Annotated in this window: 94 protein-coding genes, 10 tRNA genes, 3 rRNA genes, 1 other RNA gene, 3 pseudogenes and 1 riboswitch (2 of these 112 running past the window's edge); of the genes and pseudogenes, 55 read left to right on the forward strand and 56 right to left on the reverse strand. The window is 69.3% G+C overall.

The window, feature by feature from the left end; translation table 11 throughout:
* Positions 1 to 375: the 5' portion of an EamA family transporter gene (locus tag OIE74_RS20020; protein WP_329385498.1), read on the reverse strand. 261 nt of this gene lie to the left of the window's left edge; the window shows 375 of its 636 coding nt (coding positions 1-375); the start codon lies at positions 373 to 375; the stop codon falls past the left edge of the window.
* A gap of 322 nt (positions 376 to 697) precedes the next feature.
* Here OIE74_RS20020 and OIE74_RS20025 point away from each other — a divergent pair, with 322 nt between their 5' ends.
* Positions 698 to 1,306, forward strand: coding sequence for a TetR/AcrR family transcriptional regulator (locus tag OIE74_RS20025; RefSeq protein WP_329385500.1), 609 nt, complete (start codon positions 698 to 700; stop codon positions 1,304 to 1,306).
* Here the strand turns inward: OIE74_RS20025 and OIE74_RS20030 are convergent.
* Positions 1,291 to 1,533: pseudogene (locus OIE74_RS20030) on the reverse strand (IS5/IS1182 family transposase); the annotation flags it as partial. The gene OIE74_RS20025 and the pseudogene OIE74_RS20030 overlap by 16 nt on opposite strands.
* A gap of 535 nt (positions 1,534 to 2,068) precedes the next feature.
* On the opposite strand from OIE74_RS20030, the gene OIE74_RS38650 reads away from it, so the two are divergent.
* On the forward strand, positions 2,069 to 2,371 hold the full coding sequence (locus OIE74_RS38650; RefSeq protein WP_443076366.1) for an NACHT N-terminal Helical domain 1-containing protein: 303 nt from the start codon (positions 2,069 to 2,071) through the stop codon (positions 2,369 to 2,371).
* A gap of 30 nt (positions 2,372 to 2,401) precedes the next feature.
* On the opposite strand, the gene OIE74_RS20035 is transcribed toward OIE74_RS38650, so the two are convergent.
* The 5 genes from OIE74_RS20035 to OIE74_RS20055 all read right to left on the reverse strand — a co-directional run bounded on the left by OIE74_RS20035 (position 2,402) and on the right by OIE74_RS20055 (position 9,345).
* Complete coding sequence (locus tag OIE74_RS20035; RefSeq protein ID WP_329385503.1) at positions 2,402 to 3,721, reverse strand: metallophosphoesterase; 1,320 nt, start codon at positions 3,719 to 3,721, stop codon at positions 2,402 to 2,404.
* Positions 3,722 to 3,890: 169 nt separating this feature from the next.
* A complete protein-coding gene (locus tag OIE74_RS20040) occupies positions 3,891 to 4,568 on the reverse strand; it encodes a response regulator transcription factor (protein WP_329385506.1) in 678 nt (225 codons plus the stop codon).
* The gene (locus tag OIE74_RS20045) at positions 4,565 to 5,860 is read right to left on the reverse strand and encodes a sensor histidine kinase (RefSeq protein WP_329385509.1); all 1,296 of its coding nucleotides are present in this window, start codon (positions 5,858 to 5,860) and stop codon (positions 4,565 to 4,567) included. Before OIE74_RS20045 ends, OIE74_RS20040 begins: the two co-directional genes overlap by 4 nt.
* 205 nt (positions 5,861 to 6,065) lie before the next feature.
* Positions 6,066 to 8,300, reverse strand: coding sequence for an MMPL family transporter (locus OIE74_RS20050; RefSeq protein ID WP_329385512.1), 2,235 nt, complete (start codon positions 8,298 to 8,300; stop codon positions 6,066 to 6,068).
* Between the two features lie 172 nt (positions 8,301 to 8,472).
* Entirely contained in the window at positions 8,473 to 9,345 is an 873-nt protein-coding gene (locus tag OIE74_RS20055) for an SDR family NAD(P)-dependent oxidoreductase (protein ID WP_329385515.1), read from the reverse strand.
* A 58-nt stretch (positions 9,346 to 9,403) separates the two neighbouring features.
* Between OIE74_RS20055 and OIE74_RS20060 the strand changes: the two genes are divergently transcribed.
* Positions 9,404 to 9,856: a MarR family winged helix-turn-helix transcriptional regulator gene (locus OIE74_RS20060; RefSeq protein ID WP_329385517.1), complete on the forward strand. Its 453-nt coding sequence runs from the start codon at positions 9,404 to 9,406 to the stop codon at positions 9,854 to 9,856.
* Positions 9,857 to 10,309: 453 nt separating this feature from the next.
* On the opposite strand, the gene OIE74_RS20065 is transcribed toward OIE74_RS20060, so the two are convergent.
* Positions 10,310 to 10,876, reverse strand: a complete 567-nt coding sequence (locus OIE74_RS20065) for an AbiTii domain-containing protein (protein WP_443076367.1) — start codon at positions 10,874 to 10,876, stop codon at positions 10,310 to 10,312.
* Positions 10,877 to 11,790: 914 nt separating this feature from the next.
* Here OIE74_RS20065 and OIE74_RS20070 point away from each other — a divergent pair.
* From OIE74_RS20070 to OIE74_RS20110, 9 genes and pseudogenes are all read left to right on the forward strand, one after another.
* Positions 11,791 to 12,132, forward strand: coding sequence for a hypothetical protein (locus OIE74_RS20070; protein WP_329385520.1), 342 nt, complete (start codon positions 11,791 to 11,793; stop codon positions 12,130 to 12,132).
* Positions 12,119 to 12,547 carry an ATP-binding protein gene (locus tag OIE74_RS20075; protein ID WP_329385523.1) on the forward strand — a complete coding sequence of 143 codons (429 nt, stop codon included), beginning with the start codon at positions 12,119 to 12,121 and terminating at the stop codon, positions 12,545 to 12,547. The genes OIE74_RS20070 and OIE74_RS20075 overlap by 14 nt, the downstream gene beginning before the upstream one ends.
* The gene (locus OIE74_RS20080; protein WP_329385527.1) at positions 12,544 to 13,020 is read left to right on the forward strand and encodes a DUF6415 family natural product biosynthesis protein; all 477 of its coding nucleotides are present in this window, start codon (positions 12,544 to 12,546) and stop codon (positions 13,018 to 13,020) included. Before OIE74_RS20075 ends, OIE74_RS20080 begins: the two co-directional genes overlap by 4 nt.
* On the forward strand, positions 13,017 to 13,376 hold the full coding sequence (locus tag OIE74_RS20085) for a hypothetical protein (protein WP_329385529.1): 360 nt from the start codon (positions 13,017 to 13,019) through the stop codon (positions 13,374 to 13,376). The genes OIE74_RS20080 and OIE74_RS20085 overlap by 4 nt, the downstream gene beginning before the upstream one ends.
* Before the next feature lie 16 nt (positions 13,377 to 13,392).
* Positions 13,393 to 13,614, forward strand: a complete 222-nt coding sequence (locus OIE74_RS20090; RefSeq protein WP_329385531.1) for a DUF5999 family protein — start codon at positions 13,393 to 13,395, stop codon at positions 13,612 to 13,614.
* Positions 13,611 to 14,564 (forward strand): hypothetical protein, encoded by a 954-nt coding sequence (locus tag OIE74_RS20095; protein ID WP_329385534.1) that lies wholly within the window; start codon positions 13,611 to 13,613, stop codon positions 14,562 to 14,564. The genes OIE74_RS20090 and OIE74_RS20095 overlap by 4 nt, the downstream gene beginning before the upstream one ends.
* Positions 14,561 to 15,448, forward strand: a complete 888-nt coding sequence (locus tag OIE74_RS20100; RefSeq protein WP_329385537.1) for a protein kinase domain-containing protein — start codon at positions 14,561 to 14,563, stop codon at positions 15,446 to 15,448. The genes OIE74_RS20095 and OIE74_RS20100 overlap by 4 nt, the downstream gene beginning before the upstream one ends.
* A gap of 214 nt (positions 15,449 to 15,662) precedes the next feature.
* A complete protein-coding gene (locus OIE74_RS20105) occupies positions 15,663 to 16,112 on the forward strand; it encodes a hypothetical protein (protein ID WP_329385539.1) in 450 nt (149 codons plus the stop codon).
* A gap of 862 nt (positions 16,113 to 16,974) precedes the next feature.
* Positions 16,975 to 17,629 (forward strand): annotated as a pseudogene (locus tag OIE74_RS20110) (DUF317 domain-containing protein).
* A 129-nt stretch (positions 17,630 to 17,758) separates the two neighbouring features.
* Here OIE74_RS20110 and OIE74_RS20115 read toward each other — a convergent pair.
* Together OIE74_RS20115 and OIE74_RS20120 are read right to left on the reverse strand one after the other, a co-directional pair.
* Positions 17,759 to 18,190: a DUF4259 domain-containing protein gene (locus OIE74_RS20115; protein WP_329385541.1), complete on the reverse strand. Its 432-nt coding sequence runs from the start codon at positions 18,188 to 18,190 to the stop codon at positions 17,759 to 17,761.
* Between the two features lie 509 nt (positions 18,191 to 18,699).
* Positions 18,700 to 18,787: transfer RNA gene (locus OIE74_RS20120), tRNA-Ser, on the reverse strand.
* Between the two features lie 72 nt (positions 18,788 to 18,859).
* Here OIE74_RS20120 and ffs point away from each other — a divergent pair.
* The 6 genes from ffs to OIE74_RS20150 all read left to right on the forward strand — a co-directional run bounded on the left by ffs (position 18,860) and on the right by OIE74_RS20150 (position 27,362).
* Positions 18,860 to 18,958: signal recognition particle sRNA small type (ffs, locus tag OIE74_RS20125), an RNA gene on the forward strand.
* A 43-nt stretch (positions 18,959 to 19,001) separates the two neighbouring features.
* Entirely contained in the window at positions 19,002 to 21,233 is a 2,232-nt protein-coding gene (locus OIE74_RS20130; RefSeq protein ID WP_329385544.1) for a DNA polymerase III subunit gamma and tau, read from the forward strand.
* 44 nt (positions 21,234 to 21,277) lie between these two features.
* Positions 21,278 to 22,534: a phosphoribosylamine--glycine ligase gene (purD, locus tag OIE74_RS20135; RefSeq protein ID WP_329385546.1), complete on the forward strand. Its 1,257-nt coding sequence runs from the start codon at positions 21,278 to 21,280 to the stop codon at positions 22,532 to 22,534.
* A gap of 335 nt (positions 22,535 to 22,869) precedes the next feature.
* Positions 22,870 to 24,636 carry a hypothetical protein gene (locus tag OIE74_RS20140; protein WP_329385549.1) on the forward strand — a complete coding sequence of 589 codons (1,767 nt, stop codon included), beginning with the start codon at positions 22,870 to 22,872 and terminating at the stop codon, positions 24,634 to 24,636.
* Positions 24,637 to 24,918: 282 nt separating this feature from the next.
* Positions 24,919 to 26,376, forward strand: coding sequence for a N,N-dimethylformamidase beta subunit family domain-containing protein (locus OIE74_RS20145; protein WP_329385552.1), 1,458 nt, complete (start codon positions 24,919 to 24,921; stop codon positions 26,374 to 26,376).
* Between the two features lie 86 nt (positions 26,377 to 26,462).
* Entirely contained in the window at positions 26,463 to 27,362 is a 900-nt protein-coding gene (locus tag OIE74_RS20150) for a phosphoribosylaminoimidazolesuccinocarboxamide synthase (protein WP_329385555.1), read from the forward strand.
* A gap of 84 nt (positions 27,363 to 27,446) precedes the next feature.
* On the opposite strand, the gene OIE74_RS20155 is transcribed toward OIE74_RS20150, so the two are convergent.
* From OIE74_RS20155 to OIE74_RS20190, 8 genes are all read right to left on the reverse strand, one after another.
* A tRNA-Gly gene (locus OIE74_RS20155) sits at positions 27,447 to 27,519 on the reverse strand.
* 22 nt (positions 27,520 to 27,541) lie between these two features.
* A complete protein-coding gene (locus OIE74_RS20160) occupies positions 27,542 to 28,156 on the reverse strand; it encodes a response regulator transcription factor (protein WP_329392359.1) in 615 nt (204 codons plus the stop codon).
* A 47-nt stretch (positions 28,157 to 28,203) separates the two neighbouring features.
* Positions 28,204 to 29,577, reverse strand: a complete 1,374-nt coding sequence (locus tag OIE74_RS20165; RefSeq protein ID WP_329385558.1) for a sensor histidine kinase — start codon at positions 29,575 to 29,577, stop codon at positions 28,204 to 28,206.
* Positions 29,578 to 29,646: 69 nt separating this feature from the next.
* Positions 29,647 to 30,459 (reverse strand): ABC transporter permease, encoded by an 813-nt coding sequence (locus tag OIE74_RS20170; RefSeq protein WP_329385560.1) that lies wholly within the window; start codon positions 30,457 to 30,459, stop codon positions 29,647 to 29,649.
* Positions 30,456 to 31,469 (reverse strand): ABC transporter ATP-binding protein, encoded by a 1,014-nt coding sequence (locus OIE74_RS20175; protein ID WP_329385562.1) that lies wholly within the window; start codon positions 31,467 to 31,469, stop codon positions 30,456 to 30,458. The genes OIE74_RS20170 and OIE74_RS20175 overlap by 4 nt, the downstream gene beginning before the upstream one ends.
* 162 nt (positions 31,470 to 31,631) lie before the next feature.
* Positions 31,632 to 31,704: transfer RNA gene (locus OIE74_RS20180), tRNA-Gly, on the reverse strand.
* 40 nt (positions 31,705 to 31,744) lie between these two features.
* Positions 31,745 to 31,816 (reverse strand) — tRNA-Gly (locus OIE74_RS20185).
* A 126-nt stretch (positions 31,817 to 31,942) separates the two neighbouring features.
* Positions 31,943 to 32,269: a histone-like nucleoid-structuring protein Lsr2 gene (locus OIE74_RS20190; RefSeq protein ID WP_329385565.1), complete on the reverse strand. Its 327-nt coding sequence runs from the start codon at positions 32,267 to 32,269 to the stop codon at positions 31,943 to 31,945.
* A 398-nt stretch (positions 32,270 to 32,667) separates the two neighbouring features.
* On the opposite strand from OIE74_RS20190, the gene purS reads away from it, so the two are divergent.
* From purS to purM, 9 genes are all read left to right on the forward strand, one after another.
* A complete protein-coding gene (gene purS / locus OIE74_RS20195; protein ID WP_078076409.1) occupies positions 32,668 to 32,913 on the forward strand; it encodes a phosphoribosylformylglycinamidine synthase subunit PurS in 246 nt (81 codons plus the stop codon).
* A complete protein-coding gene (purQ, locus tag OIE74_RS20200) occupies positions 32,910 to 33,590 on the forward strand; it encodes a phosphoribosylformylglycinamidine synthase subunit PurQ (RefSeq protein WP_329385568.1) in 681 nt (226 codons plus the stop codon). Before purS ends, purQ begins: the two co-directional genes overlap by 4 nt.
* Positions 33,590 to 35,872, forward strand: coding sequence for a phosphoribosylformylglycinamidine synthase subunit PurL (purL, locus tag OIE74_RS20205; protein WP_329385571.1), 2,283 nt, complete (start codon positions 33,590 to 33,592; stop codon positions 35,870 to 35,872). The genes purQ and purL overlap by 1 nt, the downstream gene beginning before the upstream one ends.
* Positions 35,873 to 35,982: 110 nt before the next feature.
* Positions 35,983 to 36,513 carry an ArsR/SmtB family transcription factor gene (locus OIE74_RS20210; protein WP_329385574.1) on the forward strand — a complete coding sequence of 177 codons (531 nt, stop codon included), beginning with the start codon at positions 35,983 to 35,985 and terminating at the stop codon, positions 36,511 to 36,513.
* A 42-nt stretch (positions 36,514 to 36,555) separates the two neighbouring features.
* Positions 36,556 to 37,428, forward strand: a complete 873-nt coding sequence (locus tag OIE74_RS20215; RefSeq protein WP_329385576.1) for a M23 family metallopeptidase — start codon at positions 36,556 to 36,558, stop codon at positions 37,426 to 37,428.
* Between the two features lie 10 nt (positions 37,429 to 37,438).
* The gene (locus OIE74_RS20220) at positions 37,439 to 38,233 is read left to right on the forward strand and encodes a maleylpyruvate isomerase family mycothiol-dependent enzyme (protein WP_329385578.1); all 795 of its coding nucleotides are present in this window, start codon (positions 37,439 to 37,441) and stop codon (positions 38,231 to 38,233) included.
* 87 nt (positions 38,234 to 38,320) lie between these two features.
* On the forward strand, positions 38,321 to 39,145 hold the full coding sequence (locus OIE74_RS20225) for an META domain-containing protein (RefSeq protein WP_329385581.1): 825 nt from the start codon (positions 38,321 to 38,323) through the stop codon (positions 39,143 to 39,145).
* Between the two features lie 144 nt (positions 39,146 to 39,289).
* Positions 39,290 to 40,807, forward strand: coding sequence for an amidophosphoribosyltransferase (gene purF, locus OIE74_RS20230; RefSeq protein ID WP_329385584.1), 1,518 nt, complete (start codon positions 39,290 to 39,292; stop codon positions 40,805 to 40,807).
* 144 nt (positions 40,808 to 40,951) lie between these two features.
* Positions 40,952 to 42,025 carry a phosphoribosylformylglycinamidine cyclo-ligase gene (gene purM / locus OIE74_RS20235; RefSeq protein ID WP_329385587.1) on the forward strand — a complete coding sequence of 358 codons (1,074 nt, stop codon included), beginning with the start codon at positions 40,952 to 40,954 and terminating at the stop codon, positions 42,023 to 42,025.
* A 101-nt stretch (positions 42,026 to 42,126) separates the two neighbouring features.
* Here purM and OIE74_RS20240 read toward each other — a convergent pair whose 3' ends face one another.
* Together OIE74_RS20240 and OIE74_RS20245 are read right to left on the reverse strand one after the other, a co-directional pair.
* Positions 42,127 to 42,375, reverse strand: coding sequence for a DUF3073 domain-containing protein (locus OIE74_RS20240; RefSeq protein WP_189111161.1), 249 nt, complete (start codon positions 42,373 to 42,375; stop codon positions 42,127 to 42,129).
* A gap of 300 nt (positions 42,376 to 42,675) precedes the next feature.
* Positions 42,676 to 43,785, reverse strand: a complete 1,110-nt coding sequence (locus OIE74_RS20245; RefSeq protein ID WP_329385591.1) for a Leu/Phe/Val dehydrogenase — start codon at positions 43,783 to 43,785, stop codon at positions 42,676 to 42,678.
* 151 nt (positions 43,786 to 43,936) lie between these two features.
* On the opposite strand from OIE74_RS20245, the gene OIE74_RS20250 reads away from it, so the two are divergent.
* Both OIE74_RS20250 and bldC read left to right on the forward strand, forming a co-directional pair.
* The gene (locus OIE74_RS20250; protein ID WP_329385593.1) at positions 43,937 to 44,785 is read left to right on the forward strand and encodes a hypothetical protein; all 849 of its coding nucleotides are present in this window, start codon (positions 43,937 to 43,939) and stop codon (positions 44,783 to 44,785) included.
* Between the two features lie 513 nt (positions 44,786 to 45,298).
* Positions 45,299 to 45,505: a developmental transcriptional regulator BldC gene (bldC, locus tag OIE74_RS20255; RefSeq protein WP_003949541.1), complete on the forward strand. Its 207-nt coding sequence runs from the start codon at positions 45,299 to 45,301 to the stop codon at positions 45,503 to 45,505.
* A 392-nt stretch (positions 45,506 to 45,897) separates the two neighbouring features.
* Here the strand turns inward: bldC and OIE74_RS20260 are convergent, their stop codons facing one another.
* From OIE74_RS20260 to OIE74_RS20290, 7 genes are all read right to left on the reverse strand, one after another.
* On the reverse strand, positions 45,898 to 46,134 hold the full coding sequence (locus OIE74_RS20260) for a DUF6274 family protein (RefSeq protein WP_329385597.1): 237 nt from the start codon (positions 46,132 to 46,134) through the stop codon (positions 45,898 to 45,900).
* A 233-nt stretch (positions 46,135 to 46,367) separates the two neighbouring features.
* Positions 46,368 to 46,442 (reverse strand) — tRNA-Asp (locus OIE74_RS20265).
* A gap of 102 nt (positions 46,443 to 46,544) precedes the next feature.
* Positions 46,545 to 50,495 carry an ATP-dependent RNA helicase HrpA gene (hrpA, locus tag OIE74_RS20270; protein WP_329385600.1) on the reverse strand — a complete coding sequence of 1,317 codons (3,951 nt, stop codon included), beginning with the start codon at positions 50,493 to 50,495 and terminating at the stop codon, positions 46,545 to 46,547.
* A gap of 121 nt (positions 50,496 to 50,616) precedes the next feature.
* Positions 50,617 to 50,690 (reverse strand) — tRNA-Phe (locus OIE74_RS20275).
* 22 nt (positions 50,691 to 50,712) lie between these two features.
* Positions 50,713 to 50,787 (reverse strand) — tRNA-Asp (locus OIE74_RS20280).
* A 38-nt stretch (positions 50,788 to 50,825) separates the two neighbouring features.
* A tRNA-Glu gene (locus OIE74_RS20285) sits at positions 50,826 to 50,898 on the reverse strand.
* An 80-nt stretch (positions 50,899 to 50,978) separates the two neighbouring features.
* Positions 50,979 to 52,541, reverse strand: a complete 1,563-nt coding sequence (locus tag OIE74_RS20290; protein WP_329385603.1) for a metallophosphoesterase family protein — start codon at positions 52,539 to 52,541, stop codon at positions 50,979 to 50,981.
* Between the two features lie 84 nt (positions 52,542 to 52,625).
* Between OIE74_RS20290 and OIE74_RS20295 the strand changes: the two genes are divergently transcribed.
* The 6 genes from OIE74_RS20295 (at position 52,626) to OIE74_RS20320 (ending at position 57,269) form a co-directional block, all read left to right on the forward strand.
* Positions 52,626 to 53,003, forward strand: coding sequence for a metallopeptidase family protein (locus OIE74_RS20295; protein WP_329385606.1), 378 nt, complete (start codon positions 52,626 to 52,628; stop codon positions 53,001 to 53,003).
* Positions 53,000 to 53,506, forward strand: a complete 507-nt coding sequence (locus tag OIE74_RS20300; RefSeq protein ID WP_329385609.1) for a fluoride efflux transporter FluC — start codon at positions 53,000 to 53,002, stop codon at positions 53,504 to 53,506. The genes OIE74_RS20295 and OIE74_RS20300 overlap by 4 nt, the downstream gene beginning before the upstream one ends.
* Positions 53,503 to 53,856 (forward strand): fluoride efflux transporter CrcB, encoded by a 354-nt coding sequence (crcB, locus tag OIE74_RS20305; RefSeq protein WP_329385612.1) that lies wholly within the window; start codon positions 53,503 to 53,505, stop codon positions 53,854 to 53,856. Before OIE74_RS20300 ends, crcB begins: the two co-directional genes overlap by 4 nt.
* 157 nt (positions 53,857 to 54,013) lie before the next feature.
* On the forward strand, positions 54,014 to 54,595 hold the full coding sequence (locus OIE74_RS20310) for a hypothetical protein (protein WP_329385615.1): 582 nt from the start codon (positions 54,014 to 54,016) through the stop codon (positions 54,593 to 54,595).
* Positions 54,596 to 54,896: 301 nt separating this feature from the next.
* Positions 54,897 to 57,059 carry a DEAD/DEAH box helicase gene (locus OIE74_RS20315; protein WP_329385618.1) on the forward strand — a complete coding sequence of 721 codons (2,163 nt, stop codon included), beginning with the start codon at positions 54,897 to 54,899 and terminating at the stop codon, positions 57,057 to 57,059.
* 137 nt (positions 57,060 to 57,196) lie between these two features.
* Positions 57,197 to 57,269: transfer RNA gene (locus OIE74_RS20320), tRNA-Lys, on the forward strand.
* A gap of 595 nt (positions 57,270 to 57,864) precedes the next feature.
* Here OIE74_RS20320 and OIE74_RS20325 read toward each other — a convergent pair.
* From OIE74_RS20325 to OIE74_RS20380, 12 genes and pseudogenes are all read right to left on the reverse strand, one after another.
* A complete protein-coding gene (locus OIE74_RS20325) occupies positions 57,865 to 58,542 on the reverse strand; it encodes a LysE family translocator (protein WP_329385622.1) in 678 nt (225 codons plus the stop codon).
* Positions 58,543 to 58,633: 91 nt separating this feature from the next.
* The gene (locus OIE74_RS20330; RefSeq protein ID WP_329385625.1) at positions 58,634 to 59,320 is read right to left on the reverse strand and encodes a thioesterase II family protein; all 687 of its coding nucleotides are present in this window, start codon (positions 59,318 to 59,320) and stop codon (positions 58,634 to 58,636) included.
* Complete coding sequence (gene asnB, locus OIE74_RS20335; protein ID WP_329385628.1) at positions 59,320 to 61,095, reverse strand: asparagine synthase (glutamine-hydrolyzing); 1,776 nt, start codon at positions 61,093 to 61,095, stop codon at positions 59,320 to 59,322. The genes OIE74_RS20330 and asnB overlap by 1 nt, the downstream gene beginning before the upstream one ends.
* A gap of 5 nt (positions 61,096 to 61,100) precedes the next feature.
* A complete protein-coding gene (locus OIE74_RS20340) occupies positions 61,101 to 62,810 on the reverse strand; it encodes a non-ribosomal peptide synthetase (RefSeq protein ID WP_329385631.1) in 1,710 nt (569 codons plus the stop codon).
* 15 nt (positions 62,811 to 62,825) lie between these two features.
* Positions 62,826 to 63,665 carry a fumarylacetoacetate hydrolase family protein gene (locus OIE74_RS20345; protein WP_443076168.1) on the reverse strand — a complete coding sequence of 280 codons (840 nt, stop codon included), beginning with the start codon at positions 63,663 to 63,665 and terminating at the stop codon, positions 62,826 to 62,828.
* 33 nt (positions 63,666 to 63,698) lie between these two features.
* A complete protein-coding gene (locus OIE74_RS20350; protein WP_329385637.1) occupies positions 63,699 to 64,727 on the reverse strand; it encodes a hypothetical protein in 1,029 nt (342 codons plus the stop codon).
* 413 nt (positions 64,728 to 65,140) lie between these two features.
* Positions 65,141 to 65,764, reverse strand: a pseudogene (locus tag OIE74_RS20355) (ion transporter); the annotation flags it as partial.
* Complete coding sequence (locus OIE74_RS20360) at positions 65,764 to 66,789, reverse strand: hemolysin family protein (RefSeq protein WP_329385639.1); 1,026 nt, start codon at positions 66,787 to 66,789, stop codon at positions 65,764 to 65,766. The pseudogene OIE74_RS20355 and the gene OIE74_RS20360, both read right to left, overlap by 1 nt.
* The gene (locus OIE74_RS20365) at positions 66,786 to 68,126 is read right to left on the reverse strand and encodes a hemolysin family protein (protein ID WP_329385642.1); all 1,341 of its coding nucleotides are present in this window, start codon (positions 68,124 to 68,126) and stop codon (positions 66,786 to 66,788) included. Before OIE74_RS20365 ends, OIE74_RS20360 begins: the two co-directional genes overlap by 4 nt.
* A gap of 222 nt (positions 68,127 to 68,348) precedes the next feature.
* The gene (locus OIE74_RS20370; protein WP_443076169.1) at positions 68,349 to 69,743 is read right to left on the reverse strand and encodes an LCP family protein; all 1,395 of its coding nucleotides are present in this window, start codon (positions 69,741 to 69,743) and stop codon (positions 68,349 to 68,351) included.
* Between the two features lie 124 nt (positions 69,744 to 69,867).
* A complete protein-coding gene (locus OIE74_RS20375; protein WP_329385645.1) occupies positions 69,868 to 70,803 on the reverse strand; it encodes a M56 family metallopeptidase in 936 nt (311 codons plus the stop codon).
* Positions 70,804 to 70,806: 3 nt separating this feature from the next.
* Positions 70,807 to 71,241, reverse strand: coding sequence for a BlaI/MecI/CopY family transcriptional regulator (locus tag OIE74_RS20380; RefSeq protein WP_329385648.1), 435 nt, complete (start codon positions 71,239 to 71,241; stop codon positions 70,807 to 70,809).
* Positions 71,242 to 71,397: 156 nt separating this feature from the next.
* Between OIE74_RS20380 and OIE74_RS20385 the strand changes: the two genes are divergently transcribed.
* From OIE74_RS20385 to OIE74_RS20405, 5 genes are all read left to right on the forward strand, one after another.
* Positions 71,398 to 71,973: a TerD family protein gene (locus tag OIE74_RS20385; protein ID WP_329385651.1), complete on the forward strand. Its 576-nt coding sequence runs from the start codon at positions 71,398 to 71,400 to the stop codon at positions 71,971 to 71,973.
* Positions 71,974 to 72,097: 124 nt separating this feature from the next.
* Positions 72,098 to 72,679, forward strand: coding sequence for a TerD family protein (locus tag OIE74_RS20390; RefSeq protein ID WP_329385655.1), 582 nt, complete (start codon positions 72,098 to 72,100; stop codon positions 72,677 to 72,679).
* Between the two features lie 154 nt (positions 72,680 to 72,833).
* Positions 72,834 to 73,553 carry a DUF4232 domain-containing protein gene (locus OIE74_RS20395; protein ID WP_329385658.1) on the forward strand — a complete coding sequence of 240 codons (720 nt, stop codon included), beginning with the start codon at positions 72,834 to 72,836 and terminating at the stop codon, positions 73,551 to 73,553.
* A gap of 49 nt (positions 73,554 to 73,602) precedes the next feature.
* Positions 73,603 to 74,757 carry a sensor histidine kinase gene (locus OIE74_RS20400; protein WP_329385660.1) on the forward strand — a complete coding sequence of 385 codons (1,155 nt, stop codon included), beginning with the start codon at positions 73,603 to 73,605 and terminating at the stop codon, positions 74,755 to 74,757.
* A complete protein-coding gene (locus OIE74_RS20405) occupies positions 74,754 to 75,413 on the forward strand; it encodes a response regulator transcription factor (RefSeq protein ID WP_329385663.1) in 660 nt (219 codons plus the stop codon). Before OIE74_RS20400 ends, OIE74_RS20405 begins: the two co-directional genes overlap by 4 nt.
* A gap of 27 nt (positions 75,414 to 75,440) precedes the next feature.
* Here OIE74_RS20405 and OIE74_RS20410 read toward each other — a convergent pair whose 3' ends face one another.
* Both OIE74_RS20410 and OIE74_RS20415 read right to left on the reverse strand, forming a co-directional pair.
* Positions 75,441 to 76,370: an alpha/beta fold hydrolase gene (locus tag OIE74_RS20410; RefSeq protein ID WP_443076368.1), complete on the reverse strand. Its 930-nt coding sequence runs from the start codon at positions 76,368 to 76,370 to the stop codon at positions 75,441 to 75,443.
* Between the two features lie 169 nt (positions 76,371 to 76,539).
* Positions 76,540 to 78,651, reverse strand: a complete 2,112-nt coding sequence (locus OIE74_RS20415) for a BTAD domain-containing putative transcriptional regulator (RefSeq protein WP_329385669.1) — start codon at positions 78,649 to 78,651, stop codon at positions 76,540 to 76,542.
* A gap of 150 nt (positions 78,652 to 78,801) precedes the next feature.
* On the opposite strand from OIE74_RS20415, the gene OIE74_RS20420 reads away from it, so the two are divergent.
* Positions 78,802 to 79,680, forward strand: a complete 879-nt coding sequence (locus OIE74_RS20420; protein WP_329385672.1) for an alpha/beta fold hydrolase — start codon at positions 78,802 to 78,804, stop codon at positions 79,678 to 79,680.
* Positions 79,681 to 79,723: 43 nt separating this feature from the next.
* On the opposite strand, the gene OIE74_RS20425 is transcribed toward OIE74_RS20420, so the two are convergent.
* Positions 79,724 to 80,323, reverse strand: a complete 600-nt coding sequence (locus OIE74_RS20425) for a TetR/AcrR family transcriptional regulator (protein ID WP_329385675.1) — start codon at positions 80,321 to 80,323, stop codon at positions 79,724 to 79,726.
* Between the two features lie 98 nt (positions 80,324 to 80,421).
* Between OIE74_RS20425 and OIE74_RS20430 the strand changes: the two genes are divergently transcribed.
* Entirely contained in the window at positions 80,422 to 80,856 is a 435-nt protein-coding gene (locus tag OIE74_RS20430) for a VOC family protein (protein WP_329385678.1), read from the forward strand.
* 142 nt (positions 80,857 to 80,998) lie between these two features.
* On the opposite strand, the gene OIE74_RS20435 is transcribed toward OIE74_RS20430, so the two are convergent.
* On the reverse strand, positions 80,999 to 81,205 hold the full coding sequence (locus OIE74_RS20435; RefSeq protein ID WP_329385681.1) for an antitoxin: 207 nt from the start codon (positions 81,203 to 81,205) through the stop codon (positions 80,999 to 81,001).
* 179 nt (positions 81,206 to 81,384) lie between these two features.
* On the opposite strand from OIE74_RS20435, the gene OIE74_RS20440 reads away from it, so the two are divergent.
* Positions 81,385 to 81,597 (forward strand): hypothetical protein, encoded by a 213-nt coding sequence (locus OIE74_RS20440; protein WP_329385684.1) that lies wholly within the window; start codon positions 81,385 to 81,387, stop codon positions 81,595 to 81,597.
* A 33-nt stretch (positions 81,598 to 81,630) separates the two neighbouring features.
* Here OIE74_RS20440 and OIE74_RS20445 read toward each other — a convergent pair whose 3' ends face one another.
* Positions 81,631 to 82,287 (reverse strand): HAD family hydrolase, encoded by a 657-nt coding sequence (locus OIE74_RS20445; RefSeq protein WP_443076170.1) that lies wholly within the window; start codon positions 82,285 to 82,287, stop codon positions 81,631 to 81,633.
* Positions 82,288 to 82,380: 93 nt separating this feature from the next.
* On the opposite strand from OIE74_RS20445, the gene OIE74_RS20450 reads away from it, so the two are divergent.
* The 4 genes from OIE74_RS20450 to OIE74_RS20465 all read left to right on the forward strand — a co-directional run bounded on the left by OIE74_RS20450 (position 82,381) and on the right by OIE74_RS20465 (position 85,872).
* A complete protein-coding gene (locus OIE74_RS20450) occupies positions 82,381 to 82,560 on the forward strand; it encodes a hypothetical protein (protein ID WP_329385687.1) in 180 nt (59 codons plus the stop codon).
* A 70-nt stretch (positions 82,561 to 82,630) separates the two neighbouring features.
* Positions 82,631 to 82,704: transfer RNA gene (locus tag OIE74_RS20455), tRNA-Met, on the forward strand.
* 596 nt (positions 82,705 to 83,300) lie between these two features.
* Positions 83,301 to 84,389: a PP2C family protein-serine/threonine phosphatase gene (locus OIE74_RS20460; protein ID WP_329392362.1), complete on the forward strand. Its 1,089-nt coding sequence runs from the start codon at positions 83,301 to 83,303 to the stop codon at positions 84,387 to 84,389.
* Between the two features lie 252 nt (positions 84,390 to 84,641).
* Positions 84,642 to 84,796: riboswitch (cyclic di-AMP (ydaO/yuaA leader) on the forward strand.
* A gap of 11 nt (positions 84,797 to 84,807) precedes the next feature.
* Entirely contained in the window at positions 84,808 to 85,872 is a 1,065-nt protein-coding gene (locus OIE74_RS20465) for a M23 family metallopeptidase (RefSeq protein WP_329385690.1), read from the forward strand.
* Positions 85,873 to 85,897: 25 nt separating this feature from the next.
* On the opposite strand, the gene OIE74_RS20470 is transcribed toward OIE74_RS20465, so the two are convergent.
* The 4 genes from OIE74_RS20470 to OIE74_RS20485 all read right to left on the reverse strand — a co-directional run bounded on the left by OIE74_RS20470 (position 85,898) and on the right by OIE74_RS20485 (position 91,213).
* A complete protein-coding gene (locus tag OIE74_RS20470; protein ID WP_329392363.1) occupies positions 85,898 to 87,160 on the reverse strand; it encodes a PrsW family intramembrane metalloprotease in 1,263 nt (420 codons plus the stop codon).
* 149 nt (positions 87,161 to 87,309) lie between these two features.
* The gene (trmB, locus tag OIE74_RS20475; RefSeq protein WP_329392364.1) at positions 87,310 to 88,095 is read right to left on the reverse strand and encodes a tRNA (guanosine(46)-N7)-methyltransferase TrmB; all 786 of its coding nucleotides are present in this window, start codon (positions 88,093 to 88,095) and stop codon (positions 87,310 to 87,312) included.
* A gap of 115 nt (positions 88,096 to 88,210) precedes the next feature.
* Positions 88,211 to 89,473 (reverse strand): L-2-hydroxyglutarate oxidase, encoded by a 1,263-nt coding sequence (lhgO, locus tag OIE74_RS20480; protein ID WP_329385693.1) that lies wholly within the window; start codon positions 89,471 to 89,473, stop codon positions 88,211 to 88,213.
* Positions 89,474 to 89,662: 189 nt separating this feature from the next.
* Positions 89,663 to 91,213: a sporulation protein gene (locus tag OIE74_RS20485; RefSeq protein ID WP_329385696.1), complete on the reverse strand. Its 1,551-nt coding sequence runs from the start codon at positions 91,211 to 91,213 to the stop codon at positions 89,663 to 89,665.
* 582 nt (positions 91,214 to 91,795) lie between these two features.
* On the opposite strand from OIE74_RS20485, the gene OIE74_RS20490 reads away from it, so the two are divergent.
* Positions 91,796 to 93,904, forward strand: a complete 2,109-nt coding sequence (locus tag OIE74_RS20490; RefSeq protein WP_329392365.1) for an asparagine synthase-related protein — start codon at positions 91,796 to 91,798, stop codon at positions 93,902 to 93,904.
* An 82-nt stretch (positions 93,905 to 93,986) separates the two neighbouring features.
* Here OIE74_RS20490 and OIE74_RS20495 read toward each other — a convergent pair whose 3' ends face one another.
* Positions 93,987 to 95,957: a sigma-70 family RNA polymerase sigma factor gene (locus OIE74_RS20495; RefSeq protein ID WP_329385699.1), complete on the reverse strand. Its 1,971-nt coding sequence runs from the start codon at positions 95,955 to 95,957 to the stop codon at positions 93,987 to 93,989.
* A gap of 358 nt (positions 95,958 to 96,315) precedes the next feature.
* Complete coding sequence (locus tag OIE74_RS20500) at positions 96,316 to 97,140, reverse strand: helix-turn-helix domain-containing protein (protein ID WP_329385701.1); 825 nt, start codon at positions 97,138 to 97,140, stop codon at positions 96,316 to 96,318.
* A gap of 336 nt (positions 97,141 to 97,476) precedes the next feature.
* Between OIE74_RS20500 and OIE74_RS20505 the strand changes: the two genes are divergently transcribed.
* Positions 97,477 to 98,985, forward strand: coding sequence for an NAD(P)/FAD-dependent oxidoreductase (locus OIE74_RS20505; RefSeq protein WP_329385704.1), 1,509 nt, complete (start codon positions 97,477 to 97,479; stop codon positions 98,983 to 98,985).
* A 138-nt stretch (positions 98,986 to 99,123) separates the two neighbouring features.
* Positions 99,124 to 100,896, forward strand: coding sequence for an ATP-binding SpoIIE family protein phosphatase (locus tag OIE74_RS20510; RefSeq protein WP_329385707.1), 1,773 nt, complete (start codon positions 99,124 to 99,126; stop codon positions 100,894 to 100,896).
* Between the two features lie 13 nt (positions 100,897 to 100,909).
* On the opposite strand, the gene OIE74_RS20515 is transcribed toward OIE74_RS20510, so the two are convergent.
* Positions 100,910 to 102,193, reverse strand: coding sequence for an MFS transporter (locus tag OIE74_RS20515; RefSeq protein WP_329392366.1), 1,284 nt, complete (start codon positions 102,191 to 102,193; stop codon positions 100,910 to 100,912).
* 155 nt (positions 102,194 to 102,348) lie between these two features.
* Between OIE74_RS20515 and OIE74_RS20520 the strand changes: the two genes are divergently transcribed.
* The 5 genes from OIE74_RS20520 (at position 102,349) to OIE74_RS20540 (ending at position 109,060) form a co-directional block, all read left to right on the forward strand.
* Positions 102,349 to 102,891, forward strand: coding sequence for a MarR family winged helix-turn-helix transcriptional regulator (locus OIE74_RS20520; RefSeq protein ID WP_329385710.1), 543 nt, complete (start codon positions 102,349 to 102,351; stop codon positions 102,889 to 102,891).
* 563 nt (positions 102,892 to 103,454) lie between these two features.
* Positions 103,455 to 104,978 (forward strand): 16S ribosomal RNA (locus OIE74_RS20525).
* Positions 104,979 to 105,293: 315 nt separating this feature from the next.
* Positions 105,294 to 108,416 (forward strand): 23S ribosomal RNA (locus OIE74_RS20530).
* Between the two features lie 82 nt (positions 108,417 to 108,498).
* Positions 108,499 to 108,615, forward strand: a 5S ribosomal RNA gene (gene rrf / locus OIE74_RS20535).
* Together the 16S, 23S and 5S rRNA genes form the textbook arrangement of a ribosomal RNA operon.
* 109 nt (positions 108,616 to 108,724) lie before the next feature.
* On the forward strand, positions 108,725 to 109,060 hold the full coding sequence (locus OIE74_RS20540; RefSeq protein ID WP_329385713.1) for a GNAT family N-acetyltransferase: 336 nt from the start codon (positions 108,725 to 108,727) through the stop codon (positions 109,058 to 109,060).
* 10 nt (positions 109,061 to 109,070) lie between these two features.
* Here the strand turns inward: OIE74_RS20540 and OIE74_RS20545 are convergent, their stop codons facing one another.
* The 5 genes from OIE74_RS20545 to OIE74_RS20565 all read right to left on the reverse strand — a co-directional run.
* The gene (locus OIE74_RS20545) at positions 109,071 to 110,582 is read right to left on the reverse strand and encodes a type VI secretion protein (protein WP_329385716.1); all 1,512 of its coding nucleotides are present in this window, start codon (positions 110,580 to 110,582) and stop codon (positions 109,071 to 109,073) included.
* A 5-nt stretch (positions 110,583 to 110,587) separates the two neighbouring features.
* Entirely contained in the window at positions 110,588 to 112,036 is a 1,449-nt protein-coding gene (locus tag OIE74_RS20550) for an ATP-binding protein (protein ID WP_329385718.1), read from the reverse strand.
* Between the two features lie 79 nt (positions 112,037 to 112,115).
* Entirely contained in the window at positions 112,116 to 113,687 is a 1,572-nt protein-coding gene (locus tag OIE74_RS20555; RefSeq protein ID WP_329385720.1) for an SCO6880 family protein, read from the reverse strand.
* Entirely contained in the window at positions 113,684 to 115,048 is a 1,365-nt protein-coding gene (locus OIE74_RS20560; protein WP_329385722.1) for a hypothetical protein, read from the reverse strand. The genes OIE74_RS20555 and OIE74_RS20560 overlap by 4 nt, the downstream gene beginning before the upstream one ends.
* Positions 115,038 to 115,343: the final stretch of a hypothetical protein gene (locus OIE74_RS20565; RefSeq protein WP_329385724.1), read on the reverse strand. It continues 567 nt past the right edge of the window; the window shows 306 of its 873 coding nt (coding positions 568-873); its start codon lies beyond the right edge, outside the window; it ends in the stop codon at positions 115,038 to 115,040. The genes OIE74_RS20560 and OIE74_RS20565 overlap by 11 nt, the downstream gene beginning before the upstream one ends.

Below are 115,343 nucleotides of genomic sequence, written 5' to 3' on the forward strand. Positions count from 1 at the left end.
GCCTGGAGCGGCGGGTACGGAGAAGGGGAGCAGCAGGGTCGCCGATATGCAGACCGACAGGGTCAGTCCCTCCAACCCGTTGGAGGCTCGGCCCACGCGCTGCGCGAAGACGGTGTAGCAGGCGAGGGCCAGCGCCGAAAGCAGTCCGAAGGCGATGCCGGCCCATTCGACCGTCCCGCCCGGCCCCGTGACCAGGACGACGCCCGCCAGGCCGACTGCCGGGAGGAGTGCTTCCCGCCAGGCGCGCGCCGAGGCGACCGCAACGACGAAGGGCCCGAGGAACAGCAGCGTCGCCGCCACGCCGAGCGGGAGGCGGCCCAGCGCGCAGTAGTAGGCCACATTCATCACGGCCATCGACGCGCCGTAGACGGCCATGCCAGCCCATTCTCGCCGCGTGTGGCCACGGACCCTGGGACGCACCAACACCATCAGGACGAATGCCGCGCAGAGCTGCCGCAGCCCGGCGACGGCGGGAGCGCCTAGTCGTTCGAAGAGTGTCGAGGCGAGTGCTGCTGACGCTTGCACGCTAAGACAACTGACGAGGACCAGGCCCGCGCCGAGGAGCGCTCGGGCAGGGGCAGGTCTCGTGCAGGTCAGTACATTCACGTGCGCACCTCTGGTCGGGAGCAAGAGGCAGCCGACCCTCTCACCTGACTGAAACGACCGTTACACTGTAACGCTCGTTATTGTGGACCGCATGGAACAGGACATCGCCGAAGCCACGGTCCGAACGTCCGCCAGAGACCGGCTGCTGGACGCCGCCGACGAGCTCTTCTCCCGGGACGGCATTGCCCTCACCAGCGTCGATCAGGTGCTGCACCACGCCCACGTCGCCCCCGGCACGCTGTACGCGCACTTCAGCGGAAAGGACGGTCTGATCGCAGCCGCGCTGCGCCGACGCCTGGACCGCTGGGAACGGATATGGCAGGAGGCCGTTGACGCCGCGGCCACGCCCGCCGAGAAGCTCCTAGCCCTCTTCGACGCGGTCTCCACCTATCGGTGCCTGTACACCCCGGGCCGTGGGTGCGCCTTCCTCGCGACCAGCACTGAGCTGCCCGACCTCGACCATCCCGCCCGCGCCGTGATCACGGCAGAGTCCACGCTCCTCCTCACGCGGCTGAACCAGTTGGCGGAGACCGTCACCACCGACGATCCCGCCGCCCTGGCGGGCGACGTACTGCTCGTGTACGACGGAGCCATGGCCGGCCTGCTGCGAGGGCGGACACCAGATCCCCTTGGCCATGGCCGTACGCTGGCAAGTCGCCTGATCCAGAACGCGATCGAGGCACATCAAGACCGCGTCTGACCGGTCAGTTTGCGGAGCCGTTCGTAGCAACACAGCGCGGCACCGAGGCCGACGAAGGCAAGGTAGTTCCTGGGTCGCGTTCAAAGCGGTGGTTGAGTGCGGTAGCCGGTCAGCCAGGACACGATGCGCTCGGTGACCCACCGTCGACGCACCAACCGTTCGCTGGACTCGATGCCCTTGTGGGAGGTGCGGACGCCGATGCGTTTGCCCCATAGCCATTTCCGCAGATGGGTAAGGCCCGCCGGCGCACCCGCTGGCGGGCCTTCGACTATTGCCCGGTGAGAGCAATGGCTGCGGGTACGAGATTCGAACTCGTGAGGGGTTGCCCCCAACACGCTTTCCAAATGCTCGCCTGAGGGTTCGGGGGTGTGCGGGAACGGTCTGACCTGCGGTGTGACCGGAGTGGGCATCGCTTGTGAACGGGGCCGTACGTCGGCGAATGCAACCAGAACTGCAGCCATGACTCAGCGAGTTCTGGCGCTTCAATAAAGCTCGGGCGATCTCCGACGGCGGCGTCCACAAGGCCGACGCGCCACCCGCACAGATTTGGGCTTCGATTTCGTCCACTCCGCCGTCGACGACCACCTCGGCCTCGCTTACAAGCAGATCCGCCCGCGCAGGAGGCCGCCACCCGTGCCACCTTCCTCCACCGGGCCGTCGCCTTTTCCCGCAATTCTGACAGAGGGTGACGGGGGATACCGGGTCGTCATATCCCTGCGCCGGAGCGGCAGATGGTGCCGCGAGTCACCACTCGCGGAGCGGATGGAACCCGCTGTCATCGGGGCGCGCCTCGCGTCCAGCGTTGTGAGTCCGCTGTTCAGGAAGCTCTTCCTGAACGGGGTCCCAGAGGCGGGAGTCGTTGACAAGTCTGTTCGTGGCTCTCGGTTTGTGGCAGTCCGGGACGAGCAGCGGACCTTGTCCGACAAGGCACGGCACCGGACAGCTGAGGAGCTGGTCGCACGCGCCGTGGGGCGAAATGTGGCGGTCGTGCCCTCACCGCCGAAACTCATCACCTTGTTACCGAGTTCCAGCCCCACCCCTTCTGTCCGCCACCTGCATGACTGACCGGCGCCCCCTTGCTGCCACAACGTGTATTCACCGGGCGCTGCGCAGTTCGAGCACCGTGATGTCTGGTGGGGCTCCGACTCGGATCGGTGGGAGGGAGGCCCCGACCCCGCGTGAGACGTAAAGCTGGGTGGTGTCGAAGGTGGCCAGTCCTGCTGTGACCGGCTGCGTCAGGGGGGCTAGCAGGTTCCCGGGGAAGAAGCCTCCGCCGTGGGTGTGTCCGGAGAGCTGGAGATCTACGTCGTGTCGGGCTGCTTCGTGCACCTGGACGGGCTGGTGGGCGAGGAGAACGACGGGGTGGGAGGCGTCGCGGTCGGCGAGGGCCTTGTCGTAGTCAGGAGTGTCGTGGTGACGTTCGCCTTCGACGTCGGTGACGCCGGCCAGGTCGATGGCTCCGCCCCGGTGTGTGATCAGGGTGCGGGTGTTGCGCAGGGTGGTGATGCCGAATTCGGTGAGGGTGTCGATCCAGGCATCGACGTCGTAGCGGTAGTCGTGGTTGCCGGTGACGAAGTAGGTGCCGTGGGTGGACGCGAGTCGTGCCAGCGGGTCCGCGTGTCCGGCGAGGTCTTCGGCGCTGCCGTCGGAGAGGTCGCCCACGATCGCGACGATGTCGGGCGAAGTGCCGTTGATCAGGCGGACGTTGCGGGCGGTGTGGGCGCGGCCGAAGAAGGGGCCGAGGTGCAGGTCGCTGGCCATGGTGACGCGCATGCCGTCGAGTGACGGGTGGAGCCGGCGCAGGTTGATGGGCACCGTCTTGATGTCGGGTGGTCCCAGGCCGCGGTGGAAGCCGTAGCCGGTGGTGGCGGTGGCGGTCGCTGTGGCCAGCAGGGCGACCGAGCGGGCGAGTACGAGGCGGCGGCCGGCCATCGTCGGCGGGTCGGGGCATGGAGCGGGTACGGCCGGGCCGCCCGCCTTGTGTCCGGCCTCCGCCTTGTGTCCGGCCGGGTCCGCCTCGCCTATCGCCGGGACCGGTTGCGGCTCGCGCGTGTTCTTCGTGTGCGGTGCGGGCGTGTGACGGGTTACGTGGGGGCGCCGTCGTAGCGAGCGCGTTGTGAGGTACGCCGGAACTTCGAGGACGGCGAGGACGAGCAGGAGGTAGGCGGCGCACGCGACCCAGGCGAACACCGGCCGGACGAGCCACGCGATGCGTGTGGGGTCGGCGTACTGGGCTGTCAGTACACCGGCGGGGACCAGGGCGGTCAGCGCCACCGCGGTGATCTGCCCAGCGCGGCGCAGCCGGGGGGAGGCGGTGATGTTCTTGACGAGCCGCAGGTAGAGGTATCGGTGGGTGGCGGCCGCGACGACAACGCTCGTACCGGCGACGGTTATCTCTTGCGCGAGGGTGCTCATGCCGCTCCCGCCGGGGCGGGGGTCGCAGTGTGGGCGCATGGGCGGCGGGCGGGTTGAGGGTGCCTGGGCATGGGGCGGTCGCTCCTGGTGAGGTGTGGGTGATGAAGGGGCGGTGGAGTTGGCCGTCCGGCCCGGCTGCTGACGGGGGCTGCGACTGCTGTGCGCGGGATCAGTTGGGGCGGGCCAGACCGACGTCGTACGCGAAGATGACCGCCTGGACGCGGTCGCGGACGTTGATCTTGGCGAGGATGCGGCTGACATGGGACTTCACCGTGGACTCGGCCAGATGGAGTTGGGCGGCGATCTCGGCATTGGACGATCCGCAGGCGACGGCGGCGAGTACCTCGCGTTCCCGCTCGGTGAGGAGGGCCAGTTGTCGTTGCTGCTCGCGGCTGAGATGGACCGGGTCGAGGTGCTGCTGGGGCCGTGAGGTGGTGAACGCGTTGATCAGCCTGCGGGTCAGGCTCGGTGAGGTGACACAGTCTCCGGCGGCCACCGCGCGGATCCCGACCACCAGTTCCTCGGGGCGTGCGTCTTTGAGGAAGAAGCCCGCGGCCCCCGCGCGCAGGGCTTCGTAGGCGTACTCGTCGAGGTCGAAGGTGGTCAGAACCAGGACGCGGGAGCGGGCGCCCGATGCGGAGATGCGGCGGGTGGCCTCGATGCCGTTGAGGCCGGGCATGCGGATGTCCATGAGCACGACGTCGGGGCGCAGTTCGGCGGTCATGCGGACGGCGTCGTGTCCGTGGGCGGCTTCGCCGACGACGGTCATGTCGGGCTGGGCTTCGAGCAGCATGCGAAAGCCGAGCCGCTGCAGGGTCTGGTCGTCGACGACGAGGACGGTGGTCATGTGAGGTGCTTCTCCATGGCGACGGTGGGGGTGCTGAGAGCTGTGTGTACGCGCCAGCCGCCCGAGGGGGTGGGTCCGGCACTGATCCGGCCCTGGTAGAGGGCGGCGCGCTGGCGCATGCCGACCAGGCCCTGGCCGCTGGGGTGTTCGGTGTCCGCGCGGCGTGGCGGTCCGCAATCTTCGACGCTCACGTGCACCGTGCTGCCGTCGGTGGTCACGTTCACTTGTACGCGGGTGTTGGATGCTGCGTGCTTGAGGGTGTTGGTGAGCGCTTCCTGGACGATGCGGTAGGCCGTGAGCTGCACTCCTTTGCTGAGCGCGGTCAGGTCGCCCTCGGTGCGCAGCGTGGCGGCGGGGCCGGCGGCTCGTACACGGGTCAGTAGCGCGGTGAGATCTTCCAGAGTCGGCTGTGGCGCCAGCGGCACGTCCGTTTCCAGAGCACGGTCGTCGATGACGATGAGGAGGCGGCGCAGCTCTGCGAGGGCTTCGCGCCCGCTGTCGGCGATGATGTGCAAGGTGTCGGCCGAGCGTTCGGACCGGATCTTGGCCAGGGCCGCGGCACCGTCGGCCAGACCGACGATCACGGCGAGGGTATGGCCGAGGATGTCGTGCATCTCGCGCGACACCCGGGTGCGTTCCCGCGCCGCCGCCAGCCGCGCCTGCTGGTCTCGCTCAATCTCCAGGGCCACGATGTATGCCTTCGCCAGCCGCCCGGTCAGGGCAAGGCCCGCGCAGGCGGTGACGGCCAGCATGGTGAGCAGGGTGATCATCTCGGGTCTTTTGGCGTGCTGGAGATGGCCACTGCCCCAGAACGCCGAGGCCCACATGATGAGTTGTGCCGCCGTGATGGTGCAGGCGGCAGCCAGCTGGCGCGGCGTGCCGTAGCGGCTGACGTTGTACAGCGCGACGATGCGGGCGGCGTCGGCACCGTTGAGTACGTGGAGGGGCAAGGCCAGCACCGAGGCGATGGTCGTCAGGGCGAACACAAGGCCGGGGTGCCGTTCGCGCCACAGCAGAGGCACGGTGTAGGCGAGGGTGAGGGCGATCTCGCTGGGCAGGTGGGCGCGGTTGGCCGGGTTGAGCAGCGAGGGCAGTGCCAACAGGGAGCAGAAGGCGGGCAGGGCCCACCGGCGCAGCTGGGGGTGCTGTTGGTCGAGCATCCGCCATGCGGCAAGCCCGCTGATGATGGACACCGCCACGCGCTGGTCCGGATCGCTGGTCAGTGAGCGCGGCAGCCGGGCGGCGTGCATGGCCGTCCGGGAGGCGGGCACCGGGTTGATCGGCTCGGGCATGGCAGGGCGCCTTCGTAGTCGGGCCTTCGCGGTCCAGGTCGGGGAAGAGCCGCCCGCCGGCTCTCGGGGGGAGAGAAACCGGCGGGCGGGGTAGGAGGGGGGCCGGGGCAGCTGCCTGGTGGGAGGTCCGGCCTCCTGCTGCCCGAGTCCGGGCCGCCCGCCGCCCTCGGAGGGACAGGGTCGACGGGTGTGGCCCACCGGGCGTTCAGCCGACGGGGGCAGCCGGCTCCGGTTTCTGGCCTGCGGGGGCGGGCACGCCCGCCCCCCGATCTCGGTCGTCGAGGATGTGGCGCAGCTTTTCCCCCTCCACATCCACGTTGGGCAGGATCCGGTCCAGCCAGGCGGGAAGCGACCAGGCCCGGTCGCCGAGCAGGGTCATCACGGCCGGGACGATGGTCATACGGACGACAAACGCGTCGAAGAGGACCGCAACGGCGAGTCCCATGCCGATCGACTTCACCAGGGCGACGTCGTCGAGGAGGAACCCGGCGAACACTGAGATCATGATGATGGCCGCTGCGGTGACCACGCGGGCTCCGTGCCGGAAGCCGGTGACGATGGCTTCGGTGGGCGAGGCGCCGTGGACGTACGCCTCGCGCATGCCCGAGACGAGAAAGACCTCGTAGTCCATGGCCAAGCCGAAGACGACGCCGATCAGCAGGATCGGCAGCAGACTGACGATCGGCGCGGTCTCGTCGACGCCGAACACGTCCTTGAGCCAGCCCCACTGGAAAACGGCAACCAGTACACCGAGGGTGGCGACCACGCTGAGCAGGAAGCCGAGGGCGGCTTTGAGCGGAACCAGCAGCGAGCGGAACACCAGCAGCAGCAGGATCAATGCGAGCCCGACGACGATGGCCAGGTAGGGGACCATCGCCTCGCCCAGCTTGGCCGAGACGTCGATGTTGAGGGCGGTCGTGCCGGTCACCATCACCTGCGCGCCGCCGTCCCCCTCCGCGGCCGTGCCGCGCTCACGGATGTCGGCGACCAGATCCACGGTGGCCTGGCTGGTGGGGGAACTGCCCGGAACGGCGGTGATCAGGGCGACGTCACCGGCCTGGTTGAAGACGGGCGGTCGCACGGTGGCGACATCAGCGAGTCCGTCCAGCAAAGCGGTGGTGTCCTTCGCCGCCGCCTCGGGATCGTCGCTGCTGCGCGCGTCGACGACCACGGTCAGCGGGCCGCTGAAGCCCGGCCCGAAGCCCTTGCTGAGGGTGTCGTAGGCCATGCGCTGGGTGCTGCCCGGGGCGGCCATGCTGTCGTCCGGCAGGGTCAGCCGCAGCGACAGGGCCGGGAGGGCCAGCACGCCGAGGCCGACGACGGAGGCCAGGAGCGTCTTCCAGGGGTGGCGGGTGACGAAGCGGCCCCAGCGCACGCCCATCGTGGTGCGGCGACCGCGCTCCGCGGCGCGCATCCGGCGTGTGGTCAGGCGGCCGTTGGCCACGCGCGTGCCGGTGAAGCCCAGCAGCGCGGGCAGCAGGGTCAGGGCGACCAGGACCGCGATGGTGATGGCGAATGCCGCGGCCAGCCCCATGGTGGTCAGCATCGCGATGCCGATGACGGAGAGACCCACCAGAGCGATGATTACCGTCAGGCCGGCGAACACCACCGCGGATCCCGCTGTCCCCAGGGCCCGGCCCACCGCCTCCTCCGGCCGGTGGCCCCGCAGCAACTCGCTTCGGTAGCGGGAGACGATGAACAGGGCATAGTCGATTGCCACCGCCAGGCCCAGCATGAGAGCCAGCGTCTGCGCGTTGGAGGCCATGTCGACGAACGACGAGGCGACGGTGATCCCGCACAGTGCGATTCCGACGCCGACGATCGCGGACAGCAGCGGCAGCCCGGCCGCGACCAGCGAACCGAAGGTGATCACCAGTACGAACGCGGCGACCAGCAAGCCGATCAGCTCCGCGGCGTTGCTCCCACCCTCGTCCAGAACCGCGTTGCCGCCCAGGCTGACGGACAGGCCCGCCTCCGCACCCTGCCGCACCACCTCGCGCAGAGCGTCGGAGGCAGCGGTGGTTATCTCCGCCTGCGGCACCGCATAGGTGACCTGGGCGTAGGCGACGCCGCCCGAGGCGGACACCAGCCCGCTGGAGAACGGATCGGCGACAGTGGCCACCTGCGGCGCCGTGCGCAATTCATCGACCAGCGCCTCCACTTGCGGCTTGTAGGCGGCCGACGTCAGCTTCTCGCCGTCCGGCGCTTCGACGACCACGCGGGCGGTGGCACCCGAGGCGGACGCCTGCGGAAACTCCGCCTCCAGCAGGTCGATGGCCCGCTGCGACTGGGTGCCGGGAAGGGTGAAGTCGTCCGTCGTACTGCCGGAGACGCTGCTGATGCCGATGCCCGCGGCGACCAGCACCGCGACCCAGGCCAACAGCACACGCCAGCGCCGCCGGAAGGCGAGCCGGCCGAGCCGGTAGAGAAAGGTGGCCACGAAAAGTTACTCCCACCAGGAGAAAGAGGATGTGTGAAAGCGGGCCTGACAGGCACCGGATGAAAACGTAGAAGGCAGGCGTGGCCGATATGACCTACTCAAGGCTGAATCCGCGCCGGGGCCAGTACCCCGGTACCTGCCGGCGTCCTCCCTGAGACGGAGCCGCCAGGTCTCAGCCGAACGCGCCGCGGTCCGCCAGCAGCGCCATGGTCTGATCCCACAGCTCCTTCTGTACGCGGGGATCCCGCCCGGGCTCGGGGCACTCCAGCGGCTTGGCATCGCGCACGGAGAAATAGCCGCCACTGGTGTGCGCGAACGCGGGATCGGTGGCGAGCCGGACGATGATGCCCGCACCCTTGCGCGGATCCCCGACGCGCAGCGTGTTCAGCACCCGCCGCAGCACCCCGGATCCGGGCAGATCGCGTCCCAGGCCGGTGGCGTTGAAGCCGGGATCACAGCAGTTGACCGTGACCTTCGCGGGATCCAGACGCCGGGCCAGTTCCCGCGTCCACATGATCGTCATCAGCTTGGTCCGCCCGTACAGCGCCATCGACGCCCGGCGGGTGTAAGGGGCGACATTGCGCAGGTCCTCCGCCGGTGCGATCGACTTCGCCTGCCGGGACGCCTCGGAGGCGACGTTGACGATCCGGGACGGCCCCGAGCCCAGAAGCCGGTCGGTCAGGGCCTGGGTCAGCACGAACGGACCCAGATAGTTGACCGCCGTCATGTCCGCGAAGCCTTCGGTGGTGGTGCGCTGCGAGAAGGCGTGCAGCCCGGCATTGTTGACCAGCACGTCCAGACGCGGGTAGAACGCGGCGATCTCCTGTCCGACCCGTCGAGCGTGTGAGATCAGGCCCAGATCCGCGTAGAAAACGTCGACCGGCGCGCCACCGGCCACCGCCTTGAGTTCACTCCTGATGGCATCGGCCTTGGTACGGGAGCGGGCCACCACACCGATGCGGTAGCCGCGGCCGGCCAGGTCGAGGGCGGCGATACGGCCCAGGCCGGAGGTGGCTCCAGTGATCACGGCAACGGGACGGGTCATCACTTCACTCCATTCATGAGGTACCTCATGACCTCTGTGTGGGAGGATACCCGACACCATGAGCGAGCACGAAGCGATCACCGCCGACACGGGCCCTGAGCAGGTAGGACTGACCTTCCTCACCATCGCCCACGGCCTGCGCGGAGCAGTGGACCGGCACATGCAGTCGACCGTGGGACTCTCCCTGTCCCGCACCAAGGTCCTCCAGGCCCTGGCCACGCACGGCACCCTGCACCAGGCCCAACTCGCCGACACCCTCGGCCAGGCCCCCAGGTCCGTCACCCAAATCGTGGAAGGACTCGAACGCCTCGGCCTGGTCTCCCGCACCGACGACACCGACGACCGCCGCCGCAAGACCGTCTCCCTGACCGCCGCAGGCAGCACCACGCTGACGGCAGCGGAAGAAGCGGGCTCCCATGTCCTGCGCCAGCTCTTCGGCTCGCTGGACCCGCAACAGCTAAGAAGCCTGCAGTCATCACTGGCCCGCCTCGACACGGCACTCACAGACTGACGAGGCCAGGCGTCCGACCGCCCACGCACGTCGGGCCATGGCTCGTAACACCACCCTCGCGACTCCACCACCCGCCAGGTCCGCGCATCGACGAACAGCGGCCGCACGAGCGCCAGTCGCGACTCATGGATCACAAGAACTCGCGCTGTACCAGCGGTACTCCCGGCCACGGAGCAGCCGAGCACGGCAGCCAGAGCAGGACCAACGCTGCGGACGAATGGCGGGTTACAGGCGGGACAGTGCGAGACAGATACAAAACCGAAGGGGCGCCTCCGAATGGGAGGCACCCCTCCTGGTCCACTGGCCCGCATAATCTCTGACCTGCTGCGGTGGGTGCGGGATTTGAACCCACGGTGACATCGCTGCCACGACGGTTTTCAAGACGGTGCGCATTGCGCGACGGTAATGCCATCTGACCTGCATAAACGGCGCTTGTCAGCTGCCGTGAGAATACTATGCAATCTCGGCTCGTGCTGATCCGCGATGGTGGGCGAGGGCGACAGGCGCAGTGACGGTCACAGAGGAGTTGTCGCCCGTCACGATATTGATGTTCTGGAGGGCCTGGGCAACCTGGCCAGGGGTCGGGTCCTTTTGACCGTGCGACATGGAGGCCCGCAGCTCCCCGACAAGCTGGACCAGCCGGGTACGAACCTGGTCGAGAATGCCTTCCAACGCCGACGGATGGACAGCCCAATACAACCTGAGCACCTGCCGGGGGGAGTTCTGGCTCATGAACACGGCGATCTCGGCAGCCATGGTCGGCCCGAGCTGCACGGTCCGGCCGGCGCTTCTGGTGACGAGCGACTCGATCTGGCCGACGCCTTTCCCAAGCCGGAGTTCGTCGCCCAGGCTGTCACGGGCAAAATCCGGGAGGTCGAACATGCTGACCGGCTGCTCCGTGAACTTGTACATCCCGATAAGCCCGTCCATGACCAGAGGTGCTGTGATTCGCCTGTAGTTGGGGATCGGCACATCGGTGCCCTCGTAGCCCTGGAGTTCCCGTAGCGCCCAGGCCCTCAGTGACTCGGAGTGGGCGTGCCCACCCCGGGGCGATCACTTGGTTGAGGAGCCGTCGGCGCGGGCTCGTTGACGTTGGCGCTCGCGCTGCCACCGCTGCCCAGTGGGGCGTCCAGCCCCGTGCGGCAAGCAGATCCCGGCGGGCGTGCAGAGCGTAGGCAGTCCACGACGTGGCTTCCGGTGCTCTGTCGTAGGAGCTGAGGTAGAGCGCCTGACGCTGCGGCAGAAGCCCGTTATCGCCGGCGTGCTCGGCGGCTTCGGCGGAGTCCCGGAGCCGGGAGAAGAACAGACTGCGATCGGGTGCCGGGAGTAGCGGTGCGGAAGCCACCGGGCCGCGGCGAGCGGATGGCGCTGAGCGTCTTCCGAGGCGAGGAGTGTTGCGCCGATGATGCGATCGGCGTCCATGGCGGCGTCCAGCAGCCCGAGGAGTGTCGGGTCCGGGCCCAAAGCGAGCAGCCGACGGCGTAGATCGAGGAGCGCGCCTGCCTTCATGTGGGCCAGCGGGCGACGTCCGGACTCGCGGCCCTGGACCGTAGCGAGGTCGACCCCAAGCCCTTCCGCCAACTCGATCTGGGTTCGGGGGACGCTCTCCCTGATCAGGCGCAGCACGAACCCGGCGACGATGCCGGTGGCCGCCCTTCGCTGTGCAGGCGCCTTGTCGGCCATGAGGCTCCCCGATGCGCTCACGCGGAATCAGCCAGGGTCCTTCCCACCTAACGGAGTTGACGCCGCAGCCGTCGAAGTCAGCCATTCCTCGCCGATGACGGAAGTCTCCCGTGAAGCCTGAGCACGATGCCCTGACCTGTGCCCGTGCGGGAGAGGGGACCGCCCTGGCGCTGGGGTCGACGGCGCATGGTGGGACTCGGGCTGCGGGTTTACCGCAGTCCGGTGAACCCGTAAGCCGGCCTCGTACCCGGGTGGTGCTCTACGCGTGTCATGAGCTGGGTGATCCGGTGACGACGCTGCGGCTGTTGCGTACCCGTGCGCTGGATCGGGGGTGGGTGGTTCACGCCGAGTTGTACGACCTGTGCCCGTTGGCGACGCGGGGAGCGCAGCGGCCTCAGTGGCAGTTGGTGATGAAGCTGCTCACCCATGGCGATGCGCAGGCGGTGCTGGTGCTCAAGGAGGCCCAGATAGAGCTGGAGCGCAGGCATCTGCGGGAGGTGCGCCGGCGGTTCGAGGTGCTTGGTGCTGCGGCGCATTGTCTGCTGGAGCCGAGGAGGTCCCGCAGGGAGGTGCTCGGCCGTGGCGGTGGCTGAGGTGGGGGAGCGGTTCTTTCAGGTGGCGTTCGCCGCCGAGGCCGCCCATGTACGTCTCGTTCAGCGCGCGGTCCGCGAACGGCTCGACGCCTGGGGCCTGGAGAGCTTCGCCGATGTGGCGCTGCTGGCGGCAGGCGAGTTGATGGCGAACGCGATCCAGCACGGCTGCCGGGGCGTCGACGAAACGGTCACCCTGTCCGCCTGGTGTACGGCCGACGAGCTGTTGATCGGAGTCGGTGATCCGTCGTTGGTCCAGCCTCGTCGCAGGTTGGCCGGTGAAGGGGACGAGTCCGGTCGCGGGCTGGAGCTTGTCACGGCCGTGGTCGACCGCTGGGGCAGTGAACTCGCCCCCGGCCGGCGCGGGAAGCGCGTGTGGATCGCATTCCGTACGACTTCGAAGGAGGCAGAGGCATGAATGCACTGGACACCCCCGCTCCTCTTGTCCCCCAGTCGCTGCACCACGGCGGCGAGTTGGACACCCCGGCCGGCTTCTCCGTCGACACCTGGTCCGTCGGACGCCTCCTCGCACGACTGCACACCTCGTTCATCGAGGACGACGAGCTCGACGATGTGCTGAACGCGGTTCTCGACCCCGGTACGGCGCTGTCGATGGACGACATCGACAGGCTCACGCCTCGACTGCACAAGATCGTCGGCCAGTTGGTGAACATCGCCGTACAGCGCAACACCGCCCATTCTGCTCATGAGTTGGCCGTCGTGGTGCGGCGCGTGCGGCAGCTCGGCGATCCGGTGCCCGGTGTGCTGGGTTCGGCGCGGGGGCAGTTGCGGCTCCTGGCTCTGGCCGTCCTGGACGTGCTGGAGCTGCTGAGCGACGACGACCGGCACACCGGTGCGGCGCCGGCTGCTCTGGGCGGGGTGCGGCCATGACGGAGTTGCTGCCCCGTACGTACTGGTGCCACCGCGGCTACCTGGGTCCGGTGCGTGTGCGTATCGCGACCGGTACGACCGCTCCGTATCCGGGCCTGGCCGTCGACTGGATGCGGGAATCGGTGCGAGCGGCCCTGCCTGGGCTGGGGCGGGAGAGCTTCGGTACGGCCTGGGCCTGGCTCGGTGATCACCGGGCCGTGGCGGTGGCGGTCCAGGAGCTGCGCTGCGGCCGGCCGTACGAGTTCACGCTGCCCACCGAGACGGGCTGCTGGACCTGGACCGCCGGAGTCGTCTCCGTCCTGCCGCTCAGGGACTCCTGCCTCGCGTCCATCACTCCCTCACTGCCGGCCACGTAGCCGCGGAAGGACCCTTATGTGTATGCATCAGCCGCCGTGCCCGGCGGCCGTCGACTCCGACCGTGAAGCGGCGCACACGCTGTCCGTCCGTGCGGAGCAGGGGTGGAGCCTGCTGTGCAACGGCGTCCTGCTGTTCGAGGACACCGGTGAACTGCTTCCCGACGGGCAGGTCATCGCCCCGCACCGGCCTCTCCCTTCGTCCCCTTCGATGCAGCTGAAGGGAGTGGTCGCGGCATGACCGCGCATCCCCTCACGGCCCCGGCGCCGGACACCGACGGGCTGGCGTCCGCGTTCCGTGAGCGGGGGCTGCGGCAGGCCCTTGTCCAGCTCCGTTCGGTAGGGAGCGCGCCCGATGCCGCGTCCATGGGCGCGGTCGTCCTCGGCTACCGGCTCGTATGGCAGGTCACCGGCCGCTGGATCGACCTGCCCCGTCAACGTCTTCAGGAATGCTCGGACTCGCCCAGCGACACCGCTCGTTGGCAGCATCTGATCGGCACGGTCCAGAGCCCTGCCGACGGAAGCATCGCCGGTGCGACATACGAGGGGCTGCTGGTCCTGGTCGGGCAGGCGAGGGATCTGCTGCGTGTTCGGGCTGGACGCCTCACCGGAGATGATCCGCCGCCTCGAAGAACACCAGGCCCGGCACCCGCCGGCCGCCCCGCCGTGCGGGCCCGCGTGGGCGACATGGCCCTGTTCGACCTCGGGATCCGCTACCCGCTCATCTACATCTCGGCCAGTACGTTCTTCCTCCTCACCAGCCAGCAAGCGCAGGTCAGCTGCTTCCGAAGCGCCGCCAGGCACCTCACCCCCGACGGGCGCCTCGTGATCGAGGCCGCGGTCCCGCACACCTCCGGCATGGCGGCCGAACGCCAGCAGATGATCGTCCGCGAGATGAGCGAACACCACCTGAAATGGTCGGCCTTCGTCCACGACCCCGTGGCACAGACCGTCCACGCCCAGGAAGTACGCATCGGCCCCAACGGCTACCGTCTGCTCCCCAACGTCATGCGCTACGCCTTCCCCAGCGAACTCGACCTGATGGCGCAGCTCGCCGGCCTGCGCCTGGAGCGCCGGACCGCAAACTGGGACGACTCCCCGTTCACCACCACCAGCACGCACCACGTGTCCCTCTACAGTCACCAACCAGCAGACCGTGACGCCCCATCGCCCGCCGGAGACACCGCATGACCATCCACCCGCAGATCCTCGCCGACGCCTTCGGCCCCGACGCCCCGGACGCACGCGTCAGCTTGGTGGCCGACCGGCGAGGCACGGCCCTGTGGCACGTCCGCCGCGGAAACGGCGACCAGCACGCGCTGAAGATCACCACAGCGTGCAGCGACCCCCAGGGCCACGTCGACTCCGAACGCCTCGCGCTCGTCGAGGCCCAGCTCCTCAAGGCCCTGGAGCGAGACGGCGTCATCGCCGGCTTCTACCACCAGCACGGTGAACTGCCTGACCACAAAGGCAGTTGGCTTGCCCTGCGGTGGCTGCCCGGCGAAGAAGCCGACACCGCCTTCGCGAAACTGCGGCACACACCCAGCGACCGGACCGCCGCCAGCTACGCGGCGGCGATGGCCGCCGCTGTCGCCGACCTCCACGACAACGGATGGCGCCACGGCGACATGCAGGAAGTCCACTTCCTCCTGCACGACGACGGGGCACACCTGCTCGACTTCGCCATGGCCCAGCCGCCGGCCCCCGCCGGCCCCGCCCCCGTCACCTACCGGGGCGCGTACGACTTCTTCAACTCCCCCGAACTGGCAGCCCGCCGACTGGCCACACGGCCGACCGAACACCTCGAACTGACCACCTCATCAGAGGTCTGGTCCCTGTGCGCCACCATCTACGCCTGCTGGACCGGCATCTACCCCATCAGCGAAAAGAACACCCAGCTCAGCACCCCCGCCCTCCGCGCCGAACTCGCCCAAGGCCACTACCGCGACCTCACCACCACCAGACCCTGGCAATTCCCGGCCTTCGAGAACACCATCATGGCGGGCCTGACCAAGGACCGGGCCCAGCGTCCAACAGCCCGACAACTCCACCACCAGTTCCAGGAACTGAGCTAGGGCGTGTCTGGCAAAGGTTGAGGCGTTCTGGCTGGAACTCTGGTCCCGTGTCGTGTTTTCAGTTGCTCTCGACCGAGCCCGTCCGCGACCGCAGACGGCGACCCCATCGGGACGGGGCGATGCGACGGTGGTCGGGAATGGCCGCGCCGTACAATCGCAGTGAGGGCGAAGCGCCAGGCCGAGATTCCGGCACCGGTGTGAGGGAGGGGTCAGGATGTTCGGTTCGAAGAAGAAGCGCAGGGCGTCTCTCAACGATCTGATGGCGCAGCTCAGGCCCGACCTGAGTCGGGAATCGCTCGGCGTCGGGCCCGACTTCCCGGGCGTCGCCCCGAACCCGCTCCTGAGCAGTGATGCACGGAAGCGCAATGCGGAACTGCGTACGGGGGCGCTTGCGCTCGGCGTTCTCGTCGACTGGCGGGAGGTCAACGGCAATCCACGCGTGGTCCTGATGCTCGACGTGGAGACCGCCGGCGGCATGTCGTTCCGCGGTATCGCAGACGAAGACCTCACGATCACCGAACTCACCCGACTCGCCCCAGGACAGACGTTGCCCGTGCGCTACCGGCCGGCCGTCATGGACCACTACGTTGCCCTTGCCCGGGACGCGGACCCCGCCCATGTGCAGCAGCTCTCTGACGAGATCGCGAACCGCAAGCGGACCTGACCCGAAGCCATTGGCCGGATCCCTGGCCAGCAGCCTCCCCCGGTCACGGTCTTCCTGCCGTGAACGCGCGCTGCGCAGGGCCACGACGCGGACATCTCAGAGCCCCGTCAACACCTCCGTCCTCGGCCACCACCCCGGGCGTCCGCCTCGCCACAAGGGGCGGCCCTGCTGACCGCGCTGCCAGTTCGCCGCAGGCAGACAGGAAAGACCCACGAAGGACTGGGCAACGTCGGCAGAGCATGCCAACGTAGACAACCTCCCCGAAGATGCCAGGTCGGAGAGGTGGTTGCTCGTGACCGCGGCTCCGGCTGGTCCTGGACGCTCTGCCACCGTCGAGGCCCTGCGGCTGTCCCGTTCCGCTTCGGAACACGAACTCCGTTTCCCGGAGAGACGAACAGTGCCGTACCTCGGGGGAACAGGTCGAAGTCGCCCTGCTCGGCCAAGACCCGCAAGGCGGCCCTGCCACTGGAATTCGCTGCGGCTATACGGCCGAGAGTCAGAGACGCAATCGAAGGCAGAGCCTGTTCACCCAGTGAACGGCGGAGAGCCTCGCTGGCCACGAAGTGGAAGGCGCCGTCGTCCACTTGCGCGCGCCTGATCCAGTCACTCGGAGACCGGTGGCAGTGATCTCCGCAATGCCCGTTCAGAATCTGAACGGCCGCCGCGTACAGACACTGAACACCTCTCCTGTTCAGGTTCTGAACAGGCAGGTCTGCCCTTGGGGCCAGGCGCATGGTGCTGAAGCATGCCTCGTACTTGAGATCCGGCTCGGCCGGCAGCCGGAGGGGATCCCGAGGCGGCCGACCGAGTCGGTCACCCCCGCGCCGCCCCGCCGGCGGCATGTAGCCCCGTACCCCTAGCTTTGGAGGCGCCCCTGTACCCCGAGTTCCCGCACGATCCGCCGACCCCGTCCGGAGCCCAGGCGTTCTGGGTCGGTCCCCGGTATCTGGCCGGCGACGACGGACAGCTCTACGAGACGGTGGCCGACGCGCTCGCCAGGCTCGGCTGGACAAACCTGACGATCGTCCGAGGACGGCAGGAGCCGGACGAGGCGCCGGATGACCGGCAGGTCCTGCGAAGCACCGTCCTGCACATCAGCCCCGACACCCTCCGCTGGGCCCAGTGGGTCCCCCGCCGTAACGCTCGGCGACCCCGAACTGGTCCTCGACACGGTCATCGCGCAGGGCTGGCTCCGGGACATCGACCAGCCCTACGCGAGAGCGACGGACCCGATGTTCACCACCTACCTCAGCCTCGGAGACGCGCCGCCGCTCATCCAGGACGGTGACCAGTGCGGTCTGACCCTCGCGCCTGACGAGACGGGCCCGGCCGGGTGGCAGGCATGGGCCGAACCCGCGCTCGGCGCACCGTACTTGTGGGCCGCGTCGTTCTCCGCCGGCGTGCCGCACGATCTCGTCGCCGCCTTCGCCGCATCCCCCAGCTCCACCGCACCGGTCCTGCGCCACGTGCTGCTCGAAAGCACCAAGGACCGGCTCCTCCGAGCGCCAGCCGGCTAACAGTCCGCAGGCTCCTGCGATCCGGCGCGTGAAGCCCGGCCCTACCGGTGTTGTCGTTGCGGCGATGCCTGGATGGCTTTGTTCACGAGAACGGGTTCTGGCTCAGGTTTTGTGGCGAGTGACGTTCTGTCATTGCTCGACATCGAACAGCGGGATGGACGGTGGAGGCGGGGCAAGGACTGTGCGGAGGCGGGTGAGGTTGGCTCGCCACTGCTTCCAGTCTGCCGGGTCGACCCAGTTCGAGGCTGGCCCTGCCTCGTCGCTGATGACGCGGGCGAGGGCCTCGTCCGCGAGCGTCCGAAGATCGTTGGGAAAGGCGGGCATGGGTTTCTCAGGGCCGTAGGGTGTGTCGATTGGGTCGCCGCCTGGACATTGGGTCGCAATCAGTGCGGCGGCGGCCACCGCTTCTTCTCCTTCGGCGAGCCAGCCGATGGCGTCGACGGTGCGCGTGAGGACGCCACGGATCATCGTCTCGCGCTCCTCGGGCTCGGCGTCGTCGAGCGTGTTGGCGAAGTCCGCGGCCGTGTCGTTGTCGAAGGGGCCAGTGTTCCAGGTGCCCATGTTGATCTCCTCGTGTCGCCGGGATCCTCGCATCAGCCGCTGACATTGCGATCTCTGTGCGAGCAGGACGCGCTTTAAAGCGTGTTGCAGAACGACAGAACGATCTCCCGCGGACGCTTCGCGACGCATGCCAAGACGGTGGAAACGGGGGTGCAATCGGGCAGTCGATCTTGCCGCGGGTGGCTGGATCTGAGCGTGATCGCGGTTCTGCAACACGCTTTAGAGGTCCTGACAGCAGACCATCAGTTGCCCTCAACGTGCTGTGGTGGACCACGGACCGCACGGTCGCGATGATGCAGCGCGGCTTCGGCCTCTTCAAGGAGCGGGCCACCTGCCACCGCTGACCCGAAGCGCCTTCCACTGCGAACCGGACGGAGCCTTCGGGTCGACCCTGTTCACCGGGGTGGCGGTCCGATCACAGCAACTGCAACCAAAACTGCAACCACGTACGTCGAAGGCCCGCCATCGCTAGCGCTGGCGGGCCTTCGACTATTGCCCGGTGAGAGCAATGGCGGAGGATACGAGATTCGAACTCGTGAGGGGTTGCCCCCAACACGCTTTCCAAGCGTGCGCCCTAGGCCACTAGGCGAATCCTCCGCGACGAACCATACAAGACGTTGAGCGGTGCTAGCGAACTCGTTCCCGGGGGTGGGCATCGGGTACTGTGGGCGCAGCCCCTCACGTGGCGCTATCTGACTGAACTCCCCCAGGGCCGGAAGGCAGCAAGGGTAGGTTGGCTCTGGCGGGTGCGTGGGGGGCGTTCGCGTTGGGCGGGGGTGGGATGTCGTAGCGGGCCGATATCGTCGTAGGTGTGTCGTCCCTAGCGCTGTACCGCCGTTACCGCCCCGAGTCGTTCGCCGAGGTCATCGGGCAGGAGCATGTCACTGACCCGCTGCAGCAGGCCCTGCGCAACAACCGGGTCAATCACGCGTACCTGTTCAGCGGGCCGCGGGGCTGTGGGAAGACGACCAGCGCGCGCATCCTCGCGCGCTGTCTGAACTGCGAGAAGGGGCCCACACCGACCCCCTGCGGCGTCTGCCAGTCCTGTCAGGACCTGGCGAGGACCGGGCCCGGGTCGATCGATGTCATCGAGATCGACGCCGCTTCGCACGGTGGTGTGGACGACGCGCGTGATCTTCGGGAGAAGGCGTTCTTCGGGCCGGCCGGCAGCCGGTACAAGATCTACATCATCGACGAGGCGCACATGGTCACCCCGGCGGGCTTCAACGCCCTGCTGAAGGTCGTCGAGGAGCCGCCGGAGCATCTCAAGTTCATCTTCGCGACCACCGAGCCGGAGAAGGTCATCGGCACGATCCGGTCGCGTACGCACCACTACCCGTTCCGGCTGGTGCCGCCCGGGACGCTGCGGGACTATCTCGGCGAGGTGTGCGCCAAGGAGCGGATCCCGGTCGCCGAGGGGGTCCTGCCGCTCGTCGTGCGTGCCGGTGCCGGGTCCGTGCGGGACTCGATGTCCGTGATGGACCAGCTCCTCGCGGGTGCCGCAGAGGACGGCGTGACGTACGCGATGGCGACGGCCCTGCTCGGATACACGGACAGTTCGCTGCTCGATTCGGCGATCGACGCCTTCGCGGCGGGCGACGGGGCGGCGGCCTTCGAGGTCGTGGACCGGGTGATCGAGGGCGGCAACGACCCGAGGCGGTTCGTCGCCGACCTGCTGGAGCGGCTGCGGGACCTGGTCATCCTGGCCGCCGTTCCGGACGCCGGTACGAAGGGGCTCATCGACGCTCCCGACGACGTGGTCCAGCGGATGAAGGACCAGGCGTCGGTCTTCGGGGCCGCCGAGCTGAGCCGGGCCGCCGATCTCGTCAATACCGGGCTGACCGAGATGCGGGGCGCCACCTCGCCCAGGCTCCAGCTCGAACTGATCTGCGCGCGTGTGCTGTTGCCCGCCGCCTTCGACGACGAGCGGTCCGTGCAGACGCGGCTCGACCGGCTGGAGCGGGGGGTGTCCGCGGCGGCGTTCTCGACCGGGGGGCCCGCGCCTGCCATGGGGTACATCCCCGGGCCCGAGGCTCACGGGGCGCCGCGCGCGGCCGTACAGGGCGGTGGGGGTACGCCAAGCGCGGCGCCCGCGCCCGCGCCTGCACCTGCGCCCCCGGCCCCACCCGCGCCCGCCGCCGACCCCGCGCCCCCGAGCGGCAACCGTCCCGGCGCCTGGCCCGGCGCGGCGGCTCCCGCCCCGGAGGCCCCACGCAAGCCCGGGGGCTGGCCCACGGCATCCGCCCCCGGTCGCGGGCCGGGTCCCGCCGAACAGGCCCCTGCCCCGCCGGAGCCCGCCGGTCCGGCCGCCCAGGGTGGCGGTCCCGTCATGGCCCAGGGCGCCGGGCAGGTGCGGAACATGTGGCCGGACATCCTGGAGGCCGTGAAGAACCGCCGTCGCTTCACCTGGATCCTGCTCAGTCAGAACGCGCAGGTCGCGGGCTTCGACGGCACCACCCTCCAGATCGGCTTCCTCAACGCGGGCGCCCGCGACAACTTCGCCGGCAGCGGCAGCGAGGAAGTGCTCAAGCAGGCGCTCTCCGAGCAGTTCCACGTGCAGTGGAAGATCGAGGCGATCATCGATCCCTCGGGCGGCACCCCGCAGCCGCCCGCGTCCGGCGGCGGTGGCGGCGGCAACGGCGGCAACAGCCCCGGCGGAGGCGGAAGTTACGGCGGTGGAGGCGGCTACGGGGGCGGCGGAGGAGGTGGCGGTGCCCCCGGCGGCTACGGCGGCGGGGACGGAGGCGGCGGCTCCAGACCGCCCGCCCCCTCCCAGCGGCCCGAGCCGCCCGCCCAGTCCTCCCCGAACCCCGCCCCCTCCCAGCGACCTGAGCCGCCCGCCCCCGCCGCCCCCGGCCGTACGCCACCGGAGCAGCGCCGCCCGTCGGACACTCCCGCCGCGCCGCCCCCTCACCACGTCGCCCCCGAGGACGACACTCCTGAAGAGGACGACGCCGACCTCGTCGACTCCGCGCTCTCCGGGCACGACCTGATCGTCCGCGAGCTCGGTGCCACCGTCGTCGAGGAGTACCCGAACGACTAGGACCCGTCGGGAAGGACAGCCGGGGCAGCGCTAGGCTGCCCCCCGTGAAGGTCCTTGTCATCGGCGGCGGTGCCCGCGAACACGCCCTGTGCCGCTCTCTGTCCCTCGATCCCGACGTCACCGCTCTGCACTGCGCGCCCGGCAACGCCGGCATCGCCGAAGTCGCCGAGCTGCACGCGGTCGACGTCATGGACGGTGCCGCCGTCGCCCGCCTCGCCACCGAGCTGGAGGCCAGGCTCGTCGTCGTCGGACCCGAGGCGCCGCTCGTGGCCGGGGTCGCCGACGCCGTACGGGACGCGGGCATCGCCTGCTTCGGCCCGTCGGCCGAGGCCGCGCGGCTGGAGGGCTCCAAGGCCTTCGCGAAGGCCGTGATGGCGGCGGCGAGCGTGCCCACCGGGCGCAGCTACGTCTGCACCACCCCCGAGGAGATCGACAAGGCCCTCGACGCCTTCGGCGCCCCCTTCGTTGTCAAGGACGACGGTCTCGCCGCGGGCAAGGGCGTCGTCGTGACCGACGACCTCGCCACCGCCCGCGCGCACGCGCTCGCCTGCGACCGCGTCGTCATCGAGGAGTTCCTCGACGGCCCCGAGGTCTCGCTCTTCGCCGTCACCGACGGCCGTACGGTGCTCCCGCTGCGCCCCGCCCAGGACTTCAAGCGCGCGCTCGACGGCGACGAAGGCCCCAACACCGGTGGCATGGGCGCGTATTCACCGCTCCCGTGGGCCGACCCCAAGCTGGTCGACGAGGTCTTGGAGACGGTCCTCCAGCCGACCGTGGACGAGCTGCGCCGCCGTGGCACGCCCTTCTCCGGGCTGCTGTACGCGGGGCTGGCGATCACCAGCCGCGGTGTGCGGGTCATCGAGTTCAACGCCCGCTTCGGCGACCCCGAGACGCAGGTGGTCCTGGCCCGGCTGAGGACCCCGCTCGCCGGTGTCCTGCTCGCCGCCGCCGAGGGCAGGCTCGCCGACCAGCCGGCCCTGGTCTGGCGCGACGACGCGGCGGTCACGGTCGTCGTGGCCTCGCACAACTACCCCGGTACGCCGCGTACCGGCGACCCGATCGAGGGCCTGGCCGACGTCGTCGCGCAGGATGCGCCGAACGCGTACGTCCTGCACGCCGGGACCCGGCTGGCCGACGACGGCGGCACGGTCCTCAGCGCCGGCGGCCGTGTGCTGTCCGTCACAGCGACCGGCAAGGATCTCGCGCAGGCGCGGAAGCGCGCGTACGCGGCCGTTGACCGCATCCGGCTGGACGGCTCGCAGCACCGTACGGACATCGCCCGCGAGGCCGCCGAAGCCTGAACCGGCCCTTCAGCAAGGGCCCGAAACCGGCCCCGGCCCCGTCCGAACCGATCGGACGGGGCCTTTTCATGCCCCGTTCACCGCATCTCCGCCACGTCCCGGACGTCACACCAAAGAACATTGGCCACGTCAGCACCTTTGACCAAAGCCATTCCATCGAGTGACGGTTAACCCATCCGAATGACCCCCGCCGGGGCCCCAACTATGGTGCGGCGCAAGCGTTCGGGTACTTGGCCCACCGGTGGCCCACCGGCATTGCGATGTCAGTGGCGGGTGCCACAGTGGGGGAGTGAGCAAATCCGCCGTTGTGCAGGCAGAGGGGGTGAGATCCGGACGTGTCCGGTTCAGGTGTCGTTGAGGAGATCGGCGCGCAGGGCGCCAGGGTCCGGGCTCTCGCCGTGCTGCGTGTGCGCGGCAGAGCGGCGGGCATCGCTCTGCTGCCCACCGCGGCGGCGGTCGTCCTGTTCGCGGCCGGTGCCACCGGCCGTCTCACCGGTGGGAGTTGGGATGCCGCGCGCTGGATCGTGAGCAGTGTCGCCGTCGTCGTGCTGCTGTGCGCGGCGGCCGTCGCGGCGGTGATCGCCAGGGCCAGACCCGCCCTCAGCCCCACCGTGGAGATCGCCGAGAGTTCGGCCCCGGACCTGTACCGCCTGGTGCGGGAGCTGGCCGAGCGGCTCGACGTGCCCGCGCCCTCGTCCATAGCGCTGACACCGGACTGCGACAGCTGGCTGGAGGACCGTACGCACCCCGCGCACGCCCTCGCGGACGCGTCGGCCGGCCCGACCGACCCGCCCGCCGCAGACACCCCGGGCACCCCGGCAGGCACCCACGGCACCCCCGCCGCCGGTCGCCGCGCCGCGCCCGCCGCACCAGCCGCACCGGTCCTCGTGATCGGCTCCCCCTTCCTCTGGTGGATGCGCGTCGCCGAGCTGCGCGCCGTGCTGGCCCCGGTCGTGGCCGGTACGGGCCCCGCGTCGCAACCGGACATAGCCGCCGCCCGCCGCTTCGTACGGGGCCTGGACGCCGCGGTGGCCCTCGCGGCCCGCGAGGACCTGGGGCTGATACGCCGGGCCGCTCTCGCCGTCGTCGGCGGCGTCGCCCGCCTGATGCTGCGCGCGTGCGCCGAGCACGCCGCCCTCATGGAGCGAGGTGTCGCGTCCGCCGCGTCCGAGCGTGCGCAGAGTGTGGACTACGGCCTGCGGATCGTCGCCCAGGAGCAGGTCGGCCTCGCCTATGCGGGCTGGGACCGGCTGCTGACCCGTGTCGCCCTGCCCGCCTGGCGGATGGGCCGCTGGCCGTCCCGGCTCGATGTCGGAGTCGTATCGGCGCTGACCGAGCTCTCGCGGCGCGACCGGCTGGCCGAGGGCTTCGCCTCCCGGCTCGGCGAGCGCCCCGCCTGCGATCTGCTCGAAGAGCCCGGCGTGGTCGACGAGGCCGCGTCCCTACTGGCGGCGCGCCTCTTCCACGGCGGCCCGGCCGCCTCCGGCCCGGACTGGTCCCCGGTCGACTGGCAGCAGTATCCGGAAGAGGTCGTGGACCGTAAGTGGCGTACGGAAGCGGCGAGGCTGCACCGCGTTCTGGACGGAATGGGCGTACGCAGTCCCGCGCGGCCGGGCGATCCCACGGCCGACGCCGCCGTGCCCGGACCCACGCTGGACCGGGTCATGGACCATCTCGCCGGGCGGGGCGAGGAGGCGGGCGACATTCTGGCCGCCGCGATCAGCGCCGAGGTGGTGCGCGAGGAGGCCGAGGCCGTGCCGCAGGCGCCGAGCGCGCCACAGGCCGCCGAAACCACGGGCGACGCTCTGGCGCTCCGCGGGTCGGACCCGCTGCCGCTGTTCCCGCTCATGCCGCCGCGTACGGGCCGTGAGCTGCTCGCCGACCACATCACCGCGATGGTCTGCTGCGCCGCCGTCGACACGGCGGGCGCGGCCCCGGGGCTCGACTGGCTCGACGGCCCGGCTCTCCTGATGGACGGCAGGCGCCGCACGGACCTGGCCGGAGGAGTGCTGAGCCTGGTGGAGGACGGCGACGGGGAGCCGCTGCGACAGTGGCTGGCCGCGACGGGCGTACGGGCGGAGAAGCCGGTCCGTCTGGTGTGAGGCCGGTCACCGCCCGACCGGCGAAACAGGCGAAACAGTCCGTGCGCGAGCCGGCGGGAGGCCCCTCGCCCGCTCCGGCGCACACCCGGCGCACCGCTTCCATCCACTTCCGGTCAGTTCCATTCACAACGAACGGTGACGGAGCGCGTGCGTTATGTGATGTGCTGGGGACCGGCGCTGACGCGGACCGCCCAACAGCGGCCCGCCCGGCGGCAGTCGATCAACCAAGGCAGTCGATCAACCATCAACACCTGCACGGGGCATCCAGGGAGGGGCGCGCCAATGTGCGCCGATCACATCCGACGGTGGGAGTCGGGCGCGCTCGCCCACGCCGTCTCCGACCCCTTCGGCCAGGGACCGGTGCCCTGGCTGCGCGGCAGCGAGACCTACTTCGACGACACGGGCCAGGTCGTCCCCTGGTACGCGGAACCGGCGCTCGGGCGCGACCGCGCCGGCCCCCGCACCGCCGACGACGTCCACCGCCAGATCAAGGGCTTCTCCTCCACCGGCGCCGCCGCGCCCGGCGAGTCGATCGACTTCCACATCACCGTCGATCCGCCCCAGCAGTTCTCCGTGGACGTCTACCGGATCGGGCACTACGGGGGCGAGGGCGCCCGCAAGATCACCACGAGCCCCCGCCTCTCCGGCATCGTCCAGCCGGCCCCGCTCGCCGCCGAGCGCACCGTCTCGTGCCACCACTGGTGGCTCTCCTGGCGCCTCCAGATCCCGTCGTACTGGTCGCTAGGCGCGTACGTCGCCGTCCTCACCACCACCGACGGCTACCGCTCCCACATCCCCTTCACGGTCCGCGACACCCACCCCGCCGACCTGCTCCTCCTGCTCCCCGACATCACCTGGCAGGCGTACAACCTCTACCCGGAGGACGGCCGTCTCGGCGCCAGCCTCTACCACGCCTGGGACGAACAGGGCCGGCTCCTCGGCGAGGAGGACGCGGCGATCACCGTCTCCTTCGACCGCCCGTACGCCGGCGCCGGCTTGCCCATCCATGTCGGCCACGCCTACGACTTCATCCGCTGGGCCGAGCGTTACGGCTACGACATCGCCTACGCCGACGCCCGCGACCTGCACGCCGGCCTGATCGACCCGACCCGCTACCGGGGACTGGTCTTCCCCGGCCACGACGAGTACTGGTCGCTTCCGATGCGCCGCACCGTCGAGCGGGCGCGCGAGCACGGCACGTCCCTGGTCTTCCTCTCCGCCAACACCATGTACTGGCAGATCGAGCTGGGCCCGTCCCCCTCCGGCGTCCCCGGCCGCCTCCTCACCTGCCGCAAGCGCCACGGCCCCGGCCGCCCGGCCCTCTGGCGGGAGGTCGACAGACCGGAGCAGCAGCTGCTCGGGATCCAGTACGTGGGGCGGGTCCCCGAGCCGCACCCGATGGTCGTACGGAACGCGGAGCACTGGTTCTGGGACGCCACCGGCGCCTACGAGGGCGACGAGATCCCCGGCCTCGTCGCCGGGGAGGCCGACCGCTACTTCCCCCGTACGGCGCTGCCCGAGCACGACGAGCGGATGCTGCTGGCCCACTCGCCGTACCGGGACGGCGGGAACGCCCTTCGCCACCAGGAGACTTCGCTCTACCGGGCCCCCTCCGGCGCCCTCGTCTTCGCCTCCGGGACCTTCGCCTGGTCGCCCGCGCTGGACCGCCCCGGCCATGTCGACGCGCGCGTCCAGCGGGCGACGGCGAATCTCCTCGACCGCATCTGCAAGCGCGACTGAGTACGAACCGACGCCCCGCGGCCCCCGCCCCGAACCCGTACGGGACAATCGGAACCAGAAACTCCCACGGCGAGGAACGAGGAACCGTGTCCGGATTCGTAGAGAAGCCCGAGCCGCTTCAGGTCCCGGGTCTGGTGCATCTGCACACCGGCAAGGTGCGCGACCTGTACCGGAACGGGGCGGGCGATCTCGTGATGGTCGCCAGCGACCGCATTTCCGCCTACGACTGGGTCCTGCCCACCGAAATCCCCGACAAGGGCCGGGTGTTGACCCAGCTCTCGCTCTGGTGGTTCGACCGGCTCACCGATCTCGCGCCCAACCATGTCGTCTCCACCGACCTCCCGGACGGCGCCCCCGCCGACTGGGCAGGCCGCACCCTGATCTGCCGGTCGCTGCGGATGGCCCCGGTCGAGTGCGTCGCCCGCGGCTATCTCACCGGCTCCGGCCTCGCCGAGTACGAGCAGACCCGCACCGTCTGCGGACTCGCCCTCCCCGAGGGCCTGGTCGACGGCTCCGAGCTGCCGGCGCCGATCTTCACGCCCGCGACGAAGGCCGCGGTCGGCGACCACGACGAGAACGTGTCGTACGAGGAGGTCGCCCGCCAGGTCGGCGCGGAGACCGCGGCGCTGCTGCGCCGTACGACGCTCGACGTCTACGGCCGCGCCCGGGACATCGCCCGCGACCGGGGCATCATCCTCGCCGACACGAAGTTCGAGTTCGGCTTCGACGCCGACGACCGGCTGGTGCTCGCCGACGAGGTGCTGACCCCGGACTCCTCGCGCTTCTGGCCGGCGGCTAGCTGGGAGCCGGGGCACGCGCAGCCGTCGTACGACAAGCAGTACGTACGCGACTGGCTGACCTCGTCCGCCTCCGGCTGGGACCGCGCGAGCGAGCAGCCGCCGCCGGAGCTGCCGGGCGAGGTCGTGGACGCGACGCGCGCCAAGTATCTGGAGGCGTACGAACTCCTCACCGGCACCCGCTGGTAGCCGGCGGCGGACAGGGCGCACAGAGCGGACAACGAGAAGACGAAGAACCCCCGGCCGGTGATCCGGCCGGGGGTTCTTGTGCTGAGCGGACGACCAGGTTCGAACTGGCGACCTCAACCTTGGCAAGGTTGCGCTCTACCAACTGAGCTACGTCCGCATGCGCCGTGGCGCGTCACCCACTATACCCAACCTCGCTCGCGGGCGAGACGCACCGCCGTATGCCGACTCGAAGCCCCCAGTTTGGACGCGGCGGACGACAGATAGTTCCGTACGGTGCCCTGCGACAGCGAGGCCCACGCCGCGATGTCGGCGATCGGCGCCCCGTCGGCGGCCAGCTCAAGCACCTCGGCCTCGCGCACGGTCAGCGGCGAGTCCCCGGCCGAAATCGCGTCGGCGGCCAACTCGGGGTCCACATGCCGGTTTCCGGCGTGGACAGTGCGGATGATCTCGGCGAGCTGGAGGGCGCTGACGGTCTTCGGTACGAAGCCGCGTACGCCCGCCGCGAGGGCCCGCTTGAGATGACCGGGCCGGCCGTGGCTGGTGACGATCATCGTGCGGCAGCTGGGCAGTTCGGTACGGAGCGATGTGGCGACCTTCACACCGTCGGCGCCCGGCATCTGGAGATCGAGCACGGCCACGTCCGGGCGGTGCGCGAGCGCCATCGCCAGCGCCTCGGGACCGGAGGCGGCCTCGGCGACGACGGTCAGGTCGTCCTCCAGACCGAGGAGCGCGGCGAAGGCGCCGCGGATCAGATGCTCGTCGTCGGCGAGGAGGACGCGTACGGGAGCGGCCAGTGCCGCGCCGGGCCGCACGTCTCCGGTGCTGTCCTGTCCGCCGCCGCTCACGCGGTCACCTCGTCGGATACGGGACGGTGCGCCACCGGCTCGGCGGCGGTCGCGTCCCCGGACGGAGCGGACGAAGCGGACGGCGCCGGCAGCGGCACCCGGGCGGTGAGCCGGAAGCGCGCACCGGCCACCGGGCCCGCGTCGAGCGTGCCGCCCAGCGTGGCCAGCCGCTCGCGCAGCCCGGCGAGCCCGGCCCCGGCCGTCCTGGGTGTGCCACCCGAACCCACCCGGACCAGGACTCCCTGTTCGGGCAGCCCGTCGTTCTCCACGACCAGCACCGCGTCGTCCCCTTCTCGTACCGTCAGCCGTACCGTGCAGTGCCGCGCGTCCCCGTGCCGCAGCACGTTCGTGGCGGCTTCCCGGACCACCCACCCGAGGGCGGAGCGCACCTCGGGAGTCAGCCCGCCGTAGAGCCCGCCGGGCAGCTCTTCGACGCCGCCCGGGACAGCTCCGGCCGCCCCCTCCAGGTCCAGCTGGAAACCGATGCCCGCGGCCTCCAACACCCCTCGTGCGCCTTCCAGTTCGGTGTGCAGATCCACTTCGCGATACCCCCGTACGACGGCCCGCACCTCGCGCTGCGACTCCCGCGCTATCCGCTGCACCTCGGCCATCTGCTCGGCCGCCTGCTCCGTACCGCCGCGCCGCGCCAGTTGCAGGGCGAGTTCGCTCTTGAGCGCGATCACCGCCAGATTGCGGCCCATGACGTCGTGCATGTCACGGCCGAACCGCAGCCGCTCCTCGGCGACGGCGAGCCGCGCCTGGAGTTCCCTGGCGCTGTCCAGCTCCCACACGGACTTGGCCAGCCAGACGGAGAAGCCGCAGGCGAAGACCAGTGCCAGTGAGGCCAGCAGCACCCCCATCACATTCCCCAGGACGGCGGCGAACCCCACTCGGAACACCAGGCCGGCCACCGCCACGACCACCAGCGTGGCCAGCACCATCAGCAGCATGCTCCGCACCCGGCGGACGCCGACGGCCAGCGCCCCGACGCCGAAGCCGGCGAACGTGACCAGCAGATAGGCGACGGACTGGGCCTCCTCCACGTTCGGTTCCCGGGGGAACACGCTCATCGCCGCCACGATGCCGACGGTGGTGAGCACGGCCGTCGCGATCAGGAGCCGGACCGGCCGGGCCTGCCTGCCGAGCGCCCAGGACAGGGCGTACGAACTGGCGGCGGCGGCCACGAGCGCGTGGGCGCAGACCAGCAGCAGGAACCAGCCGCCGACCGGGGAGTCGGCGCGCAGGAGGGGCAGTGCGACGACCCCCACCTCGACCAGCGCGAAGGAGTGGAAGGACCAGCGGGTGTAGATCTCGACCTTGGCCGGCTTGCTCTTCCCGGCCCATGAGCCCGTCGCCCGCGTCCTCGCCATGTGGTCCCTCCCGGGCTCTCGTCCGTGTCGGTGCCGGTGTCCGTATCCGTGTCCGTGTCCTCGTGGCGCTCAGCGCCGCGGCTCCCAGCGGAACCACTGCCTGACAGCGAACACCGCCAGCACCGTCCAGACCAGGGTATTCAGTCCCGCCGTCAGCAGGTCGCCGCCCGAAGCGCCGCCCAGCCAGCCGGCCCGCACCAGGGTCACGAGCCCGGTCATCGGCAGCAGCTCGCAGACCGAGGCGACGTTGTCCGGCAGCGCCTCCAGCGGTACGAACAGTCCCGATCCCATCGCCGAGATCAGCAGCATCGGCAGAGTGGTGATCTGCGCGCTCTCCACGGTACGGGTGAACGACGCCGAAGCGGCGGCCAGCGCCGCCATCAGCCCGATGCCCGCCAGTACCCCAAGGACCAGCAGCTCGGGCCGCTGCGGAGCGCTCACGTCCAGGACCGCGACCCCGGCGACGACCAGCACGACGCACTGCGCGAGCGCCAGCGATGCGGCGGGCAGCGCGGTCCCGGCCAGGATCTCCTGGTCGGAGACCTCGCCCGTACGGAGCCGCTTGAGCACCAGTTCCTCGCGCCGGGCGGTGTAGGCGGAGGTGAGGTTCATATAGACGACCATGAGCAGCACCATGCCGATGCCGCCCGTCAGCGCGACCTCCGTGATGTTCAGCCCGGTCCCGCTCAGATCGACGTTCTTCAGCGAGGCCTTGGTCGAGAGGATCAGGAAGACCGGCATGAACAGGGCCATGAAGAGCATCGTCCTGTTGCGTACGAGCATGGTCATCTCGGCCCGCGCGAGCGCCCCCAGCCGTCCCGCCACGGTCGTCGTCCGGCCCTCGGCGGCCGTCTCCCGGTTCTGTGCGAATGCCGTGCTCATGCCGCTACCGCCTCTCCCGTGCCGCCTGTGCCCGTGCCGTCCATGCCCGTACCGGCGGCCGCGGCCTCGGTGCGCTGTGCCGCGATGTCCAGGAACGCCTCTTCGAGCGAGGCCGAGCGGGCATCGAGCGCTTCCAGGTGTACGCCGAACTCCCCGGCCCAGCGGAGCAGTTCACCGAGATCCCGCTGGAGTTCCTGCGTACGGATGCTGATCTGCCGGCCGTCCGCCGCCGCGCGCAGCGTGAGCGGCAGATGCCCCGGCTCCACCCCCACGGGCAGCCTGAACCGGATCCGGGCCGGCCGGGTCGCCGTCACCTCCGCCGGTGTGCCCGAGACCACGATCCGGCCCGCGTGCATGATCGCCAGCCGGTCCGCGAGGCCCTCGGCCTCCTCCAGGTAGTGCGTGGTCAGCAGGACGGTCGTGCCGCCGTCGCGCAGCTGCCGTACCAGCTCCCAGGTGTCCCGCCGCCCCTCGGCGTCCAGTCCGGTCGTCGGCTCGTCCAGGAACAGCACTTCGGGCTGCCCGAGCAGCGCGAGCGCGAGGTCCAGGCGCCGCTTCTCACCGCCGGAGAGCTGCTTGACCCGCACGTCGGCGCGCTTGGTCATCCCCACGAGCTCCAGCGCCTCGCCGGCGGGCCGTGCGCCGCTGGTGCAGCCTCCCCACATCTGTACGGTCTCCTTGACCGTCAGATCGCTCGGAAAGCCGCCCTCCTGGAGCATCACCCCGGTCCGCGGCCGTACCCGCGCCCTGTCCGTGTACGGGTCCCGCCCGAAGACCCGTACCGTCCCGCCGCTGGGGCGGGTGAGGCCCTCCAGCATCTCGACGGTGGAGGTCTTGCCCGCGCCGTTCGTACCGAGCAGCGCGAACAGCTCCCCCTCCCCGACGGTGAAGGAGATCTCGTTCACCGCCTGGAACCCGCCGGCATACGTGCGCCGGAGCCGGTCCACCTCGATGACGTTCCCGTCCGAATGCGCTGTGCTCGTGCTGTGGATTCCCCGAGTTCGTGTCATGCCCTCAAGGTTTCCGGCGGATCGGGCCCGGGAGCAGTGCGCGCTGTCATCGGTGCTCATGACAAATGTCATCGGTGCGCGGATCGAGAGCGAGAAGGGCCCCGCCCGGTGTCGCGTACGACGAAGGTCCCGGCCAACAAGTGACCGGGACCTTCGATACGGAGCGGACGACCAGGTTCGAACTGGCGACCTCAACCTTGGCAAGGTTGCGCTCTACCAACTGAGCTACGTCCGCAGTGCATCGTCCATCAACAACAACCTTCGATGTGATGCAGAGCGGGTGACAGGAATCGCACACTGCGCCTCCCCCTTGGAAAGGGGGCGTTCTACTACTGAACTACACCCGCACGCTGCGTCAGGTTCGGCTTTTCGGCCTTGCCCTTCGGCGTGCTCCAGACTCTAGCCGATCGCTGGGGGTGCAGTGCAACTCCGTTCCCCGGCGTGCCCGTCCGGCCGCGTCGGCGGCCGGTGTCTCAACTCGCCTCGCGGAACGCCTCGTAGACCCGCTTGGGGATCCGGCCGCGGGCCGGCACCTCCATCCGGTGCGAGAGCGCCCAGGCGCGTACGGCCGCCGGGTCGGGCGCGAGGGCCGTGTGCCGGTAAGACTTACGGTTCCTGCCGGCATGGGTCTGCCGCCGGCCCGCCTCCAGGTAGGGGGCCAGCGCCTTGCGCAGTTTCTTTGCATTGGCGGGATTGAGGTCGATCTCGTACGACTTCCCGTCGAGGCCGAACGAGACCGTTTCCGCCGCTTCTCCGCCGTCGATGTCGTCGGAGAGCGTGACCACTACGCGCTGCGCCACGGATATCGGTCCTTTCATGCGGCACCCGCTCCGTCGGCCCGTGCTTCTGAAACACGGCTGACGTGCGGTGATACCGGCCTTCCGGCTGTTTAGGGGCAATGCGCCCTGTGGCTCTATTCCTTTGTACAGCGAACTGCCTCGCATTGTGAAGCCCAGCCAATTACATCAGCGTGTCCGGCGGCAATGGTGAGGGCGAGTTTTTTCCTGGATTTTTCCGTGTGGACTCCCGGCGCGATATCGACGGAGATCGGTGGAGAGTCCGGCGGTGGGTGGATATCTACCCGCGTAGATTTTGTCTACGGGTACGCTGAGAGGACTCGGGGGGTCGGGGGATTCCTCGGTCAGAACCACAGCCGCAGACAGCTGCACACAGCCGCACCACACCACCGGGAGTGCCAGTGGCACGCGTCGTAGTCGACGTCATGCTCAAGCCGGAGATCCTCGACCCGCAAGGACAAGCAGTGCAGCGCGCACTGCCCCGGCTGGGTTTCGACGGGATCGCGGACGTCCGCCAGGGAAAGCGTTTCGAGCTGGAGGTGGAGGGCCCGGTCGACGAGGCCGCCCTCGCCCGCATCCATGAGATGGCCGAGACGTTCCTCGCCAACACCGTCATCGAGGACTTCGTCGTAAAGGTGGAGTCGTGACCACTCGTATCGGAGTCGTCACTTTCCCCGGCACTCTCGACGACCGCGACAGTCTTCGCGCGGTGCGGATCGCCGGAGCCGAGCCTGTCTCACTCTGGCACCGCGACAAGGACATCAAGCAGGTGGACGCCGTTGTCCTGGCGGGCGGATTCAGCTACGGCGACTATCTGCGGGCCGGTGCCATTTCCCGTTTCTCGCCGGTGATGGAGACGATCATCGAGCAGGCGAAGGGCGGTATGCCGGTCCTGGGGATCTGCAACGGCTTCCAGATCCTCACGGAAACGCATCTGCTGCCGGGCGCCATGCTGCGCAACAACCATCTGCACTTCATCTGCCGCGACCAGCGGCTGCGGGTGGAGAACGCGGAGAGCGCGTGGACCGCCGACTACACGGCGGGCCAGGAGATCTCCGTACCGCTGAAGAACATCGACGGCCGGTACGTGGCCGCCGAGCCGGTCCTGGACGAGCTGGAGGCCGAGGGCCGGGTCGCCTTCCGCTATCTGGACGGCAATCCGAACGGCTCGCTCCGCGACATCGCGGGCATCACGAACGCGGCGGGCAACGTCGTCGGTCTGATGCCGCACCCCGAGCACGCCGTGGAACCGCTGATCGGTACGGGCCGTACCGACGGGCTCGGGTTCTTCACCTCGATCCTGAAGAAGCTGGTAAGCGCCTGATGACGATCAAGAACCTGGACACCGTCAAGCACGCGACGGGGACGCCCGACGTCGACCAGCCCTGGAAGGAACTCGGCCTCAAGGAGGACGAGTACACGCGGATCCGCGAGATCCTCCAGCGCCGGCCGACCGGCGCCGAACTGGCCATGTACTCGGTGATGTGGTCCGAGCACTGCTCGTACAAGAGCAGCAAGGTCCATCTCAAGCAGTTCGGCGACAAGGCCCCGGCAAGTGACGCGATGCTGGTGGGCATCGGCGAGAACGCGGGCGTCGTGGACGTCGGCCAGGGGTACGCGGTCACCTTCAAGGTCGAGTCGCACAACCACCCCTCGTACATCGAGCCCTATCAGGGCGCGGCCACCGGCGTCGGCGGCATCGTGCGCGACATCCTCGCCATGGGCGCCCGCCCGGTCGCCGTCGTGGACCCGCTGCGCTTCGGCGCGGCCGACCACCCCGACACCCGGCGGGTGCTGCCAGGGGTCGTCGCCGGCATCGGCGGTTACGGCAACTGCCTGGGCCTGCCGAACATCGGCGGCGAGGTCGTCTTCGACCCCTGCTACCAGGGCAATCCGCTGGTCAACGCCGGCTGCATCGGCGTGATGAGGCACGAGGACATCCACCTCGCGCAGGCGTCGGGCACCGGCAACAAGGTGATCCTGTACGGCGCCCGCACCGGCGGCGACGGCATCGGCGGCGTCTCGGTGCTGGCCTCCGAGACCTTCGAGTCGACCGGACCGGCCAAGCGGCCCGCCGTCCAGGTCGGTGACCCCTTCCAGGAGAAGCTCCTCATCGAGTGCACCCTGGAGCTCTTCGCGGAGAAGCTGGTCGCCGGTATCCAGGACCTCGGCGGCGCCGGGCTCTCCTGTGCGACGAGCGAGCTGGCCTCGGCCGGATCGGGCGGTATGCGGGTCGAGTTGGACACCGTGCCGCTACGCGACTCGTCCCTCTCGCCCGAGGAAATCCTCATGAGCGAGTCGCAGGAACGCATGTGCGCGGTCGTCGAGCCCGACAAGGTCGACCGCTTCATGGAGATCTGCGAGAAGTGGGACGTCATCGCCACCGTCATCGGTGAGGTCACCGAGGGCACCCGGCTGGAGATCTTCTGGCACGGCGAGCAGATCGTGGACGTGCCGCCGCGCTCGGTCGCGCACGACGGCCCGGTCTACCACCGTCCGTACGCCCGTCCCGACTGGCAGGACGCGCTCCAGGCCGACGACGCCAACAAGCTTGCCCGGCCCGCGAATTCGGCCGAGCTGCGGGAGCAGGTGCTGCGGCTCGTCGCGTCGCCGAACCAGGCGTCGAAGGCGTGGATCACCGACCAGTACGACCGCTTCGTCCAGGGCAACACGGTGCTCGCGCAGCCCGAGGACGCGGGCATGGTCCGGATCGACGAGTCGACCAACCTCGGTGTGGCGATGGCGACGGACGGCAACGGCCGGTTCGCCAAGCTCGACCCGTACGCGGGCGCGCAGCTCGCGCTGGCGGAGGCGTACCGCAACGTGGCCGCCTCCGGCGCCAAGCCGCTCGCCATCTCGGACTGCCTGAACTTCGGTTCGCCCGAGGACCCGGCGGTCATGTGGCAGTTCGCCGAGGCCACGCGCGGACTCGCGGACGGCTGCCTCCAGTTGGGCACCCCGGTCACCGGCGGCAACGTCTCGCTCTACAACCAGACCGGTGAGACGGCGATCCACCCGACGCCGGTCGTGGCCGTGCTCGGTGTGATCGACGACGTCACGCGCCGTACGCCGATCGCCTTCGCGGAAGAGGGCCAGCTCCTCTATCTGCTGGGCGAGACCCGCGAGGAGTTCGGCGGGTCGGCGTGGTCGCAGGTGATCCACGACCATCTGGGCGGACTGCCGCCGAAGGTGGACCTGGACCGGGAGAAGCTGCTCGGCGAGATCCTGATCTCGGCCTCGCGCGACGGCATGATCGACGCGGCGCACGACCTGAGCGACGGCGGTCTGATCCAGGCCGTCACCGAGTCGTGCCTGCGGGGCGGCAACGGCGCGCGGCTGGTCGTGCCGGACACGTCGTCGATCAGCGGCTCCGCCACGGGCGACGCCTTCACGTTCCTGTTCAGCGAGTCGGCCGGGCGCGCGGTCGTCGCGGTGCCGCGCAGTGAGGAGACGCGCTTCACCGACATGTGCGGGGCCCGCGGGCTGCCGGCGACGCGGATCGGTGTCGTGGACGGTGAAGAGGTCGAGGTCCAGGGCGAGTTCAGCATTCCGCTGAGCGAGCTGCGGACGGCGCACGAGGGGACGATCGAGGCGCTGCTCGCCTGAGAAAGACCCTCCTGGCCCCCGCCCGGTTCGCATGGAACCGGGCGGGGGCTTCGTCATGCCCGTACGCGGGAGGGGTTGCGCTCGATTACGTAATTACGTAACTTCTTGGTATGGAACTGGAGGAGCGCGTCGCCGAGCTGGAGCGCCGGCTCGCGGCGCTGGAGCGCGCGGAGCCGGAGGCGTCGCCCCGGCCGCCGCGAGGGGAGCGGCCGGGGCCGACGCCGGACGACACCTTCCGGCCGCTCCGGCTCCTGGAGGAGCAACTCGCGGAGCTGGACGCGCCCGGCGGCGGCGTGACGTACACGGGCTCGGTACGGCTGCCGACCGAGGAGCACTACAAGTGGCAGTTCACCGAGCTGACCGACGGGGTGCTCGACGCCGACTGGTCGCAGGCCGCCGACTGCTTCGCCGCGCTCGGGCACGCCGTACGGCTGCGGCTGCTGCGCGAGATCCTCGGCGGTCTGCGTACGGCGGCCGAACTGGCCGCGCTCGACGACATAGGCACCACCGGCCAGATCTACCACCACCTGCGCCAGCTGACCGGGGCCGGCTGGCTCCAGACGACGGGGCGGGGGCGTTACGAGGTGCCGGGCGCCCGGGTCGTACCGCTGCTGGTGATGCTGTCCGCCGCCAGGAACTGACAAGGAACTCACCCCCACCGGAGAACCGAGGTGACCCGCACCATGTCCGTCCGGAAACTGGCCATGACCGTGGCCCGTGCCTGCTGGCTGTTCGTCCTCGTGCTGGTCCTCGGCATGATCTTCGCGAACCTGTATCCGCCGCTGTGGCTGCTCTGCGTCCCCGCCGTGCTGCCCATCGTGGTGTTCGTGGTTCTCGGGCGGCTGACGTCAGCCGCGCTGAAGGGGCCCGCCGCCCGCGCGCCCGTCGAGACACTGGCGCCGGTGTCCGGGCGCTGGACCGCGCTCAACAGCCCGGCGGACAAGGTGCCCAGCCATGGCATTCACGGCTACGGCCAGACGTACGCCATCGACATCCTGGCCGCTCCGGAGCCCGACACCCGCCCGCCGTTCGCGAAGCTGTGGCCGCTCGCGCGCGGGAACGGCCGCTATCCGGCCTTCGGCGCCCCCGTGCTGGCCGTGGCCGACGCGACGGTCGTACGGGTGCTGGACCGGCGCCGCGACCATCTGACCCGGACGTCTCTCCCGGCGCTCACCTGGATGATGCTGGTCGAAGGGGCGGCGCGGGAAGCGGCGGGGCCGTCGTGGATCGTCGGCAACCACGTGGTGCTTGACCTCGGTGACGGCACGTACGCCCTGTACGCGCACCTGAAGCGGGGCTCGGTGACCGTCGCGGCCGGAGACACGGTGCGCGCGGGGCAGCGGATCGCCGCGTGCGGCAACACCGGCAACTCGACGGAGGCCCACGTCCACTTTCAGCTGATGGACGGGCTCGATCTGGACACCGCGCGCGGCATCCCCTTCACCTGGCGCGGGGTGGGGGTCCCGGCCAACGGCGAGTCGTTCACGCCGCCCGAGGCGCTGACCCCGCGGGAGACGTCCACGACGGAAGTCCCGTCCGCCGACCGGCTCGATTAGCCTCCCGGCTATGCCCCCGGCCAAGAAGCGCAAACAACGCGGTTACGACTCCGACAGGACCCGTACCGCCGTCCTCACCCAGTTCGCGCACGTGCGCGAAGCGGTCGCCGCCCTCACCCCCGAGCAGCTCGCCCTCCCCGCCGGCCTCGGCGACTGGACCGTACGCGAACTGACCGCACACCTGTGCATGGGCGTCGAGAGCGTCAGCCGCGCGGTGGAGCAGCCGGCGCCGCCCGCCGTGGAGCTGGGACTGCCCGAGTGGGCGTTCGCGACCGCCGCGGTGGCCGCCCCGATCTCGGACGACGTCAAGGTGTACGCGGCCTCCGCCGAGCCCGCCGAACTGTTCGAACGCACCGCGGGCCGGATCACCGGCCTGCTGAAGGACACCCCGCCCGAGCGGCTGATCGCCGTCCGGGTGGGCGCCATGAGGCTGGGGGACTTCCTGGTCACCCGGGCCGTCGAGCTCGTAGTCCACACCGACGACCTGAACCGCGCCCTCGGGCTCGCCGTCCCTCTCGACCGGCAGGCGCTCGCCGCCTGCACCCGGCTGCTCGCCGACGCGCTCGCGATCAAGGCGCCGGGAGCGTCCACGGAGGTGCGGATCCCGCCGTACGCCGTCGTGCAGTGCGTGGAGGGGCCCCGGCACACCCGAGGCACCCCGCCGAACGTCGTCGAGACGGACCCGGTCACCTGGCTGCGGCTCGCCACGGGGCGTACGGCATGGGCCGACGCGCTGGCAGCGGCACGGGTCAGCGCCAGCGGGGAACGCGCGGACCTCGGCGGGCTGCTCCCGGTCATGAGCTGAGCGGACCGGGCCCGGTCCGCCCCGCGCGGCAACCGCACGGAACCGGACCCGGGCCTGTCTCGTCCCACCGGTATGCGGAAACAGTCAGTGACCACCGTCACCGCCCTCACGACCCTGGCCCTCCTCGCCCTCGCCGGCTGCGGCACCGAGTCCGGCAGAGAGTCCGACGGGGCGGCCGAGGCCGGGAGCTCGGTGCGGACCGATCTGCCCCTCACCGATGTGCGCTGGAACATCGAGAGCCTGAACGTCGGCGGCAAGAAGGCCCCGGTGCCCTCGGGCGCCAGTGTGGAGATTGACTCCAAGGGCAAGGCCAGCGCACGGACCGGCTGCAACTCCATCGGCGCAGAGGTCACCATCGAGGGCGACACCCTCACTGTCGGTGAGAAGTCCACGACGATGATCGCCTGCCCGGATGAGCTGGCGGCCTTCGAGAAGGCACTCGGCGACGCCTTCGGCGGCAAGCTCAAGGCCAAGGTCGAGGACAAGAAGCTCACCCTCACCGGCGCCGGAGGCGACTCCATCGCCCTGTCCGCCGAGGAGCCGGCCCCGCTCGTGGGCACGGGGTGGGCCGTCACCAGCCTTCTCGCCGGGGAAACGGCCAGTTCGCTGCCCAAGGACAAGAAGGGCGAGACCGCGAAGGCGACGCTCACCTTCGCCAAGGACGGCACCGTGAGCGGCGATCTCGGCTGCAACACGTTCTCGGCGTCCGCGAAGACCACGGACACCACGATCACCTTCGGACCGGTCAAATCCACCAGGAAGATCTGCCCGGAGCCGGGAATGTCCCTGGAACGCAAGCTCCTGAAGGTGCTCGACGGACAGGTGACGTATGAGGTGCACCACCGTGAGCTGACCCTCAAGACGGCCGACGGCAGCGGTTTCGGGGCCGCCGCCGGCACCCCCGCGAAGTAGTACAGGCGCGGTTCCGCCTGGTGAAGGGGGGCCTCCCCGGCCGGGCCGGTGGCGACACGCCGCCGGCCCGCCGAGGGGTCCGTCTCCCGGCCCACTTCCGTACCGCATTCGGACCAGCGGTCGATCTCGCCTACACTCGGTGGCGTGCCTCGTGGTGATGGACGACTCAGCCACGACCTCCTCCCCGGCGAGAAGGGCCCTCAGGACGCTTGCGGCGTCTTCGGAGTCTGGGCCCCCGGTGAAGAGGTCGCCAAGCTCACCTACTTCGGACTGTATGCACTGCAACACCGCGGACAGGAATCCGCGGGTATCGCAGTGAGCAACGGCTCCCAGATTCTTGTCTTCAAAGACATGGGCCTTGTCTCACAGGTCTTCGACGAAACCTCCCTCGGCTCCCTCCAAGGGCATATCGCCGTGGGCCACGCCCGCTACTCCACCACCGGAGCGTCGGTGTGGGAGAACGCGCAGCCGACGTTCCGGGCCACCGCGCACGGTTCGATCGCGCTCGGTCACAACGGCAATCTGGTCAATACGGCGGAGCTCGCCGGACTGGTCGCCGACCTCCCCAAGGAGAACGGCCGCACGACCCGCGTCGCGGCCACCAACGACACCGACCTGATCACGGCGCTCCTCGCCGGACAGACGGACGACGACGGCAAGTCCCTCACCGTCGAACAGGCCGCACCGCGGGTCCTGCCGCACGTCAAGGGCGCCTTCTCGCTCGTCTTCATGGACGAGCACACCCTCTACGCGGCCCGCGACCCCCAGGGCATCCGCCCGCTGGTCCTCGGCCGGCTCGAACGCGGATGGGTCGTGGCCTCCGAGAGCGCCGCGCTCGACATCTGCGGCGCGACGTACGTCCGGGAGATCGAGCCCGGCGAGCTGATCGCCATCGACGAGAACGGTCTCCGCAGCTCCCGATTCGCTGAAGCGAAGCCCAAGGGCTGTGTCTTCGAGTATGTGTATCTGGCCCGCCCGGACACTGACATCGCCGGCCGGAACGTCTACCTCTCCCGGGTGGAGATGGGGCGCAAACTCGCCAAGGAAGCACCGGCCGACGCCGACCTCGTCATAGCCACTCCCGAGTCAGGCACCCCCGCCGCGATCGGGTACGCGGAGGCGAGCGGCATCCCGTACGGCTCGGGACTGGTGAAGAACGCGTACGTGGGCCGGACGTTCATCCAGCCCTCACAGACCATCCGCCAGCTCGGCATCCGCCTCAAGCTCAATCCTCTTAAAGAGGTCATCAGAGGCAAGCGCCTGGTGGTCGTCGACGACTCGATCGTCCGCGGCAACACCCAGCGGGCCCTGGTCAAGATGCTCCGCGAGGCGGGCGCGGCCGAGGTTCACATCCGGATCTCGTCCCCGCCGGTGAAGTGGCCCTGCTTCTTCGGCATCGACTTCGCCACCCGCGCGGAGCTGATCGCCAACGGCATGTCCATCGAGGAGATCGGCAGGTCACTGGGTGCCGACTCCCTCTCGTACATCTCCATCGACGGCATGATCGAGGCGACCACCATCGCCAAGCCGAACCTCTGCCGCGCCTGCTTCGACGGCGAGTACCCGATGGATCTGCCCGACCCCGAACTCCTCGGCAAGCAGCTGCTGGAGACCGAGCTGGCGGGCGGCGCCGATGCCGCCGACGCCCTCAGGCGGCCCTGACACCGGCCGTGAGCGCCCGTGAACGTGAACGTGCCCGTACGGGCCCGCCGCGACCTTCCTCCCGGCTGCGGCGGCCCGTAGCCACGTCCCGAACCCACGGACCCGAACCGTATCTCCGCAGCAATGACACGAAAGCTCCCAGCCATGCCAGCTGAATCCTCCGGTGCCTCCTACGCCGCCGCGGGCGTCGACATCGAGGCCGGCGACCGCGCCGTCCAGCTGATGAAGGAGTGGGTGAAGAAGACCCAGCGCCCCGAGACCGTCGGCGGCCTCGGCGGCTTCGCCGGCCTCTTCGACGCCTCCGCGCTCAAGCGCTACGAGCGTCCGCTGCTCGCCTCGGCCACCGACGGCGTCGGTACGAAGGTCGATCTGGCCCGCAAGATGGGCGTCTACGACACGATCGGCCACGACCTCGTGGGCATGGTCGTGGACGACCTGGTGGTGTGCGGCGCCGAACCGCTGTTCATGACCGACTACATCTGCGTCGGCAAGGTCTTCCCCGAACGGGTCGCCGCCATCGTCAAGGGCATCGCCGAGGGCTGTGTGCTGGCCGGCTGCGCCCTCGTCGGCGGCGAGACGGCCGAGCACCCCGGCCTCCTCGGTGAGGACGACTTCGACGTCGCCGGCGCCGGTACGGGCGTGGTCGAGGCGGACCGGCTGCTGGGCGCGGATCGTATCCGTACGGGTGACGTGGTGATCGCCATGGAGTCCTCCGGGCTTCACTCCAACGGGTACTCGCTCGTCCGGCACGTGGTGTTCGACAGGCTGGGCTGGTCGCTGGAGCGCGAGGTCGAGGAGTTCGGCCGCACGCTCGGCGCGGAGCTGCTGGAGCCCACCAGGATCTACTCGCTGGACTGCCTGGCCCTGACCAGGACCACCGAGGTGCACGCTTTCAGCCACATCACCGGCGGCGGCCTTGCCAACAACCTGGCGCGCGTCGTCCCGGACCATCTGCACGCGACCGTGGACCGCTCGACCTGGACGCCGGGCGCGGTCTTCGACCTGATCGGCTCGGCGGGTCAGGTGGAGCGTACGGAGCTGGAGAAGACGCTCAACATGGGCGTCGGCATGATCGCCGTCGTCCCCGAGGAGTCGGTGGACAGCGCCCTCACGACGCTCGCCGACCGGGGCGTGGGCGCCTGGGTGGCCGGCGGCATCGTGGACCGACAGAGCACCGGCGCGGCTACTGGCGCGGCGCTGACCGGGGACTATGCCTAGTTCAGCGGGCGCGCCGACGAGGCGCCGGTCTCATGGTGAAACCCGGTCCAGGGAGCCCGGACCGGGTCACATGGGTGATTTCTTTTTGAGGTGTACGTACGTCAAGCGCCGCGACGCTGTGACGACGGGCCGGACTCCTCGTCCTCTTCGTCGTCGTTGTACAGCTCCGCGTACTGTGCGTACGGGTCATCTTCCTCGTCGTCATCCTCGAACGGCTCAGCGTTCGGCGGTTGACTCGAAGGTGATGCGCCCAGCTCATTGGCCAGACGCGACAGGTCTGTCCCGCCGCTGTTGTACTTCAGCTGGCGGGCGACCTTTGTCTGCTTGGCCTTGGCCCGGCCGCGCCCCATGGCTCGACCCCCTCGGTGACGGGGCTCCACGGCCCCAGAGTCTTGACACGCGTTCATGTTTCAGAACGAGCTCTCCGTAGAGAGACCCGTCCTTAGGACTTCAACGGTACCTGCTTCCACGGCCATACGGTACGCCGCCCGCATGACGCGCCTCGGCGCGGGACCGGCGAGAACGGGTGTCCTCGCTGGTCAGCTGCGATTTTAACCTCTTCTTGAGGGGCGACCCGCCGACCGGGGTGAGTCTCGTCTCCCCCGGAGCCGCGCGACGGCTCCGCACCGGCCGGCCGCCCCGTCCGGACCTCAGTGGAGGCGGGCCTCCGAGATGCGCTGCTCGGCGATCCGGTCGGCCGCCGCGGCCGGCGGAATCCCGTCGTCCTTCGCACGTGCGAATATTGAAAGCGTGGTGTCGAAGATCTTCGCGGCCTTCGTCTTGGACCGCTCGAAGTCGAATCCGTGGAGCTCGTCGGCGACCTGGATCACGCCTCCGGCGTTCACCACGTAGTCCGGCGCGTAGAGGATGCCGCGGTCGGCGAGATCCTTCTCGACGCCCGGGTGCGCGAGCTGGTTGTTGGCCGCCCCGCACACCACCTGCGCGGTCAGTACGGGCACGGAGTCGTCGTTCAGCGCGCCGCCGAGCGCGCACGGCGCGTAGACGTCCAGACCCTCCGCGCGGATCAGCGCGTCGGTGTCGGCGGCGACGGTGACCTCGGGGTGCCGGTCGGTGATCCGGAGCACCGAATCGTCCCGTACGTCCGTGATCACGACGGACGCGCCGTCCTGGAGCAGATGCTCGACCAGGTGGTGCCCGACCTTGCCGACGCCCGCGATGCCCACCTTCCGGCCACGCAGCGACGGGTCGCCCCACAGATGCCGGGCGCTCGCGCGCATCCCCTGGAAGACACCGAACGCCGTCAGTACGGAGGAGTCGCCGGCGCCGCCGTTCTCGGGCGAGCGGCCGGTCGTCCAGCGGCACTCTCGGGCGACGACGTCCATGTCGGCGACATACGTACCGACGTCGCACGCGGTGACGTAACGGCCGCCGAGGGAGGCCACGAACCGTCCGTACGCCAGCAGCAGCTCCGTGCGCTGACTGCCTTCGAACTGCTCGGAGTCACCGATGATCACGGCCTTGCCGCCGCCGTGGTCGAGACCGGCCATGGCGTTCTTGTACGACATCCCCCGCGACAGGTTCAGCGCGTCGGCGACGGCGTCCTGCTCGGAGGCGTACGGGTAGAAACGAGTGCCGCCCAGGGCGGGGCCCAGGGCGGTGGAGTGCAGAGCGATGACTGCCTTGAGCCCGCTGGCGCGGTCCTGACAAAGGACGACCTGTTCATGGCCACCCAGCTCGGAGTGGAACAGGGTGTGCAGTGCGTCGACTGTCGCGACAGGGGCTCCGGTCACATCGGTCACGGTGGTGACTCCCAAGTACGAAGCGGTGAAAGCCCTCCTGTGGGTGGGGAGGGACTGTTTGCGCATGAGGGTAAGTCCTACCGCGACGTAGATCCGACGCAGTGCCGAGGATCACCCTCTCGGGGGGTACGGGCATGGGACGATTCGCCGCATGCCAGCGGTGTCTTCACTCCTCGTCCCTTACGCCTCCTACCTGCGCGTGTACGAGCCTCTGGCCGCCTTCCCCGAGCCCGAGAGAAGCCACTGGGCGCGTTACGCCGCCCGGGAGCGTACGCCGACCGCACAGGACGAACTCCGGCGCTCCCTGGCGGACTTGCTGCCCACGCCGCCCGTCGCGGTGCCGGTGCACGAGAGCGCCGACGCGTTCGTGACGGAGGTGGACGGCGTGGTGTGCGTCTGCCCCTGGCGCACCCGGCTGCGCGGCTGGCTGGCCCTGGAGTCGCTGGGCGACACCCTGCCGAAGCCGCTGCTGGAGGCCGTGCTGCCCTCGGTCGTACGCGAGCAGGCGGCCGCCGACTTCGAGCAGTGGCGTGACCGCAACCCGGACGCCCGGCCGTGGATCAGGACGGCGGTCTGGCAGGTGCCGGTGCGCTGGTTCACGCTCTTCGCGGACGACGAGCGCGAGTACCGGGCGTACGAGGAGTCGGGCCCCACGGCGCCGGCCCTGCGCTACCGGACCCCGATGGTGCAGGCGCGGCGGAGGCTGGCCCGCGCGCTGAAGGCGCTGCGGGAGTCGGTCGACGAGGGCCCGCTCATCGAGGGCCTCATAGACGTGGGACGGTGGCTGGAGGAATTCCACCCCCGCTCGCTGGTCGAGCTCGACTACGGCGGGCTGGTGCACGCCCTGACCGGGCCGCAGCTCGCCGACGACCGGTCGGCGGCGGACGTGGCGGCCGGGATCGCGGCGCTGCGGGCCGGCGACGGCGAGGCGGCGGGCGAGGCGTACGAACGGCTGGCGGAGCGCTGGCGGGCGGTCAGGGACCGCCAGTTCGCCAACTGAGGCCTGGGTCACAGGCGGGCCGTGGCGTCCCTGCGGCGGGCGTGGTGCCATGCGTCCCTCGCCCAGGGGACTTAGGCCCCGATAGGGATTCTTTACGCCCAAGCGTGACGGAGCGCACTTTCGGGGCTCTTGCGCCCATCACCCACCCTCGTGTCAAAATAGGACAAGGAGTCCGGGGAGGGCTCCTTCCGTCCAAGTAAGGGCGGAATGCTTTGTATTGCGCTCTATTGGGGGTCTCGTGACGCCTGATTGCTCCTGTGACTGATCGTCACTGCGGCGTAACTGTCCGCTATGGCATGGTCCATCGGCTTCCGTCGTTGATGAACACCTGAGAGGGCAATTCCATCGGTTTGGCCGACGAGGCTGGACAGATGGTGTAGTTGTAGTGCCGAGGACAAGCCGTTCGTCCTATAACCGACTCGGCCCGCGTCCGCCATTTCGGGCAACGTGGGTCAAGGTGCAGAATTTAGAGGAAAGAACCGAGATGGTTCGGTTCTCCCGAGGAGGCCGCTCATGACCGCTCGCACCCCTGATGCCGAGCCGCTGCTGACCCCGGCTGAGGTTGCCACGATGTTCCGCGTGGACCCGAAGACGGTCACACGCTGGGCAAAGGCCGGCAAGCTCACGTCCATCCGCACGCTCGGTGGACATCGCCGGTATCGCGAGGCAGAGGTCCGCGCACTGCTTGCGGGTATTCCGCAGCAGCGCAGCGAGGCCTGAACGTCTCGTCAGGGCACAGCTGACAATCAACCAACCCCAACCGGACACCCGGGTCCCCAATCCGGTCGTCCCGCTCCATAGCTCCACATTGATCCACATAGCTTCGCAACGCTCCACACGGCGGGCACCTGCCCCAACAGGGCCCACGCCCCCGCAACACGGGGCAAGTCACTTTGATCGCGCTGGACTCCGCCGAGTCCAGCGCGATCTTTTTTGTGTGGTGGGGCCGGAGTTGGGGGTTGGCGGGGGTTCACGGGAAGCGCTTGCGGGGGCGTGCAATTGCACATATCAAATTCGCAGTTGGTAGGCGGGGGGTAAGTAGAGCCCTTCCGTGAACATGGCCGGTGACACCCGTCACAGTGCGAACCTCTTGCCAACTCCCGTCATAGCGCCTAATGAGGGTCGCTGTCCGCTTCTGGTGTGCGGTTCGGAGCGGAGCTGTTGGATGTGCGGTCGCCGCTGTCCCTGCGGCTGTCGTCCGGGGCCGCGGGCGCGGCGGGCTCCATGGCGAGCCGCTGGAGACGATGACAGACCGCGCAGTGGCGCATCACATGCCGATAGCCCGTCGCGGCCGCCAGATGGGCACGCAGGAGCGCCCGAGTCTCGTGTCTGGCCGCCGATGCCACCATGCGCGCCACCCTCCGGATAAAGGGCCCCTGCTGATGACTTACCGGCGCCACGGGAACGCGTCAAGCCAAGACACAGCAACGGAGCCCGTATCCAGGGGGATACGGGCTCCAGATATTTCGGTGCGGTCCTGACGGGATTTGCTGTGTCCGACGGCAGCTCCGCTGCGGGCGCGGCCTCGGGCGCAACAGTGAAGCCCGCATCCGGGAGGATGCGGGCTCCAGATATTTCGGTGCGGTCCTGACGGGATTTGAACCCGCGGCCTCCACCTTGACAGGGTGGCGAGCACTCCAAACTGCTCCACAGGACCAGAATCGCGGCTCCGGTGCGCTGTTCCTACCGGCGGCTGCGAAACCAGACTCTACAGCAGTCGAGACAGTGCGGTCGAACCGGATCAGCCGCCGGTCGGCGGCTACGGCGCCGCCGCGTCGATCGCCTTCACGATCCGCTTGTCCGACACCGGCTGCGCCGTGCCCAGGGCGTGGGCGAAGTAGCTCACCCGCAGTTCCTCGATCATCCAGCGGATGTCCAGGACCTGCTGCGGCACCGGCCGCCCGCGCGGGAGTTGTTCGAGGAGCCACGCGTACTCGTCCCGCATCTCGTGGACCTTCTCCATGCGCGTGGTGTCGCGCTGGACGTTCGTCGGCATCTGCTGGAGCCTGCGGTCCGCCGCGACCAGGTAGCGCATCAGGTCGGGCAGCCTGCGCAGCCCCGTGCGGGTCACGAAGCCCGCCGGCATCAGCTCCGCCAGCTGGTCCTTCACGTCCTGGACGTTGTTGATCAGGACCAGGCTGTTCGTGGACTTCAGCCGCCGCTCACAGGCCTGCCAGGCCGCCAGGATCTGCTCGACCTGGCCGATCGTGCGCACGGTCAGGTCGACCAGGTCGGCGCGGACCTTGTCGAACAGCTTGCGGTACGACTCCTCGTCCCACGCCGGCCCGCCGTGCTCGGCGATCAGCCGGTCCGCCGCCGCGGTGGCGCAGTCCTCGAAGAGCGTCTGGATCGAGCCGTGCGGATTACGGGACAGGGCCAGCTTCTGCTTGTTGTTGAGGGTGTCGGACGCGAACTTGGCAGGACTGACCGGGATGTTGAGCATGATCAGCCGGCGCGTGCCCTGCCACATGGCCCGTTGCTGCTCGGCCTCGGTGTCGTAGAGCCGTACGGCCACGGTCGCGCCCTGGTCGACCAGGGCCGGATACGCCTTGACCGGCTGCCCCGCCCGCCGGGTCTCGAAGGTGTGCGAGAGCGTGCCGATCGTCCAGTCCGTGAGGCCCGAGCGCTCCACCGACTCGCCCGTGGGCCCCGCCACCGCCGCCGCGGCCTGGGAGAGCGCCTTGCGTGCCTTGGGTTTGAGGGCGATCCGCAGCGCCTCCAGGTCCTTGTCCTCGGCGATCTTGCGGCGCCGCTCGTCGACGATCCGGAACGTGATCTTGAGATGGTCGGGCACCCGGCCCGGATCGAAGTCGTCGGCCGCGACGGGCACACCGACCATCCCCTGGAGTTCGCGCGCCAGCGTCACGGGAAGCGCTTCCTGAAGGGGCACCGCCCGCTCCAGGAACTTCTTCGCGTAGTTCGGCGCCGGGACGTAATGCCGGCGGATCGGCTTCGGCAGGGAGCGGATCAGCTCCACCACCACCTCCTCGCGCAGTCCCGGGATCTGCCAGTCGAAGCCTTCGGAGGTGATCTGGTTGAGCACCTGGAGCGGTACGTGGACGGTCACACCGTCCGCGTCGGCCCCCGGCTCGAACTGGTACGTCACACGGAACTTGAGCCTGCCCTGCCGCCAGGAGTCCGGATAGTCGTCCTTCGTGACGGCGCCCGCGGCCTCATTGATGAGCATCGAACGCTCGAAGTCGAGGAGTTCGGGCTCCTCCTTGCGCTTGTGCTTCCACCACGAGTCGAAGTGCGCGCCGGAGACCACATGATCGGGCACCCGCTCGTCGTAGAAGTCGAACAGCGTCTCGTCGTCCACGAGGATGTCGCGGCGCCGGGCGCGGTGCTCCAACTCCTCGACCTCGCCCAGAAGTTTGCGATTGTCATGGAAAAACTGATGGTGCGTCCGCCAGTCGCCCTCGACGAGCGCGTTGCGGATGAACAGGTCGCGCGAGGCCTCCGGGTCGATCCGGCCGAAGTTCACCTTGCGCCGCTCGACGATCGGTACGCCGTACAGCGTGACCTTCTCGTAGGCCATCACGGCCGACTGGTCCTTCTCCCAGTGCGGTTCGCTGTACGTGCGCTTGATCAGATGCTGGGCCAGCGGCTCGATCCAGTCGGGGTCGATCTTCGCGTTGACCCGGGCCCACAGCCGCGACGTCTCCACCAGCTCCGCGGACATGATGACGCGCGGCGGCTTCTTGAAGAGGGCCGAGCCGGGGAAGACCGCGAACTTCGCGTTGCGCGCGCCCACGTACTCGTTCTTCGCGCCGTCCTTCACGTCCTTGAGCCCGATGTGCGACAGCAGGCCGGCCAGCAGCGAGATGTGCACGGACTGGTCGGGCGCCGGAGCGCTGTCGTCGCTCTCGTCGATCTTGATGCCCATCTGCTTCGCGACCGTGCGCAGTTGGGAGTAGATGTCCTGCCACTCGCGGATCCGCAGGAAGTTCAGATACTCCGCCTTGCACATCCGGCGGAAGGCCGAGGAGCCGCGGGCCTTCTGCTGCTCGCGGATGTAGCGCCACAGGTTCAGGAAGGCCAGGAAATCGGAGGACTCGTCCCGGAAGCGGGCGTGCTGCTGGTCGGCCTGGGTCTGCTTCTCCGACGGGCGCTCGCGCGGGTCCTGGATGGACAGTGCGGCCGCGATCACCATGACCTCGCGTACGCAGCCGTTGCGCTCGGCCTCGATGACCATGCGCGCCAGGCGCGGGTCGACGGGCAACTGGGAGAGCTTGCGGCCGAGTTGGGTGAGCTGCTTGCGCGGATCCTTCTGCGCGGCGTCGAACGCGCCCAGTTCCTGGAGGAGTTGGACGCCGTCGCGGATGTTGCGGTGGTCCGGCGGGTCGATGAAGGGGAACTTCTCGATGTCGCCCAGGCCGGCCGCCGTCATCTGGAGGATGACCGAGGCCAGATTCGTACGGAGGATCTCGGCGTCCGTGAACTCGGGCCGGGAATCGAAGTCGTCCTCGGAGAAGAGCCGGATGCAGACGCCGTCCGACGTACGGCCGCAGCGGCCCTTGCGCTGGTTGGCACTGGCCTGCGAGATCCGCTCGATCGGCAGGCGCTGGACCTTGGTGCGGTGCGAGTAGCGCGAGATACGGGCGGTGCCGGGGTCGATCACATACTTGATGCCCGGCACGGTCAGCGAGGTCTCCGCCACGTTCGTCGCCAGGACGATCCTGCGGGTCGCCCCGCCGCCGGGTCTCTGGAAGACGCGGTGCTGCTCGGCGTGCGAGAGGCGCGCGTACAGGGGCAGGACCTCGGTGTGCCGGAGCTTGCGCTTGTCCAGGGCGTCGGCGGTGTCGCGGATCTCCCGCTCGCCCGAGAGGAAGACCAGGACGTCGCCGGGGCCCTCCGACTGGAGTTCGTCGACGGCGTCGCAGATCGCGGTGATCTGGTCGCGGTCGCCCTCGTCGCTGTCCTCTTCGAGGAGCGGGCGGTAGCGGACCTCGACTGGGAACGTACGGCCCGAGACCTCCACGATCGGCGCGTCGCCGAAGTGCCGGGAGAAGCGCTCGGGGTCGATCGTCGCCGAGGTGATGACGAGCTTGAGATCCGGACGCCTGGGGAGGAGCTGGGCGAGATAGCCGAGCAGGAAGTCGATGTTGAGGCTGCGCTCGTGGGCCTCGTCGATGATGATCGTGTCGTACGCGCGCAGGTCGCGGTCCGACTGGATCTCGGCGAGCAGAATGCCGTCCGTCATGATCTTGACGAACGTCGAGTCCTGGTTCACCTGGTCGGTGAAGCGGACCTTCCAGCCGACGGCCTCGCCGAGCGGGGTCCTCAGCTCGTCGGCGACGCGCTCGGCGACGGTGCGGGCGGCGATCCGGCGCGGCTGGGTGTGGCCGATCATGCCCCGGACGCCCCGGCCGAGCTCCATGCAGATCTTGGGGATCTGGGTGGTCTTGCCCGACCCGGTCTCACCGGCGACGATCACGACCTGGTGGTCGCGTATCGCCCGGAGGATCTCGTCCTTCTTCTGGCTGACGGGCAGTTGCTCGGGGTACGTGATCGCGGGCACCCGGGCCGCGCGGGCGCGTACGCGCTCGGCGGACTTGCCGGCCTCGGCCGCGATCTCGTCGAGGACGGCCTGCCGCGCTTCGGGCTTACGGATGCGCCGGACGCCTTCGAGACGGCGGCCGAGGCGCTGCGAGTCGCGCAGCGACACCTCGGCCAGCAGGGACTGAAGGTCGGCGAGGGAAGTAGACATACCGAGCCAAGGATCTCACCCGGGCCGGGCGAGTGGCGAACCCATTTCGCGGGGCGGGTACACGGAAGCCCCTGCCGAGACTCTCGGCAGGGGCATCTCGTATCAACTTCAAGCTCAGGAGTGGCTGGGGCCGGGATCGAACCGGCGACCTATCGCTTTTCAGGCGATCGCTCGTACCAACTGAGCTACCCAGCCACGCGGCTCTCGCGAGCCACAGCGGTCCTGACGGGATTTGAACCCGCGGCCTCCACCTTGACAGGGTGGCGAGCACTCCAAACTGCTCCACAGGACCAAGCAATGTGCGAGACGAGTCTCGCACACGGTGTTGCGTGCCCCCAACGGGATTCGAACCCGTGCTACCGCCTTGAAAGGGCGGCGTCCTGGGCCACTAGACGATGAGGGCTAAGGGCCCGCCTGGGCGCTTGCTAGCGCGTCGGGGACGTGAGAAGCATATGGGATGCGGGGAGCTATCGCCAAAACGGTTTACGGGGCGGGGGACCCGCCCGTCGGCGACGGTGACGGGTCCGTCCCCGGTACGCCCGCCTCCTCCGGCAGATGGCGGCTGACCTCCGCCGTCGTCAGCCCCAGTCCGCCCAGGGTGATCTCGTCCCACGCCTGGAGCCGCTTCGTCGTGCTGTCCAGGTAGAGCAGCGAGGCCCGGACCTTCTCCGGCTGGTCGTTCTGGACCGCGCGCAGCCCGCCGCCGCCCGCCGAGCCCTCGATCTTCAGCCGGGTGCCGAGCGGCATGATCTCGGTGTCGCGGCGGTGCACATGGCCGGCCAGCACGAGCGGCACCGTGCCGTCCGTCTCCCTGGCCGCGATCGGGTTGTGCGCGACGGCGATGTCCACCGGGGTGCCCGCCCGCTCCTGGTCGCGGATGGCCGACGCCAGCCGGACGCCCGCCATCTCCTCGGCCGGGTCACCGGCGTTGACCAGCGAGCGGTCGGGGGTGAACTGCGGGTCGCCCGTGCCCGCCACCCGGATCCCGGCGACGGTGACGGCGCGGCCCTTGTCGAGGACATGGACGTTCTTCAGGCCCTCCAGATACTTCTGGGTGGCGGCCGAGTCGTGGTTGCCGCGCACCCAGACGTACGGCGCGCCGAGGTCGGGGATCGGGTCGAGGAAGCTGTTCTCGGCGGCCGAGCCGTGGTCCATGGTGTCTCCGGAGTCGATGATCAGGTCGATCTTGTACTGCTCCACGAGCGAGCCGATGATGTGCCAGGACGCAGGGTTGAGATGGATGTCGGACACCTGGAGGACGCGCAGGGTGCCCGGGTCCGGCTGGTACGAGGGCAGGGTCGACGTCGCGTCGTACAGCTTGGTCACGTTGGTGACCAGCCGTGCCAACTCCTTCTGGTAGACGTCGAATTCGGTGACGATCGAGCGCGCGCTGCCGACGACCTGCGGGGCCGAGGAGAGCAGCCCGGAGAAGCGGGGCTCCAGCACGGACTTCGGGTTGAAGGTCGCGAACGCGGTGGCGCCGGACGCGGTCAGCAGCACGAGCGCGAGCCCGCCGGCGGCCAGCGCGCGGCGGGGGCGGCGGTAGACGGCCAGACCGAGGGCGGTGGCGCCCGAGACGACGGCGACACAGGACCGTACCGCCAGCTCCGTCGTCCCGACCAGGACATCGCTGGCCACTTCCTCCTGGAGACCGGAGAGGCGTTCGGGGTGCTCGACCAGGGCCTGCGAGCGGACCGGGTCGAGCTGGTCGACGTCGACATCGAGGCGGATCGGGGCCGTGTGGGAGTCGAGTTCCAGCGCGCCGAGCGGCGAGACGTTGATCTTCGTGCCGCCGGTGAAGGAGGGACGCAGGGTCATCTTGGTGTCCATCGGGCCCACCGGCGTCCGCACACTGCCCACGATCAGCAGCCCGAGCCAGGCGCCGAGCACAACGACCGCGATGAGGCCGAGCGCGCGGGTGTAGGGGTGCGGGGAGCTGACGAGGGCACTGGTCGGTCCGTCGCCGCGGGACCGGTAGTGCCGCCGGATTCGGCCGATCGCCGTGAGCGCGGTACGGAACGGGACACGTCGTACGTCGCGGGCCATTGGGCGCGTATGCCCAGGGGGGCGCGCGATCATGCGTGGGCTCCGCCGTGCCCCGATCCTGGTGACCTGCGTGACAATGGCGGGGTGCTGGAGATGACGCGCGAGGAGTTCGAGGAACTGGTGGCCGAGGCGCTCGACCGGATCCCGCCGGAGCTGATGCGGCTGATGGACAACGTCGCGGTGTTCGTGGAGGACGAGCCCGATCCGGCGGCGGCGAAGGAGTCGGGGGAGGAGTTCGACGCCGATCTGCTCGGGCTCTACGAGGGGACGCCGCTGACCGACCGCGGCGAGTGGTACGCGGGGGTGCTGCCGGACCGGATCACGATCTACCGGGGGCCGACGCTGCGGATGTGCGAGACACGCGAGGACGTGGTGGCCGAGACGGAGATCACGGTGGTGCACGAGATCGCGCACCACTTCGGGATCGACGACGAGCGGCTGCACGAGCTGGGGTACGGGTGAGCGGGGGCTTTGAGGGCGGGCAGGTCGGGTCCGCTGAGGAGCCGGTAGACCCCGATGTCGATCTGCGGGTACCGGGCCAGCGCGCCGAGACGGCCGGGCACCGGCTGTGGCAGGTGCTGGCCGTGATCTCGGCGGGCGGTGCGGCGGGCGCGACGGCGCGGTACGGCGCGGAGCGGCTGTGGCCCACGGCCGACGGCGCGTTCCCCTGGACGACCTTCGTGGTGAACGTGCTGGGGTGCGGGCTGATCGGCGTGCTGATGGTGCTGGTCGCCGAGGGCGGCTGGTCGGTCCATCCGCTGGTGCGGCCGTTCCTGGGGGTGGGGGTGCTGGGCGGTTTCACGACGTTCTCGACGTACACGCTGGACTTCCTGCGGCTGGTGCGGCACGGCGAGGCGCCGGCCGCGCTGGGGTACGCGGCCCTGACGTTCGCGGGCGCGATGGCGGCGGTGTGGCTGGCGGCGACGCTCACGCGCCGCGCCGTGGGGCCGGTGACCGCGCCGTGAACTGGCTGCTGGTGGTCCTGGGCGGCGCGGCCGGGGCGCCGCTGCGCTATCTGACGGACCGTGCGGTGCAGGCGCGGCACCAAACCCTGTTCCCCTGGGGGACGTTCACCGTCAACGTGGCGGGGAGCCTGGTGCTGGGTGTGCTGGCAGGGGCGACCGTGTCGTCGGCGACGTACGCGCTCATCGGCACGGGGCTGTGCGGGGCACTGACGACGTACTCGACGTTCTCGTACGAGACCTTGCGGCTGGCCGAGCGCGGGGCGGGGCTGGTGGCCGGCGCGTATGTGACGGCGTCGGTGCTGGCGGGGCTCGGCGCGGTGTGGGCGGGGTGGGAGCTGGGGGCGCTCTGAGAGCCCGCCGGGCGGCCGGCCCGAAAGGCCGGTCCCGCTTGGGTGCGTGGCGGGCGTGTCCCTCGCGGGGGAAAGGAAGTTGGGCAGGGCAATCCTCTCCCTGCCGGCGGGCTCCCTTCGGCGGGCGAGCCGTTTCACGCCCCCGGAGGTGCCCCGCGTGCGCCAGTTGTCCGCCCCCGGCCGTTTCGCCGTCTGGATCGTCACCTCGCTGGCCGTCGCCACCTCCACCGGCTGTATGAGCGTCGGGGACAACGAAGGGAAGCCGGCCCCCTCGCGATCGGCCGAGCGGTCCGGGGCCGCGGCCGAGGAGGACGGCGGTACGGCGGCGGACGCCGGTGCGGGCCTGCCGGCCGGCGGCCCGAGCGGCGAGGGGCCGAGGGGCGCCGAGAAGACCGGCAAGCACGGTGAGAAGGGGAAGCCGGGCGATCCGGAGGCCTCGGGCGACCCGTCGGCGAAGCCGTCCAAGGGCCCGGACGGCAAGCCGCTGCCTCCCGCGCCGAGGCCGCCGGGCGGCGACGTACCGCCCGAGGAACAGCCGACCAGGACCCCGCCGCCGCCTTCCGAGCCGCCCCCGCCGGACCCGCCCGCGGAACCTCCGGCGCAGCCGGAGCCGAGCGGCCCGCCGGACCTGCCGTCGGCGTCGCCGGCGGCGGACGTACGGACGAACGCGCAGGGGCCGGGGGACGGGGCCGGGATGCGGAAGGAGCCCGCGGCGTCGCCGCAGTTGGGGCCGGTGTGACGGCGGGGGCCGGTGTGAGGGCTGGTGTGACGGCCGGAGTGAGGGGCCGTGTGAGGGGCCGTGTGAGGGCCGGGGACCGGCCGGCCTGGCCGGTGTGAGGCGGATCGCGGGGAAGCGGTTTGCCAGGGAGGGGGAGCGGTGCGTATGGTAGTAGATCGTTTGATCATTGCCTGGCGCCGACACAGAAGAGCGCCGCGTGGCGCGTACTCTCCCTTGCCGTGGCTGACCGCATCGAGGCGGTCGAATTGCGAATCACGGAGTTTGGGCGCGTGCCGAGACTCCGGAAGGTTTCGCATTTCGCATGTCCATTTCCAGTACTGACCACACCGTCATGCCCGAGAACGAGTCCAACGATTCGGCGGGCTCGATCGACGGCGTCACGACCGACGCCGTTGAGGCGACCGAGGCCCCCGCGGCCCCCAAGACCCCCGAAGTCACCTTCGGCGACCTGGGGTTGCCCGAGGGCATCGTCCGCAAGCTCACCCAGAACGGCGTCATCGCCCCCTTCCCGATCCAGGCCGCGACCATCCCGGACGCCCTGGCCGGCAAGGACATCCTGGGCCGCGGCCGTACCGGCTCCGGCAAGACCCTCGCGTTCGGTCTGCCGCTGCTGGCGACCCTCGCCGAGGGCCACACCGAGAAGAAGAAGCCCCGCGGCGTCATCCTGACCCCGACCCGCGAGCTGGCGATGCAGGTCGCCGACGCCCTCCAGCCGTACGGCGACGTGCTCGGCCTGAAGATGAAGGTCGTCTGCGGCGGTACGTCGATGGGCAACCAGATCTACGCGCTGGAGCGCGGTGTCGACGTCCTCGTCGCCACCCCGGGCCGGCTGCGCGACATCATCAACCGCGGCGCGTGCTCGCTGGAGAACGTGCAGATCGCGATCCTCGACGAGGCCGACCAGATGTCCGACCTGGGCTTCCTGCCCGAGGTCACCGAGCTGCTCGACCTGGTGCCGACCGGCGGCCAGCGCATGCTCTTCTCCGCCACGATGGAGAACGAGATCAGCACCCTGGTCAAGCGCTACCTGAAGAACCCCGTGCACCACGAGGTCGACAGCGCGCAGGGCAACGTCACGACCATGAGCCACCACGTGCTCGTCGTGAAGCCCAAGGACAAGGCGCCGGTCACGGCGGCGATCGCGGCGCGCAAGGGCCGCACGATCATCTTCGTCCGTACGCAGCTGGGCGCCGACCGGATCGCCGAGCAGCTCCGCGACTCGGGTGTGAAGGCCGACGCGCTGCACGGCGGTATGACGCAGGGCGCGCGCACCCGGACGCTGGCGGACTTCAAGGAGGGTCACGTCAACGCGCTCGTCGCGACCGACGTGGCCGCCCGCGGTATCCACGTCGACGGCATCGACCTGGTCCTGAACGTGGACCCGGCCGGCGACCACAAGGACTACCTGCACCGCTCGGGCCGTACGGCGCGCGCCGGCAAGTCCGGCGTCGTCGTCTCGCTGGCCCTGCCGCACCAGCGCCGCCAGATCTTCCGGCTGATGGAGGACGCGGGCGTCGACGCCGCGCGTCACATGGTCGCCGGGGCCGGCGCGTTCGAGCCGGAGGTCGCCGAGATCACCGGCGCCCGTTCGCTGACCGAGGTCCAGGCCGACTCCGCGAACAACTCCGCCAAGCAGGCCGAGCGCGAGGTCGCCGATCTGACCAAGGAGCTGGAGCGCCTCCAGCGCCGGGCCGGCGAGCTGCGCGAGGAGGCCGACCGCCTCGTCGCCCGCGCCGCGCGCGAGCGTGGGGACGACCCGGAGGCGGCGGTGGCGGAGGTCACGGCCGAGGCCGTGGCGGCCATCGAGGCGGCGTCGGCAGCCGCGTCCGTACCGGCCCAGACACCGCGCGACGACCGCGGCAACTACGCGCGCCGTGACGACCGCGGCGAGCGCAGCGGCCGTGGTGGCGCGAAGGGCTACACGCCGCGCGACGGCGGCAGCGGCGACCGCGGCGGTTTCCAGCGCCGCGAGGAGCGCGGCAACTACGGCCGTCGCGACGACCGCGGTGGCGAGCGGGGCGGCTTCCAGCGCCGTGACGACCGCCCGGCGGGCGGCGGTTACCAGCGTCGTGACGATCGTCCGGCCGGTGGTGGCTACCAGCGTCGTGACGATCGTCCGGCCGGTGGTGGCTACCAGCGTCGTGATGACCGTCCGGCCGGTGGCGGCTACCAGGGCCGCGACGACCGTGGCAACTACGGCCGTCGTGACGACCGCGCCTCGGGCGGCGGCGACCGCCGTGACGGCGCCCGCTCCTTCGAGCGCCGCGAGCACCGTCCCACCGGTGACCGCCCGTTCAACCGCGACCGCCGCGACGACCGCCCCTCGGGCAGCTTCCGCTCGGGCGGCCACGACCGCCCGTCGGGCCGCCGCGACGACCACCGCGGAGGCACGACCGGCACGGGCACGAGCACGGGCTCGTTCGGCCGCCGCGACGACAAGCCGCGCTGGAAGCGCAACGGCTGACCACCGATCGACGGGGCCCGTACCGCACCGAATCCCGGCTGCGCTACGGGCCCCGCCCCGTGGTCTCCCTCCACCACCGGGGGATACCCGATCGGCTGCCCGCCCGGGGCGGGCTATGCTCGTGGATGACTCGTCAGGGGCCGTTAGCTCAATTGGCAGAGCAGCGGACTTTTAATCCGTTGGTTGTGGGTTCGAGTCCCACACGGCCTACCTCTAAGCCCCAGCTCAGCGCAGTGCTGAGCTGGGGCTGACGTCGTCTCAGGGGGCAAGTCGGGCGCCTGCTCGCCCGCTGCTCGCCCGAACTGCTGACGATCACGGCAAGACGAAGCCCTGCCCATCGGGGTGCTTCTTGGGTTCTGGTGGGCGGGGCGGTCTCAGCGGCTGACGGTGCAGGGCTTCAGGCTCGCCGGGTCAGGGACGGGGCGAACAGATCGCCTGAACCCCGAAAAACACCGACGCCGTCCAGGGTGTGCTCGCGATCATCCCCCACGCGAACAAGACGAGCGTGGCCGCCGCTTGGGCCTTGCGCTCCTTGTCGGCGGCTTCGTCTTCGGGGACCAGCTCCAGGAAGCGCTCGGGGAATTCGTCGGTGGGCCAGGCGCCGGGTGCGGGCGTTGTTCGTCTCGCCGGTCACCACCGGGAGGTATTTCTCCGCCTCGCGCACGAGATCGGGCATCTGAGGGCCATGGAGGGCGAGTTGGCGCGCAGCGCGACTGACTGGACGTCCGTACGCGGGGCAGAATACCGACCAGTCGAAATAGGGTGGCCCGTCAGCCCGGGAAGAGGGGCCGATGTCCGCGGCCGGTCATATGGCAATCGAGGCCAATGTCAGACCGAAACCTACCAGGACCAGGCCCGTCAGCCGCTCGACCCATCTCTGAGCTCGCTGCTGTGGGCGTGCGTGCCGCCGCTGGTTCTGGCGACGGCGGCTAATCAGCCGTCGCGTGGCAGGAACACACCACGACAGCAAGCCGAACCACACGATGTTCAGCAGGGCATGTGCCAGCGCGTACAGCAACGTCATGGAGAAGGCAGGGGCATTCGGTGGGATGAACTGAGGTAGCAGACTGACGTAGAAAATAAGCGCCTTAGGATTGAGAAGGTTCGTCGAGAGACCTGTGGCAAAGCTTCGGCGGGGTGCCGCTTCTGCCGCCTGGGTATGCTTCGTGGCTCGCGAAACCGCCTTGGAGCGTGAGGCGGCCAAAGCATGCACACCGAGCCAGATGAGCCAGAGAGCCCCAGCAACCTGCAGAATCCGGAATCCTATGGGGGAAGCCGCCAACAGCGCTGCCACGCCCACCGCTGAGGTAATTCCCCATACTGCGAGCCCTACCGACACCCCTAGCCCTGTCATGAAGGCCATACGTCCGCCCCAACGCACTGCGGTCCGCAGGACGAGGGCACTGTCCGGCCCCGGGGTGACGGTGAGCAAGGCGGCGGTCGCAATGAACGCGATGCACGCCGAGAGAATGTCGGAGCTCATGGTGTCTTTTCATTGGTGAGCGTAGGAACCGGTCGGCCGCTGGGCAACGACCCTCCGGATTGGGGAAAACATGGCAGCGCGCACCTGATAATCAGGCTCTGATCTCGTCCAGCCAGGCAGCAAACTCGGAAGAACGCAGAAGGTCCGAGTGGCCACCGGGAAAGGACCGGTGCGTGCACTTCTCGGTGGTTGCACGAACCCAGGCTTGGATCCCATCGCCAGTGGCCAGAAAATCCTCTTCACCACGTGCCGCAAAGACCGGACACCGGACTTTTGGATGAGCTGCTTGTGTGAATTCTCTCAGTAGCATGAGGTCTTGCATGGCCGTTTCGATAACAATGTCCCGCCAGTCGTCCGACTCATCAGAAAAAAGCCCGGGATCGATACGGTCCAGGTAGGCGGCGGCGTCCGAAGAACTCTGAGTGATTGACTCGGGTATCGTCAGCAGTGCGGGTGCCGTGGCACCCGTGACCACCAATGCGGAAACGTGTGCCCCGATTGCCTCCAGTTCGGTTGCCGTGACATAGGCGACGTAGGCGCCGTAACTATGTCCGACGAGTACCGGGCCAAGCGGCTGCAGACGTGTTACTGGGTCGACGCACGACTTCACGACCTCTGCGAATGATGTGGCTGCTTTACCGAAGTCCCGACCGAAACGACCTGGATATCGGGCGATCCGCGCCGAAGGACCCAAAGCGCGTAGCAATGGCTGTAGTTCACTTCCGAATGAGCCGGCGCCCGGGAACAGGACGACGTCAGGGGTTCCGGAACTCACCATCAGAGTTCGAGTCCAAGCTCGTCGATCACCATGGCGATACTGATTGCAGAAAGCCTGAAATCCCACTTGTCCGGAACGCTCAAGTCCGCGGGCGTGTCAAGGCAATCGGGGATGAAGATCCCACTGGCTTCAACCAGGCCGTACCAGTCATCCCAGGCGCGGGAATCCGTGACTGAGCGGAGATCGTACGCAGTGAATCCGTGCTTGCCACGACGTAGAACTGAGTCCGGAACAATTCCCTTGTAGGCTGACTTGAGGCATGCCTTGCCTTCGAAGTCAACCTGCTTCACACCGTCATCCATTTTCAGGGCCAGGGAGACCAAGGAGTTGCTAAGAAACGGATAGCGCCCTTCAACAGAATTCTTCATGAGCATCGAGTCACCGTGATCGCCGAGCAGATGGCCCGACAATTGAACGTATACGTCCGCGATGGAGCGTAGCTGCATCGGAGAGAGTCGCTTCACCTCGTCCTCCGTGAATGGGATGAGCCTGGATCGCCAGAACTCATTCCCATCGAGCGCCTCTCGGGCTCTCGGCGTGAGATAGGTCTCACGCCGATGACTCAGCTTCCGCCAGTTAACCTCCCAGCTGAAGTCTGCCCTGCCCCACGCCTGTTCGTTCTCCGCGCGCGAACTGCGATTGGAGCGGGTCGCACTGTCGAAGGCATAGGAGTCGTAACCGAAGAACAGTTCATCCGCCCCCTCACCGGATACAACTCCTTTGATCCCAGCGGAGCGGGCAGCACTCGCCAGCATCATGGCGGCAACGTTGTATGTTTCTCGCTGTGGATAGCAGCAGTGTCGGACCATGTCCTCGAACCGGGACGCGATGTCGGTCCGACGGCAAAGGATCTGTTCGTGTTTGCTCGCGGCGGTCTGTGCCACTTCACGCTGAAAACGCCCCTCGTCCAGTCCTGGATCGTCGAAGACGATCGAGAAAGTACGAACGGGCTGATCAGTGAGATCTGCTGCTTCCATCAGAATTGCAGTGGAATCGAACCCGCCACTCAGGTAGGCGCCAATCTCAACCTCGGCCTGCAGGCGGTCGCGGACCGACTTCCGGAGACTTTTTCGAATCGTCTCAGCAGACACGGGTTCTGCCGGTGACGAGAATTCTCCGTACCGCCAGTAGCGGAAGGTTTCCTGGTTGTTGGCAGTGAACTTGACGGCGCACCCGGGGGGAACAGCCTGGATCTCCTTCACGAGAGTACGTGGTGCGACGATGTTACCCATCGCAAGGTACTGGTCAACCGCACCAATATCCACCTTCCAGGGGCGATCGACGCACTGCACAAGAGGCTTGATCTCAGAGCTGAAGTGAACGCCAGAATTGGTCACGGTGTAGTACATCGGACAGATACCGAACCGGTCTCTGGCCAGGAAGAGTGACTTCTCGGCACGGTCGAAGACCACAGTGGCGAACTGCCCGTCGACCAGATGAAGACCTTCTACGCCGTACTGCGCGATGAGTTCCGGAACTACGGATACGTCAACGCCGTTCCCATAACGGGCAGAGCCCAATTTTTCGCGAAGATCTCGGGCATTGAACACCTCGCCATTGGTCATCGCTACATAGCGACCGCTGCGATCCTCCGCGGGCTGCCAACCATCGACCAGTCCAGTGAAGCTCAGGCGGCCAAGCTTCATGGAGACCGTCTCCGTATTCAGAGAGTAGGTCTCGTCGGGACCGCGGTGGACAAGCCGGGAATGCATGGCAGCGGCAACGCTGCGATCAATCCCACCGTTCGGGGAAAAGGTCCCGCACACGCCACACATCGTCCTCACACACCCCGGCCACTCAGATCATCGACAAGGGCCTTCAAACTCTCTGCCCGAAGTACGTCTCGGACACCGGCGCCCACCCAGCCGAGTTCCTTCAGCTTGTTGACCAAGATCACAGTGGATGCCGAATCGCCGCCCAGGTCGAAGAAGTTGTCGTCGGCGCCGGCATCGTCGACGCCGGTGAGCCGACGCACCAAGGCAAGGATCTGCTCCTCCGGCGCGACGTTCTCACTTGAGTCCTCTTCGGGCTGGCGCCTCGCCCTGAGGGCGTCTCGATCGACCTTGCCGTTTCGCGTATAGGGCATCGCCTCGACCTGGTGGATCAGGGAGGGGACCTTGTAGGAGTCGAGGGCCGTCTCCAGATGTGTCCGCAGGGCACGAGCGGTGACTGCACCCTGGTAGTAGCAGACCAGGGCATCAGCAACAGAGTCGTCCGTGTCCGCATACGTCTCGGCGGTTACCACCGCTTCCATGACGCCTTCGAGTCGACAGGCCGCACTCTCGATCTCGCCTGGATCGAGGCGAAAACCGCGGACCTTCAGCTGTCGGTCCAACCGTTCGACGAAGAACAGCTGTCCGTCGCGCTCCTCGACCATGTCGCCGGTTCGATAAAATCGGTGCGATTCGTCGTCCACGAAAGGATGCAAACCCTGCGGCGTCAGATAACCAATCGCGACACTTTCGCCGGTGATAGCCAGCTCACCGTGTGAGGACGCTGCTTCGTTGGTATCTTCCCCCGCCGTTGTGGACAACGGGAGGATCTTGTATGCGCAGTCTCCCACCACTGCACCGAGCGGTACGTAATCGGTGAAGTCATCTGGAGTCAACGGGGGGCTGAGGAAATTGCAAACAGTGCTTTCCGTGGTTCCGTAAGCATTGTGGAAGGCTGCTATGGGCGACCACTTCTGAACCACCGCGGGTCGACATGCCCCGCCACCGTTGATGACGTGCCGCAGGCTCATTGTATTCGTCGGATCGGTGGCCGTAAGCGCGAACGGCGTCGTTTTCAGGTGGGTAATGCGATATTTCTCCAGCGTAGATTGCAGCACGGTCCCCGGAATGAGCTGTTCCTCACCGGTGATCACCAGGCATGCGCCCGAGGTCAGAGTCCAGAGGATTTCCGTAATGCATCCGTCGAAGGTTAGACGGGCAAATTGCAGCGTGCGACTCTGTGTGACCAGTTCCAGGGAGCGCACATGGTCTCCCACCATGCGCGCCAGCGGTTCCGCCCTGACCAGCACACACTTGGGCTCACCCGTCGACCCCGAGGTGTGGATGGCATACCCGATACTGCCCCGGTACGGCGCGAGGTCTGCCGCAATATCTCGGCGACGCTTCGCATCGTCGCACCAATCGACCGGTGGACCGGCCAGCACAGGAAGGGGTGACGATGTGGCAGTCTTGGCAATCCTCTTGACTCCGAGCAACGACACCTTGTCCGAATTCGAAGACGTGCTGTCGCGGGTATCTATGAACACGAAGGGACGTCTGGCCCGTAGGGCTCCGGCCAAGGCCACGATTGAGCTGGCGGCACGGTTCGCCTCAATTCCGATGAACTCCCCGGGTTCGGTCCATCTTTTGAGTTCCTCCGCGAACTCGTGAACGTTTGCACCAAATTCTTGGTAGGACAACACTCCATGTGCTGTCTCGATCGCGCTACCTTCCGGATTTTCTTGGCAGACGCGTTCGATCGCCTCGGTAACTGGCACCTGATGCACAGTTTCTCAGCCCTTCACTGTGTGTGAGAGGACGCCAATGCCCTCGACGACTGAGACGATGGAGTCGCCGGGATTGATCACTGCGGCCCCTGGGGTCCCGGTACAGATGACTGTTCCAGGTGAAAATGTGCGTCCTGCCGTAAAATACTCGACCAGGAATCCGAGATCATACTTCATGTCAGCCACAGGGGCGGAGGCCACGGTTTCGCCATTAAGAATGGTGGAGACCTGAATCGACTGGAGTTTCGCATCATCGAACTCGCCAAGGCTGACGATCTGAGGGCCGACGCTGCAGAACGTATCGAAGCCCTTGGCCCAAGGAATATATCGAGGGTTCTCGCGTATGACGTCTTCGGCGGTCAGATCGAGGACCGAGGTGACGCCCGCCACAACAGACCGCCACTCGTCACGCGGTACGTTTTTGCATTCCGTGCCGATGACAAGGCCAAGTTCCGCTTCCGCGGTCACCCTCTTACTTTGGGTCGGCAGCTCGATCTCTTGACCGTTGCCGATGAGACAGCTTCTCGGCCGCAGGTATGAACCGGGCCCAGAGGATGGCTGCCGAGTATTCAAGTCCTGGGAGTGACCTTTGTAGTTCAAGCCGGCGCCCCAGACGTCTCCTGTATCGACAACGGTCGCGGCTTGTTCCAGGTGGATGTCGGCGGGTTCAACGTCCTGTAGCGACCCGAGTAGTGCTGACAGCTCGCTCAGGCGGGTCGTGTCCAGCAGGTCACTCAAACGCGTCGGGGTTGCATAACCTTCGATTCCGGACAGCGAGATCCAGCTGTCGCCGTGGCTCGCAAAAATCTCATAGCTGTTACCGGTTTTGAATCTCGTCAATCGCACTGACTCTCCCATTTTTCGCTTCGTCGAAGGATGTTAGGCAGATACAATCTTTCGAGAGAGATCGCGTGCCGCAGCGCGAATATCGTCCTGGTTCGTGTTTCCTGTGGTCTGATTGACCGCAGCTTCCATCAGTGAAGCCGGATCCACGGCGAACTCGTCGCATAGCTGCTCGACAAGGGGAAAGAATCCGGAATGTATCCCGATGACCCCGCCGAGGACCTGCATGTTTCGGTCCTCAGGAAGGAGTTCCAAATTGGTCCGACAAAAGTCTGCGTGCTTCGCCAGCGCTTTGTAATCAAACTTGTCCTGACCGAGGGAACTGATTATCCCGGCCAGGGACTCAGTCTCAGCGTTACCCGCACCGCGGCCGATGCCGTCGAGCGTTCCGTCAGCGATTCTTGCGCCTGCCTCGAAGGCCGCGAGGCTGTTCGCGTTCGCCAACCCAAGATTGTCGTGGCCATGGAAACCAACGACCGGAAAGGATTCCCTTGCGACGGTCACGTAGCGATGGACGTCACTGGGAAGCATGGAACCATACGAGTCCACCACGTACAGGCCGGCGATCTCCGAGGTGACATCTGCCAGCAGACTCGGTAGCTCCTCAGCCGGCGTGCCACTCGTTTTCATGAGGTTGAGGTAGACCGCATCACACATTCCGGTGGCAGTTTCAATGTAGTTAACGTAGTCCGGCACCCGCTCGGGTTCCATACCGATACGCACGAAAGACATGCCTTCGTCGCAGAGTCTGGCCAGGGTAGAGAGCCCGCTAAATTGTGGTTGCGCGAACATACCCCAAGAAGTGGCCGACAGCTCCGACTGTGCGATCTCGCACCAATGTCCGAGATCAATATTGCTGGGCTTGATGCCGGTGAGCTCAGCCTCGAAACCGAGACCGTGCCCGATTTCAACCATACTGATCGGCGTCTCGTTAAGTCGGCCGAGGAGTTCGATGACGAAACTCTCATCGAGTTGAAAATCAACGGCATAGGAACCATCGCGCAACGTCGCATCAAGGAGTTCGACCTCCTGTGGATTGAACTGCAGGCCGTATACTGCAGGCATATCTACCCTCCGAATCCATTAGTTTCGCGACAAAATGGAGAACCGCTGTCAAAGCATTGTGGCGCGTGACAAGAACAGGAGAAGAGAAGGCTGAAGAGGCTGAAGAACGCGCCCCTTCCCGTGGCCGAGACCGCGGGGGCGTCTCGGTCATCGTCGGTAGACCCGACGGACATGCTGGGGAATGGGTTCAATGAGGAGACATTTGTGTGATGTGTATCACTCGCCTGTGTTGGATGCCCTTTTCAGCCGGCGCGTGGCGCGATTGAGAGGTCATCTCATTTGGGGACACCGGTGGCCTGACGGCGTGTTGATGGTCGAACGCTTGGTGCCGGACGGGCTGTGGGAGTTGTTCCAACTGGTGTTCGGTCCGTCCGGCGCCGCCGCTCACCGCCGTTTCATGGAACTGTGCTGTACGTCCAGCGGGAGATCACCAGGCCCGCCCGTACCGCGTCGCCGAGGCCGTCGAGGGTGATGAGGAGGAACAGGGTGAGGGCCGCGCGGCCCAGTGAGCCGTAGTGCTCCGGGTCCTCGGTGGCGAAGAAGACCCAGCCGGTCATCGCGTAGACGTACAGGAGCAGCGCGCCGACGAGTACGAAGCTCACCGTTCCCGGCAGGCTTTTGCCGACGGCCACGATGACGATGCGCAGCTGTGGCAGGAAGCGGGCCGCGCGTACGACGCGGGCCAGCCGCAGGAGCCGCAGTACGGTCGCGTTCTCGCGCGCGAAGGGCATGAACGCCAGTCCGACCACCGCGAGATCGAAGACGTTCCACGGATCGCGGAAGAACTCCTTGGGGCGGTCGGCACAGGCCGCGGCGCGCAGCAGGATCTCGGCCGTGAAGGCCGCGAGGAAGACGTGTTCGGCCGTCTTCAGCAGGTCGTGCCACTGGTCGACGGCGCCGGTGCAGGTCTCCGCTCCCAGCAGTACGGCGTTGCCGAGGATGAGGCCGAAGACCGCGGCGGTGAACGGCGCCGACTCGGTGATACGGCGCGTACGGACCGCCACGGCCCGGCGTAAGGCGGGGGACCGCTCGGACATCACTCGGTGGTGCCCGTCGCTGGGCCGACGAGTTCTTCCAGCAGGTCTTCCATGGTGACGAAGCCGAGGACGGTGCCCTTGTCCCCGGCCACCGCCGCCAGATGGGTCCCGGCGGATCGCATCGTGGTCATGGCGTCGTCGAGCGGTGTGCCGATCTCGACGCGGACCACCGGGCGCAGAGCGGTCTTCGACAGGGGCCGGTCGCGTTCCGCCACCCCGAGGGTGTCCTTGATGTGCAGATATCCCCGCACCTCGCCCTTCGGCCCGGTGACCGGGAGGCGGGAGAATCCCGAGGTGGCCGCGGCACGTTCCAGTTGGCGCGGTGTGACGTCGTGGCCGACCGTGACCGTTCCGGCGAGTGGCACCATCACCTCGCCGACCGGCCGGGTGCCCAGCTCCAGGGCGTCGCGCAGCCGCTCCCCGTCGGCCGGATCGATGAGGCCGGCGTCACTGGAGCCCTCCACCATCCGTACGAGCTCGTCGTCGGTGAAGACCGAGGCGACCTCGTCCTTCGGCTCGACCTTCATCAGCCTCAGCAGCACGTTGGCGAAGGCGTTGATACCGAAGATGACCGGCCGCAGGGCGCGGGTCAGGGCGACCAGTGACGGAGCCAGGATCAGCGCGGTGCGCGCTGGCGCGGCGAGCGCGATGTTCTTGGGGATCATCTCGCCGATCAGCATGTGCAGATAGGTGGCCAGGGTCAGCGCGATCGCGAAGGCGATCGGGTGGACCAGTCCGGCGGGCACACCGATGGACTCGAACGGCGGCTCCAGGAGATGGGCGATGGCCGGCTCGGCGACCGCGCCGAGCACGAGGGAGGAGATGGTGATGCCGAGTTGGGCGGTCGCCATGGCCGCCGACAGATGCTCCAGCCCCCACAGGGTGTTCCTGGCACGGGAGTTGCCCTTGAGGGCGGCCGGCTCGATCTGGCTGCGCCGCACGGAGATCAGGGCGAACTCGGCCCCGACGAAGAAGGCGTTGGTGAGAAGGGTGAATGCTCCGATGGCCAGCTGAATGGCTGTCATGACGGTTCCGTGTCGTTCGGTGCGGCCGGGGTCGGCTCGGGGGCGGTGACGCGGACGCGGTCCGCACGATGGTGTTCGACGTGGAGCACGGCCAGTTGCCAGCCCTGGACCTCGAACCGGTCCTGGGGCGTGGGGATACGGGCCAGCCGGTCGGCGATCAGCCCGGCGAGGGTCTCGTAGGAGCCCTCGGGCGCCTCGAACCCGATGCGTTCGAGCTCGTCCAGACGGATACCGCCGTCCGCATCCCAGACGGCGCGGCCGTCCGCGGCGGGCTCGCGCTCCACCAGACCGGGGCTCTCCCGCGGGTCGTGCTCGTCGCGTACGTCGCCGATGACCTCCTCCACGATGTCCTCCACCGTGACGATGCCCGCGGTACCGCCGTACTCGTCGACGACGACGGCCATGGTGCGGCTCTGCCTCAGCCGTCGCAGCAGCCGGTCCACGGGCAGCGTGTCGGGTACGCGCAGCGGTTCGGTCGCCAGCGCGGTGACCGGGGTGTCGCCCCGTACCTCCTCGTCCAGCGCCAGCACGTCACGGATGTGTACGGTGCCGGTGATCTCGTCCAGGCTGCCGCGGCGCACGGGGAACCGGGACAGCCCTGTCGCCAGGGCCAGGTTCGCCGCGTCGGCGGCGGTGGCGTGGGCGTCCAGGGCCCGTACGCCGACGCGCGGGGTCATGACGTTCTCGGCGGTCAGCTCGCCCAGGTGGAGTGTGCGGACGAAGAGCTCGGCGGAGTCCTTCTCGATGGCGCCTTCGCGGGCGGAGTGCCGTACGAGGGCGACGAGTTCCTCGGGCGTACGGGCCGAGGCCAGCTCCTCGGCGGGCTCCAGGCCGATCCGGCGTACGAGACGGTTCGCGGTGTTGTTCAGGTGCCGGATCAGCGGGGCGAAGCAGGCGGTGAAACCCCGCTGAGGGGCCGCCACCACCTTCGCGACGGCGAGCGGACTGGAGATCGCCCAGTTCTTCGGTACGAGCTCGCCGATCACCATGAGCACCACGGTGGACACCGCGACGCCGAGCAGGGTGGCGGTGGTCGAAACCCCGCCCGACGGCAGGCCGGTGGCCTCCAGCGGGCCGCGCAGCAGCACGGACAGGGACGGCTCCGACAGCATGCCGATGACCAACGAGGTGACGGTGATGCCCAGTTGGGCGCCGGACAGCTGGAAGGTCAGCCGCTTCGCGGCCTTCAGGGCGCTGCCGGCACCGTGCTCCCCGGCCTCGGCGGCACGCTCCAACTCGCCGCGTTCGACGGTCGTCAGGGCGAATTCGGCTGCCACGAAAACGGCGCACGCGAGGGTCAGTGCCAGGGCGAGCAGCAGCAGGAGTACGGCGCTCATCGCGGCACCTCCGTCCCGTGGCTCGGCGGGGCCGGGGCGGGGGCGCCTGCGCCGGGAGGTTCATCCATGGCGGACCACAGCTCTCTGTCGGGTCGGTCGGCCGACCTGGGGACGGGCGGAGTCGGACGTAATCGGATGGAGTCGAGCTGAATCGGATGGAGTTGAGCGCAATCGGACGGAGTCGGATCGGGCACGGTCGTGATCAAACGGGTGCGGTCGTGTTCAGCGGACACCGTCGAAGTCGCCGCCGACGGTCAGGGTCACTTCACCGGGGGTGGCGTCCGCGTCCCCGGCGGCCTTCGTACCGGGCAGCCGGGAGGCGAGCGCCCGTGCCTGCCGCTCCAGCCCGCCGGGAAACCTGACGGACGTGTCGTCGGTGTCCTCGGGCGCGTTGCCGGTCCCCACGACGGTGAAGCCGGCCGCGCCCAGAAGCTCCGCGGTCTTCGCCGCCTCGCCCGCCCTGCCCGTTCCGTTGAGTACGCGGACCCGGACCGCCGCCGCGTAGAGCGGGTTCTCGCTCGCCGCCTCGACCGACTTCTTGTCGACTTCCCGGTCCTCGGCCAGGGCGGCGAACAGGTCGGCGGCCTGCGGGTACTGCCAGACGACGTTCGCCTTGTCGGTGGGCACGTCGGCCTCGCGCGGGTAGTTGGGTACGGTCAGAAAGGTCAGCCGGTCGCCCGGGATCCCTCGGAGTTCGGAGGCGAGCGCCGTGAGTGGCTTGATGCCGGCCAGTGCCTTGTCCGTGGTGAGCGACTCGGTCGCCGAGTCGAGGAAGCCGTACAGGGCCGTCGGACTGGTCAGCTTCGTCTGCGCCTTGGCCGCCAGGGCCTCCATGAACTCCTGCTGACGGCCTATGCGGCCGATGTCGGATCCGTCTCCCACGCTGTAGCGGGTTCTGACGTAGCCGAGCGCCTTCTCGCCCTTGACCGTCTGGCACCCCGCGGCCAGGTCGAGATGTGCCTTCGTGTCATGGATCGCCGTCTCGGGACAGACCTCTATGCCGCCCAGGGCGTTCACCATGCCCTTGAACCCCTGGAAGTCGACCGACATGAAGTGGTCGATGCGCAGGCCGGTGTTCTCCTCGACGGTCTTGATGGTGCAGGCCGCGGCGCCGGCCACCTCGCCGCCGGTGCCGCCGACCGCGAACGCCTCGTTGATCTTGAATCGGTGTGCCTCGGACATGGTGCCGTCGCCACGGTCGCAGGCGGGTATCCGGACCCAGGAATCGCGGGGCAGGGAAACCACGGTGGCCCACTCCCGGTCGGCCGACACGTGCATGACCATCAGGGTGTCCGACTGCATGGTGGTCAGGCCCTTGCCGTACTTCCCGTTGTCGCCGTCGCGTGAGTCCGAGCCGACCACGAGGATGTTCTTCGAACCCGGGCTGGTGTTGGCCGGCCGGTCGCCGCCGAGCTTGCCGTCGATGTCGGCGGAGTGGATGTTCCCGTCCAGGCTCCGATAGGCCCAGAGGCCCGCACCGCCGGCGGCCACCAGCAGGACGGCCAGCACCGCGCCGCCACGTACGAGGAGCCTGCCGCGCCGGGTGAGCCGCGCGTCCTGCTCTCCGCCGGCTTCCCGCGCCGCGCGTGCCCGCGGCTTCCTGCGTTCCCCGCCCATGCCGATCCTTCCGCGTCCGGCCCCGGCCCGCCCGACCGCCGGACCGAACCGCACCTCGACGGAACTCTACATAGCTGTAGAGGTCGGCCCGCCGTCGGCCTTGTCCAGCGGAGTCCGACTCGCCCTAGAGCGGAGTCGCCGCTTTCAGTACGAGGAAGAGCGCGATCGCGGCGTTGAGGGCCGACAGCGCGGACAGGGCCGTGCCCGCCGCGGCGACGTACGCCGCGAGGCCGGCCGGGGTGAGCGCGGGCGGCCAGCGCCGGTCCGGGGGCACCGGGACCAGCAACGCCGCCACCCTGCGCGGGACGGGTCCGGCGGCGAACGCCGGCAGGGGCGGCACGGAAGAGCGCCGGGAGACGAGCGCCGCCTTGCCCACGGCGCGGGCGGTAGTGCGCCGGTCGCCCGTGACACGGGCGGCCTCCTCGTCCGCCCAGCGTTCGGTGCTGTAGGTGAGGGCGGACATCAGCGGGCGCAGCAGGGGATTCGCGCGGCCCGCCAGCCGTACCGCGAGCAGCAGGCGGTGATGGCGGGCGGCGAGATGCGCACGCTCGTGCGCGAACAGGGCCTCGCGCTCCGCGGGGTCGAGGCACGCCAGCATGCCGGTGGACACCACGATCCGGCCCGGAGCGCCGGGCAGCGCGTAGGCGTACGGGGACGTGTCACGCAGGACCGCGACCTCGGATTCGGACCGGGCCGGCGAGGAGTCGAGCGCGCGATGCGCGAGGACGCGGAAACGGTGATGCCGCACCACGGCGCACGCGCACGCCGTCGCCACCACCAGCAGGGCGACGATGGCCGCCTTGCCGAAGAACTGGTCGTGCGGCACGGCCTCCCGTACTTCCGGGTCCGACCAGCCGTCGGGCAGCGGATTGCCGGGCAGCTGTGCGGTGCCGACGACCACCAGCAGTCCCAGGCACAGCGTGCTGCACGAGGCGAGGATCACCGCGACGGTCGTCAGCAGCCGGGCCGCGCGGCGCGGGTGCAGATGCCGCTCGGCCAGGCGCGCGATGGGCAGCGCGGTCAGCGGGAGCACCAGAGGCAGAAAGACGAAGACGCCCATGGATCATTCGTCCGGTTCGGCCGTCGGCCCGGCGGCTGATCCGGACCCGGCGTCGTTCAGCAGGGACCTCAGCAGGGCCTCGTCGTCGGAGGACAGCGCCGAGACGAAGCTGGACAGGACCGCGTCGCGGTTGGCCTGCCGGTCGAGCAGCCGGCGCATGCTCAGCGCGGTGAGATCGGCCTCGTCCACCGCGACCGACTGCCACAGGACGGGCCGCCCGGGTCCGGTGCGGGTCACCGCCTGCTTCTCGTGCAGACGGGTCAGGATCGTGATGACCGTGCTGTACGAGAGGTCCTCCCCGAGCCGACGCTGAACCCAGCCGACGGGCACCGGCGCCGTGGCATCCCCCAGCGCCGACAGCACCAGCGCTTCGAGCTCCCCCTGCCCCCGCCGCCGGGCGCGCGGAGCCTGCCCCTGATCGTCCCGCTCTCCGGCCACGACGTGATCCCCTTCTCGAGCCCGGCCGTCCACTCTCGCCGATCGAGGCGGATCCCGCACCATCCCATCTCTACAGTGTTGTAGATTTCACGGACGGGCACAGAGCCGCCGGACGGTCGCCGTCCGGGACACGACGAGTGGAGAGCGGGAAACGCGATGGGTGTGAGCCTCGGCAAGGGCGGAAATGTCTCGCTGAGCAAGGAGGCCCCCGGCCTGACCGCGGTCCTTGTCGGCCTCGGGTGGGACGTCCGGACCACCACCGGGGCCGACCACGACCTGGACGCGAGCGCGCTGCTCTGCGACCAGGCAGGCAAGGTGCTCTCGGACGAGCACTTCGTCTTCTACAACAACCTCAGGAGCCCGGACGGCTCCGTCGAGCACACCGGCGACAATCTCACCGGCGAGGGCGAGGGTGACGACGAGACCGTGAAGGTCGACCTCGCCGCCGTACCGGCGGGTGTCACGAAGATCGTCTTTCCCGTCTCGATCCACGACGCCGACACCCGTGGCCAGAACTTCGGGCAGGTACGCAACGCGTACATCCGTGTCGTCAACCAGGCGGGCGGCGCCGAGATAGCGCGCTACGACCTCACCGAAGACGCGTCCACCGAGACCGCGATGGTCTTCGGCGAGTTGTACCGGCACGGCGCGGAGTGGAAGTTCCGCGCGGTCGGGCAGGGCTACGCCTCCGGCTTGAGCGGAATCGTCAAGGACTTCGGCGTCAACCTCTAAGGGTTTTCGGCCTCTGAGCGCTGTCGGTCTCCGCACGCGTAGGTTTTCCGTGCCCGTACCTCTTCCGTACCCGTACGTCATCGACCGGCCATCCCACCGTCCCCCGCCGAGAACGGAACGAACCATGAGCGTCAATCTTTCCAAGGGCCAGCAGATCAGCCTCACCAAGTCCGGTGGCGGTGAACTCACCGTCGTACGGATGGGACTCGGCTGGAAGTCCGCCCCCCGCAAGGGCTTCTTCGCCCGCATGACCGCCCGCGAGATCGACCTGGACGCCTCGGCCGTCCTCTTCGCCGGGAAGGACGCGCAGGACGTCGTCTTCTTCCAGCACCTGAACAGCGACGACGGATCGGTGCGGCACACCGGCGACAACCGGGTGGGCGGCGCGGGACAGGGCGGGGACGACGAGTCGATCGTCGTGGACCTGCAACGCGTTCCCGTACACGTCGACCAGATCGTCTTCACCGTCAACTCCTTCACCGGCCAGACCTTCGAAGAGGTCGACAACGCCTTCTGCCGTCTGGTCGACGAGACCACCGGACAGGAACTGGCGCGCTACACCCTGACCGGAGGCGGGCGCCACACCGCGCAGATCATGGCCAAGGTGCGGCGCTCCGGCACCGGTTGGCAGATGACGGCCATCGGCGCCCCCGCCGACGGCCGTACCTTCCAGGACCTGATGCCCGCCGTCGCCTCGCACCTCTGACGGGACCGCTCCCGCCTTCCCCCGCCCACCGCGTGGGGATCGAGCGGTGAGACGGAACCCGGACATTCGCGCGATCGTTTGAGGATGATCTCCGGCCCAGTGTCTGCGATGTCAGCAGGACAGCCCAGGAATCATCAAGTCGCTGGAGACTCGCATGAGTTCGCGCCTCGCCGTCCGGTCCACCCGGTCCGCTCGCTTCGCACTGGCCGCCGCGGCCATGGTGGCCCTCACCGCGACCCTCACCGCCTGTGACTCCGGTGGCGAGTCCTCCACCGGCAAGGCGGGCAAGGCGGCGAACGCCGGCTCCACCGTTGAGGACAACGATGTTGACGGGGCGAAGGACGACTACTACGACGAGGACAGCGGCTCCGCCGGCAAGGACAACGACGTCGACGGGGCCAAGGACGACTACTACGACGAAGACGGCGGCAAGGACAACGACGTCGACGGGGCCAAGCAGGACCACTACGCGAAGCCCTGCGACAACGGGGACCTGGACTTCTCGCTCAAGCTGGAGTCTCAGGCCGGCGGCTACTACCTCGTCACCGCCAAGGCCAAGCCCGGCGTCGTCTGCCTCCTCCAAGGCGCGCCCGAGCAGGTCATGTTCGGGTCCGACCCCGACACCGTGGCGTCCAACGCCGAGGAGGGCTCCGGCGACAGCATCAAGCTGAAGGGCTCCACCGCCGCCTACGTCGGCGTGAACCCCAAGAGCACCAACAACGACGAGGGCAAGATGTTCGAGACCCTCATCGTCTCCGTCTCGGACGACGGCGACAACGCCGGTCAGCTCACGGTGGAGTCCGCCGATGTCGACCGGCCCCAGGTCACCAACTGGCACGTCAACTCGGCCGATGTCGTCACCCCGTTCCTCTGAGCCGACACGCCCGAGGCGCCAGGAGGAAGCGCGTCGTTAGACTGCCCCGGTGATCGGTCTTCGACGAGCACCGGAGCTGTGGCGGCGGATCCGCCCCGGCGTCTGGTACGTCCCGCTGGCGCTGGTGCTGCTCGTCGCCTCGTTCGTACCGGCGTTCCAGAGCCATGGGACCTTGCTCGGCGGTGTGCCGGACCGGCCCTACGATGTGCTGGCCGTCGTGGCCGTCGGACTCCAGTGTGTACCGCTCGCCGTGCGGTGGCGGTGGCCGGTCGTCTGTCTCGCGCTGGTGGCGGTGGGCTTCGCTCTCGACCAACTCCGGGGCTACCACTCGCTCGCGGGCACCGCGCTGCCCATCGCGCTGCTGACCGTGGGGTCCCGTCTCGACCGGCACCGGCGTGCCACCGCGCTCGTCTTCTCCGCGGCGTACGTGCCGCTGGCGGTCGCGCTGTCCCGGCTCGGTACGGGGGAGTCGCCCGGCGAGTACCTGACCTTTTATCTGGCGCTGGCCTTCGCGTGGGGCATCGGGGTGTGGCTGCGTTCCGGCCGGGCCGCGGAGGCCGAGCGCCGCCGTCGGCTCGCCGAAGAGACCCTCGCCGCCGAACGCACCCGTATCGCCCGCGAGTTGCACGACGTGGTGACCCACCATGTGACGGCGATGGTGGTGCAGGCCGAGGCCGCGCGGTATCTGACCGCGGCGCCCGAGCGTCTCGACCAGACCCTGACCGCCGTCACCGACACCGGTCGGCGAGCCATCACCGATCTGCGGCAGCTGCTCGACCTGCTCAACCCCGACCATGGAGTCGAGCCCGCGACGCCGCACGTCGGGAGGCTTCTCACGCTCGTGGAGCACACGCGCCGGGCCGGGCAGCCGGTGGAGTTCACCGAGGAGGGCACGCCCGCGGAGGTGGCCGGCAGCGCCGGACTCGTGGCCTACCGCGTGGTGCAGGAAGCCCTGACGAACGCCCTCAAGTACGCCCACGGCAGCCGCACTTCGGTTCAGGTACGGCACCGTGAGAAGGAGATCACCGTGGAGGTCAGCACGGACGGTTCCGGCTCGCGGTCGGCGTCCCCCGGCGGGAGCGGGAAGGGCCTGGCCGGTCTACGGCAGCGGGTCGACGTCCTGGGCGGCGACTTCAGCGCCGGACGGCACACCGGCGGCCGTTTCGTCGTGCGGGCACGGATACCCGCGGGGAGCCCGTCGTGACCGAGCCGATCCGGGTCCTGGTCTGCGACGACCAGATGCTGATCCGCACCGGGCTGGTGACGATCATCGACGCGCAGCCCGACCTGGAAGTGGTCGGCGAGTGCGGCGACGGGCAGGCCGCGGTCGACCTCGCGCGCCGGCTGCACCCGGACGTCGTGGTGATGGACGTACGGATGCCGGTGCTCGACGGCATCGCGGCCACCGGCATGCTCGCCGGTGCCGGGGTGGCGAAGCCCGTGAAGGTGCTCGTGGTGACCACGTTCAACCTCGACGAGTACGTGTACAAGGCGCTGCGCGCGGGGGCGAGCGGCTTCCTTCTCAAGGACGCGCCCCCGGCCCAACTGCTGCACGGCATCCGGACCGTGGCCACGGGCGCGGCGCTGCTCGACCCCGAGGTGACGCGACAGGTCGTGGGCCGGTACGCCGCCAGGATCCGGCCCGCCGACGACACCCCGCAGGACATCCCGGTGACCCCGCGCGAGCTGGAGGTCCTTCGACTCATCGCGGACGGTCTCTCCAACAGCGAGATCGCCGCGACCCTGCTGATCAGCCCCGAGACCGTCAAGACCTTCGTGTCGCGCATCCTCACCAAACTCCAGCTCCGCGACCGTGTCCAGGCCGTCGTCTACGCCTACCGCCACGGCCTGGTGACCTGACGGGCGTCATGTGGGCGGCGGGCGGCATCAGCTCGCGGCCCGCGAGCCGGCCCCGGCGCGGGAGACGACGCTCCGTATCGCCTTGGCGGCGACCTCGGGCTCGTCGATGTATATGTAGTGCTCGCTGTTCTCGGCGGTGCTCAGCTTGCTGTTGGTGGAGACCGCGAGCCACTTCTCCTGGCCCTTGGCCCAGGACTCTTCCAGGGTCGGCCCGTACTCGGGAACGGCCGCAAGATACTTCTTCCCGTGCTGGATCACCTCGACCGGGATGTCCCCGGCGGAACGGACCTCCCCGTCGGGGGTCGCGAGCATCTCCGGGCTCTTCCCCTCAAGGACGGCCAGGGTCTGCTCACGCAGGTCGGCCGCCATGCCCGTGGCGGACTCGGGGATCCCGTCGGTGAGGTCGGCGGTCTGGGTCGGCGAGGTGGCGTCCATCATGACCAGCCCCTTGACCCTGTCCTGGTGGTCGGGGGCGTACCTGGCGGCGATCAGCCCGCCCAGCGAATGCCCGGCCAGGACGACCGGGGCGTCACCGGCGACCTCGTCGATCACCGCGGTGAGGACCTTCCCCGTGCTGTCGATGGTCTGCGGTCCGCCGGGCTTGTCGCTCGCGCCCGCACCGAGCCGGTCGTAGGAACAGACCCGGTCCCGCTTGCTCAGACTCTTCTGGAAGCCGGCCAGCTTCTCCACCGAATCGCCTCCCCCGTGGAGAAGGACGACGACCGGCCTGCCCTCGGCTGCCTTGCCCGAACAGGACACGTTCACCGACAGGCCGTTGAACTCGATCTTCTTGGTCCCCGTGAACGTGCCCGCGTTGTCCGCCTGTTCGGTGGCGGTCGTGGTGCTCGCGGACGGCTTCGAATCCGCGTCCGAGGACTCCTCACAGCCGACAAGCCCCACACCGGCCACGGCGCAGCACAGCGCGAGCACAGTCGATGTCCTGCGATGACGGACCAGATTCATGACGACTCCTCGATAAGGGCCGCGGTCGTAGCGCCTGCGGCATGCCAAGAACGCTACGGATCTTGCGGTCCGGAATCGTCACCACTCCGAGGGCACCTGCACGTAGCTCGCACGGGGGACAGACCCCGACCATGTCACCCGTGCGCGGGGGCCGGGCGCCCGTTCAGCGCCGTAGCGCCGCGTCGATCGCCGCGAGGTAGTCGCTCACCGGCCCGAGCGTGAGCAAGCCGCTTCCCGCGCCCGCGAGTTCGGCGGACGCCGGGGCCAGGCGGTCGCGTACGCGGGTGAGTACGGTCCGGTCGCCGAGCGCCAGCGCCGCCGTCGCCTCCAGGCAGCAGCACGCCTCGTACAGCAAGTCGCGGGGCGGTTCCGGCAGTTCGCGCAGGGCGGTGCGGGCGGTGGCGTGGTCGCCCGTGGCCAGGGCCGCCAGCGGGGTGATCCAGGGACGGTACGGGCCCCAGTCCGCCCGCGGGTCGAGCGCGTCGGGCGGGGGAATCCGGGGGCCGTCGGCGGAGAAGCGCAGGGACAGCAGCGCGAGCGGGAGAAGGCCGTGGGTCAGGCCCGGCATGCCGGAGTCCGGCAGATCGGTGGCGGCACTCTCGTACGCCGACCTCGCCTCGGCGATGTCGCCGGACGCGGACAGGCGCAGCGCGCCGTACCACCGGGTGAAGACGCCCACCAGCGGGAGTTCGTGGAGCGCCGCCAGACGGTCCGCGGCGATGGCATGGGCGTCGGCCGCCGCGAAGTCGCCCAGCGCGCAGCGTGCTTGGAGGAGGATCAGATGGCCGAGCACCTCGAAGGTCACCAGGCTGTGCCGGGCGCCCAGCGCGACCAGTTCCGCGCCGGTCTCCGCACGGCGCGGTGCGAGGCCGGCACGGGTGAAGGACTGCATGAACGTGCCGTTCAGCGCGAAGGCCAGCAGCGCCGGATCGTCGAGCCGGCGGGCGATCGACTCCGCCTGGGCCGCTGCCTGGGGGCCGCGCGAGGAGTGCGAACCGCGCGTCTCCACAGCCACGGTGGCGAGCAGCCGGCAGCGCACGGCGTCGTAGGTGCCGTGTTCGTCGGGCGGCGGCAGCGCGGCCAGGGTGCGTTCGGCGGCGGCGACGATCCGCCGGGCCAGTTCCGGGTCGTCCCCGCGCGTCCAGATCGCGGGGACGTCGAAGGCACCGATCACCCTGCCGGTCAGTTCCGGGTCGCCGAACTCCTCGGCGGCGGTGACGGCCGCCAATCGGTGTTCGCGGGCGGCCGTCAGACCGCCGCCGCCGGTCACCGCGAGGTCGCGGAGCAGGCCCACCGTCGTCTCCAGGCGGGCGCGGGCGCCGGCCGCGACCGTGCGGTCGTACGCGGCGGCGGCCCGCGTCCACAGGCGCGCCGCCGTCTCGCCGGGGCCTGCGGGGTCGGCGGGGCTTGCGGGGCCTGCGGGACTGCCGGGATCAGCGGGACGGGCCAGGGGTTCCCAACTCGCCGGATCCGGAACGGCGTTGAGCGCCGCGTCCTGCGCCAGAATGTCCGCCTCCAGTCTGCGCAGCCCAGGCCCCGGGTCCAGCCCGAGCTGTTCCACCAGCGTCGAACGCGCCCTCCGTAGGACGGCGAGCGCGTCCCCCTGCCGGCCCGCCCGGTACAGCGCCAGCGCGAGCAGCCGCCACGCGTCCTCGCGCCAGGGGTGATCGGCCAGATGCGCGTCCAGATCGGGGACGGCCTCGGCGGCGAGGCCGAGGGCCAGCCGCGCCTCGGCCCCGCGCTCGACCGACCGGAGCCGCAGCTCGGCGAGGCGGGCGCGTTCGCCCCGTACCCACTCCTCCCGCGCGAAGTCGGCGTACGCGGGCCCCCGCCACAGCTCCAGCGCCTCGTCCAGCCGCCGCAGCGCCCGCGCGGGCGGCAGCTTCGCCGCCTCGCCGACCGCCGTCTCGAACCGCCAGGCGTCGACGGCGTCCGGCCCGGCGCGCAGCGCGTAGCCGGGGCCGTCGGTGACGAGCAGCCGGGCGGGGGTACGGGGCGGACGGTCCGGCTCCAGGGCGCGGCGGAGCGCGGCGACGAAGGTCTGTACGGAGCCGACCGCGCCGGACGGCGGTGAGTCCGGCCACAGGTCGGAGACCAGCCGGGCGACGGGGACGACACGGCGGCGGGCGACGATCAGGCGGGCCAGTACGGCACGGTGGCGCGGCCCCTTGAGAGCGATCGGGCCGCGCCGGTCCTCGGCGGTCACGGGGCCGAGCACACCGAACAGGACCTGTTCCCGCGCAGACTCCCGCTCCGGCTCCGGTTCGCGTTCCATCCGACCCTCTTCCGGGCTTCCGCCCGCCCCACGACGCGCCACGACCCGCGCTGACCGACGGACGCTGACCAACCGCTGATTCGCGCCCCACAGGCTTGAACCCGCGCTAGCCGCGCGACCAACGCACGTCAGCCTACGAAAGAGCGGACCATGCACCCCACCATCCCCGGCTTCACCTACCGGCGCGTCCCCGTCGCCGACGACGTCACCCTCAACGTCGCCGTCGGCGGCTCCGGCACCCCGGTCATGCTCCTGCACGGCTTCCCGCAGACCCACCTCATGTGGCGGCACGTCGCCACCGAACTCGCCTCCCACCACACGGTCATCTGCCCCGACCTGCGCGGTTACGGCGCCAGCGACAAGCCCGCCGAGGTCGAAGGCGTCACGTACGCCAAGCGCACCATGGCCGCCGACACCGTCGCGCTCGCCCGCGCCCTGGGGCACGAGCGGTTCGCGCTGGCCGGCCATGACCGGGGCGCCCTTGTCGCGATCCGCGCGGCCCTGGACCACCCGGACGTGATCACCCACCTCGCCTCGCTCGACGTCCTGCCCACGCTGGACACCTGGGACGTCATGCACGGCACCGGCGCCGCCGTCGGCTTCCACCTCTATCTGATGGCGCAGCCGCCCGGTCTGCCCGAGCTGATGATCGCCGCGAGCGCCGACGCCTTCTTCGGCCACTTCCTCGACATCTGGACGCGTGACCCGGGGGCGATTCCGGCCGGCATCCGGGCCGAGTACCTGGCGGCCTCCCGCGCGGCCGTCCCCTCCATCGTCGCCGACTACCGTGCCTCCGCCGGGGTCGACATCGCCCACGACCAGGCCGACCGCGACGCCGGCAACCAGCTGCGGATGCCGGTCTCCGTCCTCCAGCAGGACTGGGGTACGGCGCTGGGCTTCGACGCCGCCGCGCGGTGGCGCGCCTGGGCGCCCGAACTGAAGCACGCGACCGTCAGCTGCGGCCACTTCATGGCCGAGGAGGCACCGGATGAGGTCGTCAGGGCCGTACGGGAGCTCGTCACCCGCTGAAGTCGGCCCGCCGCCCATCACCCGGGGACGCGCCCCCGGGCCGTCACTCCACCCGCAGCGCGCCGAGCAGCCGCCCCAGCGCCGCCCTCGTGTCGGCGGGGTCCGCCGGGTCCTCCGACGTCGCCAGCCACAGCGCCGCCTCGTTCATCGCGCCCGACAGCAGGTGCGCGAGGGGCGCCACCGGCTGCGCGGCGATGACGCCCTCCGCCACGAGCGCGGTGAGCGCCTCTTGAAGATGACGCGCCGACGACGCCTCGTCCATCTCCCGCCACTCGGTCCAGCCCAGTACGGCGGGCCCGTCGACCAGCATGATCCGCTGAATGTCCGGCGCGGTCGTCGCCGTGATGAACTCCTGGCAGCCCGCGACCAGTTGGTCCCAGGAATCGTCCCGCGCGCCGGCCGCCTCCGCGACGCGGTCGCCCACCTCCTTCTGGAGGTCGCGCAGTACGGCACGGAAGAGCGCGGTCTTGCTGTCGAAGTGGTGGTAGAGCGCGCCTTTGGTCACGCCGGCGGCGGTGACGATCTCCGCCAGGCTCACCGCGCCGTAGCCGACCTCCGCGAAGAGCCTCCGGCCCGCGCGCAACAGGGTCTGCCTGGTCCGCTCCCGCTGCCGGGCCCTGGCCCCGTGCTGCTCCCGCGGCATGGCGTTCCCCTCCGTCTCCTCCGTCGCCCCCGATTGACATACCGATGGCATGCGAATAACGTCGTTCACGTACCGATGGTATGCGAAAGGAGGCCGTCATGGAGCTGACCAGCTTCTATCCCGTGATCGCCACCGCGCGGCTCCAGGAGTCCCGTGACTTCTACACCCGGCTGCTGGGGTTCGAGACGACGTTCGAGGTCGACTGGTACGTGAGCCTGCGGCGCCCGGGGACCGTCCCGTACGAGCTCGCGCTCCTCGATCCCACCCACCCCACACTGCCCGTGGGTTACCGCAGACCCGTCCAGGGGCTGCTCCTCAACTTCGAGGTGGCGGACGTGGACGCGGAGTGGGCGCGGCTCGTCGAAGGCGAGGGGCTGACGCCCGTACTCGGCCTGCGCAGCGAGGACTTCGGGCAGCGGCACTTCATCGTCGCGGACCCCGGTGGGGTGCTGATCGACATCATCACGCCGGTCGAGCCGGCGGAGGAGTTCGCGCACCAGTACGCCGGGGCGGGCGCGTCCTCGGGGCCGTAGCGGGCGTGACGAAGGCTCCGACCGGAACGCGGACCGGTCGGAGCCTTCGTCGGCGCCGGGCGCCAGGCCTCGGGCGTACGCGCGGGCGTGGAGCGGCGTGCTTGGAACCGCGGGCTCGGAGCCGTACGCGATCCGCCCCGGATCAGCTCTGCGGCGGGCGGTCGTCGCCCGGCGTGGGCCGGTCCTGTGAGCCCAGCTGTTCGTTGAGTTTCTGCTGGGCGGTGTCGACCTGGCCCTTGTGCTTGTCACCGGTCTTCTTGTCGACGGCGTCACCAGCCTTGTCGACGCCTTTTCGGACGGTGTCCTCGTGGCCCTTCACCAGGCCCTTGAGTCTGTCGAGCATCGACATGGCTCGTCCTCCCTTGTGGGGTTGCTCCCCACCCAGCATCGGGGCGCCCGTCGCATCCCGCATCCGGGCGACGAAAAAGCGCACAGAAGGGGCGCAAGCTGCCCATTTCGCCGGGATCTCCGGACAAAGACCGGCCCCCGAGGCTGCGCTCCAGCCCCGGGAGTCGCACTCTTGACCGTATGAGTGACGCACCGATCGTCGTACACCGGCCGTCCGGGACGGGCGGCCGGAGAGTCACCGTCCGCGGCCGGATCATGGGACTCGCCCACAACGACGACCACCTGATCGAATTCCTGCGGCTCGCCGGGCTGCCCGACGCGTGGGAACTGCTCGACGATCCTTCCTGGGTCGAGTGGCAGGGCGGGCAGCCGCACGAGTACGGCCCCGAGTGACGAATCGCCCTCCTTGAGGCTGCTGTTCCCGCCTCAGGCCAACTGCCGCTGTTCCGCCACGATCGGCGTGAGCTGTGTGAGCGCGTCGATCCGCCAGTCCGCCGCCGCGACGATGTCCGGATCGTCCGCCGTCAGATACCCCCAGTGCCCGCGCCGCAGATGCGCCGCCCGCAGCCCGGCCCGCTGGGCGGGGAACAGATCGTGCATGGGGTGGTCGCCGACATGCAGAATCCGTTCCGGCGCGGTGTCCGCGGCCTCCACCACCCGCGCGAAGAACTCCGCCGACGGCTTGGCGACGCCCCACTCGCCGGACGTGGCGACCAGGTCGGCGGGCAGATCGAGGCCTCGCAGCAGCTCACCGGCCTTGACGGTCTCGTTGCCGGCGATGATGACGCGTACGCCGAGCTGATGCAGAGCGGCCAGGGCGGGCCGTACGTCGGGATAGAGGTCGGACTCGTCCAGGTGCTCGCCCCGGCCGGCGGCTTCTCTCGCCCGGTACGCCTCGCCGACATCTATGCCCGGCTTGATGAGGTGGAGGGCGTCGGCGCTGTCCCTGCCCTGAGTGGTGACGGCGCCGACCAGTGCGGAGATGGTGTGGCGGGGGACGCCGAGCCAGTCGGCCCAGGAAGCCCAGTGGCGGTCGTCGCGGACGAGAGTCTCGCCGACGTCGAACACGATGGTTTCGATCACCGGCGTAAGCGTAGAGGGCTCCGGATGGTGACTGTGCGAGGTGGCGGGGTACACGCTCTGCCCATTGTCAGTGGCTGGCCGTAGCCTTACCGCATGTCAGCTTCCTCTGATGCCAGTGCTTCCGTCCGTCCCGCCGCCGTCGTCAACGCGGAGATCCGTGCCCTGTGGGCGCGTGCGGGCCGGGCGCTGTCCCCCGCCGAGCAGGAGGAGTACCAAAGGCTGCTGGTCGAGTGGGCCGCGGCGATCCGCGCCGATGTGGTGGAGGCCGCCTAGGCCGATCGGGGCCTTCGGCGGGTAAATGGAAATGATCTTGGTCCGGATGGCGTAATGTTGCAGTCAACGGCGCGGGGTGGAGCAGCTCGGTAGCTCGCTGGGCTCATAACCCAGAGGTCGCAGGTTCAAATCCTGTCCCCGCTACTCGCAGAGAACGAAGGCCCGGATCCACTGGATCCGGGCCTTCGTCGTGCGCGCGCCTCGTTCCCGACTCGCGCGGCCACGGCTGAGCCACCGTCATCGCACCGGCCCGCCGATAGCCCAGTCGGTCGACAGCGGGTAGCCGCCCGGCGCGTAAGAGGCCAGCCTGGGGGGACGCGGTACCGTCCGCGGCATTCGACGGACCGGGCAGGAGGCCAGTGGTGGGGCACCTGAGAGACAGCGGGGACGACGGGACCGGGGACGGCCCCCTTGGCGGCGGCGAGCACCCTTCCGCCAAGGGGGCCGTCCCCGATCCCTCCGCCGAGCGGCCCGCCCGTAACCCCTCGCCCCGCCGCACGGCCCACCGTCCCGCCGTCTCCTCCAGGCTCCGCCGGTTCAACGGCGGCGTCCGGCGCCTGGTCCAACGCGGTTTCCGCCGCGCCGACGAAGGCTTCCGGCTGGCGGACGCCGACCCGGACGACCCCACCTGGCGCCGCTCGCACCCCGTCGAGAAGCACCCGCCCGGTTTCGGCCCCGAAGACCCCCGGCCGCCAAAGCGCGGACGCGGCCGGCTCGCCTCCCGGCCGGCGCATCCGGTCCTGGAGTTGCTGCCCGGTCTGATCATCGTGGCGGGGATCATCCTGGACCAGGCGACCCCGACCGCCTTCACCGCCTCTCCGTTCTTCTCGGCGGCGCCGTTGGTCGCCGCCCCCTTCTTCTCGTTCATGCGCACTCTCTTGATCGGCCTTCTGTCCGTCGGCGCCGTCGTCGGACTGCGTTACTTCGGCAGCTCCTCAAGCGGGGCCGACACGATCACCGAATCGCTGACCGTCTTCACCGTCTCCGTCCTCGCGCTGGCCATCAACGGTGTCGTACGCCGCAGCGGTGAACGCCTGGCCTCGGCGCGGGTGATCGCCGAGGCCGCCCAGCGCGCCGTCCTGCCGACACCCGAGGCCCGGATCGGCGGGCTGCACGTCGCCGCGCGCTACGAGGCCGCCGAGGAGGGCGCGTACATCGGCGGCGACCTGTTCGCCGTCCAGGACACGGAGTACGGGGTACGGGTGGTGGTCGGCGACGTACGCGGCAAGGGCATGGGCGCGGTCGAGACCGTGGCCGTCATCATCGGCGCCTTCCGGGAGGCCGCCGAGCAGGAGACGACGCTCGAAGGGGTCGCGCGGCGGCTGGAGCGTGCGCTGGCGCGCGAAGGCACGCGGCGCAGCGGGATCGATCTGTTCGAGGGCTTCACCACCGCCGTACTGGCGGAGGTCCCGCATTCCGAGGGCATAGTGCGCGTACTGAACCGCGGGCACCCTGAGCCGCTGCTGCTCGGCCCCGACGGCGCGCTGACCGTGCTGGCCCCCACCGATCCGGCGCTGCCGCTCGGGATGGGCGAGCTGGGGACGTGGCCGGACCGCGCGGAGGAGGTCCCGTACCGGCCAGGGGCGACGCTGCTCCTCTACACGGACGGGCTCTCCGAGGCGCGCAACGCTGAGGGCGTCTTCTACGACCCGGGCGGACAGCTCGCGGGGCGGATCTTTCCCGGTCCCGACGATCTGCTGGAGGCGATCGTCGGGGACGTATGGCTGCACACCGGCGGCGGCAGTACGGACGACATGGCGCTGCTGGCCATCAGCCGGCCCACCCCGCGGCAGCCGGAGCGGCGCCGGACGATGCCGGTCGTGCCGTGATGTCATCTCCCCCGCCACGCTGCGTAGTTGAGACACACCACTCCGCATAACATTTGACGCACCGTCAGTTCGAGTGTGTGATCGCACACGGTCCGAATGCCGATCAACTCGCCCGATTGCGCCTGCTTGTGTCCCGGTTGATCCCCGCCGTGCTCGCTAACGATCACCGGGAACAGCTTGGAATAAGCCCCCGTCGTCTATTAACGTTCGATAACGCAGCGCGGTTGTCCCAGCCGTCGAAAGAGACGGCACCGTGCGCACGCGCCGAATTCCGCAAGGAAACCGGGGAACCACCAATTGGGGTGAATCGGGCGCCTCTTGCTGCCTCGTGCGGCGAGAAACGCTCGTAGGAGACCTTCCTGCTCCGAACCCGTCAGCTAACCCGGTAGGCGAGAAGGAAGGAAAGGAGAGCGCCCCAGTGGCGTCCAACAGGCCTGCTCCCGAAGCCTCCGTCCCGGCCCATTTCGGCCCCGGGAGCCGGCTCGCCGGCACCGATCTCGCCGACGGCGAGGCCAACAGGGACTGGGAGGAATGGAATCCCACCGCGGAGTCCGTCCGTCCCGTACGCGGCAAGCACCGTGTCGCCAAGCAGCGCAACGCGCTGGCCCGCAGCTCCACGGTCCTCGGAGTGGGTGTCATCGCCGCTGTCGGCGCCGGAGGCATCGCCTCCGCGCAGGACAAGCCGCCGGTTTCGATATCACTTCCCGACGCGCTCTCGGACAATCTCCCCGACGCCAAGTCCCTTCCCGGTGTCGGGTCTTTCATGTCCGACGGCGACAAGAAGACCGACGAGACGCCCTCCCCGCTGACCACGGCGGGCCTCACCGTCGCGGACGCCCAGCAGGGCACCACCGACTCCGGCGAGGCACTGCGCGCCCGCATCCTCCAGCAGGCGGAGCAGCAGCAGGCCGAGGCCGACGCCGCCCAGAAGGCGAGCGCCGAGAAGGCCGCCGCGGAGAAGGCGGCGGCAGAGGCCGAGAAGCAGCAGACCGACGCGGAGAAGAAGGCCGCCGAGGCGAAGCGCAAGGCGAAGGAAGAGGCCGAACGCAAGGCCGAGCAGGAGCGCCTGGAGAAGCTGGCCGCCAGCTTCTCGCTCCCCACCTCCTCCTACACGCTCACCTCCACCTTCGGCCAGGCCGGCTCCATGTGGTCCTCCGGCCAGCACACCGGCCTGGACTTCGCAGCCCCCACGGGCACGCCCACCAAGGCCGTCCACGGCGGGACCGTCAAGTCGGCCGGCTGGTCCGGCTCGTACGGCTACCGCGTGGTGCTGGAGCTCGAAGACGGTACGGAGATCTGGTACGCCCACCTGTCCTCGATGACCGTCGGCGCGGGCCAGAAGGTCACCACCGGCGAGACCATCGGACGCGTGGGAGCCACCGGCAACGTCACCGGCCCCCACCTGCACCTGGAGGTGCACACCCCGGGCGGCAGCGGCATCGACCCGATGAGCTGGCTGCGCGGCAAGGGACTCACGCCCTGATCCGGCCTGATCCAAACGACAGACCCTAGTTCCTGTACGGGTTGTAGCCGCCGTAGTCGATGTACGGCGGCGGAGACCACACCCGCCCCGTCGCCCGCGCCGCGTACGTCAGCGCGGGCGACGCCGTTTCCCGGCGCTGCCACATGTGGTGCAGCAACTCCTGCTCGCGCTCGACGAAGTCGGGCCCAGCCGTGCCGCGCCCGGCCCGGTGGCGCAGGAACGCCAGAGCGGTCGCGAACGCCTGGTACTCGCCGACCGTACGGGCCGCCTTCGGCCCGTACGCGCGCCCCGCCACATCGCGCGCCATCGAGCGCGCCCGCATCGAGGACAGGGCGAGCGGCTCGGTCTCGGCGAGCCAGCCCGCCGCCGCGTAGGCGGGCAACTCGGCCGAAACCATGCGCAGTTCGCGCTGCCGCGTCCAGATCGCCAGCCAGGTGAGCAGGGCGAAGGCGGGGACCATGAAGGCCGCGTACACCGCGTAGAAGCCGTACGGGCCGAACAGCGACGACGAGCCGTTCCACAGCGCGTGCGTGCCCATGGCGAGCACGAGGCCGACGATCGGCATCAGCCAGCGGCGGACGCGCCGGCGGCTGGTGGCGAGGGCGGCGATGCCGAAGCCGATGCCCGTCAGGACCGTGAAGAGCGGGTGCGCGAACGGCGACATCACCACGCGTACGAAGAAGGTCGCCGCGGTCATGGCGGGCAGCCCCGAGTTGCCGATCTGCTGGTCCTCGCCGTACGCGCTGCCGAGATACAGGATGTTCTCGGTGAAGGCGAAGCCGGTCGCGGTGAAGCCCGCGACGACGACTCCGTCGACCAGTCCGGTGAATGACTGCCGCTGGAAGAGGAAGATCAGCAGGATCGCGGCGGCTTTCGCGCTCTCCTCGACGATCGGCGCGATCACCGTGGCCCCCAGGGACTCCGCGCCGGCGGGGTCGGCGGTGGCGGTGGCTATCCACTGGGTCGCGAAGGAGTTGGCCGTGATCGCCACGAGGGCGGCGGCGCAGGCGCCCCAGGCGAAGGAGAACAGCAGATTCCGCCATGGGCCCGGCTCCACGCGGTCCAGCCAGCGGAAGGCCGCCATCAGCAGCGGCACGGGCAGGACCGCCAGCCCGAGGCCGACCAGGAAGCCCTGGGTGCCGGTCTGTTCCCGGACGAGCGACATGAGCAGCAGGCCGCAGAGCGCGAGCAGGATGATCACGGCGCCCGCGCGCACGGCCGGGTGCCGCCAGAACGCGCGGTACGGCCGGTAGCGCCAGCGGGAGCGCTCAGGAACGGCGGCCCACATGTCGCCGAGCTGCTGCTGCCGCTCGGCGGCTGGGATCGCCGGCTCGGGGACCGGTGGGTCGTAGGGGGGTGGTCGGGGCGGTTCGGACACCTACTGACCCTAACGAGAGCCACTGACAGCGCGCGACGCCGTCCGGCCGGTTCCTGCCGTCAGCCGGCGAGCGCGCCGCCCGCCCTCTCTTCGTCCGCCGCCGCGTCGCCCGCAGCCCCGTCGCCCGCGACCCTGCGGAAGACCAGGTCCCGTACGGCATGGCCCTTTTCGAGTCCCTGGCCCTCGAACCGCGTGAGCGGCCGAGAGTCGGGCCGTGGCGCGTATCCGCCGTCCGGGGCGGTGTTCTCGAACGCCGGGTGCGCGCTCAGCACGTCGAGCATCTGCTCGGCGTACGGCTCCCAGTCCGTCGCGCAGTGCAGTACGGCACCGGGCTTCAGCACGGGCGCCGCCAGCGAGAGGAACTCGGGCTGGATCAGCCGCCGTTTGTGGTGGCGCGTCTTGGGCCACGGATCGGGGAAGTAGACGCGTATCCCGTCCAGCGACCTGGGCGCCAGCATCTCCCGCAGCAGGATGATCGCGTCGCCGTTGGCCACCCGGATGTTGGACAGCCCGCTGCGCTCGGCCAGCCGCAGCAGGTTGCCCTGCCCAGGGGTGTGGACGTCGGCGGCGAGGATTCCGGTGCCGGGATCGTCGGCCGCCATCCGCGCGGTCGCCTCGCCCATGCCGAAGCCGATCTCCAGGACGACCGGGAGTCCGCCGAACAGGGCGTCGAGGTCGAGGACCCGCTGTCCGTCGATGTCCAGGCCCCAGGACGGCCACAGCCGCCGCAGGACCTCCGCCTGGCCGGTGGTGACCCGGCTGCGGCGCGGCTGGAAGCTGCGGATACGGCGCTCGAAGTGCGATCCTGCGGGGTCGGCGGCCGGTCCCGAGCCCCCGGGGAACATCCGGGACCAGGGGTGGGTGTCGTCGGCGCGTGCGCCGTCGCGGTCGCTGTTCACGTTCATCTGGGTCTCGGACACGTTTTCTCAGCCACGTCGGAATGGGGCAGGACCCCCAATTCTACGGACCCGCGTCCTTCAGCATCGTCAGCGTCCGCCTCGCCACCTCACGGCCGATCGGGAGCGCGGCCGTCGCCGCCGGTGACGGGGCGTTGAGCACGTGCACCGCGCGCGGTGCCTCCTGGATCAGGAAGTCGTCGGCCAGCGTGCCGTCCCGCAGCACCGCCTGGGCGCGCACCCCGGCCGCCGCCGGGCGCAGATCCGCGTCCGTCACCTCGGGCAGCAGCCTCCGTACGGCGGTGGCGAAGGCGCGCTTGGAGAGCGAGCGGCGCAGCTCGCCCGCGCCGTAACGCCAGTGTCTGCGCGCCATCCGCCAGGAGCCGGGCCAGCCGAGCGTGCCCGCCAGCTCACGGGGGCGCACGGCCGACCAGGAGTAGCCCTCCCTGGCCAGCGCGGGCACCGCGTTCGGGCCCACATGGACACCGCCGTCGATGCCGCGCGTCAGATGCACCCCCAGGAACGGAAAGGCCGGATCCGGCACCGGATAGACCAGGCCCCGGACAAGACCGGGCCGGGCCAGTTCGTAGTACTCGCCGCGGAACGGGACGATCCGCATGCCCGGGTCGTCACCCGTCAGCCGCGCCACCCGGTCGCACTGGAGCCCCGCGCAGTTGACGAGGGCGCGGGCCCTGACCACCTCTCCGGAGGACGTACGGACGGCGACACCCCACGCCCGCCGGTCGACGACGGTGACCTCCGTGCCGTACCGCACGGACGCGCCGGACGCCTCCGCCGAGTCGGCGAGCCGCGCCGCGACGGCGACGAAGTCGCACACCCCCGTCGTACCGACGTGGATCGCGGCCAGGCCGCGCACCTCCGGCTCGTACTCCATGATCTGCACCGGGCCCAGCTCCCGCACCGGAATGCCGTTCTCCCGGCCGCGCTGGACCAGGGCGTGCAGCCGGGGCAGCTCGTCGCGGCCGGTGGCGACGATGAGCTTGCCGGTGACCTCGTGCGCGATGCCGTACTCCGCGCAGAACTTGACCATCTCGGCGGCGCCCCTGATCGCGTACCGCGCCTTGAGGGAGCCGGGGCGGTAGTACACGCCGCTGTGGATGACTCCGCTGTTGTGCCCCGTCTGGTGCCGCGCGGGACCGGGCTCCTTCTCCAGGACCGTCACTCGGGTGCCGGGCGCCGCCCGGGTGAGGGCGTAGGCCGTCGACAGACCGACGATGCCGCCACCGATCACCAGCACGTCGCAGTCGTAACCGTGGCTGTGGCCGTAACCGTGGCCGCCGACGCGGCCCGAGCCGTCGTTCTTCACCCGCGCAACCTCCCACCCGATAGTGCACTGGCCCACTGACAATGCCCTTAAACCATCGGGGTACCACGCGTGTCTTACATCGTTCACCAAGCATTTGGGCAGTGGTCCGGCACAAGATCGCGAACTCCCGGTCTCCTTGAGGGAACCGCCCCTTCCGGAACCGCCCCCTGCCGGAGCCCCCGCCCTCCGCTACGCCGGCGCCACCAGCAGCGGGCGCGCCCGCTCCCGCAGCTCCGCGACCCTCGGCTCGTCGCCGTACGGCTCAAGGCGGTGCAGCAGGTCCCGTACGTACTCCGTGGTGCGCGCCGAGGAGATCCGCCCCGCCACCTCCACGGCCCGGGTCCCCGCCGCGCACGCCGCGTCCAGATTGCCCGACTCCAGCTCCGCGACCGCGCTCACCACCAGACGCAGCCCGTGCGACCGCGCGAACTCCTCCGTCGGCCGGGACAGCGCCTGCTCCGTGAAGCGCCGCATCTGCCGCGGCGCCTTCAGATCGCGATAGCACTCGGCGGCGTCGGCGGCGAAGCGGTCGTACGAGTAGAAGCCCAGCCAGCTGGGATCCGCGTCGCCCGGCCGCGAGCGCTCCAGCCAGCCCTCCGCAGCCTTCAGCGCGGCCCCGGCCGCCGCGGCGTCGCTCGCCTTCGCGTGCGCGCGTGCCTCCACCAGCCGGAAGAAACTCATCGTGCGGGCTGTCGCGAGGCCCCTGTTGCGCTCCAGCGCCGCCTGGGCGAGGTCGACGCCCTCGTCGGCGAAGCCGCGGTAGGTCGCCTGGAGGGACATGGAGGCCAGGACATAGCCCCCGAGCGGCACGTCGGCCGCCGCGCGGGCGAGCCGCAGCGCCTGGATGTAGTAGCGCTGCGCGGCCTCCTGCTGTCCGGTGTCGAAGGCCATCCACCCGGCCAGGCGGGTCAGTTCGGCGGTCGCGCCGAAGAGGCCGCGGCCGACCTCGTCGCTGTACGCGGCGAGCAGCAGCGGCGCCGCGTCGACCCGCAGGCACTCGGGCACCATCGACGAACGCCAGTCCCCGCCGCCGTACTTGGAGTCCCAGCGCCGCGCGTCGGCCGCCGCCTCACGGAGTTTGGCGACATCGCTGTGCCCCACGCGCAGTGGCGAGACCTCGCCACCCGCGTCGGCTCCTGAGGTCCCGGGGGCGCCCGGCGGGCCCGACGCTCCCGCAGGGCCGGTTGAAGCGTGCGCCGGTCCGGTCAACCCCGGGCCGGTGTGCGCCGCGTGCGCTCTCCGTGCCGCCTCGGCCATCGCCGCGTCCCGCGCGACCGAGGAGTCTGCGGGCGATATCAGCCACCGTGAAGCGGGCGTGGCGTACGCGCTGACCGCGAAGGAACCGGCCAGCGACTGCCAGATGCCCCCGCTGCCGGCCCGCCGGCCCGCCAGGTCCAGCCGGTACAGATCCGTCGCCGACCGCACCGCCTCACCCACGTCGCGCGGGAAGGCGAGACCCACCTCTGGCGCCGGATCGGCGTCGGCCAGGCCGATTTCGTGCAGCGGTACGGGACGGCCCAGCTTGGCGCCGATGGCCGCGGCGATCAGATGGGGCGCCGCACCCTGCGGAACCATCCCCTTCGACACCCATCGCGCCACTGAGGTTTTGTCGTATCGAAGTGTCAGACCGCGCTGCGACCCGAGGTCGTTCACCCGCCGGGCGAGACCGGCGTTGCTGATTCCCGCGAGGGCGAGAACCGTGCCGAGCTTCTCGTTCGGCCCGCGTAGCTCCCTGGACATGCGCCACCCCTCGACACACAGACGGCCGCCCCGCCGGCCCCTCTTGTGAGGGACCCCGTGGCATTCGTAAACCCAGCGTAGTTCGCCGCATCCCTACCGTTAAGGGGCGGAGGTCCGGATGGCGGGATTGTTGTCCGTACGCGAGTACGCGCGAAACCCGCTCCGGGGGACACGTGCTCCGGGTGTGTGGCCGTGCGCCCGGCCGTGCGCTCTTGGCCAAAAGAGACCGGGAGCGCTTCCATGAGTGCTGCGTGGGTCGGCCCACTGCGTACTGGAACCAGTGGGCTGGGGGACACCGCCGCCTCATTTCCCCGCGGGTGGCGGATCGGTCCGGGAGGCGAAGGCGCCTCCCGGACTGTACGTTTGCCGACGTCCCGTCGGCCGATCGGGCTCGGAGAATGGCTGAATGCTGTCTGTCCGACCTGACCCCCTCGACGCGCCATTTGTCCTTTGCCAGGGGCGCATTCGTGTTTCGCGCTCCCGCCCCGGGGCCCCTCCTGTGTGCCGTTGTCGTGGCAGCATGTTCACGAACGACCGATGACAACGAGTACGACCCTTGATCCACAGGCTGTGGAGGCGGCGATGCGCTGGTTGGTGGGGTGGAGCAGTATCGCCGCGAGCTTCGGCACGGCCGGCACCGCGGGCTCCGTCGGTGACCGGTCCGACGGCCGTACGGTTCATCCCGTCGGCTCCCAACTCCTGTGGGGCGACCCGGATCCGCTGTGGGCCGTCGGCGACTGGCGCGACGACGAGGTCCGCGTCGTCAGCGTCGACCCCTTCACCCGGCTCGCCGTCTTCGGCTGCTGCGGAGCCACCGACGAACAGCTGAAGATCGGTCTGTTCGCGGCCCGCGGCGGCGCCCTGCGCCATCTCACCGCCTGGCCCGGGAGTTACACGGCCGTCGCCCAGATCGGCCGCCGGATCACCGTCGCGGGCGACCTGGCGGGCGCGAGACCCGTCTTCCACACGCCGTGGGCGAGCGGCACCGCGTACGCCACCGCCGCCCTGCCGCTCGCCGACCTCATCGAGGCGCAGCTGGACATCGGGCATCTGGCCGCGCTGCTCGCCTGCCCCGAGACCCCCGAGGCGCTGCGCGACTCCACGCCGTACGCGGGCGTCAAACGCGTCCCGCCCGGCCACGCCCTCGTCCTGCGCGAGGGATCCCGCGAGATCACCGGGTACGAACAGGTCGCCTCCCTCGCCGTCGCCGCGCCCCAGACCGACCCCGAACGGGCCGTCGAGGGAGTCAGGGACGCCCTCGTCGAAGCGGTACGCGCCAGACTCCTGGCGCCGCGCCACGCCCCCGAGACGGTGCCGCCGGACCCCGGGCCCGTGCCGGGCATGGGCCCCGCCGACCGGCGCGCCGCCCGTGGCGGGCCCGTCCCCGGCATCGGCGCCGACCTGTCGGGCGGCAGCGCGTCCGGCACGCTCGCCCTGCTCGCCGCCGGGCTGCCGGGCGCACCCGGCACCGTCCTCGGCCATGGCACCGGCGCCGGCGAACGGCTCCTCGCCGTCACCTTCAACGACCTGGTCACCGGCGGACGCGAGGCCGAGCTGGAACGGGCCCGCGCCATGGCCTCCAACCCCCGGCTGCACCACGTGGTTGTCGCGGCGGGCGAAGAGGCCCTGCCGTACGCGGACTTGGAAGGCCCGCTGACCGACGAGCCCGGCCCGTCCCTCGTCACCGCCGAACGCCACCGCCGCCGGCTCGCCGCGGGCAGCGCCGACCACTTCACCGGGGCCGGGGCCCGCGAGGTGCTGGACGCCCACCCCGCGCGCCTGGCCGACCTGCTCATCGACCGGCGCCGCCGCGATCTGCTGCGGCCGACCACCGCGCTCGCCAAGGCCCAAGGGTCCGCGGCGGGCTCGCTGTTCGTGCCGCTGACCGTCTACCGCGCGGCCCGCCGCCTCGCCCGTACGCCGTACCGCACCGGCCTCGAAGAGGCCGCCGCCCAGCTCCCCGGCGTGCACCGCGACCGCAACGCCCCTGCCGCGCAAGGGCCGTTGGGCGCCTCCCTCGCCGCGCTCACCTGGTCGCGGCCCGGCCCGGCGGCGCGCTGGCTGACGGGCGAGGCTCTGGCTGAAGTATCGGTTCGTCTGACGGGGGCGGCGATCCGCCCGACCTCCGTCCAGCGGCCCGGGGAGGCCCGCGCACGGGCCGCGCTGGCCCGGCAGGCCGCCGATCACCGGATCTTCGAGCAGGCCGCCGAGATCCGCAGCCAGCGGCTGCACGCGCCGTTCTTCGACAACCAGGTCGTACGGGCCTGCCGGGAGCTCCCCGAATCGCTGCGGGTCCAGCCCGGCGCCCGCTCCGACGTGCTGCGCGCCGTCCTCGCGGGGGCGGGCATCCACGACCTGCCGCCGGGGTGGGGCGCCACGACGCACGCGACGTCGGTGGCCGCGACCCGCACCGGGCTGCGGGCGGCCGTCAACGACCTGATGGCGCTGTTCGACGCGCCGCTGCTGGCCGACGCGGGCCTGATCGAGGCGCGCGTGGTGCGCAAGGCGCTGCGGAAGGCGGCCGAGGGCGAGCCGATCCCGCTGGACGGCATCGCGGACCTGGTCTCCACGGAACTGTGGCTCAGGCGGCTGCTCTCGCGCCGCGGCACCTGCTGGACGGGCGAGGCGGCGCCGCGCCAACGCGCCGTGGCGGGCGGCGTGATGCCCCGCCGTCCGACGCTGCATCCGTAGGAGGACGCCGGGTCCGGCCGGCCCGGGTCCGAGGGCCTCGGTCCGGGGCCCCGGTCGTAGGACTTCGGCCGGGGTCTCCCTCTCAGCCGCAGCTGATCCTGGACTGTGCCCAGTCCGCGACCGCCACCGCCTCCAACGGCGTGTGCGGCTCGACCACCAGACGGATCGTCTTCTGGCCGCCGATCCCCACGCTCACCGGGACCGCCGCCTCGCCGCCGCGCACCACCGGGGAGCGCCAGAGCCGGCCGCCGTCGCCGTACACGGAGAAGCGCACCGCGCCCAGCCCCAGCGTCATGTCGTCGACACCGACCAGCGCCTGGTAGGTGGCGCACCGGCGGTTGAGGTCGATCGTCACCGAACCGGCGGCGTGCATGGAGGCCCCGTGCCCGTACCGCGTGCCGCCGATCGACATCCCGGGACGCTGCCAGAGCCAACTGCTCTGCCCGATCCGCACCTCGGGCCCGGACCCGTCACCCAGGACGTCGAACTTGAGCTGATTCACCTGATAGACCTCCGGCGCGGGCGGCGGCGGTGGTGGCGACGGAGCGGGCGGCTTCGGACTGGCGGGTGTCGGCGCCGGCGGCGGGGGCTTCGGAGGTGTCGGCTTCGCTTTCGTCGGCGTGGGACTGGGCTTCGGTTCGGGCGTCGGTGTCGGTGCCGGTGCCGGCTTCTTGGCCGGGGGAGCGGGCGGCGGCGGCGCGGGCGCGGCCGGCGGCTTCGACTCCGGTGGCGGCGTGGGCTCTTCCGGGACGACGGGCTGTACGACGGGCGGCTTCGCCTCCGGCTTGTCCGGGACCTCGTCCCCGGACAGGGCCCACACCAGCCCGGCCGCCGCCGCGAGGGCGACCACGGCGGCGATCCCTGCCTTCAACGGCGCGCCCAGCCCTTCGGCCGCCGCACCTCCCGCCGCGGCCGAGCCCCCTGCGGAGCCCGACGCACCACCGGCCGCCGCTGCCGCGCCCGCTCCCGCGGCACCCACCGCCCCGCCGGCCACGACCCCGGCGGCCTTGAGCGAATACCCGGCCGCGAACCACCCGATGACCGCGATCGGAAGGACCGCCGGAATCCCGGCGTTGACATGGGCCAACTCGCCCGCCACGAGGCGGCACTTCGCGCACTCCTCCAAGTGCTTGCGCAGCCCGCGCTCGGCCCGGATCCGCAGACCGCCCCGCGCGTACGCACCCAGCCGGTCCGCGTACCGCGCGCAGTCGCCGGCCGAGGCGACCGACGTGTTCACATGCGCCTGGAGATACGCCTGCTTGAGGCCCTCACGCGCCCGACTGGCCAGCACTGCGGTGGCGTTGGCCGTCAGACCGAACAGCGGCGCGATCGTGCTCGGCGACTCCTCCTCGACGGTGGTGTGCCAGAGCACCGCCTGCCACCGCTCGGGCAGACTCCGGAACGCCTGCATGGCGAGCGACCGCTCGGCCTCGTGCATCGCCCGTACGTCGGCGCCCAGGTCGAGCGTCTCGTCGTCCGACACCTCGGCCGAGCGGGCGGACTCCGCCGCGAACACCGCGAAGTCCTCGACCAGTTGCTCGCGCTTCGCGGTCTTCGTCCACGCGGCGGCGACGCGCCGCACGGTCGTGAGCAGATACGCGCGCACCGCCTGCTCCGGCCCGGCGCCCCCGCGCACCGCCTGGAGGGTGCGCGCGAACACCTCGGCCGTCAGGTCGTCGGCGGTGTGGCCGTCCCGGCAGCAGGTCCGCGCGTAGCGCAGTACGGCCGCCGAGTGCCGCCGGTACAGCTCCTCGTACGCGCCGTCGTCACCGGCCCGCATGCGCTGGATCAACTCGGCGTCCGAGGGCGGCAGATCGGTGGCCGGTCCCTCGGTGAGCGGGTCGGCCTCGGCCGTCCTGGCGGAGCCCTCGCGCTGCGGCGGCACACTCGGCTCCGCCTCACCCGGGGGCGGCCCGGGAAGAACAGGACCGGCGGCTCCCGAGGAACCTCGCGGCCCGCCCTGGTACGGCACCTGCTCGGACGGCAGCCCGCCAGTCCCCGCACCGCCGGCGCCGCCACCCAGTGGCAAGCCGTCCTGTCCGTCACCGCTCATCGCGGAAGCCCCCGTAGCATCCTGCAGACCAAGACCCCAAACACCCGGCCAGCGTGCCACAGCGCCCGGCACCGCCAAACCCCTGTTGACAGTGACCACGCTTACGTGATTGGGCACCGGAACAGGGCATCGGCCCGCGACCGTACGCGAAGGAGCCGATCGGGTGCGGTGAACACGCCGTTCACCAGGATGTTCCGCACCGGACGCGGAGGACACGCCTTGGGCGCGAGGCTCAAAGCGCCCAGTTCACAGGAGGGGTGGCACGGTCGCCGGACGAACTGCTGTCCGACGACCGCCTCGCAGCCTCAAGTTGACGCACCAGCCAACCGGGCCGGCCTCCGCCGGGCTGCCCCTCGGCTCAGGCCGCCCGGGACCGAAGGCCTTCGAGCAGGATGTCCAGCAGCCGTGCCGAAGCCGCCGCCTGCTGCGCCGCGTCCGGCAGCGCGGGCGCCGCCGTGGCTATCACCAGCAGGACATCGGCCACCGTCACGCCGGGCCGGAGCTCGCCGGCCGCCCGCGCGCGCTCGACCAACTGCCCCACGACATCGAGCAGTTCGACCGTGCCCGAAGCCGGATCCACCAGGTCGTCGCCCAGGGAACCCGCCGGGTCGGCCGTTTCCGCCGACCCCGCCGGCACCGAAGGGTGCTGCCCGGCATGCTCGCCGGGACCGACCACCCGCAGATCCGGGTGCCCGGACTGCCGCTGGTGCGGCACCCGAGTATCGTCGCCCGACTCCGGGACGACCGTCGACTCGTCGACGTCCACCCCGACCCTCAGCACCTGTGGCGGCAGCAGCCTGCCCGCGCCGGATGCCACCGACGTCCGCAGGAAGCGGGCGAGCGCGGACCACGGCTCGTCCTCCTGCCCCAGAGCCGCACGCGCCTGCTCCGTCAGCCGGGAGGTCTCCTCCTCGGCTATCCGCCGGACCAGCACGTCCTTGCTGGGAAACCGCCGGTAGACCGTGCCGACCCCGACCCGGGCCCGGCGTGCCACGTCCTCCATCGGCGCCCCGTAACCGAGTTCGCCGAACACCTCACGAGCCGCCCGCAGGACATGCTCAAGGTTGCGCTGTGCGTCGACACGCAGCGGTGCGGCGCGGCCGATCCCGCTCGCCCCCGCGCTCGCGCGTCCATTGCCGTCCACGGACACGACGGCCTGCCAATGAGAATCCTGAATGTGCATAAGCGTTCCCCCGGTAATGACGTCTCCCCCCGGAGACCTCCCCGCCTTGACAGCCGGGACCGTCCGACCAAGTCACGGTCGACTCCCCCGACGAGATACGAACATAGTTGAGCCCCGGGGAATTCAGAAGGGGGTGGTTCCGCACGGAGCGCCCCCCGATCGGAGCAAGGACCGGAAGATGCCTGATTCGGCCCTCTCCCACCACCGGGTCCGTACCGTCTGACCTGCGAACCTTCCCCGCCGCAGGGCGATTTGCGCACATGGGGCCGTCGGAGGGCTCCGGTCACACAATTTGCCGGGGCTGTGGACAAACCAAGGAGCCCGTTGCCTCATGGGGTGGTGAAGGCAGAGATCTCCCGGGGGACGACCCCCGCACAACCGCCCCGCGCACGTGTTCTGGTCGTCGGTGGCGGCTACGTCGGGATGTACACCGCGCTCCGGCTCCAGCGGAAGCTCAGGCGCGGCGAGGCGGAGGTCGTGGTCGTGTCGCCCAACGCGTACATGACCTACCAGCCGTTCCTGCCCGAGGCCGCCGCCGGCTCGATCTCACCGCGCCACGTCGTGGTGCCGCTGCGCCGGGTCCTGCCGGACTGCACGATCATCGTCGGTGAGGCGAGATCCATCGACCACACCAAGCGCGTCGCGACGCTCGTCACCGCCGCGTCGGAGGAAGAGGCCGCGAGGGGCGCGTCCGCCAACGGCCGGGACACCCAAGGCAGTCACGCCAACGGCCGGGACCTCAACAGCGGTCACACCAACGGCGCGAACGCCGACCGTCCGGCCGACGGCGGCTCCGCCGATCAGCCCCCCGGCGCCTTCGAGATGACGTACGACGAACTCGTCCTCGCCCCCGGCTCGATCTCCCGCACCCTCCCGGTCCCCGGCCTCGCCGAACACGGCATCGGCTTCAAGACCGTCGAGGAGGCCATCGCCCTGCGCAACCACGTCCTGGAGCAGATGGACATCGCCTCCTCCACCCGCGACCCGGAACTGCGCGACGCGGCCCTCACCTTCGTCTTCGTCGGCGGCGGCTACGCGGGAGTCGAAGCGCTCGCCGAACTGGCCGACATGGCGCGCTACGCCACCCGCTACTACCACAACGTCAAGGCCGACGACCTGAAGTGGATCCTCGTCGAGGCATCGGACCGCATCCTTCCCGAGGTCGGCCACGACATGGGCAAGTACGCGGTCCGCGAACTGCGCGCCCGCAACATCGACGTACGCCTCGAAACCCGCCTCGACTCCTGCGAGAACCGGGTCGCCGTCCTGTCCGACGGCGCCCGCTTCCCCACCCGCACCCTCGTCTGGACCGCCGGCGTCAAACCGCATCCGATCCTCGCCGCCAGCGATCTGCCCCTCGACAAACGCGGCCGGCTCGTCTGTACGGCCAAGCTCGCCGTCGACGGCGCCGAACACGCCTGGTCAGCCGGTGACGCCGCCGCAGTCCCCGACCTGGCGGCGGGCGAGCCCGGCGCCGAATGTGCCCCCAACGCGCAACACGCCGTCCGCCAGGCCCGGGTCCTCGCCGAGAACATCGTCGCCTCACTGAGAGGCGAGCAGCAGCACGACTACCGTCACCGGTACGCGGGTTCCGTCGCGTCACTCGGTCTCCACAAGGGCGTCGCACACGTGTATGGCCGTAAACTCAAGGGATATCCGGCCTGGCTGATGCACCGCGTGTACCACCTCAGCCGCGTACCGACCTTCAACCGCAAGGCGCGAGTACTGGCGGAATGGACCCTCGCCGGTCTCTTCAAACGAGAGATCGTCTCCCTCGGCTCTCTGGAGCACCCACGTGCCGAATTCGAACTCGCCGCCGGACGGGAACGACCCAGAGACGTCTGACGTCCGATGTCAGTGCGCTCGGCAACACTGAACGTGTGACCATAGGTGGGTTCACATCTGCACAGCGTGACTCCGCAGAGAGCGACCCGGTAGCCCGCCAAGGCGAACAGCAAACGACACCATGAGGCCTGAAAATCCGTGAATTTCACGCGTTGGAGCGCCAGGCTCCCCGGTACACAGCGCCGCATCGCCGCGCGGACGGACCCTGGAGACTCCCAGGCGAAACCACGGGGGAATTCCGTGCACTCGTCGGGTTCCGCCGGTTCCGTGCCCGCAGCCCGTGGTGAATTCGAAGAACACGGCGAGCGCCGTGAGCGCGAGGACGGCAGAGGCGGAAAAGACGGCGGCGACCGCGGACAGGCCGGAATCCCCGAGCTCGAAGAGCTGACCGTCCGTGATGTCCTCGGCGGCCTCCCCGCCCTCGTCGCGCTGGTGTACGGCCCCGACCACCGCGTCGCGTACGTCAACGACGCCTACGAGGACGCCTTCGGGCCCCGTGAGGCGGGCACGACCGCGGCCGACAGCTGCCCCGAGCTGATCGAGCTGGGCCTGATGCCCCTCATGGACCAGGTGCTGCGCAGCGGAAAGCCCCGTACGGTCAAGTCCCGCAAGGTCCAGACGGCCACGTCCGGCGCGCTCCAGGCCTCGGCCAACGGCGGCCCCACCGTGGCACGCGACGGCTCGTACACGGTCACCTGCACCCCCGTCGACACCGGCGGCTCCGGCGGCGTCCTCATCTTCGCCGCCGACGTCACCGACCACGCCGAGGCCGCCGAGCGCCTGCGCGCCAGTGAACGCAGACTCCGCGAGACCGCCGTCGCCCTCCAGCGCTCGCTCCTCCCACAAGAGTTGGAACAGCCCGACGACCTACGCGTCGCCGCCACATACCAGCCGGGCGGTACGGACGCGGCGGTCGGGGGCGACTGGTACGACGTGATCACCCTCGGCGCCGGCCGTACGGCCCTGGTCATCGGCGACGTCATGGGCCGCGGCGTCCGCGCGGCGGCCGTCATGGGCCAGCTGCGCACCGCCGTCCGCGCCTACGCCCGCCTCGACCTGCCGCCGCACGAAGTACTGCAACTGCTCGACGGACTGGCCGCCGAGATCGACCCCAGCCAGATCGCGACCTGCGTCTACGCCGTCCACGACCCCAACGAAGGCCGCCTCGTCTACGCGTCCGCAGGCCATCTGCCCATCCTCGTACGCGCGGAGGACGGCACGGTCGCGCGCGCCGCCGACCCGACAGGCCCCCCGCTCGGCACCGGTGGCTGGATCCACACCTCCGGCAGCATCGAGCTCGCGCCCGGCTCCACCGCCGTCCTCTATACGGATGGGCTCGTCGAACGCCGCAGCGAGGACATCGACGAGGGCGTGGCCTCCCTGGAACGCGCGCTCGCCGGGGCCAAGGGAGCACCCCAGGTCGTCTGCGACCGGCTGATCCGCGCGATGGGCGTCACGGCCGAGCACGACGACGACGTGGCGGTACTGGTCCTCCAGCACCCCGCCCGCACCGGCCAGGCCGCCGAGCTCTTCCACAACGCCGCGCTCGACCTGCTCGGCGGCATCGAGGCCGCCCCGCGCGCCCGCGCGTTCGCCTCGGGGGTCCTCTCCTCGTGGCGCTTCCCCGTCGAGCTCAGAGACCTCGGCGTGCTCGCCACCAGCGAACTCGTCGCCAACTCCCTCCAGCACGGCACCCCGCCCATGCGGCTCAGACTCCGCCGTACGGACCGCCGGCTGATCATCGAAGTCACCGACGGGGACGACCATCTGCCACTGCGCCGCCACGCCGAACCGGCGGACGAGGCGGGCCGCGGCATCTCGATCGTCGCGACGATCGCCTCCTCCTGGGGCTCCCGCCGCACACCGGGCGGCGGCAAGGCGGTCTGGTGCGAGTTCGCCCTGCCCCACTGACCGACCCCGCCTCCTACTGAGGAAGGGCGACGGTCTCCGGCCTGTGCACGGCCACCACGCGCGACGTGTGCGCGAGTGAAGGCCGGTCCTGTACGGGGGTGAGCCGCCGCCCCAGCCGGAGCGCCAGCACGCTGACCCCGAGCGAGAACAGTACGAACGTCACGATGTACGGGCCGTGCAGCGCGGCCCCCATCGGCCCGCCCACAGCGGGTCCGACGGCCAGCGCGAGCTGCTTCACCAGAGCGAAAGCGGCGTTGTACTGCCCGACCATCTCGTCCGGCGCCAGATCGGCCACCAGCGGTGCCACGGTCGGCGACAGCATCGACTCACCGAGCCCGAACAGCGCGTACGTGGAGATGAAGGCGGCGGTCGCCATGGTCTGGCTCCCGTGCCCCAGGCCCGCGTACCCCGCGACGATCCAGGCGACGGCCCAGATCAGCCCGACCGAGGCGATGACCCGGCTCCGCCTGCGCCGCTCGACGAGCCTGAGCACGACGAACTGCGCGACGACGATCACGGCGGTGTTGGCGGCAAGGGCGATACCGAGGGTCGACGGATCGATCCCGGCGGCCTCGGTCCCGTACGCGGCCAGCCCGGACTCGAACTGCCCGTAGCAGGCGAAGAACAGCACGAAGCCCAGCACGCACAGCTGCACCATCGCCCGGTGCCCGAGCAGCGCCCGCAGCCCACCGCCCCCGCTTCGCCCCGCCTCTTTAGAAAGCGCGGACAACGAGGAGGACGTACGGGGCAGCCGGACCGTCCCGGCAAGGGCGGCCAGCACGAGGAACATCGCGGCCTCGACACCGAACAGCAGGGTGAAGCTCTCCGGCCTGTTGACGTCCACGATCTGCCCGCCGATCAGCCCACCGACGCCGAGCCCGAGGTTCTGCAGGAAGAACTGCGTGGCGAAGGCCCGCGTACGGGCCGAAGGCTCCGAGCACCACACGATCATCGTGGCGAGCGCGGGCTGCATGACGGCGGTACCGGCGCCGAGCAGCACCGCCGAGAGCACGGCGGCCGGCACACTGGCCGCCACCCCCATGCCCACGGCACCCACGGCGGCCAGAGCCGCACCACCGACGACGACGGGCAGCGGACCGCGCCGGTCGATCACACGACCGATGAAGGGCAGGACGACGAGCGCGGCCATGGCGAAGACGGCCAGCACGGCCCCCGCCGTACTCGCACCCAGGTCCCGCACCTGGGCCACATACACATAGAGGTACGGGACGGTGAACCCGAGCCCGAACGCGCTCAGCGCGTTCCCTGCCTGGATCCGACGCATCGCGGCGCCCATCACCCTGGTCAACACTCACCTGCCTTGATCGAAGACGGAGAAGAAGGAGAAGTACGGACTACTGAGGTCTGAAGACTTCAAAGCTAAAGTTAGAGCCTTAACAATACACATCGAAGAACTTCAACGCGAACGACCTGCGTGCGATACTGCGCCGCATGTCAGACAGCCCCGAGGAGCCGAGCCTCGACGAACAGATCGCCGCCTATCAGCGAGAGTTCGACGACCTCGACCCCCAGGTGGAGAAGGTCGTCTCGGCGCTCGGCCGGCTCAACCGCCGGATGAATGTGGCGTACGGGCGACAGGTCGCCGACCTCGGCATCAGCAACACCGAGTGGGAGGTCCTCAAGACGCTGGTCCTGTCGGGAGCCCCGTACCGCCTCGGTCCGGGCGAACTGGCCAAGCGCCTCGGCCTCACCCCGGCGGCGATGACCCACCGCATCGACCGCATGGCGGGCGAGGGCCTGGTCACCCGCGACCGGGACGAGAACAACCGGGTCCGGGTGATCGTCGAGCTGACGGACGAGGGCCGCACGAAGTGGCTGGAGGCGATGCGCATGGCCTCGTACTTCGAGGAAGACCTGCTCCAGGACCTCTCGGGGGCGGAACGTGGAGTGCTGGGAGAGCTGCTGATCCGCCTGCTCCGCCGCGTGGAACACGAGCAGCCGGACGCCGGCGGGCGCCTGACCGACCTGGATTGACGCAGGGCGAACAGTCCAAGTTGACACCGCGGGGGTCGGTCCGTAAGGTTCTTCGAGTTGTCATGGAGCCGTAACGGTTCTACGACACACTCCCGCCGCCTGAATGCGGCACCCAAACTCTGCGTGACCCCCTCGACCGGGAACAATTTCGGCATGCCGAAATCCATTAACCGGGACTCGATTTGTGAGACGACGGGGAAACGGGCTAGAGTTTGAAACGTCGGAACGGCCGCAGGGCCGGAAAGACAAACCCGCTGACTGGGAATCAGGCGCCGAAAGGTTCTGATAGAGTCGGAAACGCAAGACAGCAAGACCGAAGGGAAAGCCCGGAGGGACCCGGAGACGGGACTGAAGGAAGCGTCCGTTCCTTGAGAACTCAACAGCGTGCCAAAAGTCAACGCCAGATATGTTGATACCCCGGCCTGGTCCACCTGTTTGGTGGGTTGGGTTTGGGTTCCTTTGATAGAAACACAGCGAGGACGCTGTGAACACCGGGTCTTATTCCGTCCTGGTGTTCCGCTCTCGTGGTGTCACCCGCGCTCTTCAATGGGTACGGGCATACATTCACGGAGAGTTTGATCCTGGCTCAGGACGAACGCTGGCGGCGTGCTTAACACATGCAAGTCGAACGATGAAGCCTTCGGGTGGATTAGTGGCGAACGGGTGAGTAACACGTGGGCAATCTGCCCTGCACTCTGGGACAAGCCCTGGAAACGGGGTCTAATACCGGATAATACTGTTCCCCTCATGGGGGGTGGTTGAAAGCTCCGGCGGTGCAGGATGAGCCCGCGGCCTATCAGCTTGTTGGTGGGGTAATGGCCTACCAAGGCGACGACGGGTAGCCGGCCTGAGAGGGCGACCGGCCACACTGGGACTGAGACACGGCCCAGACTCCTACGGGAGGCAGCAGTGGGGAATATTGCACAATGGGCGGAAGCCTGATGCAGCGACGCCGCGTGAGGGATGACGGCCTTCGGGTTGTAAACCTCTTTCAGCAGGGAAGAAGCGCAAGTGACGGTACCTGCAGAAGAAGCGCCGGCTAACTACGTGCCAGCAGCCGCGGTAATACGTAGGGCGCAAGCGTTGTCCGGAATTATTGGGCGTAAAGAGCTCGTAGGCGGTTTGTCACGTCGGGTGTGAAAGCCCGGGGCTTAACCCCGGGTCTGCATTCGATACGGGCAGACTAGAGTGTGGTAGGGGAGATCGGAATTCCTGGTGTAGCGGTGAAATGCGCAGATATCAGGAGGAACACCGGTGGCGAAGGCGGATCTCTGGGCCATTACTGACGCTGAGGAGCGAAAGCGTGGGGAGCGAACAGGATTAGATACCCTGGTAGTCCACGCCGTAAACGTTGGGAACTAGGTGTTGGCGACATTCCACGTCGTCGGTGCCGCAGCTAACGCATTAAGTTCCCCGCCTGGGGAGTACGGCCGCAAGGCTAAAACTCAAAGGAATTGACGGGGGCCCGCACAAGCAGCGGAGCATGTGGCTTAATTCGACGCAACGCGAAGAACCTTACCAAGGCTTGACATACACCGGAAAGCATCAGAGATGGTGCCCCCCTTGTGGTCGGTGTACAGGTGGTGCATGGCTGTCGTCAGCTCGTGTCGTGAGATGTTGGGTTAAGTCCCGCAACGAGCGCAACCCTTGTTCTGTGTTGCCAGCATGCCTTTCGGGGTGATGGGGACTCACAGGAGACCGCCGGGGTCAACTCGGAGGAAGGTGGGGACGACGTCAAGTCATCATGCCCCTTATGTCTTGGGCTGCACACGTGCTACAATGGCCGGTACAATGAGCTGCGATACCGTGAGGTGGAGCGAATCTCAAAAAGCCGGTCTCAGTTCGGATTGGGGTCTGCAACTCGACCCCATGAAGTCGGAGTTGCTAGTAATCGCAGATCAGCATTGCTGCGGTGAATACGTTCCCGGGCCTTGTACACACCGCCCGTCACGTCACGAAAGTCGGTAACACCCGAAGCCGGTGGCCCAACCCCTTGTGGGAGGGAGCTGTCGAAGGTGGGACTGGCGATTGGGACGAAGTCGTAACAAGGTAGCCGTACCGGAAGGTGCGGCTGGATCACCTCCTTTCTAAGGAGCACTTCTTACCAAGTCCGCTTGGTCAGAGGCCAGTTCATCGGCGAGTGTCCGGTGCTGGTTGCTCATGGGTGGAACGTTGACTATTCGGCTCTCTTGGCTGCTTGGTTCTCCAGTACTGCCCCTCTTGAGGGGCGTGGAACGGGAACGGGGTGGTTGGGGGTGCCGGGCGCGCTGTTGGGTGTCTGAGGGTGCGGGCAGTGATGCTTGTGTCTTCGGGTTGCCGGCCCCAGTGAACTCTGCCGTGTGGTGGGGGTGGTGGGTGGTTGGTCGTTGTTTGAGAACTGCACAGTGGACGCGAGCATCTGTGGCCAAGTTTTTAAGGGCGCACGGTGGATGCCTTGGCACCAGGAACCGATGAAGGACGTGGGAGGCCGCGATAGGCCCCGGGGAGCTGTCAACCGAGCTTTGATCCGGGGGTGTCCGAATGGGGAAACCCGGCAGTCGTCATGGGCTGTCACCTACTGCTGAACACATAGGCAGTGTGGAGGGAACGCGGGGAAGTGAAACATCTCAGTACCCGCAGGAAGAGAAAACAACCGTGATTCCGGGAGTAGTGGCGAGCGAAACTGGATGAGGCCAAACCGTATGTGTGTGATACCCGGCAGGGGTTGCGCATGCGGGGTTGTGGGAGTTCTTTTGACCGGTCTGCCGGCCGGTCGGCGAGTCAGAAACCGTTGGTGTAGGCGAAGGACATGCGAAAGGTCCGGCGTAGAGGGTAAGACCCCCGTAGCTGAAACATTAACGGCTCGTTTGAGAATCACCCAAGTAGCACGGGGCCCGAGAAATCCCGTGTGAATCTGGCGGGACCACCCGCTAAGCCTAAATATTCCCTGGTGACCGATAGCGGATAGTACCGTGAGGGAATGGTGAAAAGTACCGCGGGAGCGGAGTGAAATAGTACCTGAAACCGTGTGCCTACAAGCCGTGGGAGCGTCGCTGTGTGTGCTTGCACATGCAGTCGTGACTGCGTGCCTTTTGAAGAATGAGCCTGCGAGTTTGCGGTGTGTTGCGAGGTTAACCCGTGTGGGGAAGCCGTAGCGAAAGCGAGTCCGAATAGGGCGTCATAGTAGCGCGCTCAAGACCCGAAGCGGAGTGATCTAGCCATGGGCAGGTTGAAGCGGCTGTAAGAGGTCGTGGAGGACCGAACCCACCAGGGTTGAAAACCTGGGGGATGACCTGTGGTTAGGGGTGAAAGGCCAATCAAACTCCGTGATAGCTGGTTCTCCCCGAAATGCATTTAGGTGCAGCGTCGTGTGTTTCTTGCCGGAGGTAGAGCACTGGATAGGCGATGGGCCCTACCGGGTTACTGACCTTAGCCAAACTCCGAATGCCGGTAAGTGAGAGCGCGGCAGTGAGACTGTGGGGGATAAGCTCCATGGTCGAGAGGGAAACAGCCCAGAGCATCGACTAAGGCCCCTAAGCGTACGCTAAGTGGGAAAGGATGTGGAGTCGCAGAGACAACCAGGAGGTTGGCTTAGAAGCAGCCATCCTTGAAAGAGTGCGTAATAGCTCACTGGTCAAGTGATTCCGCGCCGACAATGTAGCGGGGCTCAAGCGTACCGCCGAAGTCGTGTCATTCCAGCATGTGGGCCAACGCCCGCTGGGATGGGTAGGGGAGCGTCGTGTGCCGGGTGAAGCCGCGCCGGAAGGCAGTGGTGGACGGTTCACGAGTGAGAATGCAGGCATGAGTAGCGATACACACGTGGGAAACGTGTGCGCCGATTGACTAAGGGTTCCTGGGTCAAGCTGATCTGCCCAGGGTAAGTCGGGACCTAAGGCGAGGCCGACAGGCGTAGTCGATGGACAACCGGTTGATATTCCGGTACCCGCTTTGAAACGCCCAGTGTTGAATCCTCTGATGCTAAGACCGTGAAGCCGTTCCGGACCCTTCGGGGAATGGAAAGTGGTGGAGCCGTTGACCCGAGGTGGTAGTAGGCAAGCGATGGGGTGACGCAGGAAGGTAGTCCAGCCCGGGCGGTGGTTGTCCCGGGGTAAGGGTGTAGGACGCACGGTAGGCAAATCCGTCGTGCATATAAGTCTGAGACCTGATGCCGAGCCGATTGTGGTGAAGTGGATGATCCTATGCTGTCGAGAAAAGCCTCTAGCGAGTTTCATGGCGGCCCGTACCCTAAACCGACTCAGGTGGTCAGGTAGAGAATACCGAGGCGTTCGGGTGAACTATGGTTAAGGAACTCGGCAAAATGCCCCCGTAACTTCGGGAGAAGGGGGCCATTTCTGGTGATGGGTCTTGCACCTTGAGCTGGGGGTGGCCGCAGAGACCAGCGAGAAGCGACTGTTTACTAAAAACACAGGTCCGTGCGAAGCCGTAAGGCGATGTATACGGACTGACGCCTGCCCGGTGCTGGAACGTTAAGGGGACCGGTTAGTCACATTTCGGTGTGGCGAGGCTGAGAACTTAAGCGCCAGTAAACGGCGGTGGTAACTATAACCATCCTAAGGTAGCGAAATTCCTTGTCGGGTAAGTTCCGACCTGCACGAATGGCGTAACGACTTCTCGACTGTCTCAACCATAGGCCCGGTGAAATTGCACTACGAGTAAAGATGCTCGTTTCGCGCAGCAGGACGGAAAGACCCCGGGACCTTTACTACAGTTTGATATTGGTGTTCGGTTCGGCTTGTGTAGGATAGGTGGGAGACTGTGAAGTGGCCACGCCAGTGGTTGTGGAGTCGTCGTTGAAATACCACTCTGGTCGTGCTGGATGTCTAACCTGGGTCCGTGATCCGGATCAGGGACAGTGTCTGATGGGTAGTTTAACTGGGGCGGTTGCCTCCTAAAGGGTAACGGAGGCGCCCAAAGGTTCCCTCAGCCTGGTTGGTAATCAGGTGTTGAGTGTAAGTGCACAAGGGAGCTTGACTGTGAGACCGACGGGTCGAGCAGGGACGAAAGTCGGGACTAGTGATCCGGCGGTGGCTTGTGGAAGCGCCGTCGCTCAACGGATAAAAGGTACCCCGGGGATAACAGGCTGATCTTCCCCAAGAGTCCATATCGACGGGATGGTTTGGCACCTCGATGTCGGCTCGTCGCATCCTGGGGCTGGAGTCGGTCCCAAGGGTTGGGCTGTTCGCCCATTAAAGCGGTACGCGAGCTGGGTTTAGAACGTCGTGAGACAGTTCGGTCCCTATCCGCTGCGCGCGTAGGAGTCTTGAGAAGGGCTGTCCCTAGTACGAGAGGACCGGGACGGACGAACCTCTGGTGTGCCAGTTGTTCTGCCAAGGGCATGGCTGGTTGGCTACGTTCGGGAGGGATAACCGCTGAAAGCATCTAAGCGGGAAGCCTGCTTCGAGATGAGGGCTCCCACCCACTTGATGGGGTAAGGCTCCCAGTAGACGACTGGGTTGATAGGCCGGATATGGAAGCACTGTGAGGTGTGGAGTTGACCGGTACTAATAGGCCGAGGGCTTGTCCTCAGTTGCTCGCGTCCACTGTGTTAGTTCTGAGACAACGAACAGGCTGTGCTGTCATCCACCTGTTCAAAGTGTTTCATTGTGTTTCGGTGGTCATTGCGTGAGGGAAACGCCCGGTTACATTCCGAACCCGGAAGCTAAGCCTTTCAGCGCCGATGGTACTGCAGGGGGGACCCTGTGGGAGAGTAGGACGCCGCCGAACAATTCTTTGTCGGGAGTGCCCCGTACCTTTTGGTGCGGGGCACTTCTGCGTTCAAGACCCTTTTTGCGACGGGCGGTCTTGCGGAAACTGGTTTTGGGCCGGTTCGGTGGTGGTGCTGGTCGAGCGGCGGGGTGCGACCGATGTGCTGGGCGGCCGGAGCGATCACGACCAGGCGCATATCGTCGGTGTGTACCTGCGGCCGGAGTTCCGGGGTGCCGGGCTGCTCAAGGAGCTCTTCGACGCGGCCGTCGCGTGGGCGTGGTCGCTGGAGGAGCCGCGTGCCGAGCGGGTGCGGCTGTTCGTGGACGAGCGGAACGGGCGGGCGCGGGCGGCGTACCGCAAGCTCGGATTCGAGCCGACCGGGGAGACACTGCCGGTGCGGAACGATCCCGCCGCGCGGGAGTTCGAGCTCGCGGTGCCACGACCGGGCGTCCGAAGCGGGTGAACGGGGTGGCTCAGGCGGGCAGTTCCTGGTGGGGCCAGCGGTCCGGCCAGCGGTCCCTGCCCTGTTCGCGTGAGCGCAGGAGGACCAGCGCCGGCATCCCCTGTTCGTCCCCGTCGGCCAGCAGTTCGGGCAGCGCGGGCAGTGGTGCCACCGCCGCCACGTCGTCCAGCACCAGGGTCATTGGTGGGTCGAGCCGACCGGCGGATGACCGTACGGCCATGCGGCGGCCGTGCTCGACCACGCTTGAGGCGAGAGCGGTGAGCAGCGGCATCGCTCCCGGGCGAGTGCGCGGATCTTCGATCGGCTCACCCACCACATAGAGCGTGCCCCCCTCGGCAGCGAAAGAATCCAGCGCGAGCGAGTCGGCGCGATTGGGTGTGCACGCTTCGCGGATGTGGACGGACGACAGGGACGTCAGCGCGCGGGTCGTCAACTGCTGGGCGATCTCCCGGCGTTCGGGGTGCGCGGTGAGTGACGACTCCAGCAGGCCCGCGAGCCCGGATGCGGCTTTGGGGTGGGTGCGCAGGAGCCGTACGGCGTCGTGGGCGTTGCCTCCCTGCGCCCAGCGGTGCACCTGCTTGAACGGCCGCCCGTCGACCGCGGCGGCGTGCAGCCAGCAGCGCAGCAGGGTCTGCGCCGTGTCGGCCATGGCGGCGTCGAGCCGGGCCGGCGGGCGTACGGGGCCGAGCAGCGCGGCGGCACGCGCGGCGGCGGTGTCGGCGTCCTCGCAGCCGGTGGTGGGGGACCAGTGGAGGCGGGCCGGGGTGTCGCAGAGGTGACCGGGGTCGTAGACGAGGACGGGGCCCAGTTTGGCGCGGGCGTCCTTGGTCTCGGACCAGACGGTGGGGTCGGAGGTGATGACGAGCGCGGGGCCCTCGGCGTCCTGGATGGCCTGCACGGCGGCGGGGCGGCGGGTGTGGGGGGCGCCGTAGCGGACGTGGGCGTACGGGGCGGTACGGGGGGCGGGGACCGGTACGGGGGCGGGTACGGGCGGGGCCGCGAGGGTGGCCGGCGGTGGGGCGGAGGGTTGGCCCTGCTCGACAGGGACGGGGACCGGTGCCGGTTCCGGGGCCTGCTGTGCCGGGGGCTCCGGCGCGTACGCCTTCTCGGCCCGCGACTCCCGCTCCTCCCGCGCCCGTTCGCGTTCCCGGAGCCGTACCGTACGCAGCGCGCGCCAGCGGGCCACCACGCCCAGCACGAACACCGCCAGCACCGTCGCCACCATCAGCTCACCGATGAACAGGCCCCAGAACAGCCCGTATCCGGAGAGTTCGCCCGGCGGTGTGTCCGGCCACGCGGCCGGGAGGTCGTGCGGGGCCGAGACCAACTGCCGTACCGCCGACGGCGTGCGCATGAAGGTCACCGTGTCCGGCCACGAGCCGTGCGCGAAGAGCGCGGCGAGGCCCGTCGCCGTCCACACGAACAGCGTGATCCCGAGCAGGAAGCCGAGCACGCCCAGGATCAGCCCGTCCGGGATCCCGCGCTCCGGAGCCGCGCCATTCGAACCATTGCCCGCCGCCATGCCCGTCACGCCACCGTGGACTCGGAGGACGCGTTCAACCGCTGCTGTTCCATGAGGATCGCGCGCTGTTCCGCCTCCCACTCGGCCGCCCGTACGTCGTCGGGCAGTCCGCCGCCCAGGGCGTCGGCGGCGTCCGAGGCGTTGGAGGCCTGGCTGTTCTCCGTCATCGCGCGGTCGGTGAAGACCAGTGGTCGTTCGGCCTCGGTGACCAGGTGTTTGACGACCTGGACGTTGCCGTTGACGTCCCACACCGCGATACCGGGCGTGAGGCTCGGGATGATCTCGACCGCCCAGCGCGGCAGTCCGAGGACCTGACCGGTGGACCTCGCCTCGTCCGCCTTCTGCGCGTAGATCGTCCGGGTCGACGCCATCTTGAGGATGGCGGCGGCTTCCTTGGCCGCGGCGCCGTCCACCACGTCGGAGAGATGGTGGACGACCGCCACGAACGAAAGACCCAGCCGGCGGCCGAACTTGAGGAGCCGTTGGAAGAGCTGTGCGACGAACGGGGAGTTGATGATGTGCCAGGCCTCCTCGACCAGGAAGATGCGCTTCTTCCGGTCGGGGCGGATCCAGGTGTGCTCCAGCCAGACGCCGACGATCGCCATCAGGATCGGCATCGCGATCGAGTTGCGGTCGATGTGCGAGAGGTCGAAGACGATGAGCGGCGAGTCCAGGTCGATGCCGACGGTCGTCGGCCCGTCGAACATGCCGCGCAGGTCGCCGTCGACGAGCCGGTCGAGGACGAGGGCGACGTCCAGGCCCCAGGCCCGTACATCGTCTATGTCGACGTTCATCGCCTCGGCCGACTCCGGCTCCGGGTGGCGCAGTTGCTCCACGATGTCCATCAGGACGGGCTGGCGCTCGACGATGGTGGTGTGGACGTAGGCGTGGGCGACCTTGAGCGCGAAGCCGGAGCGCTCGTCCAGACCGTGGCCCATGGCGACTTCGATGATGGTGCGGAGCAGGGCGAGCTGGCCGGTCGTGGTGATCGCGGGGTCGAGCGGGTTGAGCTTGATGCCGCCGTCGAGGGCCGCCATCGGGTCGAGCCGGATGGGGGTTATGCCGAGCTCCTGCGCGATGAGGTTCCACTCGCCGGCGCCGTCCTCGCCCTGGGCGTCGAGGACGACGACCTGGCGGTCGCGGAAGCGCAGCTGCCGCAGGACGTACGTCTTCTCAAGCGCCGACTTGCCGTTGCCGGACTCGCCGAGGACGAGCCAGTGCGGGGCGGGGAGTTGCTGCCCGTACAGCTGGAAGGGGTCGTAGATGTAGCCCTTGCCGCTGTAGACCTCGCGGCCGATGATGACGCCCGAGTCGCCGAGGCCGGGTGCGGCGGTCGGCAGATAGACGGCCTGTGCCTGGCCGGTGGACGTACGGACCGGGAGCCGGGTGGTCTCCACCTTCCCGAAGAGGAAGCTGGTGAAGGCGTCCGTGAAGGCGGACATGGGATCTCGCATCACAGGCCCCTATCAGCGGCGGTCGGCTTCTGAACAGTGGTCGGCATTCGCACGGCGGTCGTCGAGTGGCGGGCGGTGCTCATCGGCGGATGCCGGTGGCGAACGGCAGGGTGTTCACGAACGCCCGGTGGTGCTCGCGGTCGCACCACTCCAGCTTCAGATACGACTTGCCGGCGGACGCCCGGATCGTCCGCTTGTCCCTGGCCAGGGCCTCGGGCGAGCGGGACGACACCGTGATGTACCCGACAATGTTGACCCCCGCCGCGCCACTGGCGAGATCTTCACCCCGTTGGTCGAGCCGGCCGTGCGCCGCGATGTCGCGCGGGTCGACGGTGCGGTTCATCTTGGCGGCGCGGCTCGCGTCGGCCTCGTCGTTCGTCTTCTCCGTGAGCATCCGCTCGATGGCGACCTCGGTCGGCTCCAGGTCCATGCAGACCGCGACCGTACGGATCACGTCCGGTGTGTGGACGAGCAGCGGGGCGAGGAAGTTGACGCCGACCGGGGTCATCGGCCACTCCTTCACCCAGGCCGTGGAGTGGCACCAGGGCGCGCGGGTGGAGGACTCGCGGGTCTTGGCCTGGAGGTACGTGGGCTCCATGGCGTCCAGCTCGGCGGGCCAGGCGTTGCGCTTCGTCATGGCCTGGATGTGGTCTATGGGGTGGTCCGGGTCGTACATCGAGTGCACGAGCGAGGCCAGCCGGGCCTGCCCGAGCGGCTGGCGGACGCGGATGTCGGCCTCGGCGAGGCGGGCGCAGATGTCGGTGAGCTCGCGGGCCATGACGACGGCGAGGCCGGCGTCCTTGTCAAGCTTGCGGCCCCGGCCGCCCTTGCCGCCGCCCGCGGCCTGGCGGGTGGCGCGGGCCATGGCCTGGCCCTCGGAGGCCAGTTCGCGGGTGTAGTGCATGCAGGCGACGAGATAGGCGCGATGCTGTTCGCTGGAGGTCGAGACCATGGACTGGAGCTGCTCGTACGACTCCTGGAGCCAGCCCGGGGACGCGGAGTCGCCGCGCTGGGCGACGTCCTTGGCGTGCGCGTCGGGGTCGGCGGGGAGCGTACGGGCGAGCATCTGGAGGCGGGTGACGAAGCCGTCCCCGTTGGCGACGTGCTTGAGTAGCGTGCCGAACCGGTCGACGAGCGCTTCCTGGTCCTCGCTGTCGCGCAGGCCGACGCCGGGGCCCTCGATCTCGATGGCGGCGGTGACGGTGCGGCGGTCGGCGTGCAGCAGGACGGCGATCTCGTCGGGCCCGAAGGGCGCGGCCAGCCAGTTGATCCGCCCGATACCGGGCGGGGGGCCGATCTCGACTTCGCGGCCGTCGGCCATGGTGCCGGACTCCATGGCGGAGGAGCGGTAGGTGGTGCCGTTGCGGAGGGTCCGTTTGAAACTGCGGTTGATCTCGAACCACTTGTAGACCGTGCGGTGCTTGTACGGGACGTACACCGCGGCCAGCGCGAGCAGCGGGAACCCGAGCAGTGTCACGATCCGCAGGGACAGGATGGGCACGACGAGGCCGCTCATCATGCCGAGGAACGCGCCGGCGATGATCAGCGCGATCTCGCCCGTCTCACGGTTCTTGCCGACGATCGCGTTCGGCCGCGCGCGGCCGATGAGATACGTACGGCGGGGCGCGACCGCATGGGACTGAGTCGTCAACGCCCTCCACCTCCTGTGCTGTTGTTACCGGTACCGCGGGTTCCGTGGTTGCTGCGGCTGCTGTGGGGAGTGCCGCTGGTGGGGCTGCTGGAGCGGGGGGCGGGGGCGGGCGAGGGGACGCTGCCTCCGCCTCCGCCTCCCGAGGCTCCTGAGGAGGGGCGGCTGCTGTGGGCGGCGACGCCGCCGGAGACGGGGTTGGAGGGGCGGGCACCGCTGTTGCCTTCGCTGTTGCCGCCTCCGCCGCTGCGGCCGCTGTGGGTCTTGATGCCCTGGGAGACGACACCGGCGGGCGAACTGATCACGGCGGCGGCACGGCCGCCGGAGGTGGACAGCTTGGCGTTGCTGCGGGCGCTCTCGATCTCGTCGCCGAAGCCGGGGACGAAGCGGTAGATCATGGCCGAGGCGAAGATGGCGAGGATGATGATGGCGAGCCCGGAGACGACGGCCGAGAAGGAGTCGGGCCCGTCGTCGGAGGTGAGCGCGCCGGCGAGGCCGAGGACGATGACGATGACGGGTTTCACCATGATGATGGCGATCATGAGCCCGGCCCAGCGCCGTACATGGCCCCACATGTTCTTGTCGACGAGCCCCGAGTAGACGACGACGCCGAGGAGGGCGCCGACGTAGAGCAGGATCGCCCGGATGAACAGCTCCAGATAGAGGATGCCGGCGGCGAGGATCGTGACGAGGGAGACGACGATCAGCATGATCGGCCCGCCGCCGATGTCGGTGTCCTTCTTCAGCGCTTCGGAGAACGTCCCGAAGAACACGTCGGTCTGCCCGCTGGTCCCGCTGGCGACGACATCGGTGACGCCGTCGGTGGCGGAGACGAGGGTGTAGAGGATGAGCGGCGTGAAGGCGGAGGCGAGGACGGTGAGCCAGAGGAACCCGATGGCCTCGGAGATGGCGGTGGTCAGCGGGACGCCGCGGATGGCGCGCTTGGCGACGGCGAGAAGCCAGAGGATGAGGGTGAGGATGGTAGCGGCGGCGAAGACGACGGCGTACTGGGAGAGGAAGGCGGTGTTGGTGAAGTCGACCGTGGCGGTCTCCTTCACGGCTTTGGAGAGGGTGTCGACGGTCCACGAGGCGGCCTCGGCGCAGCCGCGGGCGAGGGCGGTGAGGGGGTCGACGATGTCGGTGGGGTCGTTGAGGGGTGAGGAGTTGCGGGAGGAGCCGCTCGCTTCGCCGTCCTCGCAGTACTCCTTGGCTGGGCCGATCAAGAGGTCGCAGGGGTTGTCGCTGGGGGACGGCGAGGGAGTGGGCGCCGCTGTCGCTCGCGCGGCGAACAGAAACAGCCCGGTCTGCACGGTTGCCAACGCGGCGACGACCGAGCGAATACGGACGCGGTAGCTACCTGGCATAGGTGAAGCCTCCGTACTCATCAACAGCCTTGCTGATCTCGTCGGCGGTGGAAGCGGCGATGTCACCCGGAACCGGGGCGGGACCGTCCTTCTGGGAGTCGGCGGTCACCCTCCAGTCGTCGGCCGTCCACTGCAGGTCGAAGGTCCAGGTCTTCCACGTCGTGCTGACCGGGTCGGTGGAGTCCGGGCCGGACATACCGATGAGACCCGTGTACCAGACGGACACCTTCGCGGTGTCGCCTGCGAAACTCTCCACCTTGGTGCCCACCGGGACCGTTCGGGAGACGAAGGAGCT

The organism is Streptomyces sp. NBC_01716 (genome assembly GCF_036248275.1).
Lineage (GTDB): Bacteria > Actinomycetota > Actinomycetes > Streptomycetales > Streptomycetaceae > Streptomyces.

Bases quoted from the DNA above. Each gene is read 5' to 3' on its own strand.
- OIE74_RS20395 (WP_329385658.1), top strand. From the start codon at position 72,834: ATGAGTTCGCGCCTCGCCGTCCGGTCCACCCGGTCCGCTCGCTTCGCA.
- OIE74_RS20035 (WP_329385503.1), bottom strand. From the start codon at position 3,721: ATGAGCACCCTCGCGCAAGAGATAACCGTCGCCGGTACGAGCGTTGTC.
- OIE74_RS20060 (WP_329385517.1), top strand. From the start codon at position 9,404: ATGAGCGAGCACGAAGCGATCACCGCCGACACGGGCCCTGAGCAGGTA.
- OIE74_RS20025 (WP_329385500.1), top strand. From the start codon at position 698: ATGGAACAGGACATCGCCGAAGCCACGGTCCGAACGTCCGCCAGAGAC.
- OIE74_RS20450 (WP_329385687.1), top strand. From the start codon at position 82,381: ATGTCAGCTTCCTCTGATGCCAGTGCTTCCGTCCGTCCCGCCGCCGTC.
- OIE74_RS20440 (WP_329385684.1), top strand. From the start codon at position 81,385: ATGAGTGACGCACCGATCGTCGTACACCGGCCGTCCGGGACGGGCGGC.
- OIE74_RS20360 (WP_329385639.1), bottom strand. From the start codon at position 66,789: ATGACAGCCATTCAGCTGGCCATCGGAGCATTCACCCTTCTCACCAAC.
- OIE74_RS20520 (WP_329385710.1), top strand. From the start codon at position 102,349: ATGTCAGACAGCCCCGAGGAGCCGAGCCTCGACGAACAGATCGCCGCC.
- OIE74_RS20515 (WP_329392366.1), bottom strand. From the start codon at position 102,193: ATGGGCGCCGCGATGCGTCGGATCCAGGCAGGGAACGCGCTGAGCGCG.
- OIE74_RS20490 (WP_329392365.1), top strand. From the start codon at position 91,796: ATGCGCTGGTTGGTGGGGTGGAGCAGTATCGCCGCGAGCTTCGGCACG.
- OIE74_RS20420 (WP_329385672.1), top strand. From the start codon at position 78,802: ATGCACCCCACCATCCCCGGCTTCACCTACCGGCGCGTCCCCGTCGCC.
- OIE74_RS20560 (WP_329385722.1), bottom strand. From the start codon at position 115,048: ATGCCAGGTAGCTACCGCGTCCGTATTCGCTCGGTCGTCGCCGCGTTG.
- OIE74_RS20330 (WP_329385625.1), bottom strand. From the start codon at position 59,320: ATGGTGAGTTCCGGAACCCCTGACGTCGTCCTGTTCCCGGGCGCCGGC.
- OIE74_RS20545 (WP_329385716.1), bottom strand. From the start codon at position 110,582: ATGGCGGCGGGCAATGGTTCGAATGGCGCGGCTCCGGAGCGCGGGATC.
- OIE74_RS20290 (WP_329385603.1), bottom strand. From the start codon at position 52,541: ATGGCCCGCGACGTACGACGTGTCCCGTTCCGTACCGCGCTCACGGCG.
- OIE74_RS20040 (WP_329385506.1), bottom strand. From the start codon at position 4,568: ATGACCACCGTCCTCGTCGTCGACGACCAGACCCTGCAGCGGCTCGGC.
- OIE74_RS20165 (WP_329385558.1), bottom strand. From the start codon at position 29,577: ATGGCGAGGACGCGGGCGACGGGCTCATGGGCCGGGAAGAGCAAGCCG.
- OIE74_RS20100 (WP_329385537.1), top strand. From the start codon at position 14,561: ATGACCATCCACCCGCAGATCCTCGCCGACGCCTTCGGCCCCGACGCC.
- OIE74_RS20385 (WP_329385651.1), top strand. From the start codon at position 71,398: ATGGGTGTGAGCCTCGGCAAGGGCGGAAATGTCTCGCTGAGCAAGGAG.
- OIE74_RS20495 (WP_329385699.1), bottom strand. From the start codon at position 95,957: ATGAGCGGTGACGGACAGGACGGCTTGCCACTGGGTGGCGGCGCCGGC.
- OIE74_RS20325 (WP_329385622.1), bottom strand. From the start codon at position 58,542: ATGAGCTCCGACATTCTCTCGGCGTGCATCGCGTTCATTGCGACCGCC.
- OIE74_RS20215 (WP_329385576.1), top strand. From the start codon at position 36,556: ATGTCCGTCCGGAAACTGGCCATGACCGTGGCCCGTGCCTGCTGGCTG.
- OIE74_RS20210 (WP_329385574.1), top strand. From the start codon at position 35,983: ATGGAACTGGAGGAGCGCGTCGCCGAGCTGGAGCGCCGGCTCGCGGCG.
- OIE74_RS20105 (WP_329385539.1), top strand. From the start codon at position 15,663: ATGTTCGGTTCGAAGAAGAAGCGCAGGGCGTCTCTCAACGATCTGATG.
- purL (WP_329385571.1), top strand. From the start codon at position 33,590: ATGACGATCAAGAACCTGGACACCGTCAAGCACGCGACGGGGACGCCC.
- OIE74_RS20080 (WP_329385527.1), top strand. From the start codon at position 12,544: ATGAATGCACTGGACACCCCCGCTCCTCTTGTCCCCCAGTCGCTGCAC.
- OIE74_RS20170 (WP_329385560.1), bottom strand. From the start codon at position 30,459: ATGAGCACGGCATTCGCACAGAACCGGGAGACGGCCGCCGAGGGCCGG.
- OIE74_RS20375 (WP_329385645.1), bottom strand. From the start codon at position 70,803: ATGGGCGTCTTCGTCTTTCTGCCTCTGGTGCTCCCGCTGACCGCGCTG.
- OIE74_RS20250 (WP_329385593.1), top strand. From the start codon at position 43,937: ATGCCAGCGGTGTCTTCACTCCTCGTCCCTTACGCCTCCTACCTGCGC.
- OIE74_RS20115 (WP_329385541.1), bottom strand. From the start codon at position 18,190: ATGGGCACCTGGAACACTGGCCCCTTCGACAACGACACGGCCGCGGAC.
- OIE74_RS20090 (WP_329385531.1), top strand. From the start codon at position 13,393: ATGTGTATGCATCAGCCGCCGTGCCCGGCGGCCGTCGACTCCGACCGT.
- OIE74_RS20370 (WP_443076169.1), bottom strand. From the start codon at position 69,743: ATGGGCGGGGAACGCAGGAAGCCGCGGGCACGCGCGGCGCGGGAAGCC.
- OIE74_RS20550 (WP_329385718.1), bottom strand. From the start codon at position 112,036: ATGCGAGATCCCATGTCCGCCTTCACGGACGCCTTCACCAGCTTCCTC.
- OIE74_RS20470 (WP_329392363.1), bottom strand. From the start codon at position 87,160: ATGTGGGCCGCCGTTCCTGAGCGCTCCCGCTGGCGCTACCGGCCGTAC.
- OIE74_RS38650 (WP_443076366.1), top strand. From the start codon at position 2,069: ATGGAACCCGCTGTCATCGGGGCGCGCCTCGCGTCCAGCGTTGTGAGT.
- OIE74_RS20240 (WP_189111161.1), bottom strand. From the start codon at position 42,375: ATGGGGCGCGGCCGGGCCAAGGCCAAGCAGACAAAGGTCGCCCGCCAG.
- OIE74_RS20390 (WP_329385655.1), top strand. From the start codon at position 72,098: ATGAGCGTCAATCTTTCCAAGGGCCAGCAGATCAGCCTCACCAAGTCC.
- OIE74_RS20430 (WP_329385678.1), top strand. From the start codon at position 80,422: ATGGAGCTGACCAGCTTCTATCCCGTGATCGCCACCGCGCGGCTCCAG.
- OIE74_RS20175 (WP_329385562.1), bottom strand. From the start codon at position 31,469: ATGACACGAACTCGGGGAATCCACAGCACGAGCACAGCGCATTCGGAC.
- OIE74_RS20045 (WP_329385509.1), bottom strand. From the start codon at position 5,860: ATGCCCGAGCCGATCAACCCGGTGCCCGCCTCCCGGACGGCCATGCAC.
- bldC (WP_003949541.1), top strand. From the start codon at position 45,299: ATGACCGCTCGCACCCCTGATGCCGAGCCGCTGCTGACCCCGGCTGAG.
- purM (WP_329385587.1), top strand. From the start codon at position 40,952: ATGCCAGCTGAATCCTCCGGTGCCTCCTACGCCGCCGCGGGCGTCGAC.
- OIE74_RS20055 (WP_329385515.1), bottom strand. From the start codon at position 9,345: ATGACCCGTCCCGTTGCCGTGATCACTGGAGCCACCTCCGGCCTGGGC.
- OIE74_RS20365 (WP_329385642.1), bottom strand. From the start codon at position 68,126: ATGAGCGCCGTACTCCTGCTGCTGCTCGCCCTGGCACTGACCCTCGCG.
- hrpA (WP_329385600.1), bottom strand. From the start codon at position 50,495: ATGTCTACTTCCCTCGCCGACCTTCAGTCCCTGCTGGCCGAGGTGTCG.
- OIE74_RS20145 (WP_329385552.1), top strand. From the start codon at position 24,919: ATGTGCGCCGATCACATCCGACGGTGGGAGTCGGGCGCGCTCGCCCAC.
- OIE74_RS20435 (WP_329385681.1), bottom strand. From the start codon at position 81,205: ATGTCGATGCTCGACAGACTCAAGGGCCTGGTGAAGGGCCACGAGGAC.
- OIE74_RS20095 (WP_329385534.1), top strand. From the start codon at position 13,611: ATGACCGCGCATCCCCTCACGGCCCCGGCGCCGGACACCGACGGGCTG.
- OIE74_RS20415 (WP_329385669.1), bottom strand. From the start codon at position 78,651: ATGGAACGCGAACCGGAGCCGGAGCGGGAGTCTGCGCGGGAACAGGTC.
- asnB (WP_329385628.1), bottom strand. From the start codon at position 61,095: ATGTGTGGCGTGTGCGGGACCTTTTCCCCGAACGGTGGGATTGATCGC.
- OIE74_RS20260 (WP_329385597.1), bottom strand. From the start codon at position 46,134: ATGGTGGCATCGGCGGCCAGACACGAGACTCGGGCGCTCCTGCGTGCC.
- OIE74_RS20425 (WP_329385675.1), bottom strand. From the start codon at position 80,323: ATGCCGCGGGAGCAGCACGGGGCCAGGGCCCGGCAGCGGGAGCGGACC.
- OIE74_RS20500 (WP_329385701.1), bottom strand. From the start codon at position 97,140: ATGCACATTCAGGATTCTCATTGGCAGGCCGTCGTGTCCGTGGACGGC.
- OIE74_RS20220 (WP_329385578.1), top strand. From the start codon at position 37,439: ATGCCCCCGGCCAAGAAGCGCAAACAACGCGGTTACGACTCCGACAGG.
- OIE74_RS20315 (WP_329385618.1), top strand. From the start codon at position 54,897: ATGTCCATTTCCAGTACTGACCACACCGTCATGCCCGAGAACGAGTCC.
- OIE74_RS20485 (WP_329385696.1), bottom strand. From the start codon at position 91,213: ATGTCCAGGGAGCTACGCGGGCCGAACGAGAAGCTCGGCACGGTTCTC.
- OIE74_RS20085 (WP_329385529.1), top strand. From the start codon at position 13,017: ATGACGGAGTTGCTGCCCCGTACGTACTGGTGCCACCGCGGCTACCTG.
- trmB (WP_329392364.1), bottom strand. From the start codon at position 88,095: ATGTTCCCCGGGGGCTCGGGACCGGCCGCCGACCCCGCAGGATCGCAC.
- OIE74_RS20350 (WP_329385637.1), bottom strand. From the start codon at position 64,727: ATGCCTGCAGTATACGGCCTGCAGTTCAATCCACAGGAGGTCGAACTC.